The sequence below is a fragment of the Nostoc sp. genome (genome assembly GCF_036917415.1).
Lineage (GTDB): Bacteria > Cyanobacteriota > Cyanobacteriia > Cyanobacteriales > Nostocaceae > Nostoc.
This window is the reverse complement of the sequence record NZ_JBALDJ010000114.1, coordinates 173,015-288,357: the sequence shown is the minus strand read 5'-3', so window position 1 is coordinate 288,357 and position 115,343 is coordinate 173,015. Positions and strand designations below refer to the sequence as shown.

The 115,343-nt window shown below is 41.8% G+C and carries 105 protein-coding genes and 10 pseudogenes (1 of these 115 cut by a window edge); 48 read left to right on the top strand and 67 right to left on the bottom strand.

What is annotated here, in order from left to right; all coding sequences use genetic code 11:
• Positions 1-354, bottom strand: partial view of a class I SAM-dependent methyltransferase gene (locus V7K41_RS26725; protein ID WP_334853079.1) — the 5' portion only. It extends 309 nt beyond the left edge of the window; the window shows 354 of its 663 coding nt (coding positions 1-354); the start codon lies at positions 352-354; the stop codon falls past the left edge of the window.
• A gap of 147 nt (positions 355-501) precedes the next feature.
• Here V7K41_RS26725 and V7K41_RS26720 point away from each other — a divergent pair, with 147 nt between their 5' ends.
• Together V7K41_RS26720 and V7K41_RS26715 are read left to right on the top strand one after the other, a co-directional pair.
• Positions 502-936, top strand: a complete 435-nt coding sequence (locus tag V7K41_RS26720) for a CoA-binding protein (RefSeq protein ID WP_334853077.1) — start codon at positions 502-504, stop codon at positions 934-936.
• Between the two features lie 337 nt (positions 937-1,273).
• Positions 1,274-2,212: a phosphoribulokinase gene (locus tag V7K41_RS26715; RefSeq protein ID WP_334853219.1), complete on the top strand. Its 939-nt coding sequence runs from the start codon at positions 1,274-1,276 to the stop codon at positions 2,210-2,212.
• A gap of 102 nt (positions 2,213-2,314) precedes the next feature.
• On the opposite strand, the gene V7K41_RS26710 is transcribed toward V7K41_RS26715, so the two are convergent.
• Positions 2,315-3,022, bottom strand: coding sequence for a phosphopantetheine-binding protein (locus V7K41_RS26710; protein WP_334853076.1), 708 nt, complete (start codon positions 3,020-3,022; stop codon positions 2,315-2,317).
• A 209-nt stretch (positions 3,023-3,231) separates the two neighbouring features.
• On the opposite strand from V7K41_RS26710, the gene radC reads away from it, so the two are divergent.
• On the top strand, positions 3,232-3,963 hold the full coding sequence (radC, locus tag V7K41_RS26705; protein WP_334853074.1) for a RadC family protein: 732 nt from the start codon (positions 3,232-3,234) through the stop codon (positions 3,961-3,963).
• A 220-nt stretch (positions 3,964-4,183) separates the two neighbouring features.
• On the opposite strand, the gene V7K41_RS26700 is transcribed toward radC, so the two are convergent.
• From V7K41_RS26700 to V7K41_RS26690, 3 genes are all read right to left on the bottom strand, one after another.
• On the bottom strand, positions 4,184-4,975 hold the full coding sequence (locus V7K41_RS26700) for an SDR family NAD(P)-dependent oxidoreductase (protein ID WP_334853073.1): 792 nt from the start codon (positions 4,973-4,975) through the stop codon (positions 4,184-4,186).
• A 247-nt stretch (positions 4,976-5,222) separates the two neighbouring features.
• A complete protein-coding gene (locus V7K41_RS26695) occupies positions 5,223-6,695 on the bottom strand; it encodes a lipase family alpha/beta hydrolase (protein ID WP_334853072.1) in 1,473 nt (490 codons plus the stop codon).
• A gap of 166 nt (positions 6,696-6,861) precedes the next feature.
• A complete protein-coding gene (locus tag V7K41_RS26690) occupies positions 6,862-8,871 on the bottom strand; it encodes a hypothetical protein (RefSeq protein ID WP_334853070.1) in 2,010 nt (669 codons plus the stop codon).
• Positions 8,872-9,539: 668 nt separating this feature from the next.
• On the opposite strand from V7K41_RS26690, the gene V7K41_RS26685 reads away from it, so the two are divergent.
• The 12 genes and pseudogenes from V7K41_RS26685 to crtE all read left to right on the top strand — a co-directional run bounded on the left by V7K41_RS26685 (position 9,540) and on the right by crtE (position 26,037).
• Positions 9,540-10,934, top strand: coding sequence for an NADH:flavin oxidoreductase (locus tag V7K41_RS26685; protein ID WP_334853068.1), 1,395 nt, complete (start codon positions 9,540-9,542; stop codon positions 10,932-10,934).
• 66 nt (positions 10,935-11,000) lie between these two features.
• Positions 11,001-12,467 carry a cytochrome c gene (locus tag V7K41_RS26680; RefSeq protein WP_334853066.1) on the top strand — a complete coding sequence of 489 codons (1,467 nt, stop codon included), beginning with the start codon at positions 11,001-11,003 and terminating at the stop codon, positions 12,465-12,467.
• A gap of 12 nt (positions 12,468-12,479) precedes the next feature.
• The gene (locus tag V7K41_RS26675) at positions 12,480-12,890 is read left to right on the top strand and encodes a hypothetical protein (protein WP_334853064.1); all 411 of its coding nucleotides are present in this window, start codon (positions 12,480-12,482) and stop codon (positions 12,888-12,890) included.
• Between the two features lie 89 nt (positions 12,891-12,979).
• Entirely contained in the window at positions 12,980-14,413 is a 1,434-nt protein-coding gene (locus tag V7K41_RS26670) for a c-type cytochrome (RefSeq protein WP_334853062.1), read from the top strand.
• Positions 14,414-14,505: 92 nt separating this feature from the next.
• Positions 14,506-16,146, top strand: coding sequence for a lipoxygenase family protein (locus V7K41_RS26665; protein WP_334853060.1), 1,641 nt, complete (start codon positions 14,506-14,508; stop codon positions 16,144-16,146).
• Positions 16,147-16,311: 165 nt separating this feature from the next.
• Complete coding sequence (locus V7K41_RS26660; RefSeq protein WP_334853058.1) at positions 16,312-16,620, top strand: putative quinol monooxygenase; 309 nt, start codon at positions 16,312-16,314, stop codon at positions 16,618-16,620.
• A gap of 12 nt (positions 16,621-16,632) precedes the next feature.
• Positions 16,633-17,685, top strand: coding sequence for a saccharopine dehydrogenase family protein (locus tag V7K41_RS26655; RefSeq protein WP_334853056.1), 1,053 nt, complete (start codon positions 16,633-16,635; stop codon positions 17,683-17,685).
• Between the two features lie 576 nt (positions 17,686-18,261).
• Positions 18,262-18,674, top strand: a pseudogene (locus V7K41_RS26650) (transposase); the annotation flags it as partial.
• 862 nt (positions 18,675-19,536) lie between these two features.
• Complete coding sequence (locus V7K41_RS26645) at positions 19,537-21,888, top strand: family 2 encapsulin nanocompartment cargo protein terpene cyclase (RefSeq protein ID WP_334853054.1); 2,352 nt, start codon at positions 19,537-19,539, stop codon at positions 21,886-21,888.
• Positions 21,889-21,956: 68 nt separating this feature from the next.
• Positions 21,957-23,366: a family 2B encapsulin nanocompartment shell protein gene (locus V7K41_RS26640; RefSeq protein ID WP_334853052.1), complete on the top strand. Its 1,410-nt coding sequence runs from the start codon at positions 21,957-21,959 to the stop codon at positions 23,364-23,366.
• Between the two features lie 104 nt (positions 23,367-23,470).
• Entirely contained in the window at positions 23,471-24,880 is a 1,410-nt protein-coding gene (locus tag V7K41_RS26635; RefSeq protein ID WP_334853050.1) for a family 2B encapsulin nanocompartment shell protein, read from the top strand.
• A 227-nt stretch (positions 24,881-25,107) separates the two neighbouring features.
• The gene (crtE, locus tag V7K41_RS26630; RefSeq protein ID WP_334853048.1) at positions 25,108-26,037 is read left to right on the top strand and encodes a geranylgeranyl diphosphate synthase CrtE; all 930 of its coding nucleotides are present in this window, start codon (positions 25,108-25,110) and stop codon (positions 26,035-26,037) included.
• A gap of 595 nt (positions 26,038-26,632) precedes the next feature.
• Here crtE and V7K41_RS26625 read toward each other — a convergent pair.
• The 5 genes and pseudogenes from V7K41_RS26625 to V7K41_RS26605 all read right to left on the bottom strand — a co-directional run bounded on the left by V7K41_RS26625 (position 26,633) and on the right by V7K41_RS26605 (position 30,009).
• The gene (locus tag V7K41_RS26625) at positions 26,633-26,935 is read right to left on the bottom strand and encodes a hypothetical protein (protein WP_104909170.1); all 303 of its coding nucleotides are present in this window, start codon (positions 26,933-26,935) and stop codon (positions 26,633-26,635) included.
• Between the two features lie 610 nt (positions 26,936-27,545).
• On the bottom strand, positions 27,546-28,949 hold the full coding sequence (locus V7K41_RS26620; RefSeq protein ID WP_334853046.1) for a glycoside hydrolase 100 family protein: 1,404 nt from the start codon (positions 28,947-28,949) through the stop codon (positions 27,546-27,548).
• A 62-nt stretch (positions 28,950-29,011) separates the two neighbouring features.
• A pseudogene (locus tag V7K41_RS26615) lies at positions 29,012-29,137 on the bottom strand (SDR family oxidoreductase); the annotation flags it as partial.
• Positions 29,138-29,272: 135 nt separating this feature from the next.
• Positions 29,273-29,791: an SDR family oxidoreductase gene (locus tag V7K41_RS26610; RefSeq protein ID WP_334853044.1), complete on the bottom strand. Its 519-nt coding sequence runs from the start codon at positions 29,789-29,791 to the stop codon at positions 29,273-29,275.
• Positions 29,743-30,009, bottom strand: a complete 267-nt coding sequence (locus tag V7K41_RS26605; RefSeq protein ID WP_334853043.1) for an SDR family NAD(P)-dependent oxidoreductase — start codon at positions 30,007-30,009, stop codon at positions 29,743-29,745. The genes V7K41_RS26610 and V7K41_RS26605 overlap by 49 nt, the downstream gene beginning before the upstream one ends.
• A gap of 272 nt (positions 30,010-30,281) precedes the next feature.
• On the opposite strand from V7K41_RS26605, the gene V7K41_RS26600 reads away from it, so the two are divergent.
• From V7K41_RS26600 to V7K41_RS26585, 4 genes are all read left to right on the top strand, one after another.
• Complete coding sequence (locus V7K41_RS26600) at positions 30,282-30,428, top strand: hypothetical protein (protein ID WP_334853041.1); 147 nt, start codon at positions 30,282-30,284, stop codon at positions 30,426-30,428.
• Between the two features lie 371 nt (positions 30,429-30,799).
• A complete protein-coding gene (locus V7K41_RS26595; protein WP_334853039.1) occupies positions 30,800-31,516 on the top strand; it encodes a pirin family protein in 717 nt (238 codons plus the stop codon).
• A gap of 401 nt (positions 31,517-31,917) precedes the next feature.
• Entirely contained in the window at positions 31,918-32,622 is a 705-nt protein-coding gene (locus V7K41_RS26590) for a mobilization protein (RefSeq protein ID WP_334853037.1), read from the top strand.
• A 272-nt stretch (positions 32,623-32,894) separates the two neighbouring features.
• A complete protein-coding gene (locus V7K41_RS26585; RefSeq protein ID WP_334853036.1) occupies positions 32,895-33,617 on the top strand; it encodes a class I SAM-dependent methyltransferase in 723 nt (240 codons plus the stop codon).
• A gap of 8 nt (positions 33,618-33,625) precedes the next feature.
• On the opposite strand, the gene V7K41_RS26580 is transcribed toward V7K41_RS26585, so the two are convergent.
• The 3 genes from V7K41_RS26580 to V7K41_RS26570 form a co-directional block, all read right to left on the bottom strand.
• Positions 33,626-34,183 carry a YidH family protein gene (locus tag V7K41_RS26580; RefSeq protein ID WP_334853034.1) on the bottom strand — a complete coding sequence of 186 codons (558 nt, stop codon included), beginning with the start codon at positions 34,181-34,183 and terminating at the stop codon, positions 33,626-33,628.
• Between the two features lie 262 nt (positions 34,184-34,445).
• Positions 34,446-35,102 carry a hypothetical protein gene (locus tag V7K41_RS26575; RefSeq protein WP_334853032.1) on the bottom strand — a complete coding sequence of 219 codons (657 nt, stop codon included), beginning with the start codon at positions 35,100-35,102 and terminating at the stop codon, positions 34,446-34,448.
• 86 nt (positions 35,103-35,188) lie between these two features.
• Positions 35,189-35,875, bottom strand: a complete 687-nt coding sequence (locus tag V7K41_RS26570; RefSeq protein WP_334853030.1) for a cadmium resistance transporter — start codon at positions 35,873-35,875, stop codon at positions 35,189-35,191.
• Between the two features lie 289 nt (positions 35,876-36,164).
• Here V7K41_RS26570 and V7K41_RS26565 point away from each other — a divergent pair, with 289 nt between their 5' ends.
• Entirely contained in the window at positions 36,165-37,148 is a 984-nt protein-coding gene (locus V7K41_RS26565; RefSeq protein ID WP_334853029.1) for a LysR substrate-binding domain-containing protein, read from the top strand.
• 118 nt (positions 37,149-37,266) lie between these two features.
• On the opposite strand, the gene V7K41_RS26560 is transcribed toward V7K41_RS26565, so the two are convergent.
• From V7K41_RS26560 to V7K41_RS26545, 4 genes and pseudogenes are all read right to left on the bottom strand, one after another.
• A complete protein-coding gene (locus tag V7K41_RS26560; RefSeq protein ID WP_334853027.1) occupies positions 37,267-37,635 on the bottom strand; it encodes a pentapeptide repeat-containing protein in 369 nt (122 codons plus the stop codon).
• Positions 37,625-37,939 carry a hypothetical protein gene (locus tag V7K41_RS26555; RefSeq protein ID WP_334853025.1) on the bottom strand — a complete coding sequence of 105 codons (315 nt, stop codon included), beginning with the start codon at positions 37,937-37,939 and terminating at the stop codon, positions 37,625-37,627. The genes V7K41_RS26560 and V7K41_RS26555 overlap by 11 nt, the downstream gene beginning before the upstream one ends.
• A 350-nt stretch (positions 37,940-38,289) precedes the next feature.
• The gene (locus V7K41_RS26550) at positions 38,290-38,820 is read right to left on the bottom strand and encodes a hypothetical protein (protein WP_334853023.1); all 531 of its coding nucleotides are present in this window, start codon (positions 38,818-38,820) and stop codon (positions 38,290-38,292) included.
• 121 nt (positions 38,821-38,941) lie between these two features.
• Positions 38,942-39,031: pseudogene (locus tag V7K41_RS26545) on the bottom strand (DNA-binding response regulator); the annotation flags it as partial.
• Between the two features lie 170 nt (positions 39,032-39,201).
• On the opposite strand from V7K41_RS26545, the gene V7K41_RS26540 reads away from it, so the two are divergent.
• The 4 genes from V7K41_RS26540 (at position 39,202) to V7K41_RS26525 (ending at position 44,836) form a co-directional block, all read left to right on the top strand.
• Positions 39,202-39,411: a hypothetical protein gene (locus V7K41_RS26540; protein ID WP_334853022.1), complete on the top strand. Its 210-nt coding sequence runs from the start codon at positions 39,202-39,204 to the stop codon at positions 39,409-39,411.
• 417 nt (positions 39,412-39,828) lie between these two features.
• On the top strand, positions 39,829-40,806 hold the full coding sequence (locus V7K41_RS26535) for an ABC transporter substrate-binding protein (RefSeq protein WP_334853020.1): 978 nt from the start codon (positions 39,829-39,831) through the stop codon (positions 40,804-40,806).
• 9 nt (positions 40,807-40,815) lie between these two features.
• Positions 40,816-43,479 (top strand): hybrid sensor histidine kinase/response regulator, encoded by a 2,664-nt coding sequence (locus V7K41_RS26530; RefSeq protein ID WP_334853018.1) that lies wholly within the window; start codon positions 40,816-40,818, stop codon positions 43,477-43,479.
• A complete protein-coding gene (locus V7K41_RS26525) occupies positions 43,469-44,836 on the top strand; it encodes a diguanylate cyclase domain-containing protein (RefSeq protein ID WP_334853016.1) in 1,368 nt (455 codons plus the stop codon). Before V7K41_RS26530 ends, V7K41_RS26525 begins: the two co-directional genes overlap by 11 nt.
• Before the next feature lie 76 nt (positions 44,837-44,912).
• Here the strand turns inward: V7K41_RS26525 and aat are convergent, their stop codons facing one another.
• Complete coding sequence (gene aat / locus V7K41_RS26520; RefSeq protein WP_334853014.1) at positions 44,913-45,488, bottom strand: leucyl/phenylalanyl-tRNA--protein transferase; 576 nt, start codon at positions 45,486-45,488, stop codon at positions 44,913-44,915.
• Positions 45,489-45,591: 103 nt separating this feature from the next.
• On the opposite strand from aat, the gene V7K41_RS26515 reads away from it, so the two are divergent.
• Positions 45,592-45,921 carry a hypothetical protein gene (locus tag V7K41_RS26515; RefSeq protein WP_012410384.1) on the top strand — a complete coding sequence of 110 codons (330 nt, stop codon included), beginning with the start codon at positions 45,592-45,594 and terminating at the stop codon, positions 45,919-45,921.
• A gap of 70 nt (positions 45,922-45,991) precedes the next feature.
• Here V7K41_RS26515 and rpsN read toward each other — a convergent pair whose 3' ends face one another.
• The 6 genes and pseudogenes from rpsN to V7K41_RS26485 form a co-directional block, all read right to left on the bottom strand.
• Positions 45,992-46,294: a 30S ribosomal protein S14 gene (rpsN, locus tag V7K41_RS26510; protein ID WP_292869287.1), complete on the bottom strand. Its 303-nt coding sequence runs from the start codon at positions 46,292-46,294 to the stop codon at positions 45,992-45,994.
• A 76-nt stretch (positions 46,295-46,370) separates the two neighbouring features.
• A complete protein-coding gene (gene nth, locus V7K41_RS26505) occupies positions 46,371-47,060 on the bottom strand; it encodes an endonuclease III (RefSeq protein ID WP_334853013.1) in 690 nt (229 codons plus the stop codon).
• Positions 47,036-48,136: an RIP metalloprotease RseP gene (gene rseP / locus V7K41_RS26500; RefSeq protein ID WP_334853011.1), complete on the bottom strand. Its 1,101-nt coding sequence runs from the start codon at positions 48,134-48,136 to the stop codon at positions 47,036-47,038. The genes nth and rseP overlap by 25 nt, the downstream gene beginning before the upstream one ends.
• 558 nt (positions 48,137-48,694) lie before the next feature.
• Positions 48,695-49,954 (bottom strand): annotated as a pseudogene (gene serS / locus V7K41_RS26495) (serine--tRNA ligase); the annotation flags it as partial.
• A 192-nt stretch (positions 49,955-50,146) separates the two neighbouring features.
• A complete protein-coding gene (locus V7K41_RS26490) occupies positions 50,147-50,467 on the bottom strand; it encodes a hypothetical protein (protein ID WP_104909189.1) in 321 nt (106 codons plus the stop codon).
• Between the two features lie 338 nt (positions 50,468-50,805).
• Positions 50,806-51,384 (bottom strand): DUF3611 family protein, encoded by a 579-nt coding sequence (locus tag V7K41_RS26485; RefSeq protein ID WP_334853215.1) that lies wholly within the window; start codon positions 51,382-51,384, stop codon positions 50,806-50,808.
• Between the two features lie 629 nt (positions 51,385-52,013).
• Between V7K41_RS26485 and V7K41_RS26480 the strand changes: the two genes are divergently transcribed.
• Together V7K41_RS26480 and V7K41_RS26475 are read left to right on the top strand one after the other, a co-directional pair.
• Positions 52,014-52,361: a PadR family transcriptional regulator gene (locus V7K41_RS26480; RefSeq protein ID WP_334853009.1), complete on the top strand. Its 348-nt coding sequence runs from the start codon at positions 52,014-52,016 to the stop codon at positions 52,359-52,361.
• A gap of 52 nt (positions 52,362-52,413) precedes the next feature.
• On the top strand, positions 52,414-52,944 hold the full coding sequence (locus V7K41_RS26475; protein WP_334853007.1) for a cofactor assembly of complex C subunit B: 531 nt from the start codon (positions 52,414-52,416) through the stop codon (positions 52,942-52,944).
• Between the two features lie 449 nt (positions 52,945-53,393).
• Here V7K41_RS26475 and V7K41_RS26470 read toward each other — a convergent pair whose 3' ends face one another.
• Positions 53,394-53,711: a DUF3155 domain-containing protein gene (locus V7K41_RS26470; protein ID WP_041566316.1), complete on the bottom strand. Its 318-nt coding sequence runs from the start codon at positions 53,709-53,711 to the stop codon at positions 53,394-53,396.
• Positions 53,712-53,997: 286 nt separating this feature from the next.
• Between V7K41_RS26470 and V7K41_RS26465 the strand changes: the two genes are divergently transcribed.
• Entirely contained in the window at positions 53,998-55,353 is a 1,356-nt protein-coding gene (locus tag V7K41_RS26465) for a GAF domain-containing sensor histidine kinase (protein ID WP_334853004.1), read from the top strand.
• Between the two features lie 1,129 nt (positions 55,354-56,482).
• Here the strand turns inward: V7K41_RS26465 and V7K41_RS26460 are convergent.
• The 5 genes and pseudogenes from V7K41_RS26460 to V7K41_RS26445 all read right to left on the bottom strand — a co-directional run bounded on the left by V7K41_RS26460 (position 56,483) and on the right by V7K41_RS26445 (position 63,731).
• Positions 56,483-57,724: an S-layer homology domain-containing protein gene (locus V7K41_RS26460; protein WP_334853002.1), complete on the bottom strand. Its 1,242-nt coding sequence runs from the start codon at positions 57,722-57,724 to the stop codon at positions 56,483-56,485.
• A 414-nt stretch (positions 57,725-58,138) separates the two neighbouring features.
• A pseudogene (locus V7K41_RS26455) lies at positions 58,139-58,768 on the bottom strand (S-layer homology domain-containing protein); the annotation flags it as partial.
• A 330-nt stretch (positions 58,769-59,098) separates the two neighbouring features.
• Positions 59,099-59,623: pseudogene (locus V7K41_RS33020) on the bottom strand (right-handed parallel beta-helix repeat-containing protein); the annotation flags it as partial.
• 791 nt (positions 59,624-60,414) lie between these two features.
• Entirely contained in the window at positions 60,415-61,128 is a 714-nt protein-coding gene (locus V7K41_RS26450; RefSeq protein WP_334853000.1) for a conjugal transfer protein TrbI, read from the bottom strand.
• Between the two features lie 410 nt (positions 61,129-61,538).
• Positions 61,539-63,731: an NACHT domain-containing NTPase gene (locus V7K41_RS26445; RefSeq protein ID WP_334852999.1), complete on the bottom strand. Its 2,193-nt coding sequence runs from the start codon at positions 63,729-63,731 to the stop codon at positions 61,539-61,541.
• 162 nt (positions 63,732-63,893) lie between these two features.
• Here V7K41_RS26445 and V7K41_RS26440 point away from each other — a divergent pair, with 162 nt between their 5' ends.
• Positions 63,894-64,079, top strand: coding sequence for a hypothetical protein (locus V7K41_RS26440; RefSeq protein WP_334852998.1), 186 nt, complete (start codon positions 63,894-63,896; stop codon positions 64,077-64,079).
• 792 nt (positions 64,080-64,871) lie between these two features.
• Positions 64,872-67,898, top strand: a complete 3,027-nt coding sequence (locus tag V7K41_RS26435) for an SMC family ATPase (protein WP_334852996.1) — start codon at positions 64,872-64,874, stop codon at positions 67,896-67,898.
• Here the strand turns inward: V7K41_RS26435 and V7K41_RS26430 are convergent.
• From V7K41_RS26430 to V7K41_RS26385, 10 genes are all read right to left on the bottom strand, one after another.
• Positions 67,895-69,316 (bottom strand): peptidoglycan-binding protein, encoded by a 1,422-nt coding sequence (locus tag V7K41_RS26430; RefSeq protein WP_334852994.1) that lies wholly within the window; start codon positions 69,314-69,316, stop codon positions 67,895-67,897. The two genes, V7K41_RS26435 and V7K41_RS26430, sit on opposite strands and share 4 nt — an antisense overlap.
• A gap of 191 nt (positions 69,317-69,507) precedes the next feature.
• A complete protein-coding gene (locus V7K41_RS26425) occupies positions 69,508-70,014 on the bottom strand; it encodes an SH3 domain-containing protein (protein WP_334853213.1) in 507 nt (168 codons plus the stop codon).
• Between the two features lie 291 nt (positions 70,015-70,305).
• The gene (locus V7K41_RS26420) at positions 70,306-71,817 is read right to left on the bottom strand and encodes an AAA family ATPase (RefSeq protein ID WP_334852993.1); all 1,512 of its coding nucleotides are present in this window, start codon (positions 71,815-71,817) and stop codon (positions 70,306-70,308) included.
• 746 nt (positions 71,818-72,563) lie between these two features.
• Positions 72,564-73,079, bottom strand: a complete 516-nt coding sequence (locus tag V7K41_RS26415; RefSeq protein WP_334852992.1) for a YceD family protein — start codon at positions 73,077-73,079, stop codon at positions 72,564-72,566.
• A 154-nt stretch (positions 73,080-73,233) separates the two neighbouring features.
• On the bottom strand, positions 73,234-73,764 hold the full coding sequence (locus V7K41_RS26410) for a Jag family protein (RefSeq protein ID WP_334852990.1): 531 nt from the start codon (positions 73,762-73,764) through the stop codon (positions 73,234-73,236).
• Positions 73,761-74,912, bottom strand: coding sequence for a membrane protein insertase YidC (gene yidC, locus V7K41_RS26405; RefSeq protein ID WP_334852989.1), 1,152 nt, complete (start codon positions 74,910-74,912; stop codon positions 73,761-73,763). The genes V7K41_RS26410 and yidC overlap by 4 nt, the downstream gene beginning before the upstream one ends.
• Positions 74,913-75,082: 170 nt before the next feature.
• Positions 75,083-75,475: a PH domain-containing protein gene (locus tag V7K41_RS26400; RefSeq protein WP_334852987.1), complete on the bottom strand. Its 393-nt coding sequence runs from the start codon at positions 75,473-75,475 to the stop codon at positions 75,083-75,085.
• On the bottom strand, positions 75,462-75,884 hold the full coding sequence (gene rnpA / locus V7K41_RS26395) for a ribonuclease P protein component (protein WP_334852985.1): 423 nt from the start codon (positions 75,882-75,884) through the stop codon (positions 75,462-75,464). The genes V7K41_RS26400 and rnpA overlap by 14 nt, the downstream gene beginning before the upstream one ends.
• Before the next feature lie 26 nt (positions 75,885-75,910).
• Positions 75,911-76,045 carry a 50S ribosomal protein L34 gene (rpmH, locus tag V7K41_RS26390; protein WP_099102484.1) on the bottom strand — a complete coding sequence of 45 codons (135 nt, stop codon included), beginning with the start codon at positions 76,043-76,045 and terminating at the stop codon, positions 75,911-75,913.
• 112 nt (positions 76,046-76,157) lie between these two features.
• On the bottom strand, positions 76,158-76,670 hold the full coding sequence (locus tag V7K41_RS26385; RefSeq protein WP_334839158.1) for a DUF2808 domain-containing protein: 513 nt from the start codon (positions 76,668-76,670) through the stop codon (positions 76,158-76,160).
• Positions 76,671-77,481: 811 nt separating this feature from the next.
• Here V7K41_RS26385 and V7K41_RS26380 point away from each other — a divergent pair.
• From V7K41_RS26380 to V7K41_RS26355, 7 genes are all read left to right on the top strand, one after another.
• Positions 77,482-78,654, top strand: coding sequence for a Re/Si-specific NAD(P)(+) transhydrogenase subunit alpha (locus tag V7K41_RS26380; protein ID WP_334852984.1), 1,173 nt, complete (start codon positions 77,482-77,484; stop codon positions 78,652-78,654).
• An 80-nt stretch (positions 78,655-78,734) separates the two neighbouring features.
• Positions 78,735-79,028, top strand: coding sequence for an NAD(P) transhydrogenase subunit alpha (locus V7K41_RS26375; RefSeq protein WP_322710495.1), 294 nt, complete (start codon positions 78,735-78,737; stop codon positions 79,026-79,028).
• The gene (locus tag V7K41_RS26370; RefSeq protein ID WP_334852981.1) at positions 79,025-80,431 is read left to right on the top strand and encodes an NAD(P)(+) transhydrogenase (Re/Si-specific) subunit beta; all 1,407 of its coding nucleotides are present in this window, start codon (positions 79,025-79,027) and stop codon (positions 80,429-80,431) included. Before V7K41_RS26375 ends, V7K41_RS26370 begins: the two co-directional genes overlap by 4 nt.
• Before the next feature lie 203 nt (positions 80,432-80,634).
• Positions 80,635-80,811, top strand: coding sequence for a hypothetical protein (locus V7K41_RS26365; protein ID WP_334852979.1), 177 nt, complete (start codon positions 80,635-80,637; stop codon positions 80,809-80,811).
• A 75-nt stretch (positions 80,812-80,886) separates the two neighbouring features.
• Positions 80,887-81,156, top strand: coding sequence for a hypothetical protein (locus V7K41_RS26360; RefSeq protein WP_334852977.1), 270 nt, complete (start codon positions 80,887-80,889; stop codon positions 81,154-81,156).
• Entirely contained in the window at positions 81,146-81,379 is a 234-nt protein-coding gene (locus tag V7K41_RS33015) for a pentapeptide repeat-containing protein (RefSeq protein ID WP_442943290.1), read from the top strand. Before V7K41_RS26360 ends, V7K41_RS33015 begins: the two co-directional genes overlap by 11 nt.
• Positions 81,380-81,385: 6 nt before the next feature.
• On the top strand, positions 81,386-81,655 hold the full coding sequence (locus V7K41_RS26355) for a hypothetical protein (protein WP_334852975.1): 270 nt from the start codon (positions 81,386-81,388) through the stop codon (positions 81,653-81,655).
• Here V7K41_RS26355 and V7K41_RS26350 read toward each other — a convergent pair.
• Together V7K41_RS26350 and V7K41_RS26345 are read right to left on the bottom strand one after the other, a co-directional pair.
• Entirely contained in the window at positions 81,639-81,944 is a 306-nt protein-coding gene (locus V7K41_RS26350) for a type II toxin-antitoxin system PemK/MazF family toxin (protein WP_334852973.1), read from the bottom strand. The two genes, V7K41_RS26355 and V7K41_RS26350, sit on opposite strands and share 17 nt — an antisense overlap.
• Positions 81,904-82,176: a hypothetical protein gene (locus V7K41_RS26345; RefSeq protein ID WP_334852971.1), complete on the bottom strand. Its 273-nt coding sequence runs from the start codon at positions 82,174-82,176 to the stop codon at positions 81,904-81,906. Before V7K41_RS26345 ends, V7K41_RS26350 begins: the two co-directional genes overlap by 41 nt.
• A gap of 201 nt (positions 82,177-82,377) precedes the next feature.
• Here V7K41_RS26345 and V7K41_RS26340 point away from each other — a divergent pair.
• Both V7K41_RS26340 and V7K41_RS26335 read left to right on the top strand, forming a co-directional pair.
• Positions 82,378-82,527: pseudogene (locus tag V7K41_RS26340) on the top strand (type II toxin-antitoxin system HicA family toxin); the annotation flags it as partial.
• Between the two features lie 64 nt (positions 82,528-82,591).
• Entirely contained in the window at positions 82,592-82,810 is a 219-nt protein-coding gene (locus V7K41_RS26335) for a type II toxin-antitoxin system HicB family antitoxin (RefSeq protein WP_334852969.1), read from the top strand.
• 551 nt (positions 82,811-83,361) lie between these two features.
• On the opposite strand, the gene V7K41_RS26330 is transcribed toward V7K41_RS26335, so the two are convergent.
• From V7K41_RS26330 to petN, 4 genes are all read right to left on the bottom strand, one after another.
• Positions 83,362-84,117 (bottom strand): hypothetical protein, encoded by a 756-nt coding sequence (locus V7K41_RS26330; RefSeq protein ID WP_334852967.1) that lies wholly within the window; start codon positions 84,115-84,117, stop codon positions 83,362-83,364.
• 340 nt (positions 84,118-84,457) lie between these two features.
• A complete protein-coding gene (locus V7K41_RS26325; protein WP_334852965.1) occupies positions 84,458-87,598 on the bottom strand; it encodes a GAF domain-containing protein in 3,141 nt (1,046 codons plus the stop codon).
• A gap of 157 nt (positions 87,599-87,755) precedes the next feature.
• Positions 87,756-87,917, bottom strand: a complete 162-nt coding sequence (locus tag V7K41_RS26320) for a hypothetical protein (RefSeq protein WP_094350864.1) — start codon at positions 87,915-87,917, stop codon at positions 87,756-87,758.
• Between the two features lie 7 nt (positions 87,918-87,924).
• The gene (petN, locus tag V7K41_RS26315; protein WP_012408302.1) at positions 87,925-88,014 is read right to left on the bottom strand and encodes a cytochrome b6-f complex subunit PetN; all 90 of its coding nucleotides are present in this window, start codon (positions 88,012-88,014) and stop codon (positions 87,925-87,927) included.
• Between the two features lie 289 nt (positions 88,015-88,303).
• Between petN and V7K41_RS26310 the strand changes: the two genes are divergently transcribed.
• From V7K41_RS26310 to V7K41_RS26295, 4 genes are all read left to right on the top strand, one after another.
• Positions 88,304-88,438 (top strand): hypothetical protein, encoded by a 135-nt coding sequence (locus tag V7K41_RS26310; protein WP_334852964.1) that lies wholly within the window; start codon positions 88,304-88,306, stop codon positions 88,436-88,438.
• 135 nt (positions 88,439-88,573) lie between these two features.
• The gene (locus V7K41_RS26305; RefSeq protein WP_334852963.1) at positions 88,574-90,061 is read left to right on the top strand and encodes a CIA30 family protein; all 1,488 of its coding nucleotides are present in this window, start codon (positions 88,574-88,576) and stop codon (positions 90,059-90,061) included.
• Between the two features lie 79 nt (positions 90,062-90,140).
• Entirely contained in the window at positions 90,141-90,488 is a 348-nt protein-coding gene (locus tag V7K41_RS26300) for a hypothetical protein (RefSeq protein ID WP_334852961.1), read from the top strand.
• A gap of 283 nt (positions 90,489-90,771) precedes the next feature.
• A complete protein-coding gene (locus V7K41_RS26295; protein ID WP_334852959.1) occupies positions 90,772-91,008 on the top strand; it encodes a hypothetical protein in 237 nt (78 codons plus the stop codon).
• A gap of 35 nt (positions 91,009-91,043) precedes the next feature.
• Here the strand turns inward: V7K41_RS26295 and V7K41_RS26290 are convergent, their stop codons facing one another.
• The 5 genes and pseudogenes from V7K41_RS26290 to V7K41_RS26270 form a co-directional block, all read right to left on the bottom strand.
• Entirely contained in the window at positions 91,044-92,558 is a 1,515-nt protein-coding gene (locus V7K41_RS26290; protein WP_334852957.1) for a GH3 family domain-containing protein, read from the bottom strand.
• The gene (locus V7K41_RS26285; RefSeq protein WP_334852954.1) at positions 92,558-93,166 is read right to left on the bottom strand and encodes a DapH/DapD/GlmU-related protein; all 609 of its coding nucleotides are present in this window, start codon (positions 93,164-93,166) and stop codon (positions 92,558-92,560) included. The genes V7K41_RS26290 and V7K41_RS26285 overlap by 1 nt, the downstream gene beginning before the upstream one ends.
• The gene (locus V7K41_RS26280; RefSeq protein WP_334852952.1) at positions 93,166-93,915 is read right to left on the bottom strand and encodes a sterol desaturase family protein; all 750 of its coding nucleotides are present in this window, start codon (positions 93,913-93,915) and stop codon (positions 93,166-93,168) included. The genes V7K41_RS26285 and V7K41_RS26280 overlap by 1 nt, the downstream gene beginning before the upstream one ends.
• A gap of 123 nt (positions 93,916-94,038) precedes the next feature.
• Positions 94,039-94,260: pseudogene (locus V7K41_RS26275) on the bottom strand (IS4-like element ISSysp3 family transposase); the annotation flags it as partial.
• Positions 94,261-94,309: 49 nt separating this feature from the next.
• Positions 94,310-94,999 (bottom strand): glutathione S-transferase family protein, encoded by a 690-nt coding sequence (locus V7K41_RS26270; protein WP_334852951.1) that lies wholly within the window; start codon positions 94,997-94,999, stop codon positions 94,310-94,312.
• A 181-nt stretch (positions 95,000-95,180) separates the two neighbouring features.
• Here V7K41_RS26270 and V7K41_RS26265 point away from each other — a divergent pair, with 181 nt between their 5' ends.
• Entirely contained in the window at positions 95,181-96,614 is a 1,434-nt protein-coding gene (locus tag V7K41_RS26265) for a cobyrinate a,c-diamide synthase (RefSeq protein WP_334852949.1), read from the top strand.
• A 515-nt stretch (positions 96,615-97,129) separates the two neighbouring features.
• On the opposite strand, the gene V7K41_RS26260 is transcribed toward V7K41_RS26265, so the two are convergent.
• From V7K41_RS26260 to V7K41_RS26220, 9 genes and pseudogenes are all read right to left on the bottom strand, one after another.
• Complete coding sequence (locus V7K41_RS26260; protein ID WP_322668115.1) at positions 97,130-97,552, bottom strand: tellurite resistance TerB family protein; 423 nt, start codon at positions 97,550-97,552, stop codon at positions 97,130-97,132.
• A 57-nt stretch (positions 97,553-97,609) separates the two neighbouring features.
• The gene (locus tag V7K41_RS26255; RefSeq protein ID WP_334852945.1) at positions 97,610-99,001 is read right to left on the bottom strand and encodes a 16S rRNA (cytosine(967)-C(5))-methyltransferase; all 1,392 of its coding nucleotides are present in this window, start codon (positions 98,999-99,001) and stop codon (positions 97,610-97,612) included.
• A gap of 91 nt (positions 99,002-99,092) precedes the next feature.
• Positions 99,093-100,544: a glycoside hydrolase 100 family protein gene (locus V7K41_RS26250; protein ID WP_334853211.1), complete on the bottom strand. Its 1,452-nt coding sequence runs from the start codon at positions 100,542-100,544 to the stop codon at positions 99,093-99,095.
• An 838-nt stretch (positions 100,545-101,382) separates the two neighbouring features.
• Positions 101,383-101,783: pseudogene (locus V7K41_RS26245) on the bottom strand (Uma2 family endonuclease); the annotation flags it as partial.
• Between the two features lie 69 nt (positions 101,784-101,852).
• Entirely contained in the window at positions 101,853-102,659 is an 807-nt protein-coding gene (locus tag V7K41_RS26240) for a PspA/IM30 family protein (RefSeq protein WP_334852944.1), read from the bottom strand.
• Between the two features lie 263 nt (positions 102,660-102,922).
• The gene (locus tag V7K41_RS26235; protein WP_334852943.1) at positions 102,923-103,300 is read right to left on the bottom strand and encodes a hypothetical protein; all 378 of its coding nucleotides are present in this window, start codon (positions 103,298-103,300) and stop codon (positions 102,923-102,925) included.
• Positions 103,301-103,825: 525 nt separating this feature from the next.
• Positions 103,826-104,059, bottom strand: coding sequence for a hypothetical protein (locus V7K41_RS26230; RefSeq protein WP_334852941.1), 234 nt, complete (start codon positions 104,057-104,059; stop codon positions 103,826-103,828).
• 122 nt (positions 104,060-104,181) lie between these two features.
• Positions 104,182-104,427: pseudogene (locus tag V7K41_RS26225) on the bottom strand (ParE family toxin-like protein); the annotation flags it as partial.
• Positions 104,428-104,483: 56 nt separating this feature from the next.
• Positions 104,484-104,648, bottom strand: coding sequence for a hypothetical protein (locus tag V7K41_RS26220; protein WP_334852939.1), 165 nt, complete (start codon positions 104,646-104,648; stop codon positions 104,484-104,486).
• 347 nt (positions 104,649-104,995) lie between these two features.
• On the opposite strand from V7K41_RS26220, the gene V7K41_RS26215 reads away from it, so the two are divergent.
• The gene (locus V7K41_RS26215) at positions 104,996-106,681 is read left to right on the top strand and encodes a SulP family inorganic anion transporter (protein WP_334852937.1); all 1,686 of its coding nucleotides are present in this window, start codon (positions 104,996-104,998) and stop codon (positions 106,679-106,681) included.
• Positions 106,682-107,163: 482 nt separating this feature from the next.
• On the opposite strand, the gene V7K41_RS26210 is transcribed toward V7K41_RS26215, so the two are convergent.
• Together V7K41_RS26210 and V7K41_RS26205 are read right to left on the bottom strand one after the other, a co-directional pair.
• Positions 107,164-107,790 (bottom strand): pentapeptide repeat-containing protein, encoded by a 627-nt coding sequence (locus V7K41_RS26210; protein ID WP_334852935.1) that lies wholly within the window; start codon positions 107,788-107,790, stop codon positions 107,164-107,166.
• A gap of 224 nt (positions 107,791-108,014) precedes the next feature.
• Positions 108,015-108,689, bottom strand: a complete 675-nt coding sequence (locus V7K41_RS26205) for a cadmium resistance transporter (protein ID WP_334852934.1) — start codon at positions 108,687-108,689, stop codon at positions 108,015-108,017.
• Positions 108,690-109,290: 601 nt separating this feature from the next.
• Here V7K41_RS26205 and V7K41_RS26200 point away from each other — a divergent pair.
• Positions 109,291-109,731: a Crp/Fnr family transcriptional regulator gene (locus V7K41_RS26200; RefSeq protein WP_069074674.1), complete on the top strand. Its 441-nt coding sequence runs from the start codon at positions 109,291-109,293 to the stop codon at positions 109,729-109,731.
• A gap of 126 nt (positions 109,732-109,857) precedes the next feature.
• On the opposite strand, the gene psb35 is transcribed toward V7K41_RS26200, so the two are convergent.
• From psb35 to V7K41_RS26180, 4 genes are all read right to left on the bottom strand, one after another.
• On the bottom strand, positions 109,858-110,085 hold the full coding sequence (psb35, locus tag V7K41_RS26195) for a photosystem II assembly protein Psb35 (protein WP_334852933.1): 228 nt from the start codon (positions 110,083-110,085) through the stop codon (positions 109,858-109,860).
• Positions 110,086-110,276: 191 nt separating this feature from the next.
• Positions 110,277-111,266 carry a D-alanine--D-alanine ligase family protein gene (locus V7K41_RS26190; RefSeq protein WP_334852932.1) on the bottom strand — a complete coding sequence of 330 codons (990 nt, stop codon included), beginning with the start codon at positions 111,264-111,266 and terminating at the stop codon, positions 110,277-110,279.
• Between the two features lie 90 nt (positions 111,267-111,356).
• Positions 111,357-111,743 carry an SET domain-containing protein gene (locus V7K41_RS26185; RefSeq protein WP_334852930.1) on the bottom strand — a complete coding sequence of 129 codons (387 nt, stop codon included), beginning with the start codon at positions 111,741-111,743 and terminating at the stop codon, positions 111,357-111,359.
• A 112-nt stretch (positions 111,744-111,855) separates the two neighbouring features.
• Positions 111,856-113,010, bottom strand: a complete 1,155-nt coding sequence (locus V7K41_RS26180) for a KamA family radical SAM protein (protein WP_334852929.1) — start codon at positions 113,008-113,010, stop codon at positions 111,856-111,858.
• 450 nt (positions 113,011-113,460) lie between these two features.
• On the opposite strand from V7K41_RS26180, the gene V7K41_RS26175 reads away from it, so the two are divergent.
• Positions 113,461-113,694, top strand: a complete 234-nt coding sequence (locus V7K41_RS26175) for an AbrB/MazE/SpoVT family DNA-binding domain-containing protein (RefSeq protein ID WP_334852926.1) — start codon at positions 113,461-113,463, stop codon at positions 113,692-113,694.
• Positions 113,691-114,050 (top strand): type II toxin-antitoxin system VapC family toxin, encoded by a 360-nt coding sequence (locus V7K41_RS26170; RefSeq protein ID WP_334852925.1) that lies wholly within the window; start codon positions 113,691-113,693, stop codon positions 114,048-114,050. Before V7K41_RS26175 ends, V7K41_RS26170 begins: the two co-directional genes overlap by 4 nt.
• Positions 114,051-114,497: 447 nt before the next feature.
• Here V7K41_RS26170 and V7K41_RS26165 read toward each other — a convergent pair whose 3' ends face one another.
• A complete protein-coding gene (locus tag V7K41_RS26165; RefSeq protein ID WP_334852923.1) occupies positions 114,498-115,286 on the bottom strand; it encodes a Uma2 family endonuclease in 789 nt (262 codons plus the stop codon).
• Positions 115,287-115,343: the final 57 nt, after the last annotated feature.

The following is a 115,343-nucleotide window of genomic DNA, read 5'->3' as shown; positions in this document are numbered from 1 at the left end:
AATATGCAGTTGAATTTTATCCGCCACTCCTGCTTGTTGCCAATACCGTCTAGCGATCGTTGTAAATTCTTCACTAATATCACAGGCTACCACCTTACCGTCCCTCGGTAATGCCAATGCCACCACCAGGGAACTATAACCTGTAAATACCCCAATTTCCAAAGTTTTCTTAGCTCCCAACAATTGCACCAGTAACGCCAAAAATTGCCCTTGTTCGGGAGCAATCTGCATTCTCCCTATCGGATACTGGGCTGTTTCCTGTCTTAGTTGGGTTAAAATTTCCGGTTCTCGAAGAGAGACTGACAGTAAATAGTCGTGGAGGTTTTGTTCGAGTCCTAATGTTTTAGTTGTCATGGGCATTGGGCATGGAGAATAGGGGACGAGTCTTTGATACTCATGAATGAGTCTTTGATACTCGTGAATGATTTTTTAAAAGTCAAAATTATATTTAAATGCAACTCAGTATGATAAACAAAGCGATCGCTCAGGATATTTTAAATCATGCCAAATCTTAAAGAAGATGATAACGTTCTGCGTGAGGTGTTAATCCAAGCCAAAACCATCGCTGTTGTGGGTCACTCTGATAAACGCGAACGCACCAGTTATCAAATCGCCCAATTCTTGCGGCAAAAAGGCTATACAGTCTATGCCGTCAACCCTCTAATTAAAGAAATTGACGGTCAACCCAGTTATGCCGCACTCCAGGAATTACCCAAACTCGTGGATATTGTTAACGTGTTTCGTCGTTCTGAGTACTTGCCAAAAATCTTAGATGAAGCAATTTCCATCACTGCTAAAACTGTATGGACACAACTGGGTATCTGGCATCAACCATCAGCACAAAAAGCTATAGATGCAGGACTCAATATGGTTATGGATGCTTGTATCAAAATTGAATATCTACGGCTGAGAGTAGGTTCAACAAAAAATGTCTAGTTTTTATGTATACAGATAACTCTAACAATCATGTAGATTGTAATTATGATGCAAAAAGCGATGTCTACAATGGGCCTGGTCGGTAGCAAAACATTTTAGATCCCCCTAAATCCCCCTTAAAAAGGGGGACTTTGATTCCGGTTCCCCCCTTTATAAGGGGGGTTAGGGGGGATCAACAAGTGCTTAAAATTGCAGCAAACCACTTTTAAAACATCCTCTATGTGTAGAGATATTGCATACTAAGTGTTTGTTTGAGTTACTTGCTTAAACCCTTCTAAAATAAAAACTATTGTAGGTAATTTTATTACTAAAGTTATTTTTATTGTGGGAGGTTATGATGAGCCGTCCAATAATTCTTGGTATTGTCGGCGACAGCGCGGCTGGTAAAACAACACTAACGCGAGGAATTGCTCAGGTACTCGGCCCAGAAAATGTCACGCTCATTTGTACAGATGATTATCACCGTTACGATCGCCAACAACGTGCAGAAATTGGTATCACTGCCCTTCACCCCGACTGCAATCACTTAGATATTATGCAGCAACATCTGTCGCTGCTACGCACAGGACAACCAATTCTTAAGCCAGTTTACAGCCATAAAACCGGCAAATTCGAGCCACCGCACTATATCAAGCCGAATAAATTCGTGATTATTGAAGGATTACTCGGTTATTCTACCCGTGCTGCTCGTGATTCCTACGACGTGAAAGTTTACCTTGCACCCCCTGAAGAACTACGCACTAAGTGGAAAGTCAAGCGGGATACGCAAAAGCGCGGCTACACTGCTGAACAGGTAATAGCGGAATTAGAAAAGCGCGAACCAGATTCAGCAGAGTTTATCCGTCCGCAGCGGCAATGGTCTGATATAGTTATTAGTTTTTATCCACCCACTGGGGAAGATGATGAAACCAATGGACACCTGAATGTTCGTCTGGTACTTCGCCCGACAATTCCCCATCCAGATTTTACCCAGATTATCAACTCTGGCTATGGTGATTCTGACTCTGCGATCCGCCTGGGGCTAGACAGGGATATGAGTAAACCTGTGGATGTCTTAGAAGTTGATGGTCATGCCACTTTAGAACAGGTAAATAAGCTAGAGCATATTATTTGTTCTGATATGCCCCATTTACGAAATATTTGCGATCGCGAAAGTAATCCAGAATTGGGAAAAATTGCTGGTACAACTGGAGAAGCACTCCAAAGTTATCCTCTAGCTCTGACTCAGTTAATCATTACCTACCACATGCTGAAAGCAACGCAAATTCATCAGTAATTAGGGAAAATTAAAGAGTTAAAAGGGTTTGCGATCGCGTTTAGTGTTGGGCTGTTGAATTATGCGATGCCTACGGCGGTAAACTACGCACTATGCTAACGGCTAATCTTCAGGTAGGATTTGCTTGTGAATGTAGTCCAAGAGTTCTCCAACAGTGCAAGCTACAGGAACTGAATCACCGAAATAATCATTGCTAAATGACGGAGGCCATTTTTTAACTGACCCTAATATGTCCTCAGGTATTTCAATATTAAAATCAAACGCCTCTTCAACTGCCATTGCAAGCTCAAGAGTATCAAGCTCATCTGCCCCTAAATCCTTACAAATGTGACTATTCAAACTTACTTTATCCAACTCAACGCTCAACTGTTCACTGACTATATCTAGAACTTTAACAAAAAGATCGGACATACTCTTGTCTCTACCGGACTCATCAAACTTTTTAGCTAACTCAATCAATCGATTTTGCCTGCGATTCTCTGCCTCTGCCGCTTGTTGAGCTCCTTGTGCCACTCGTCGAGCTTCTTCAACTTTTTGGCACTGTAAGCGCTTGTAGGCTGCTGCCTTCTCAGTCGCTACGTGCATTTTCAAGACTTCGATATGGGAGTTAACAATATCACGCACTAGAGAAAATTCAACCTTGTGTCCGCTCTCGCTATAAATTTTTGTAGCTATCTTCCAAACAGTCTCATCGTGTTTGGACACTAGAGAATCTAAACCCTCTTCTGTAACTGGTACAGTCTGATCTAAATAAGTGTTGATTACTTTTTTCAGGATGTCTAACTCATAAGCTCTATCATCAGCAGTCATTGTAACCTCTCTTACACCTGGCATCGGTTGACCTTTTGCTATCCGTTCGTCAGCCTAACTAGTAATTTTAGAGACATTAGGTTTGAAAAATATACATAAATAGATAAATTTACTAAAATTAAATATTTTCTCAAATAAAGATGATTTTGAGAGCAAACGAGGGATAACTAAGGATAGTTCTATGTGTGGTGCTATTTTCTTAGTTTAATATGACCTATTGCCTCAGAATTGCCGACCTACCTACAAATGAGCGTCCGCGTGAGCGATTAATGACGCATGGTGCAAAAATTTTAGCCACAGCAGAGTTAATCGCAATTCTTCTAGGCACTGGTCAAGGGCCGGGAAAACTATCTGCTGTGGGTTTGGGACAATATATCTTGAGCGAATTAGCCAAACACCAACGCGATCCTTTGGTAGTTCTGCGAGAAGTTAGCCCTGCTGAGTTGATGCAAATTTCTGGTGTTGGCCCGGCGAAGGCGACAAGCATCTTAGCAGCCATCGAATTGGGTAAACGCGCTTTTCAATCTCGTCCCAATGATGGCACATTAATTGATAGCCCACTTGCTGCTGCTGCTACCCTCAGTCAAGATTTGATGTGGCAGACACAAGAACGTTTTGCAGTGGTGCTATTAGATGTCAAGAATCGCTTATTGGGTACACAAGTAATTACCATTGGTACTGCAACCGAAACCCTAGCCTCTCCCCGTGACATTTTTCGAGAAGTTATTCGTCAAGGAGCAACGCGGGTAATAGTTGCCCACAACCATCCTTCTGGGAACCTTGAACCGAGCCAGGAAGATATAGAATTAACGCGTCAGTTATTAGCAGGGGCACAGCTTTTGGCCATTCCAGTACTAGATCATCTGATTTTGGGCAATGGCAATCATCAAAGTTTACGGGAACTGACAACCTTGTGGGATGAGCATCCACAGGGGGATTAGTGAAAAAGCAGGGGAGCAGGGGGGCAGGGAAGCAAGGGGAGAAAAACCACCTATAAAGATTCTTGCTCTCAACCCTAGTGAGAAAAAAAGCACCCTTGCTTTCGCCGATAATTTTACTAGGTTTGTACCTTCTCCCCTGCTCCCTGCTCCCTGCCCCCTGCCCCCAGCTCCCTGCCCCCTGCCCCCTGCCTTATGATAATTATTTACGGCGACCTACTTATTACTTGCTTTCCTGCATATTTCTGACTAGTTTAGTCACTAGCTTTCTAGGAGTAAATCTTACAGATTCAGCAAGGAGCTTATTTTTAATTCCAGGAACAACAACAGTTTTGTTTTCAAATAGACCACGATAGCCGATTTGGGCTACTGTTTCCGCAGTCATAATTTTTTGACCGCTTACCAACTTTGAGTCTTCCATTGCAGCTCTTTGTTGAAAACCAGATTCTGTAGGCCCTGGACAAAGTGCTGTTACAGAAACGCCTGTGCCTTCTAATTCATTAGCGATCGCTTCTGAGAACGATAAAACATAGGCTTTACTAGCGTAGTATACTGCCATCAGTGGCCCTGGTTGAAAAGCAGCAGTGGAGGCCAAGTTTAATATTTTTCCAGACCCCCGCTTAACCATACCTTTAAGAAATAACTTGGTTAAATGTGTCAGACATAAGATATTGACTTGTAGCAATTGCATTTCAGCATTCAGGTCAATTTCATTAAATAATCCGTAGGTAGCAAACCCAGCATTGTTCACCAACACATCAACATTGATCGATGCTTGTTCTAGCTCCCTGAAAATTTCTTCTGGGGCTGATGGGTTAGATAAATCTTTGGAAATAATTTTGACATCAATGCCAAATTTATTTTTAAATTCATCGGCAATTTTATTTAATTTTTCCACACTTCTAGCTACCAATACAAGATTGTAACCATCCTGAGCAAATAATTTCACGAATTCATAACCGATGCCGCCAGATGCACCAGTAATAAGAGCCGTTTGTTTGCGATTACTCTGCATAATTTTCCTCTGTTAACAGCTTGAAATAAATAGATATCTGGTTAAAATAACTATGTGTTAATCCAGAACCTTTATAGAGACGTAGACTGCATCTCTCCATTTTTTTCTCTTATGTCTTTTATGAATCATTAGTTATTAGTCATTATTAACTTAACGCTCTTTAACCTTGATTATTATCTCTCTAAAATAATTAACAAGTGCTAAGTAAACAAAACTAATCACTGACTACACAACAAGAAGCACTTATTTATTGCCATTGGGAAATTTCTAAACGAACTGCCGCATTTGTTCCTAAAACTTTTTGCCCGCGTTCAGGTAAGTAAACATACGCAACATATACACCCGAACTGGATTCTGAAGTCGGATTTAACTTTGTTACTGGCTCTTTTTCATCAGAATTCCAACTGTATTTAGCCTCATAAGTGCTATTTGATTCGGCAATATCAGTAATTAGATAGTCAGACCACACGGGTACTTGGTCGAGATGATGGTCGCGTAACCAATTCGTCTCTTGTTTTGTGAACGAATGCAGTGCTAAACGCAGAGCATATCTACAGGTATTATCGTCATTGGCTGAGTTTCTTGGGATTAAGAAAGCTGTAAATAGAGGAACAGGTTTATCTGTTCGGGTTAACTCTTGTGTAATTGGGCAATAATGAGCGATCGCTTGCTCATATATAGGAATAGGAAGACCACGCAAAGCCACCCTAGTTTCCAGTTGATAAAAATTCTTGTCCAGGTCTTTTAACTCAACATTGCTAAGAGAGAGTTTCACCTGGATATCACCAAACAAAAATCGTTGCAGGTTTTGATAACCTTCTTCGGAGTTCAAGATGCCATAACGCCCACCATGAGAGCGATGAACATAAGCACGATGAGATCCCGTGATATAAGCTTTATCAATCTGAACTAAACCATCACTTTTCACCCCCACAGTCTTGCGTGAGAAACCAAAAGCTTCTTCATAATCATGTGCATTAGTGCCAATCAAAGAAAAAACGCGGTTTGGTGGAAATGCATTCTCTATGTTTTGTAGTTTTTCTAGCTGAAAGTTATCGGGTAATTCATCCTTGGGCTTGATATCAGGTGTTAAATACTGGTACATCCGTTGAGGGCCAAAGTCATCAGAATTATTCAATTGGAACGTGTCTCTAAGGTTTTCGAGCAAGCCATTCCCAACCTCAAAATAAATGCCACCATGAGGTGTAGCGTAGGTAAAGAATTTGTCAATGCTATCAGCAGCTTGATCGCCTTGTTCTGGATAAATTTTTTGAATCAAGCTGCGACAAACAAGACCACCCATCGAATGGGCTACAAGATAAATTTTGTCAGCACCAGTCGTTTCCTTGACATTTTGGATCAAGTCTCTTAAACCCTTAGCTATCTCCTCCATCTCCTGTCGGACTACACTTGAGGAGCCAAAACTAGGTGTAGATATATCATAAAATCGATAGATCCAAATAGTTTTATCAAGTTGATTGGACAATCTTTTAATCTGATTGCTCACATTCTGATTGTCAACAATCGGTTGATAACCATGATCGGTCATTAGCCGCAGCAATGGACTCTCGAAAAAAAACTTCTGAGGATTTTCCTTCTCATCTACTCGAATATGGGTTGAACCACTATTGAATCCATAAAAGGGATCGTCAACTGTTTGCTCAACGTCTTTTTGTGTACCTGCATATCCACGAACAAAGATGATTGGTAAATACTGCATATATATCCTTCCTATTTAATAAATATTTTTTCTCGTTCCCAGGTTAAATCTGGGAATGAGAAAAATATCCAGACAAGTTGTCTTAGTACAACATTTTATTAATTCGTAGCGAATTCCCTGCGCCTCTGGAGCGTTTAAAACACTACGATTGTACACAAAGCTGTACTTAGAACGTTTTCACGAACTCAATTAGCGCTTTCTTATCTTCATCTGGCAGATTTGAGCCAAAATAATGACCCTCATCTTCCACAAAATCAGGAGATTTGTTGGCTCTTAAAAGCACACGTGCCAACTTACCCTTAATTCCACCGCCTGGTTTCAAGTCTTGGAAAAGGCTGCTGAGATTGAGAGATGTTATCGCCTCTCTAATATTGATGCTTGCTAGCAAATTCACAGGCGTACCTTTAGGAACAGGAAGTTTAAATCTCGGATTCGGATCTCCTGGGGGAAGCTCTAATTTGGTATCTCGATCTGTCCTGCTGATAATCCCCTCACGCTTTTCAGGCCACAGCAGCTTTTCCATAGCATCAGTATAGGCTTCTACACGTCCTTTGACTGAAGGATCTTCGTTGTAAAGTCCTAGCGTGTTGTTGTGCAGAAGTGGTGCTGTTGCCCAAATGCTCACTAGCGAAGGTGTACGGTAATATCCCAAACCGCCGTCAGGTATCTTAAATTCGATGGGTTTTTTCTTATCGAAGGGATTGTACAGCGTCAAAGTACCTGGTGAAGGCAGTTCTTTGTAAGTCTTCGATGAGAACTGATCCCAAATATGACCCTTAGCGGCATTTGTTCCTAGCGATCGCGCCGCATTGGTACCAATTAGTGTCACCGGATAACGCTGATCATCAGACAAGAAGTTGTGGTCGAGAAAATTACTACTGAGTACAGACTCTTCGTACCATTTCTGAGCCTGTTCGGAGTCAGCAGCGATCGCAGCAGGTGGCATTTTGCTGGAATGGCAACTAGCACAAGTGCTGGCAAAAACCAGCTTGCCACGTTTGAGAACTTCTTCATCTTTAGTCAAGAACTTTTCACCAGCCGGTGCATCTTTCAGGTGCATCGGCTTAATGGTTTTTAAGAATGCTTCGGCATCAGCCATACGTGTTTCTGTCTGTCTCCAGCCTTCGCACTCCTGACGTGCCTTTTCGATGTCAAAAGGTTTTTGGGGAGTTCTGCCTAATAAAGGCTCATGGAGACTTGTCCAGTAATCGCCGCACATCCCAATGTTGACGTAGACGCGTAATGAGGCAATTGGCACTCCTGTAGAGTCTGCACCATCCTTGAGAATATGATTGACATCCTTGGTTGAACCATCGTTCATCACCTCTGGATATTTGGGGCGATCGCCTAAATTAAAAATGGAATTAATCGCATTCGGATTGTTGATGTGATCGGTCGCAATCCGAGAAGTATCAGAAGTTCCCGGTTTTTGAGAGTCAAGTACTTGCTTAACAAAACTATTTTCCCCGACGCTGGATGCAAATAATTTGTTTTCCTTGATGTACTGATTACCTAATGCTGCTACAAGGTTTTGCCATTTCGGGTGTTCCTTATCTTTGGGTGGATTGAGGGGATCTAATGCTACGTGACAAATAGCACAAGACTGCCCGATTACGTAGGGAGGCTCAATTTGTGAGGTTTTGGCATATTCAACAGGGTTCCATTTTGCCGAGTCGAAGTTGGGGTTTTGGAACTTACGCAACCCAATAACGCCAGTTGAGAGTCGGTCTTTACACTTATCTAGCCACAAACCGTATTCATCTGGCGCTGTTGCTTTTTCACATCCAGGATCGTTAATTGCGCCATAACGTTGCAATCGCTCGTCATGCACACGCGAGTCAATCAGCTTTAGCAGGTCAACACCACCATGCGTTCGCTTCGCTAAATCGCGATAGTACTTGGCGTTACCGCCAGTCCATAAGTACCAAGTACAACGACCCCGCTTTTCGGCATCTGTCAAATTCTCCTTTGTATAATCTGGGAGATAACCGATACCTTCACAGTTATCAGGGTATTCAGATACACCCGTATCCGAATACTCAGTACTTATGGGCGCAGGTGTTTCACTATACTCATCGGCTAGAGCTGTAGGCGTTCCATAAAAGCCGCAGACTATAAACATAGTCACGAATAGGACGAGCAGACAGCCCTTAAAAATTAGACTTGTCTTTTTCATAAAACTCTCTGGTTGTAACACCTAAACCTTTTCCACTGCATCTCACTTTTACAGAGGTACACTAATGCTTCATCACTAATTTCCCATTTTCCAGATTTAGTCTTAGGAGATTTTGATGATTTAGAATGTACCTGACTGAGGTTCGTTATATATGAAGTTACTACACAAATTTGCAAAACGTCATCAATAAACTTTTATACATTTCTAAATCAAAAATTTAAAAAATTGTAAATTTACAATGGTGTTCAATAACCAATTTGCTATGGTTGTATCGATTTCCTACCTACTTGGTTAGGTTTGTAACAAATTGTTAGCAGCTACTTTTAAGGTTGCCTTAACCTTTTAAGAGAAATAAAAGACGGAAATTTTCACTTTTTTTAAGAATTGCTCTGTAAATCCCATTGCTTTACAAACTGCAAAAGTCTTTATATAACTGTAAAAACCAATAAGGATAAATATCCATGCTGAAACTTGGTAGGTAAGTTTAAGTAACAAAAACTTAATACTTAACGCTCCCATCCGAAAATCGCCACTGTAGATTTGTAGACATAAAAAACTGCCCTCCCAGAGACACTAGAAATAATAGTTCTTTGGCGAGACTGTTAGTGCTACGAATAATTTTGACGCCTAATTTTATTGCCGAAATAATATAAAAGACAGAGGAACACATGGAAAACGATATTATCTTTGAACCATTGAGATTCCGTAATCTCACAGTAAAAAATCGGATATTTCGCTCAAGTATTTCTGGAAGATGGGATAACTATGATGGTTCAGGTACTCAAGCCCGAATCAACTGGGAAGAAAAGTTTGCTCGTGGTGGTGTGGGGGCTATTATTACTTCCTTTGTCCCAGTCGCCATCCGGGGACGAATTATGCCCAATTACGCCACAATAGACTGCGATGAGCGCATTCCTTTTTGGCGAAAAGTAGGAGAAAAAGTCCACGAATATGACTGTAAATTGATCTTGCAACTAAGTCATTCTGGGCGACAGCAGGACATTGGTGGTATAGAGAACTCAGGAAAAAAAGCGTTAAGTTCCACCAGCCAAACTGAGCCATTCCACGGCTTTCTGTGTCAAGCGATGACACTAACAGAGATAAAAGAAACAATCCAATACTTTGCCGATGGTGCTAGACGTGCCCGTGAAGCAGGTTTAGATGGAGTGGAATTGCACAGTGCTAATGGATATCTTTTTAACCAATTTCTCAGTTCTGGAATTAACGACCGTCAAGATGAATATGGTGGTTCATTAGAGAATCGAGCACGGTTTTTGCTAGATGTAATTAGAGCAATCCGCAAAGAAGTAGGCAACGACTTTCACCTGCAATTCAAAATTAGTGCCGTTGACTATAACAACGCCGTCACCTTTTGGGAAAAACCAGGTAACACCATAGAAGATTCCATCCAAGTTTGTCAATGGGCAGAAGAAGCTGGGGCTGATGCCGTCCATGTGTCAACTGGTAGCTTATTTCCTCACCCACTCAATCCCATTGGTGATTTTAATTTTGATGTAATTACTAAAACTTATGATGCCATGTTGTCAAGTGGTGTCGAAACCACACGCAACTACATTTTATTTCGCAAAGCATTTTTGCATCCACTGTTCAATTTTTTATGGAATCGTGTGAAAAAGCAATTACCTCCTCAAGCATTTAGTGGTGATGATGTAAAAGACCCTAAAATCAAACAGCTACTAATAGAGAACCAAGGCAGGAACTTACTAGATTCCAGAGAAATTAAAAAGCACGTTAATATTCCCGTATTATGTACAGGTGGTTTACAACAAGCTTCTTATATTCGTCAGGCAATTAACGAACATTATTGCGATGGCGTCACAATGGCTCGTACATTAATTGCTAACAATGATCTAGTTAAATCTTTTAAAGCAGGTAAAGACCTGGCAGATAAACCCTGTACCTATTGCAATAAATGTCTGCTGAATGTAATTGAAAATCCCTTGGGCTGTTACGAACAGGATCGCTTCAATAGTTATGAAGAGATGATGGAAGAAGTAATGTCAGTCTTTCATGAAACTCAGTTTGCAAATTTATCTAGATAAAAAAGCGATGCGGATCACATCGACAATTTCGCTTACAAATAATCTCGACAAAATGGGGAGTGTTTCATGACTGAACAAACAAACCCTACCCTACTTTCAACCTCAATCAAGGGAGTTTTCCAGCGGATTTGGGTTGTGATTGTAGGTATTGTAGCAGTAGCAGTATTTTTCCTTTGGCCTGTTTTGTCTAACTCTCCAGTGGATTATGCTGATATTGAAAACCACTTTAAATATGGTTCAATCGGCAGCGAACCAGTCAATGGTGTCCCTTACTGGATTTGGAAAGTTTTACCAGAATTATTCCCAGATAAATTACCTGGAAAAGGTTATACTTCTCTGGGATTTATCAAAGAACCTGACAAAGATTTACCTATAGGTTTTTCGCAACGGCGAGTCTTTATCGATAGAGTTGGGTTGAATTGTGCTGTATGTCATACAGGAACGCTGCGAAATACCCCTAATAGCGAACATCAAGTCATCACAACAATGCCTGCTAATGTGGTTAATTTGCAGGGATATATCAAATTCTTATCAGCAGTTGGTGTAGATGAGCGCTTTACTGCTAACCGGATGTTGCCAGAAATTGAAAAAATTAGTGGCGGTCTTAATCCCGTTGAAAAATTACTTTATCGCTTCATTGCAATTCCTCAAACTAGAGATGCACTAATTAATCAGGCATCTCGACTTGATTTCGTTGAAAAACAACCAGATTGGGGACCAGGAAGAGTAGATACTTTTAATCCTTATAAAGCAATTCAATTCCATTTCCCAATGGATAAATTGCGTGAGGATGAACTGATTGGTACTTCTGATTTTCCCTCAGTTTGGAATCAAAAACCCCGTGAAGGATTGCAGTTACATTGGGATGGTAATAACACTTCCGTTAATGAACGAAATAAGAGTGCGGCTTTAGGCGCTGGAGTCACGCCCACAACGATTGATTTGCCTCGAATTCAGAGAGTTGCCGATTGGCTTTGGGAACTACCACCACCAAAATATCCCTACGAAGTTAACGAAACTATCGCAGTGAAGGGAGAACAACTTTTTGAAAGTAATTGTGCTAGTTGTCATGCTTTTGGTAGTGCTTATACAGGCAAAGTTGTACCAATTCAAGAAATTGGTACAGACCCCCATCGTCTCGACTCATATACCTACAAAACGATGTCTAATCAAAATACTCTGTATACAGGCTATCCGTGGCGCTTTAAGAATTTCCGCAAAACGAATGGCTATGCAAATATGCCCCTTGATGGTGTTTGGTTACGCGGCCCTTATCTGCACAATGGCTCAGTCCCGACCTTACGAGATTTACTAGAAACACCAGAAAATAGACCCAAAGAATTCTATCGTGGCTACGATGTGATTGACAGAGCAAAAGTTGGTTTTGTATCTGATGTCGGTGTAGAAGACGGTAAACAATACTTTAAGTTCGATACCACAAAACCTGGAAATAGTAACAGTGGTCACTTGTATGGTGTTGAACTTCCCACAGAAGATAAAGATGCACTAGTTGAGTACATGAAAAAGCTTTAAAAGGAGAGAAAAATGAATAATTACGCTAAATGGTTTAGTCGCGTTACTTGGCTTGGCATTATTGTTAATATGCTTTTTGTCATTCCCTCTTGCTTCTTTCCAGAACTAATGCTGACGTTCCTTCAAATGCATATACCAGTGCCAATTATCTGGGTTCGCGCTGCGGGAATGTTGTTGTTTATTATTAGTGCATTTTATGTTCCTGGAGCACTTGATCCGTACCGATATCAAGCAACCGCCTGGATATCAATATTTCCTTCAAGAGCTTTTGGATCGACATTTTTCATTTGTGCAGTGTTTTTCTTTGGGCAAGATAAAGGATTTTTATCCATTGCCTTTGTAGACCTGTTTTTTGGATTAGCGGAAGTAATTCTTCTGACACTAGCAATGCGTAGCAAAATGCGATCGCTGCAATTCCAGTGAAGCAATTCTCCTAATTTTATACCTAGTCTAGTGTGGGTATATTGCCTCCACTACAAACAGATTCTTCTGCAAAGGAGCAAAAGAGTGCCATGACAATACTCAAAAATCAAATAGGTAGGGTAATCACAACCATTGTTTTAATTGCGATCCTTTTAGCTGGTGTAGTTGGATATGTGGGATGGTACAACCTTTTTCGAGAGGTTCCTACATATTATGAATCGCCTGAAGAACACTTTAAATATGGTTCTATTGGCACAGAAGAAGCGCAAGGTGTTCCCTATTGGATTTGGCTGGTACTACCACGAATATTCCCTGATAAATTACCAGGGCCAGGTGGTTATACTTCCTTGGGAATCACATGGGAAGAGGGTAAAGAAATGCCAGTTGGGTTTACGAAAAAAACCATTGGCTTTCCTCGCGTCGGTATAACTTGCGCTGTTTGCCATACTGCCACCTACAGAAAAACAGAGAAAGATAAACCCACAATTGTGGCCGCTGCTCCTGCTAATAAGTTTGATTCACAAGGCTATTTACGATTTTTGAGTGCAACTGCTGGTGATGCCAGATTTACAGCAGATTATATCCTTGATGAAATCAAATATAACTATCAGCTTTCGTGGTTAGAAAATTTACTTTATCGCTATCTGCTAATTCCTCAAACTAAGAAAGCGCTGCTGCAACAAAAAGAAGACTATAGTTGGACAGATTCTCGTCCTAATTGGGGCCCTGGTCGAATTGACCCTTTTAATCCGGTTAAATTCAATACTTTGAAGTTGCCCAAAGATAACACTATCGGTAACTCTGATATGATGCCTCTTTGGAATCAAAAGATGCACAAAGGATTTGCACTCCATTGGGATGGGTTAGAAACTTCACTAACAGAAACTGTTCAAACTGGAGCAATTGGTGATGGTGCTACCAAAAAATCACTTCCTGTAGCCGATTTACAACGGGTAGAAGATTTTATTCAAGAACTACCACCTCCCAAGTATCCATTTGCAGTTGATCGGCAAGTGGCTGCAAAAGGAAGTCAAATTTTTGCTAATACTTGTGCATCTTGTCACGCTTTTGGTGGGGAAAGAACGGGTACTGTTATCCCTGTGGAAGAAGTGGGAACTGACCGCCATCGGTTAGATATGTGGACGCAAGAAGGAGCAGATACTTACAATCATTTTGGTGATGGCTACCCTTGGGACTTTAAAAACTTACGTAAAACCAATGGGTATGTATCTGTTTCCCTAGATGGATTATGGTTAAGAGCGCCATATTTACATAATGGTTCAGTCCCATCTCTACAAAATTTGTTAGAAAAACCAGAGAATCGTCCTCAAGTTTTCTATCGGGGATATGATGTCTACGACCCGAAAAAAGTTGGTTTCATTACTGAGGGAGATGAAGCCAAAGCTATAGGTTTTAAATACGATACGACGGTAACTGCTAATTCAAATCAGGGACATATTTATGGCACTGATTTATCTGATGAGAATAAAAAAGCTTTGATTGAGTATCTGAAAACTCTGTAATTCAAGTGGTTGCTACATCCTGATGTGATTCAGCACCTTTCTGACGTTAATCATTAACTACCAAACGCTCAAAAACCGAATTGGAGATAATCGTGAAACCATACTTACCACAAAAAGATCCTGATGTTGATGTCCGAATCAATTGGCTAGATAAAAATCGAGAAGAGTACAAATTTAATTACAATTATCTAGCTCCTCTACCAGTTATTGATAAAGTTCCTCATAAGGAAATATTCTCGGCGGAATATACTGCTAAACGTTTGGCAAGTATGGCAACTCTTGCACCAAATATGCTAGCTGCTAAAGCCAGAAACTTCTTAGACCCATTAGATGAATTAGAAGAATATGAAGAACTCTTATCACTACTACCAAAACCTGATGTCATAAAAAATTACAAAACAGACTCTTGTTTTGCAGAACAACGACTCTCTGGAGCGAACCCACTAGCTATCCGAAGAATTGATGTATTACCTGATAATTTTGCTGTCACGGATTTCCATTTTCAGAAGGTTGCAGGGACAGAATTTACTTTGGAAAAGGCACTCAAGGAAGGCAAGCTGTATTTCTTAGATTACCCTTTGTTATCTGATATTCAAGGTGGTGTCTACGATAATGTTAAAAAGTACCTTCCCAAGCCACAAGCTCTATTTTATTGGCAAAGTAATGATAGTTCTAATGGTGGTTCTCTAGTGCCTGTTGCCATCCAGATTAATCATGACTCTGGCGCAAAAAGTGTAATTTATACACCCGCTGACCCCCATTTAGATTGGTTTTTGGCAAAAACCTGCGTTCAAATTGCTGATGGCAACCATCAAGAATTGGGTAGTCATTTTGCCTATACCCATGCAGTTATGGCTCCGTTTGCAATTGTAACTGCGCGGCAACTAGCAGAAAATCATCCCATCGCCTTACTCTTAAAACCCCACTTCCGTTTTATGTTATTTGATAACGATTTGGGGCGCACTCAGTTTTTACAGCCGGGAGGCCCGGTTGATGAGTTTATGGCAGGTTCATTGGCGGAGTCTCTTGGGTTTGTGGCGAAGGTTTATGAAGAATGGAGTGTTGAAAAGTTTACTTTCCCTCGGTTAATAAAAAGTCGTCGAACGGATGACCCAGAAATTTTACCGCACTTCCCTTTCCGGGACGATGGCATATTAATCTGGAATGCCGTCGAAAAGTTTGTGTCTGAATATTTACAACTCTATTACAAAACCTCACAGGAGCTAATTAATGACTATGAGTTGCAAAATTGGGCTAGAGAATTAGTGGCCCAAGATGGTGGTAAAGTCAAGGGAATGCCAGACAAAATTGAGACTTTAGAACAACTGATTGAAATCATCAGTGTGGTAGTATTCACTTGCGCTCCTCTACACTCTGCTTTGAATTTTTCTCAGTACGAATATATGGCTTTTGTACCCAATATGCCCTATGCAGCCTACCACCCAATTCCAGAAACTAAGGGTGTGGATTTGGAAACTATCATGAAGATACTTCCTCCCTTTAAACAAGCTGCCGATCAGGTGATGTGGACTGAGATTTTAACATCGTACCACTATGACAAATTGGGTTTTTATGATGAGGAGTTTGCCGATCCATTGGCGCAGGAAATTGTGGTGCAATTCCAACAGAATTTGCATGAAATAGAACGGCAAATAGATATTAGAAATCAAACTCGTCCCATACCTTACAACTACTTTAAGCCTTCGCAAATTATTAACAGCATCAATACTTGAACTGGGGACTGGGAATTCAGATTCCAAGCAAATCTTAAAAAAAATTCTTTTTCAGTACCCAGTCCCGCAGCCTCCAAGATTCCCCAACTTGCTGTGCTGAAATTGAGGAATCCTGAATCCTGGGCGCTGCCCGTTGAACTAATCTCAGAAAAAAGAGGAATAACAATGTCAAATCAGCAAGTAACAGTCACCGCTCGATTAAAAGTAAAGCCGGGTTTGGAGGAGGGATTCAAACAGGAATTTCAATCTGTAATAGCTCTTACACTTGCAGAAGAAGGTTGTATTAATTACGATTTACATCAATCTGTTGAAGAGCCATCTTTGTTTCTGTTGCATGAAAACTGGGTCAGCCAAGAAATTTTGGCTCAACACTTAGAGCAGCCGTATATTAAAGCTTTGAGCGAAAAGTCAGGACAATTTTTAGTTGAACCACCTGAAGTCAGGTTATGGCAGCAGATTGCAAACAACTCCTAGCTGGTGATAATAATGACATCAAGGGTGTTATTGTATGGTGCAACTGGCTATGCTGGAAAACTCATTGCTGAATCTGCTAAAAATAACGGACTGGAATTAATTTTAGCTGGACGCAATCAAAGTTCACTAGCAGCAGTGGCCGATGAATTAAGTTTGGACTTTCGGGTTTTTGGCCTAGACGATCCGCAAGCGATCGCTCGTTCTCTTGAGGATATAATTGCTGTCATCAACTGCTCTGGGCCTTTCTCCAAAACCTCAAAGCCACTTGTCGATGCCTGCCTCCAAACTAAAACTCACTATTTAGACATAGCTGGCGAAGTACCTGAATTTCAGGCGCTACTAGCACGAGATACTGAAGCTAAAAGTGCAGGGATAATGCTTCTCCCTGGTGTGGGATTTGGGGTCGTCCCTACTGATTGTGTAGCTGCTTACCTCAAACAGAAGTTAGCGATTGCAACACGACTTATTTTAATCTATGAAACAGTGGGAGGTGTATCTCAAGGAACTGCAAATACAGTACTGCCAACTTTACATCATATCGGGGTAGTCCGAGAAGCAGGTAAGCTGATCTCATCTCGTCCAGCATCAAAAAGGCGTAAAATTGATTTTGGTTATGGCCCGGTGACAGCAGTAACAAACCCTTGGCGTGCTGATATTATCACTGCGTTCCAAACTACGGGTATCCCCAATATTGAGGTTTATACCGTATTTCCTAATCCTGTGCGCTTCCTGATGGAGTCAAGCCAGTATTTGGGATGGTTATTTAACTCGTCTTTATTCCAAAGTGCTTTAGCAAGTCTAATTAAAACTCTTCCGACTGGGCCAACGGCAGCAGAACGAGCCAAGGGGCAAGTTAGAGTAATTGGTATTGCTGAGGATGAAACTGGTCAACAAGTAAGTGCAAAGCTCTTAGGGCCGGAAGCATACGATTTTACGGCATTAGCGGCTATAGCAGTTATCAAACGGGTAATTAAAGGCGAAGTTAAGGTCGGATTTCAGACTCCTGCATCCGTATATGGGGCAGATTTTGTTCTTGAAATTCCGGGAGTTATCGGTTTCAATTAAGAGGTTGTTTGAAAAGTCGAGAATGTTGTAAAAAAGCTTTCTCAGTATAAGTAAGTTGGTGCAATAAAATCAAACTGTGTAAAGAAAAGTAAATAAGGCTCAAACTCTTTCTCCCCCTGCTCCCTGCTCCCTGCCCCCTGCCTTATCCCAACAATAATTATTTACGCCTACCTACTTAGACTGTGAATAGATAGTAAACAGCACCGAGAGAGTGGTATGAAAGCTTACCGTAGCAACTTAACCCTGGCAGTTAGCAAAGCTCGCCGTAGGCATTGCCGCAGACAGTCAATCGATAAGAACGACTGAAAAAAGGGAGCCAGTGCGTTGGGCGGCTCTGCCGACTTGTTCGCGCAGGCTCTCCCCTTGGGAGAAGCAACTGGCGTGGGATGTGTACGGCTTCGATTCTTGTTCAAGTTGTGCGTAATGTTTGCGTGGGGAGAAGCAACTGGCGTGGGATGTGTACGGCTTCGATGGCGGTAAAAAATAGGACTTACGCACAGGTAACGGAAAACGAACCACAGAGGACGCAGAGGTCACGGAGAAATGAGAGTTTGAGAGGGTTTTTGCGTAAGTCCTAAAAAAGTAAAAGGTAGAAAGCGGCAGACTTGGGTTGATAGTCTGGGATTGTTGTTGAAAGTGGTTGTCAGTGAAGCAAATGGTTCAGAACGAGTACTTGCTGCCTATGCTTTGATGGAACTTTTAGAAGAGCGTCCAGAATTACTAGAAAAAGTCAAAATCATGTGGTTTGATTCTGGTTATGACGGTGATAAATTTGCGCTTTCAGTTTGGTTAATGATCCAAGCTGATGTTGAAGTCATACGGCGTACCGCTCAAGAATTTCAGGTTTTGCCCAAGCGTTGGGTAGTAGAAAGAACATGATTGCTGGTTGAACCAGTACCGTCGTCGAAGTTCGGATTATGAACATCTCCCAGTCCAGGAGTGAAGCTGCCATATATGCCGTTATGACTCGTATTATGCTATTAATCTAGTTTTCTAAAGATTTACTTTATAAATGGTCTCTTAAATACAATATTATTTTACGTAAAAAAGTAGGAAAGGTGGGAAAAGTAGGATATTTTGTAGTTTCTCTTGATTATCCTGTTGATAAGCTGTAAATTGATAGTTAGTAAATAGTCAATGAATATAAAAAAGTTTGCATTAACCTATGCTAATAATAGTATTTTTTGAATCCAGATATGTATACAGTCTTAAGTGTCTACTTAATGATAACTAAATGTTTGAACTCTCATTGCATTTTATTGATAAAGCTGAAATTGTCTTATAAACAACTGTTTATGGCTATTTTTGGAGTAGAGGAAATATAATAATTGGCTGAAGGTGCATGACAAATTTTCTTAGTGGGTTCGAGTTGCTGCGGCACGTGAACCTAGTCCTTCAAAAGCAGTAATTGATAGTTAATCAATATATATTTATTAAGAGTTTTGCATAATAAAAGTTTCACTAACAAGCCACTTAACAAGAGTCAATTGTGAATTTTTTAATTACAAGGAGTAACTTCATTGCATCAAAGATTAACCGCAAATATCAAATTGAAGAATAATTCAGCTATTCAGAATTCAGAAGTCAGAATCAATTAGTAGGGGATAGTCTATGGCAAGCAAGCTACAGACTCACCACTGATTGTTCGCCTTTAACGTTTTCGTTGGCGCAGCCTCTGGTAGAGAAGGGTAGACCACCAAATTTTCAATTTTGTGTGGTATTTCACCATTTATTCATCCGCCACTCGTACAGAATTCATACGCTTATTCTGACGACTGACGCATGTATTCTTTTTTGTCAACACGACTTCAATCAAGACAATAAGCTTAAGATGATAGGTTTAAATAGACAATGAGCAAGCAACCTTTTAAGTTGCCAAGTTTTTATGTGCCTTGGCTGGCACGGCTGAACCCAAACCTGGAAGCGGCACGGGTACATTCTAAAGCCTGGGCTTATGAAATGGGGATTTTGGGTGGGGAAGAGGGATCAGAAGATTATGGGATTTGGGATGAGCGCAAGTTTGATGCCCATGACTATGCACTATTGTGTTCCTATACCCATCCAGATACCGATGAACCTATGCTCAATCTGGTAACTGATTGGTATGTTTGGGTATTTTTCTTTGACGATCACTTCCTTGAGCTTTACAAGCGTAGCCAAGATATGGCTGGGGCTAAGAAGTACCTCAATAGACTACCAGCGTTTATGCCAGTGCAGCCCCAAAAAACGCCGCCAGAACCCACTAATGCTGTAGAAAGGGGTTTAGTAGACCTCTGGAATCGTACCATCCCCAATGCCTCCCAAGACTGGGTAATCCGATTTTCTGAGAGTACCATCAATCTTCTCAAAGAATCTCTCTGGGAACTCGCCAATATCAGCCAGGATCGAGTCGCTAACCCGATTGAGTACATTGAGATGCGCCGTAAGGTGGGGGGAGCGCCCTGGTCAGCTAACCTGGTGGAACACGCGGTTGGGGCAGAAATTCCGGCTGCGATCGCCCCCACTCGACCAATGCGTGTCCTCAAAGACACCTTTTCTGACGGGGTACATCTGCGAAATGACATCTTCTCTTACCAAAGAGAAGTTGAAGAAGAAGGAGAAAATGCTAACTGTATCCTGGTCTTGGAACGATTCCTTGATGTCAGTACCCAAGAGGCGGCCAACCTCACTAACGACTTACTAACGTCTAGAGTGCAACAGTTCGAGAACACCTTTGTTACTGAGCTTCCTTCCTTGTTCGAGGAATATAGTCTCAGTCCCGATGAGCGTTTGAAAGTCGTCCTATATGCCAAAGGACTTCAGGACTGGCAGTCGGGGGGTCATGAGTGGCACATGAGATCGAGCCGCTACATGAACCAGACATCAGACAAATCTTCGACAGCAAACTGGCTTTTAGGTGGCCCTACTGGACTAGGTACATCGGCGGCTCGTTTAGGAGCCTTATACGATAGTTTGGGACTAAAACGGTTCAAAAGCTTCACCCATGTTCCCTATCAGCCTGTAGGGCCAGTAACCTTGCCGCAGTTTTATATGCCTTTCTCCACCAGTTTGAATCACCATCTAGAAGAGGCTCGGCGGCATTCTAAAGAATGGGCGCGTCAAATGGGGATGTTGGACGTACTGCCAGGGATGCCCAGCATTTACATCTGGGATGACCACAAATTTGATGTGGCCGACGTAGCCTTATGTGGTGCTTATATTCATCCCAATGGATCTAGTGCTGAATTGAATATCACAGCCTGTTGGCTGGTTTGGGGAACCTATGCCGATGACTACTTCCCGGCACTGTATGGCTATAGCCGCAACATGGCAGGGGCAAAAGTTTTCAACGCTCGGCTATCAGCCTTTATGCCCCTTGATGGAGATCCCATTCCCGAAGCAACAAACCCAGTTGAACGGGGTTTAGCTGATATTTGGGCGCGGACGGCTGACCCCATGACCGCTAATGCTCGTCGCCAGTTTCGTCAGGCGATCGAGGATATGACGGAAAGTTGGTTATGGGAACTGGCTAACCAGATCCAAAATCGCATTCCAGACCCGATAGATTATGTGGAAATGCGTCGTAAGACCTTTGGCTCCGATCTAACTATGAGCCTGTCTCGACTTTCCCAAGGGGACGAGATCCCACCAGAGGTCTTCGCCACCCGAACCATGCAGGCAATTGATAATTCAGCTGCTGACTTCGCCTGTTTGACGAACGATATTTTCTCTTACCAGAAAGAAATCGAATTTGAGGGCGAGATTAATAACGGTGTGCTGGCGGTTCAGAATTTCCTGAACTGCGATATTCCCCACGCTGTCGCCATTGTTAACGACCTGATGACCTCCCGTGCCCTTCAGTTTCAACATATCGTTGCGACTGAACTCCCTATCTTGTGTGATGATTTTGACCTGGATACCAGTGCCCGTAAGAAACTGTACGGTTACATCAAGAAACTAGAGCAGTGGATGTGTGGGGTACTCAAATGGCATAGGGCGGTAGACCGCTATAAGGAATTTGAATTGCGGAATAACTCGTCAGAAAAGCGATTACTCCAAAGCCCCACAGGGTTAGGCACTGCCGCAACCAAAATTAGACCAAGTGTAGGTCACGAAAAAACTCAAACCAATGTTCAGCCAGTGGTGCAGAACTTACTGAGTGGTTCAACAGGGTTAGGGACTTCGGCTATGCAAATCGGATCGCTGTTAGGAACGAAAGGTTAGCTCAATCTGAGTCCCAATTCTGGTCAATCAAATAACTTGTCAACTAACATTACTGATGGAGATTAATCATGACTAATGCAGCAAACACTCCTATAGAAAATCAAATTGAGCAACTGCCAATGAGTTTGCAGATCGAAGCGGCGCGGAAATTGGCAGGCACCACCAAAACCCAACCCCAGATGCAGGGAATTACCTCACGGTGGCTCTTAAAACTGCTGCCTTGGGTAGAAACCGTGGGGGGTAGCTATCAGGTCAACCGTCGCTTAACCTATACGGTTGGAGATGGACGGATCAGCTTTAGCAATGTAGGGACCCAGGTACAGGTCATCCCTCAAGAACTCACTGAGATACCTTTGTTACGGGGATTTGAAGATGTCGAGGTATTAAACGCCTTAGCTCGTCAATTTGTGCAACGAGAATTTGCAGCCGGAGATGTCATCATACAAGAAGGTCGAGCGGCTGATCAAGTAGTGCTGATTGCCCATGGTAGAGTCAATAAAATTAGTCCAGGCAAGTATGACGAGCCAGTTGTTTTGACTGTATTAGCTGATGGTGACCATTTTGGTGATTACGCTTTAGTGGAATCTCAGGATACTTGGGATGTCACCCTCGTTGCTCTTACCCGTTGCACCATCTTGTTTCTACCTCAAACAGCCTTTCAGAACCTGGTTAACCAGTCTGAGGCTCTGCAAGCGCAAGTGGATCAATTCAGAGTAAAGTTGAGGCAACCCAAAAACCAAGAAGGGGAAGCTGATATCAGAATTTCTGCCGACCACTTCCCAGAGGCAGTATTACCTGGGACGTTTGCAGATTATGAACTGAATCCACGGGAATATGAGTTAAGCGTGGCTCAGACTATTTTGCAAGTTAATACACGGGTTGCTGACCTCTACAACGAACCCATGAACCAGACTGAGGAACAATTACGGCTCACCATCGAAGGCCTACGGGAACGCCAAGAATACGAAATGGTGAACAATCGTGACTTCGGACTGCTACACAATGCTGACCTCAAACAACGCATTTTTACCCGCAGTGGTCCCCCAACTCCCGACGATCTCGATGAATTGATCTCCATTGTTTGGAAAGAACCGAGCTTTTTCCTCGCTCATCCCCGCACCATTGCGGCGTTTGGTCGGCAATGTAACCACCTTGGACTTTATCCCGATCCTATCCCGATGGGTAACAGTGCAATTCCGGCTTGGCGTGGTATTCCCATCTATCCTTGTAATAAGATTCCCGTTACGAAAGAGCGTACTAGCTCCATTATGTTAATGCGCGTGGGAGCAACCAACCAGGGTGTTATTGGTCTGCACAAAACGAATATTCCCGATCAATATCAGCCTAGTTTGTCTGTCCGTTTTATGGGGATTAACGAAAAGGCCGTTATTTCCTACCTGGTTAGTGTTTACTACTCTACAGCCGTTCTCGTTCCTGATGCACTAGGCATCCTTGAAGATATAGAAATTGGTCTCTAAGTAGTCGGACATCCTCTTTAAAGTAGGAACGAACGGTCGTTCGTTCCTACCCTCCAATGCTCTCTGTTAGGAGAGTAAATTTAGTCGCATGAAACGTTAACTTTATGACAAATGTTTCGATTAGACCAGATTTAGACCAAGAAAATGGGCAACCCCAGATCAGCTTAAGCACGAAAGGGGCGCGGAATTTAGCCAAAACCACGAAAACTCCGCCCCAGATGCAGGGCATTACCCCTAGGTGGTTGTTACAGATGTTGCCTTGGGTGCAAATCAGGGGTGGGGCCTATCGGGTTAACCGTCGCTTGACCTATGATGTTGGTAATGGACGAGTCAGCTTTACCAATACAGGGACTCAGGTGCGGGTCATTCCCCAAGCACTTTGTGAACTCCCTTTACTGCGCGGGTTTGAGGATATTGAGGTACTCAACGCCTTGGCAGACCGCTTTGTGCAACAAGAATTTGCCCCTGGTCAGGTAATTGTACAGGAAGGTCAACCAGCCGATCGCGTGTTCTTAATTGCTCGTGGTAAAGTTAATAAGCTGAAGGCAGGCAAATATGAGGCGGAAGCTTTACGGGATATCTTAGCTGACGGCGATTGTTTTGGTGGCGAAGCTATAGTTCTATCTCAGGACACTTGGGAGGTTAGCCTCAGAGCTGTTACGCGCTGCATAGTTTTGTCTTTGCCAGTACAGGCGTTTCGGGAGTTGATGAACCAGTCTGAAGCGTTGCAGACTCAGGTCGATCGCTTTAGAGCTATGTTGAGCAAACCCCAGGATAAGCATAATCAGGCCGAGATCATTATGACTGCTGGTCATAGTCCGGAAACTGAGTTACCCAGGACATTTGTTGATTACGACTTGAGTCCACGGGAGTATGAGTTAAGCGTCGCTCAAACCGTTTTACGGGTGAATACGCGAGTTGCTGACATCTACAACGAACCCATGAACCAGACGGAGCAACAACTACGGCTGACCATCGAAGCGTTGCGGGAACGGCAAGAATACGAAATGCTGAATAATCCTGATTTCGGGTTGTTGCACAATGCCGATCTTAAGCAACGCATCTTTACCCGCACCGGGCCACCGACTCCAGATGATTTTGATGAATTGCTCTCTCGGCGGCGCAAATCCCATTTTTTCCTTGCTCATCCTCGCGCGATCGCTGCTTTTGGGCGGGAGTGTAACCGTCGTGGAATCTATTCCCCAAGCAGGGAGGTCAATGGAAAGATTGTACCTGCATGGCGCAACTATCCGATTTTTCCTTGTAACAAAATTCCAATTACCAAGGAGGGTACTAGCTCTATTTTGGTACTCCGTGTCGGAGAAGAAAACCAAGGGGTGATAGGTCTACACAAAACGGGTATCCCTGATGAATACCAACCCAGCTTGTCCGTCAAATTCATGGGTATCAACGAAAAAGCCGTCATTTCTTATCTTGTCAGCGCCTACTACTGTGCAGCCATTCTCATCCCCGATGCACTTGGCATCCTTGAAGACGTAGAAATCGGGCGCTGAGGGAAGGGTAATACCGTTTCACTTTAAGGTTGATACAAATAGGAGGCAGGGGAGCAGGGGGCTCTTAGCTGGGGGAAAGAGGGTTTTCCTATTTCTGCATAGATTACGGTAATTATAAGTAATCAAACAAACATAATATTAATTCCTAAAGCAGCGTTGTTTAATAGTTCCTGTCAGCCAGATTTTGTCGATTAGGTGTAGTACTGTAATTTTGAAGATAAATATTTATGGTGAATACTCAAATCTTTGAATGGTCATCTTTTAAAGAAACTACTTTTGACCTTAAAGCCTATTTATCAGAACGGCGATCGCAAGTTGAATCAACGCTTGAACAGTCAATTACTATAGCCCATCCAGAAATACTCTACGAATCTATGCGCTATTCCCTGCTGGCTGGAGGAAAGCGCCTACGCCCGATTCTATGTCTTGCCGGTTGTGAACTTGCTGGAGGCACAATCGAGATGGCGATGCCTACTGCTTGTACGCTGGAAATGATTCACACCTTTTCTCTAATCCATGACGACTTACCTGCAATGGATAATGATGACTTTCGACGCGGAAAGTTAACTAACCATAAAATTTATGGCGAAAACATTGCCATTCTAGCTGGTGATGCACTTTTAGCTTACGCCTTTGAGTTTCTTGTGGTTCAAACCAAAAAAGTTGCTGCCCAGCAGTTGTTGCAGGTTGTTGCTAAGTTGGCTCATGCAGTAGCAGCAACAGGTCTAGTTGGCGGTCAAGTTGTTGATTTACAATCTGAGGGATTGCAGAATATTGACATCGAAACTCTCAACTTTATTCATGCCCACAAAACTGGTGCTTTATTGGAAACGTCTGTTTTATCAGGAGCACTATTGGCGGGAGTGGACGATAAAATTCTGCTGCCGCTTTCTCACTATGCTCGTAATATTGGTCTAGCTTTTCAAATTATTGATGATGTGCTTGATATGACTGGTACTCAGGAGGAACTCGGTAAAACTCCGGGCAAAGATCAAAAGGCGCAAAAAGTAACTTATCCCAGTTTGTGGGGTATCGAGGAATCAAAACTCAAAGCCCAAAAATTGGTTGACTCAGCAAAAGCAGAATTAGCTTGCTTCGGTGAAAAGGCGCAACCTCTAATGGCGATCGCAGACTATATCACAGCTAGAACACATTAGTCAGCGCTCACTCTGCCAAGTTTTTTAACTTTCTATGGTTCGTAACTGGCTATTTTTTGGGTAAAAGCATATATATGTTACAGGAGTCTTTGGCACTAAGAAAAGCTGATGATTTTGACTTTTTCCAGTTTAGATTTACTTTATAAATAGGCTCTTAGTACACGTCACCGTAAAAGGGGTTCGGAAATATCGAGGCTTGATGTTGGGTTTCACTTCGTTCTACCCAACCTACGAATAATTAAATTCCATACCCTTTTTGTGGTGGGCTGTACTTAGTGACCTAATTTGGAAGTGAAACCGGGTGGTCGCTTTTCTTTAAGTTGAGATGTAGGAGGTTCTCAACGCGATTTTCTACATTTTGGTAAAAGAAGTCAAATGGCGTAGGCGTAGCCCGTCGTAGACATCGCTACCAGTTTTAAGGCTTGCTTTGCATTGGCTAACAAGGTTTTATAATCTAGCCGATCTCGAGCTTGATTTTTTTTCGGATTGCATTTTTGTCTCTTGATAAACACATTTTCGGCAATTAACTCTCGTCAGTTATATAAGAAAACTGGCGAGAGCTTAGTAAATATTGTCTGTGTTATCTGAGTCTCAGCTATTTCATCAATAATGGTGATTCCGGGCTAGGATTTTCTTGGATGCTACTCACACAAAAACTAATGTGCGAACGAATAGCTCGCTCATAAACTCCAGTTTGCTGAGTGCGTACCCCTATAGCCTGATATATTAAGTTAACTTCTGGAAACTCAGACCAATACATCAAAAAGATGTCTTTAGCTGGAGTAATAATTTCATAATTATTCTCTTGTCTTTTCTTTCTTAGTTTACAATTATTTAGTTGTAATTTTTGTCTGAATAGTTTTTCAAATTCTGGAATTAAATCTGAAGTAGTTTTCATGGTTAATACACGTTAAAACGTGCTAATTATGCAAAGACTATCTGGTGATATTACATATTACTAAGTATGACACTTCAGATACTTCTTACAATATAGTGTATCAGTTATCGGATATTTGAGAAGGTTATTCAGAGGCAGGGTCACTCGTTGGTGTACTCTCTGATGGAGAAGCAGGCTGTGCGATCGCTGGAACCTTTTAATCAGGATTTTTATGGAACAAATATACTATTTCCTAAATTATACTTACCAAAAGTTTGCCCGCTTGTAATGTTATGTCAGTATAGTTAGTACAGCCAAAAGTTTGCCTACCTTTAACCAGTTGCTCAGAACAACTTGTCTGCCTATTGTCTGCTGAATTGAGATGGTAGCTGAATTTACGCGCCCGCTGTACTAGTTAGCAGAAACACCCTGTATAATTACAGCACTAAATTATCTTTGGGGTAAAACCTTGCGAGGTATTCACTACGCAATACTGTTCGGTTAAGGCAAGAGACGCGATGAATCGCCGTCTCTACAATAATCAGTCTTTCGTCTTGACGGAGATTTATCGGGCCTTTAGCGAGCTAGAATTTTCATCAAAAAACCTTAACCGAACCGTATTGATTCACTACTACAGGCTACAGCCTGGGCCTTCAAGACCCTCTGCAAAACTGATTAATTCCAAGTACTCTGGATTTTCCACAAGCTTTTTAGCAGCTAGCAATCCGGCAATGCTCCAAGTTTGATAAATTCGGGCTTCTTTGCCAATTAAACGACCATTGTTGCCATCGTAGTATTCTGGGAATTTATCTCTAAATAAACGCCTTTCGGCAATAGCGATCGCTGCTTGAGCAAGTTCTGTTCGATCGGCTTTCAGTGCCGCAGCGGTAAATAACCACAGTAAAACGGGCCAGTTACCGCCGTTGTGATAAGACCAAGCCCTGTTCTTAGAGTCACATCCTGTAACAATTCTCCACTCTAAACCTTCCAAAGCGGGAAAGCAAATTTTAACAGGCATATAGCCGATTAAGTCTTGCCAACGTTGGGCGAATAAATTCATAATGCTTTGAGATTCTTTAACGCTTGCTAAGGAAGTTAAGATTGCCATCAGATTTCCCAGAGCGAAAAAGCGAAAATCTATCCGCCCTGGCCCAAGATTTCCCGCTAAATATCCTCCAGTTTCGGGCAACCACTCGGTCAACCAATTAGGAATTGATTCTGAGTTGATGTTGAATTTATTAACAATTTCTTTACCAAATTCGTTATCTTTGTAACGATATATTTCCCCCAATCGCTTCAGGTCTAGCCAATAATAGTTGCGGATATGATATTTCAAAGATCCCAATCGCCTATTGACTTTGTTAAGGTAGCTATCGCCATCCCCATCTGCTAAAAGCAATTCACTAGCAGCCCTCAAAGATGCGTAGAATAATACCTGAATTTCTAAAGGATGTTCGTAAACTCCCATGCGACGGTCAATCATAAACGCGCCATCGGGAACTAACATTGTTGGGTACATGGAAAAGCGATGTACCAAGCAAAGATCCAAAATTAGTTTGATTCCGGCTTGAAAATCTGGCTGACGCGCTAGTGACAAATCACCTGTAGCTTTTTCATAGGCCCGTAGCAAGAGAATCCACCACATACAAGAATCAATTGGGGGAACACGAGCGATCGCTTGCTCTCCAAAATCAGCAACCAAAAATTCCTCATTCCCCTTAAAATGTACTTTGAAACTGGCAGGCATTAATCCCGCTCCTGGTTCAAAGCAGTCTATCTGCTTTTCATGACTTTGTAATTTCAGTGTTTCTACTAAGAAGTTACGCACAATCTCTGCTTTGCCGTGCATGAGAAACACCAAGGCAGAAGGGACAAAATCGCGGAGGAAGCACTGGTCATAATTGAGTGCATCTGACTCCGGATCGTGTGCGGCTACAGTACCAATGGGTTTTCCTTGGTAGTAAATTACGGACTCTCCCAATAATTCCCAGGCTTGTGCTTCCATCTGACTGTTCTTATCGATCGCGCTAGTCATGGGCGTTTAATTCCACTAATGGTATGTATCGGCTTAATTGTGGAAAGTACGCCAGCCTAACCTCAAGCTGACCAAGATTCCCAAAAGTCAGCATATAGAGTCAATCCACCATCTACAAATAGCGTTTGTCCGGTGATGTAGGCGGCTTCATCCGAAGCTAAAAAAGCTACTGCGGCTGCCATCTCCTCATATCATGTCCGGTGACTTATCATTAAGCCCGCAGGGGGCAGGGGGCAGGGGGCAGGGGGCAGGGGGCAGGGGGCAGGGGGCAGGGGGAAAGAGGATTTTCCGGTTTCTGCATAGATTACGGGAATTATAACTAATTAACCGGACATGATATCAGAGGAGCCAGCACGTCCCATTGGGATGTGACTTTCTACAATTGCCTTTTTTTCAAGATCGTCTATCCAGGCTTGATTCATTCGCGTAATCGTTACTCCGGGGCCAATGGCATTGACACGAATACCAAGGCTTGCATATTCCAAAGCTAAAGTTTTGGTTAGGTTTTCCATCCCGCCTTTGCTAATGGAATAACTGATATACATCGGTCGCAAAATAATTTCGTGAACGCTGGAAATATTAACGATCGCTCCCGGACAATTAACACACAGGAGGTGTTTAATAGTTTCACGGGCGCAGAGATCAGCACCCCGGAGATTGACTGCAATTACCCGGTCAAAGTCTGCTGTGGTAACTTCGTGGGATGGACTTTCTGTTTGAATGCCAGCATTATTAACTAGAATATCTAAACTGCCAAATTCCTTGACTACGGTGTTGACCATCTCAACAATGTCTAATTCTTGGGAGACATCTCCTGAAGCAGCAGCGACTTCACACCACAATTTTCGATATTTCCGCAGGATTTTTGCAATGCCATCTCTTGGGTGTCTGCCGCGGCTTCAGGGTATGAGCGGTAATTGATGGCGATGTTGCACCCTTCTTGAGCGAGTCTGATAGCGATCGCTTGACCAATACCTGAAGTTGCACCTGTAATTAAAGCATTCTTTCCTTTTAAGCCTATCATATTTCCTCCCAAAGCTGCCCTGATTTGAATTTGCATCAGTCAGACAATTTTGGATTTTAGATTACTCTTTTATACATTTAAGGCTGGTACTGTCAACCCCTATTGGAGGGAATTTAAAAATCCAGAACTTTCGCAGCACTCAGTAAGTTTTGTGTCCACTTACCCTGTTGCAAACCGATGATGTTCAAAGCAGTTAAAAATGCGATCGCTCTAAATTCTCTTCCTAGACAACATCATTCTGCAAATAGGGTAAAAAATCTGAATTGGTAAAACGTCTTCCACTAGTGAGATTTATAGTCATTTAAAGAATGATTGACTCATCAGGGGTAATCGTGCCTTGTTTGATTAAAAAGCTGGTACAGCTATGCGTAATTTTTATACCGCAAAGTTTCATTGATTTAAAATGGATGCTTTATTTACACCCTGCTGTACTACAGACAGCGATCGCTCCATAGTTTCGATTAAGTAGGGATGCACATCTGTGTGTTGTTAATTAATAAATAATACATCGGTTTTTTATCACTAATTCTTTAGTATCTGCTACTGGAAAAAAGTAAAATATCTATTACTTCACCTACTACCAAACCCAATACAGCTAAGACAGTTTTAACCCAAAATGAATCTAATTTATTGCAGCCATAAAAGCGCAAAAACTAACTTAAATTAATGCTAAAAGTGTGAAATTAAGTTTATAGTAACTGATATATAAGCATTATAGGGTAAACCGTACTTTTCATTTTATATGTATATACTTTACTATTTAAATAGTTATAAATTAGGTTTAATCAATCAGAATTCTAAAAACAATTAACAACGAGGTAAATTTATGTCTCAAAATACAATTACCCACTTAATTCACGATCGCAATGCCCGTGGTCACGCAAAAATGGGCTGGCTCGATAGTTATCACACATTTTCCTTCGGTAGTTTTTACGATCCTAACCGGATGGGATTTCGCTCTCTGCGGGTAATTAACGACGATCGCATCGCCCCAGGTGCTGGATTCCCTACCCACAGTCATCGTGACATGGAAATCCTCACTTATGTCTTAGAAGGTGCTGTAGAGCATAAAGACAGCTTGGGTACTGGCTCGGTGATTCGCCCTGGTGATGCCCAGATTATGAGTGCTGGAACTGGAATCAGCCACAGTGAATTTAATCCCTCACCAACAGAACCACTACACCTGCTACAAATCTGGATTCTTCCCAATCGAGAAGGATTAGCACCAAGATATGAACAAAAAGCTTTTCCTCTAGAAGAAAAGCGTGGCAAACTTCGCTTAATTGCTGCTAAAGATGGGCGCGATGGTGCTGTGACAATTTACCAAGATGTTGATTTATACACATCTGTTTTAGAGTCAGGTGATGTTGTTAATTATCAAGTCAAACCGGATCGTTATGCTTGGTTACAAGTAGCGCAAGGCATAGTCAACTTAAATGGTGAAGAACTCAGAGCCGGTGATGGTGTACAAATCAATGGCGAAGAACAGCTAGAAATTAGCACCAACATCGGCGGCGAAATCTTGCTTTTCGATTTAGGCTAATATTGCAGCTAAAAGCGCAGTTAGAAACCGCGTCTAAACAAAACCTGCTTCCGCAGTTTATAACAAGGGGCTTAAGCCCCTTGTTTTGTCTTAGGGACTTCCAAGAAATAAATTATCCAATTTCACGCCCATCAAAACGACTTTCCCTCCCCCTGCCCCCTGCCCCCTGCCCCCTGCCCCCTGCCCCCTGCCCTCAAAGCGATGGGACATTTTTTAAATTGGAAGTCCCTTAGTCCGCGCAGACGGACTTTGCCTGTGTAAAATGAGACTGTTGGAAAACTATATCCAAATCACGGTTATACTTTCTCATAAAACCACCAAAATACTTGGGGGCAATGGCCAAAAAGTTCTTAGTTTGGGAAAGATGTATCAGACTTTAATAATTATTAGAGGTGGCTGTAATGCCGACGATTCATTTTGTGGATGGTGAAAAAGGCGGGGTAGGAAAGTCTCTCTTTGCCAGGACAATGATTCAGTATTGTCTGGATAAGAGAATCCCATTTGTACCAGTAGAGACAGATAGATCAAATCCAGATGTAGCAGGGGTATATAAGGAGATATGTAAATATGCTGTGTTTAGTGAGAATGAACGACAGGCAAATAAGGCAGATAGAATATTTGAGTGGGCGATAGAGAAGCCAGTAATTGTGAATTTAGCAGCACAATCGCATAGAGCAGTACAAGGGTGGATTGACTCTAATCAATTAATTGAATTAGGAAGTTCGCAGGGAGTGATGTTTTGCAAATGGTTTGTATCGACAGGAGGATACGACAGCATCAACCTGTTTACTCAGTCAGTAAATACTTATGGTGAGAAAATTCCTCATATTCTGGTGAGGAATTTAGGGCTGTGTGATGATTGGGAACATCTAGAGTCAGACTCTAACTATCAAAACATAGTAAATAAATATCAGATAAAAGTTATAGATTTTCCGAAATTAGCATACAGAGAAAGAAACATAATTGACCAAAATCGCCTGACTTTTGCAGAGGCTAGAGAGTATAAAGAATTTGGGATAATTGGGAAACAGAGAATAGTGAATTTTCTGAAGCTTGCTTATGGTGCTTTTGAGAAAGTAGGTATCTGGTATGAAAAAGTTGAATAGTAGTCATTAGTCATTGGTCATTGGTCATTGGTCATTGGTCATTGGTCATTAGTACTAGGACTTACGCAAAAACCCTCTCAAACTCTCATTTCTCCGTAAACTCTGCGTCCTCTGTGGTTCGTTTTCCGTTACTTGTGCGTAAGTCCTAGTACCAATGACTTCGGACAAACCTTAGCAGGAGATTGGATGGGGGTGCGATGGTGTACCCGCCTGCCGTAGCGATCGCTTTGCGAATTTGACTACAATCCTTAAAAAGAGTAGCAAAAACTTAAATGTCTAAAAAGCCCGATTCTCAGTTTCAAAATCTCTTTAGTTCACCCAAATCAACCAACTGGGACGAAAGATTAGCCCAAATAGCCTATCGCTTTAACCGAGAATATCAACGCGAAACCTTTGAACTGCCAGCGGAAGTACAGGCGATGCCGATATTCGGCGAGTGGATTGCTGGAAGTTTCTCAGGGAGAATTGCTTCCCCTTTTTGGGAAATTGCTAAACCTCAAAAAAACCAACACTGTATAGATATTGGCTGTGGAATCAGCTTTTTAATCTATCCTTGGCGGGATTGGCAAGCATTTTTTCATGGGCAAGAAATCAGTAATGTGGCACGCGATACCCTGAATTCTCGTGGGCCACAGTTGAATTCTAAGCTGTTCAAAGGGGTTGAGTTGGGAGCAGCCCATCAGTTAAACTATTCATCAGAGCAGTTTGATCTAGCGATCGCCACAGGATTTAGCTGCTATTTTCCCCTCGAATATTGGGATGCTGTACTAGCAGAAGTCAAGCGGGTGTTAAAACCAGGTGGACATTTTGTATTTGACGTTCTCAATCCAGAACAGCCTTTAGCGGAAGATTGGGCAGTTCTGGAAACCTATTTAGGGGCTGAGGTGTTTTTAGAACCTTTGGCTAAGTGGGAAAAAACGATTAAGGCCGCTGGTGCTAAAGTCGTAACCCATAAATCAGGGGAATTATTCGAGTTGTATAAGGTGCGATTTTAAAAATCTTATTACTCAGGGATAACTGGACTCATTGGATCTAAAGAAGTTGTAAAAACAAAATAGATTACCCCAGCGCCGAGAATCATCACGGCGAGACTGAACAGTAACACCCATCGGTCTGTTGGTTCGTAAGTATCTTCTTCAATATCACGACGGACAGCAAAATAGTGTCCTGTTGAGAGCCACACCGTAATTAAACCCACCAGCGAGAAGACTAAACCTAACTTCCAGCCGTTACCAGGACGAGGTATCAAAGGTACTTGGAAGGCACGCAAACGCACGATGACAACACCAAAACCTAAAAGAGCGATCCCTGTCCGCATCCAAGCGAGGTAGGTACGCTCATTTGCCAAGTGATCTCGAATTCTAGACGGATTCAGTCGTCCTGGCTTTTTTTTATCTTTATCTTCTTCTGTGGGTTTCAATTTTAACTGCATCAATAACACCCTTATCCCCAAAGCAGCTTCTGTCAAAAAAATGCGCAGGTAGTAGGAAATCTCTTTCCAGATAACTTGCACCCAGCGCAATAGTTGCGCTACTGAAATATGCTTGTTGTGATTGTACATTTTTCCAAAATTTATTTTAATGCAGATATCGAAATAAAACAAGCCTGACCGAATAATTCGGAACTGATAATTGATGTTATGGAGCAACTATAAGTAATAAGATTCATAAAAAAACAGCCAAGATCAGAGAGATTTTTCACCAGTTTTTGTCCTGTTTTTCTCTGAAATTGGCTGTTTCCCTGTTAAAATTGAGAACAATTTCTAAACAGTTATAAGTCTAAATTCTTACCATACGCCTAGTAACTGTTTAACGTTCAATGATTTAAGACTTCATGGTAGGCGCATTGGGAACCCGTGTATATATTATAGCCTGTGATACATTCGGAATAAACCAGTTAACTTCGTTAGCTTTGACAATTTGAGCATTAGGAATGTTGATTTCAATTGCAGCAGTATCTGGATTAGTTTTAATTGTTAACTTACTGCCATCAGGTATCTTAATAGCCACTGCCTCTGTAAATTCTTGAGCTTGTCCGTCTGCGGTTAAACCTGTAATTGTGGCATCATTTGGCAGATAGAAGCCATCACAATCCCAGTTATTTTTAGTAGACTGACCATCAGCTAGAAAATATAGACCGTTCTCGTACATAGCATCGTCATCCTCTTCCTCATTTGGTCTTTTGCCATATACTGCTATGGTGTTACCTGTTTTGTTTTCGCATTGACCCCAATTGATTCCCGTCTCTAAAGCATATTTTTGGAATGTTAACTCATCGATTTTCTGCTGAATTTTCTCTGGTGTGACACCTTCTACTTCAGTTTGGGCTTCTTTTGCTTGAGTCAGTTTACCAAGCGTTTTCGTGACTTCGATATAATCAGGGTTTTTGCTAAATTTTGGTTTATCAGCAAAAGAAGGTTGAGCAAAGGCGAAATTAGCGACAATCATTAAGACAATTAGCAGAGATTTCCATATTTTCATGTTTTGATTCCTGTTGATAGGTAAGATATTTTGCTGTTGGGAATTCATAATGTACTTCTTTTTAGACAATTAGTTTTTCTTGTTCTTCACTCGACGGTTGAGTATTGAAACCTAACAATTAATGAGAAGATATAACTAGAAATTACAGATAAAAGAGTCCAAGTAACATTTTCTGTGACAATAAACACGCCCAAACCAATCAAGATACAAGGTACAAAAGTCTTGCCATTTTCAGTTAAAAAGTTGGCGATCGCAGGCAAGTAGGTTAATTTACAAGCGGTATAACACCATACACCGACTAGGGTAAAAAATACACTTAGTATTACCAGCAGACTGTCTAATTCTGAGTTGGCAAACAGGGGTACATAGACACTGATATTATCACTACCATTGGCAAAGGCGATCGCAGCGACATTGCAAGTTTGCGGAGAGAGAAAACTGCTAACTATAGAGGGACAAGACGGCTCAGTTTCTTCTTCGGCTTCCTCAGATGAATCCTCTTCGCGTTTTAGTAAACTGCTCATACCAATGATTATTGGCATAAAACCAAGTAGTCTAATCCAGTCTTGCGGTATGATTAATCCACCGAAGAAACCAGGAAGGCTAGCAACGATCAATGCTGCAAAACCGAGATACTGACCAGCAAAGATGTGACGACTGCGAAACGTTGTACTTATTTGTGAAAAAAACAACGTCAGAATCACAATATCATCAATGTTGGTGGCAGTGAATGCGGTAATCCCTGTGGTAATTGCAGTTACTAAATCGTTCATTTGTGGATGTCCTTATGTTCATGCTTGCGAATTAGGCACTTGTACTGAGCGTTGCCTCTCGTAGAGAAGTATTGGGCATGGGGCATTGGGTATTTACAAATGACCAATAACCAATGACAAATGACAAATGACAAATGACAAATGACCAATGACCAATGACAAATGACTAGGTAGAAAGCCTTGATTTATACTTTAGTCAAACTAACCGATAGAATCAAATGCTTTTATTTGTCAAAATGATAAATGAAAGTGATTAAAATTTTGACACTAAGTTTTAGGGATACGATAAATGGCAGGAATGACGCTTGAGCAGCTAAAAATCTTTCTAGCTGTGGCGCAGAACTTACACTTTACTCGCGCAGCAGAGGAGCTTTATATTACACAACCTGCTGTCAGCGCAGCAATCCACAACCTAGAGCAAGAATACGGAGTGAAACTATTCCATCGAATTGGTCGCCATATCGAGATTGCTGAAGCGGGTAAATTACTGCAAGTGGAAGCGCAAAAAATTCTCGATCAAGTTTCCTTGACAGAAAGGGGATTGCGAGAATTGAACAATCTGCAACGGGGTGAATTGAAATTAGGGTCGAGTCTGACAATTGGTAACTACTGGCTACCAAGTAAGATTAGTGAGTTTAAGAGCCAATATCCTGGTATTCAGATTGACTGTACCCTTGCCAATGCAGAAACGATTTGTGTCGGTACAGCAATGGGACAGTTTGATTTAGGTTTGGTAGAAGGAGATGTGAAGCCAGCACTTCAGAATACTCTAGAATACGAAATAGTGGCGAGCGATCGCTTGCAAATTGTCGTCGGTCAAAAACACCCTTGGTTTGAGTGGGGAGAAATAGATTTAAGCCAACTAACTCAAACTCCTTGGGTGATGCGGGTGCGGGAATCTGGTACACAGCAAAGGTTTGAGGAAGCGTTGCAAAATTGGGGGATCAACCTCAGCGAACTGAATGTAATTTTAGTGTTCACCAGTGGTGAGATGGCAAAAGCCGCGATTGAAAATGGTGTAGGTGCAACTGGAATTTCTGAGTTGATGGTAAAAAAAGAAATCCAGTTGGGGACTTTGCGGGCAATTCGAGTTATTGATAATAGAGAAGGTAACGGTGCGATGCCTACGGCGAGCTACGCCTACGCAGAAATAGTTCGACCTTTTTTCAAAATCAAGCATCGTCAGCGTTTTCAAACTGCTCTTTCCAAAGTCTTTGAACAAATGTTGATATCGTCTATGTTGGATGGTTCACATCATTTATCAGTTATTTAAAGGAGACTGGGCATTGGGCATTGGGCATTGAAAAGAGACAGAAGGGAAAAACTTACTACAACTGCTCCCTGCTCCCCCGCTCTTTCATCCCCTCATTTCCCCCAGTCCCCAATCCCCTTCACACCTTTTGCATATTTTGACTGATGGGGTCAAAACCTCTAGAAAACCGCGTACTCTCATCGTAGTAAGCGCCAGTCAGATTCGCTCCATACAACTTGGCATAGTTGAGTTTTGCTCCCCGGAGATTTGCTTCATTCAAATTGGCACCGCTCAAATTAGCTCTGGTCAAATTCGCTTTGGCTAAATTAGTTCTACTCAAATCTGCTCCCCACAGTTTAGCTTTAGCTAAGTTAGCTCCACTCAAGTCAGATCCCCATAAATTAATTCCAGGCAAATCGGCTCCAATCAGCTTGTTTCTACTCAAGTTGACGGCTGGAAAATATCTTTCTCCTGCGGCAAAACGCCTTTTTAATTCTTCAGCATTCATGCGTCACGTTGACCTTCTTTAGCAATACAGAAGTTATTTGTTCCCATTCCTGGCTTAGTTCTCCTGAAAATTCTAGCTGACCACTGCGTTGATACCAGAAATGGGCATTTTTCAAATCGCCTTCTTTACGGTGCAGATAAGCATGAACCCAAGCACTGTCAGCATCACTGGCATTTGCAACTATTTCATGAGCTTTGCTCCAATCACCTTTGTTGTCATACCACATTGCTTGCAGCCCTTTTGGTAGTGTCTGAGGACATGGGGGCTGCTTTTCGATCAATCGCAGGAATTCCTTTGTATTCACGATCGCCACCTAACAAGTATCAAACTTCTATCTCTAAGATACTCCTCAGTTTCAGGAGAAGATGGGATTGGGGACTGGGGAAGATAAGGGAGCAGGGGAGACAAGGGGGACAAAGGGGAATTATTAGACTTCTTGCATGAATCAATGAGCTTTCACCCTAAATCCCTTTCCCAAGCTTGAGAGAGGGACTTAGGGTGAGGACTCCCCTTCTCCCAATTTTGGGAGAAGGGGTTGGGAGATGAGGGCGAATTTTGCATTTGTGCAAGAGGTCTATTGAACAATTCTCTCCCTTATCTCCCCCCTCTTCTTCATCTACCTTGTCTCTTCTCCATGCTCAATGCCCTTCATCTCTACTTAACTGGAATAACTTCAAACTGGAAAGTACCGATCAAACGGTCATCAATATAGACTTCTATTCTATGCTTACCAACTGGATCGCCAGGGGCAATTGTCCAAAAATTCTCAATCACACCTTCTGGAGCCGACTGTGTGCGCCGTGTTACAGATGTCTTGCCGTCTGCTGATATTGAGAAATCTTCGCCATTATCTGTACCCCAAGTTTCTGGAGGTTTTGGTAAATGCAAGACTTCACGCCATTTCACTTCACCTTGGTAGTTTTTGAGTTTAATCCGCCATCCGTAGGTGTTTCCTTCCTGAAGTGGCACTCTTGTTGTCTGGAAAATGGTAACGTTTCCTTTGGAGTCAACTCTCTTCAGACCAAACTCGGTGTTACTGACAGTAATCTGTTTTGCATTCGTTGGCGCTGGAGATGATATGGCATTTTCTACCAAAACAGAAGTAGCGGTGATTGGCTCAGAACTGATGATCCCAGATATTAGCCAAAAAGCAGCTAGCACAGCAGTAGTAGTCCAAATTCTCATTAGTATGGTTTTCCTGTCAGACTTTTGGTACTTATTCAAGTAATCTGCCATGTTTTCCGGGTCAAGGTTAGCGATGGTTAGACAAAGACGAAATTGCTTTGAGAAATTTGGCGGATTTAATCAACCCACTGACTTTGGTCAACATCCAATCTAAAATCAGTAAATCATAGTCTTTGCAAAAGGCAAACCATTGCGCCGTCCTTTCTCCATCTGCGTAGGTGTGGCTCGCCGTAGGCATCGTATTATACTGCATAGCTCTTCACCGTCTTAACTCTACGAGACACTTCACGAACAAGACAGTGTGGCAGGATGGATATAGTATTCTAAATTCTGAATTCTGACTCCTTCTTTATATCTTCCTTTTCTAATCACACTTTGCACATGAGATACCAAGTTGGCGGTAGCCTCTACAGTGACGATCCCACTTATGTTGTGCGTCAAGCAGACGAAAAACTTTATAACAGTTTCAAAGGTAGTGCTTTTTGCTACGTGTTTAACGTTCGGCAAATGGGTAAATCATCTGTACTACAGCGAATAAGTCGTCGTCTCAAGTTAGAAGGCTATAAATGTGTTTACTTAGAGGTTGTTTGAAAAGGGTTGGCTTGAGCCTTAAGTATGACTCAGAGGTACGCTCTCAAATCCCAAAACTCCGATTTCGTAGCAGTTTCTTGGTAGCCAGGGTAGTGAAACACACGCTTGAGGACTTTTCAAACATCCTCTTATATAACAGTGGAAAAGAGCGATCGCTCTCTTTGCAATTACAGCCTTTTTCATTGATTTGAACCATAATTACTTGTTGGGGCGGCTGCAAAACAAACAATACCTATGAATAAATAAAATTCTCAAGCCGCGCTTGCGGTCAGAATTTCTAAATCTGGAAGCAATTCCAACAACCAAAACTCCTTTAATACAATCACCGACGAAATTTACACGGCAATTTAAATTTGAACAATTAGTTTATTTACCTGAATCTTTGATGAGCAATAATTAAAAAATATCAAAAATTTTATGCTTAAACTACTCAGATACATTAGTATTTTCCTCATTACTGCCTGTTTACTACTTGCTTGTAATACTTCAGCACCAACTGAAGTAAAACGCCCTCCCTTGAAAGTTATATTTGCATCTTTTGTTGGAGAGCTTCCAGGCATCATTGCTCAAGAAAAAGGATTCTTCAAAGCCCAAGGGGTAGATGTGGAACTAATTCATAAACAATACGCCCAATTGGAACAAGCAAACTTCAATGCGGGTAAATATGATGGGATTACGTCGTCCTTGGGAAAGTTTATAATCTTGAGTGCCACAAATCCAGATATACAAGGTGCGATCGTTATAGATGAATCAATAGGAGCAGATGTGGTAGTCGCCCAATCAAAAATTAAAACTGTCGCTGATTTGAAAGGGAAAAAGTTGGGTGCAAATCTAGGCAGTTTTAGCGAAGTTTTCGTGACTGAAATGTTGAAAACTGCCAATTTAACCAGTGATGATGTGAACTTGGTTCAATTAGAGGCTTTAGAAATTCCTCAACGCCTGAAAAATAATACGATTCAAGCCGGACACACTTGGCAACCCTATCTCTCTAAAGCGATGAAATTAGGGGGAAATATCCTATTTACTAGCAAACAAACCCCTGGCTTGATTTTAGATTTGATTATCTTTCGCGGTGAGACAATCCGCGATCGCCCCAAAGACATTCGTGCTTTTGTGCGAGGATGGCTGCAAGCTTCGACCTACTGGAAAGCAAATGTTGAGGAAGGAAAAGCTATCATCAGCAAAGCGTTAAAAATTCCTAACAATACTCTCTCTCTAGAGGGAATAAACCTAACTGATTTAGGTGAAAATAAAAAATATTTTCAATCTAGCAACCCTAACTCCATCTACAAAACTGCCAATATATATGCAGACTTTTTTATTCGCTCTGGAAACATTACGCGTATTCCTGAGCTAGAAAGTTTGTTCAATTCTTCCTTCTTGAATCCTCCCTAGTTTGAAGCTATGCAACACTCCTTTTTGGGCGGCATCCGTACAAAGTTGATCGCCTCGTTTCTCGTTGTTGCTTTGATTCCATTGCTGTTATTGGCATTTGTCAACAAACAGACAACAGAAAAAGCACTAACTGACAATGCCCGACAAGCCCTATCTGCGGCGGCTAACGAAACCGCTAACAGAATAGATGCCTTTATTGATGGAAATCTCAATGCCGTGCGCGTAGAGGCGATTTTACCAGGTTTGGCACGCTATCTCAGCTTAAATCCAAAACAGCGAGATGACAGCCCCGAAATGCAATTGGCGACAGAAACATTAATCCGTCTCAGTCGCAAAGATATGCTCAATATTCTCTCTTATGCTTTGCTCGACTTAAACGGTAAAAATGTATTAGATACACGTACACTGAATATTGGCAAAGACGAATCAGTTCAAGATTATTTTCAAAAACCGCTAAAAACTGGTTTCTCTTTTGTTTCTAGCATGAAGCGATCGCCGACAATTCCCGATCTTATTACCCTCTTTTTTAGCAGTCCGGTTCGCAATGCCAAGGGAGATATATTGGGTATATTGCGTGTTTCATATAATGCGACTGTTGTTCAACAGTTAGTAACTCGACAAACTGAACGGGCTGGGGCAAAATCTTTTGCTATTCTTTTAGATGACAAGAATGTTTATCTGGCACATAGTACTGCACCAGAACTGCTTTTTAAATCAATTGTGCCTCTGCCTGACTATATTGTAACTCAACTGCAACAGGAAGGTCGTTTGCCTAATTCTTCTCTCAAAGAATTGGCAACTAATGAGTTAAAACTTAAACAAGCATTGGATAATAAACAGTCGTATTTAATTGCATCTTTGAAAGCAACAGGTAATCAGGTTAATCTAATTGCGATCGCTCGTTTGCAATATAAGCCTTGGTCTGTATTGTTTGCACGTCCCTTTGCTGTTGCTCTAGCACCTGTAGAAAAGCAAATTCGCGACGCAATTTTTCTATTTGCATTTATTGCAGGAGTAGTGACAATTATCGCTTTTGCCATTGGGCAACTGTTAACAAAGCCAATAATTTACCTTACCAATATAGTTTTCCAGTTTACCGCAGGTAACTTAGATATTCGCGCCAAAAATAAATCAAAAGACGAAATAGGTCAACTGGCAAAATCGTTTAATAATATGGCACTTCAGTTACAAACATCTTTTGAAACTTTGGAACAACGGGTACAGGAGAGAACAGCAGAGTTAGCGATTGCTAAAGAAAAAGCCGAAGTAGCAAATCAAGCTAAAAGTTTATTTATTGCTAATATGAGTCATGAATTGCGATCGCCCCTCAATGCTGTTCTAGGTTTTTCTCAATTAATGTTACGTGCTAAAAACTTGCCTGCCGAGCATTATGAAAATGTCGGGATCATTTATCACAGTGGTGATTATTTACTAACGCTCATTAATAATATTCTCGATTTATCAAAAATAGAAGCGGGTAAAACTACTCTTAACCCTAGAGACTTTGACCTGTATCGCTTGCTAGATGACTTAGAAGATATGCTATATTTACAGGCAAGTAATCAAGGCTTAAACTTAATATTTCAACGTAGTGAAAATGTCCCATGTTATATTTGCACAGATGAATTAAAACTCCGACAAGTATTAATTAATTTGATTAGTAATGCCATTAAATTTACTCAAAAAGGAACAATTAGTTTAACAGTAAATAATACTAGTGAAGAAATCACAGATATTTTAACTCTTAATTTTAAAGTCTGTGATACAGGAGTAGGGATTGCAGCCGCAGAATTACCCAAACTATTTAATGCTTTTTCCCAAGCAAAAGCCGGAAAAGAATCACAAGAAGGAACGGGTTTAGGTTTAGCAATTAGTCACAAGTTTATTCAGTTAATGGGAGGAGATATTTCTGTTGAAAGTAAATTAGGAGTAGGGACAACTTTTAAATTTTATATTCAAGCAAAATTAGGTCAAAAAACCAATAGTAATACTTTAGAAGCACATCCAAAAGTATTAGAACTTGCACCAGGACAACCTATTTATAAACTATTAATAGTAGATGATAAATCTATTAATCGTCAATTATTAATTAAACTTTTACAACCGTTAGGGTTTGAGATGAAAGAAGCTAGTAATGGCAAAGAAGCGATCGCTATTTGGAATGAATGGGAACCCCACCTGATTTGGATGGATATGCGAATGCCTGTCATGGACGGTTACGAAGCTACAAAATATATCAAGTTCACTACCAAGGGGAATGCTACAGCTATAATTGCTCTGACAGCAAGTGTTTTAGAAGAAGAAAAAGCGATCGTCCTTTCAGCCGGGTGTGATGACTTTCTTCGCAAACCTTTTGCAGAACATACAATTTTTGACACACTAGCCAAACATCTTGGTGTCAAATATATATATGCTGAAAATAATTATTCAAATTCTGAAGAGACAGAAAAAAAATCGTTAACATCTAACAATCTAATTTGTATGTCTCAAGAATGGATTAATCAATTCTATGAAGCTGCTTTAGAAGCGAATACTAATCGGGTCATAGAATTAATTAGAGATGTTCCCAAAACAGAAACTTTTTTAATTCAATCTTTAACAAAACTTGCTCGTCAATTTGAATTTGAGGAATTGGTTGATTTAGCCGAACCCCTGAGAAGCAATGAATCTTGATTCTGATAAAGAAAATAAAGGTAATATTCTCCTAGTAGACGACAGTCCCAAAAATTTACATTTATTAAGTGATTCTCTGGTCAAACTTGGCTACACTGTTCGCAGCGTTACAAGTGGGCGGATGGCACTAAAAACAGTAAAGGCAAAGCGACCAGATATCATTCTTTTAGATATCAAGATGCCAGAAATGGATGGCTATCAAGTTTGTAGAATTCTGAAAGCGGATGAAGTTCTACGCACCATTCCTGTTATTTTTATTAGTGCTTTAGATGATGTTTTCGATAAAGTGATCGCCTTTGAGTCAGGGGGCATAGACTACATCACCAAACCCTTTCAGATGGAAGAAGTTGTAGCGCGTCTAGAAAATCAGTTAACTATTCAACGTCAGCAACGGCTTCTAGAACAAGAAAATATTAAGCGTAGGGAAACAGAAGAGATACTGTATCAGTCCAGGGCAATGCTAGCCAGCATTTTGAATAGTTCGCTAGATGGTATTGCCGCTATGCAAGCTGTCCGCAACCCTGCAACTGGAGACATTGAGGATTTTCGTTGCTTAGTTATCAATCCTGTTATTGCTAAAGCCTTCGGAAGCAAATGTGAAGAGATGATTGGCAAAGTAGTACTCAAAAAACTTTTAACCTGTCTAGAACCAGAACTCTTCAATCATTTCATTAATCTTGTTGAAACGGGGGAAGCTTTAGAACAGGATTTTTACCATCCATTAAGCAATTCTTGCTGGTATCACTTTGTCGCAGTCAAACTAGATGATGGTTTTGCTATTACCATACGCGACATCACTGGACGAAAACAAATTGAATTGGCTCTCCAAGATGCAAATCAGAAACTAGAACAACTGGCAAATTTAGATAGCTTGACTCAGGTAGCTAACCGTCGTTGCTTTGATGCACGACTGCAAGCAGAATGGAGACGCCTTGCACGAGAACAACAACCCTTGTCACTGATTATGTTTGACGTTGATAAATTCAAACTTTACAACGATTACTATGGTCATCTTGCAGGCGATGATTGTCTAATGAGGATAGCGCAAACAGTGCAACAGACAATTCATCGTCCTGCCGATTTAGTAGCGCGTTATGGTGGAGAAGAATTTTTGGTACTCTTGCCCAATACTGATTTAGCAGGAGCGATTAAAGTAGCGCAAAGTATTCAGCAAGCAATTCATGCTCTGGCTATTCCCCATGTACAGTCTGATGTCAAGAATATCATCACTGTTAGTTTAGGAATTACCTCTCACATACCCATTTGGAACATCAGGCCAGATATACTTATTGCCTCAGCTGATAAAGCACTCTACTGTGCCAAACAAAATGGGCGCGATCGCTATTGTAATGATTAAAATATTTTTTATGGCAATACCTTCATTCTCGGCACTACTACATCAGTAACAATCACATTCAGCTTTTCTGGTAAAATTATACTAAGTTATAAGTACGTTGCAACGCTTCCTGAAATAAAGATTGATATTCTTCATCCCCAACCCGATAAGCGCCAAACCTTTTCAAATGGGGATTCATCATTTGGGCATCAAAAAACACAAATTGCCTCTGACGCAATCTTTCTACCAACTTGACCATCGCCACCTTTGAACCTTCGGGAATGCGGTAAAACATCGACTCGCCAATAAAAGCCCCACCAATTACAATCCCTAAAATTCCCCCAGCGAGTTCGTCACCTTGCCAAGTTTCAAAACTATAAGCATAACCGTTCTGGTAAAGCAGCCAGTAAATCTTTTTTAATTCCGGTGAAATCCAGGTTGTCTCTCTGTCAGCACAGCCAGCCACCACAGCCTGAAAGTCTCGATTAATCGCCACAGTAAACCGCTCTTGATTCAGAACGCGCTGCAAAGACTTAGGGTAGCGAAACCTCTCATCCAAAGGAATCAAAGTCCGATCGCGACTTCCGTACCAACTCAGGCGATCGCGCTCATCAGCCATGAGAAAATAGCCTTGTGCATAGCCCTCAACAATAGCGGCGATATCATATTGCATAAATAAATATAAAAAAACACTCTTAGAAACGCAATTTGATGCTAAAAAATCAACCTCAGCGTTCCTCTGCGTTTCCCTCCGCGTCCCTCTGCGTTTAAAAAAGATGACTCAACCAATTCCACCCATCACCCTACCACCGCCTGAAAATCCACTGCTCGAAGGTGAATGGTTACGAGAACGCTTACAACGGTGGCTAGATACAGAATTTATCCCCGAAGCAGTCAACCAAAACATAGCCCAACGAGCCGCACAGATTTTTGTGCGTCAACGGATGGAAGGAGAAAACGACCTTGGTTCTCTGGTAATTGCCATTGTCACAGAGATGCAGTCCTATGATTTTTCCAATAGCTTCTATGGAGAGTTTGCGATCGCCAACGCCGTCAGCGATCTACTCTTAGAAAGTCTGGGAATTGATAAGTGTTGTGGTCAATAATATTTTGTCATTTGTCAGTTGTCCTTTGTCCTTTGCAAATGACTAATGACTAATGACCAATGACTCTTGACTACCAACTAGCCTTAACAACTCCAGGCAAAAGACCTTCATGCGCCCATTCTCGCAGCACGTTCCGAGACAACCCAAAATCGCGGTAAACACCTCTAGAACGACCAGTCAACCAACAACGGTTGCGGTGGCGGGTGGGCGCACTATTCCGGGGTAGCTGTTGAATCTTCCGGTGGATTTCCAGCTTATCCAAAGGAGATGCTGCACTTCTGAACTCTTCTAAGAGAGCTTCTCGCTTGTCAGCATACTTTTCTATCAACTTGGTGCGCTTTTTCTCGCGCTCAATCAAGCTCTTTTTTGCCATATATTCTCTAACTTCTTTAAAGACACCGTTTTCCATTCTACAGTCTTTCTATCAATTCTGGGGTTACTTATGTCGCTTACCCTACAACCACTGGCTGATTCGCAGCAGGACATAAATCGGCAAGTTCACAAGCAACGCAGACGGGAGAGCGTGCTTTACAAATAGCACGACCGTGATAAATCAGCCGAATTGACCAATTTTCCCAATCAGGCTGAGGCAATAAACCCATTAAATCTTGCTCAATCCGAACGGGGTCTTTTACTTCAGTTAAACCCAAACGTTCGCACAGGCGCTTGACGTGAGTATCTACTGTCACGCCAACATTAATGCCATAAGCATGACCCAAGACTACATTTGCTGTCTTGCGCGCTACACCTGGAAGCTTTAATAATTGCTCCATTTGGTTGGGGACAACAGAGTTAAACTCAGTAACAATCATCCGACAGGCGGCTTGAATGTTCTTGGCTTTATTGCGATAAAACCCTGTTGAACGCACCAAATTTTCTAATTCTACTAAGTCAGCGATCGCTAAACTCTCAGCATCAGGAAACCGAGCAAATAAAGCTGGTGTCACCTTATTTACCCGCTCATCAGTACACTGAGCAGAGAGAATCGTTGCCACCAACAATTGTACGGGCGTTGAGTAGTTCAAAGAGCAGGTAGCATCTGGATAAAGACGCTTCAGCCGAGCTAAAATTTCTATCGCCCGTTGCTTTTTAGATAACGATTTGCGGGTAATGCTCACTGGAACAATTTTTGTACCCATTCCAATTGGCTAGTTAATTGGGTAGTTTCTTTGACGATCAGAAAAATTCCTAAGCCTAAGAGTAACACCAAACCGGTTTGCATTACACCTTCTTGAATCCGGGCGGGTACAGGCTTACCGCGTAAACCTTCAATCAACAGAAAAGCGAGTTGTCCGCCATCCAAAGCCGGTAAAGGCAAAATATTGATAATAGCCAAGTTAATGCTGATAATTGCCGCAAAAGACAACAAGTTTACGGTATTATCCTCAGCTAATTTTGCACCGATTTTGACAATATTAACTGGCCCAGAAACTTGTCCAGCAGTTTGTTGAAAGTTGGTAATTAACTGCCCAAAACCGCTGAGTGTCCCCACAAATAATTGTTGAAACCTGTTAGCAGCAATGCCGAAAATTTCAAAAGGACTATTAGGACGGCGATAAACTGCTGTACCATTGGGGCCAAGTTCAATGCCAATTACACCTTGGCCTTTATCTCCCAGCTTTGGGGTTAATTTTAGAGACTTTGGTTGCTTTTCATGTTTAACTTTTAGTTCGATTTGCTGATTTGGATGAGTTTGAATTTCTTTTGTTAGCAAAGCTGTCGCTTTTTCAGAAGCGGGGAGTTCCTGACCATTAACAGCCAGAATGATGTCTCCTTCCCTAATACCTGCTTGGTAGGAAATAGATTGTTCATCAACCGGCTTGACGATGACACCAGGTTGATAGTTAATCCTCTCTGGAATGCCAACAATACCCAATTGCAGAGCCAGCACCAAGTAGGCAAATATTAAATTGGCGATCACTCCGGCACTGATCACAATCGCCCGGTCTAAAACTGGACGGTTACGCAGCAGATTCGGGTCATTGGGTGGAACATCGCTATCGGGGTCATCATCGGGAAAGCCCACAAAGCCGCCCAAGGGAAAGGCGCGGACAGCATATTCGGTTTGCGAACCTTGGTACTTCAAAAGAACTGGGCCAAAACCCAAAGAAAAACGGTTAACGAGAATGCCTTGAGAACGGGCTGCAACAAAATGTCCCAACTCGTGTACCAAGATCAAAACAGCCAAGACTGCGATCGCTGCTAAAACTGACATAGAGTAAATTAGTGAAGATATTAAGCTATAGTTATCTCCATTCTAATTGGGCATTAGGCATAGGGCATTGGGCATTAGTCATAGTTCGATTTTTCGTATCTGGTTCTAACATCTAAAGCTAGTAGTAGCCTGACGAAGCTAAATTGTTGCAAAAAAAATTGTAGGTTGGGTTGAGGAACGAAACCCAACACTCCGATCAATGTTGGGTTTCGCGCTGCTCAACCCAATCTACATCTAACGCACTATTTTAGCTGTGCCACGCCAGTAGGGTGCGTTAGCGACAGCGTAACGTACCATTTTGTCCACATAGTCCAAATGTAAGTTTTGGTCAGATTGGTTTTTCTGCTAAAACAACAACGATAGTATTACCCACACAACATAAGAGGCGATTGGAAGCCAAAACAGCAAATCAACAATATAACGGTATTGGAATTGTATTGTTGGCTTTGAAACACGTTCTGGTAAAACTGGTTGCAAAACTTGGGGTACAACTGGTGAGTTTTGAACTCTTTGTAAATTTTGCAGCGATGGAAAACCCAACTTTTCTCCCTGCTGAAAATAAGGTTGCAACACTTCTGGTATCTTCACCGTCCCATCAGGTTGTTGATAATTCTCCAAAATTGCTGCCATCGTCCTTCCCACCGCCAAACCCGAACCATTTAGAGTATGTACAAACTGAGTTCCTTTCTTCCCCGCCTCTTTGAAGCGAATATCAGCCCGTCGCGCCTGGAAATCTATAGTATTGGAACAGCTAGAAATTTCGCGGTATTTGCCAGAAGAGGGCAACCAAACCTCTAAATCATAAGTTTTGGTAGAGGCAAATCCCAAATCTCCAGTACTTAAATTTACTACTCGGTAAGGCAACCGCAACGCTTGTAAAATTGCTTCTGCATTCCCCACCAATTTCTCCAGTTCATCAAAAGACGTACTGGGTTCGACAAACTTCACCATTTCCACCTTGTTAAATTGATGCAGGCGGATTAATCCCCGCATATCGCGCCCATAACTACCAGCTTCGCGGCGAAAACAGGGAGTAAAGGCACAGTGGTAGATAGGTAAGTTTTCAGCAGCGAGAATTTCACCCCGATAGAGATTTGTCACTGGAACTTCAGCTGTAGGAATCAGCCACAAGTCATCATCAGCGCATTTAAAGCTTTCTTCGGCAAACTTGGGCAATTGACCGGTCGCCGTCAAAGACTCGGTATTTACTAACAGCGGCGGACTGACTTCCACATACCCAGCTTGAGTATGGAGAGTCAGCATAAATTGAATTAATGCCCTCTCCAATGCCGCACCAGCGCCTATCAATGTCACAAAGCGACTTTGGGCAACTTTTACAGCTCGTTCAACATTGAGAATACCCAGCTTTTCGCCAATTTCCCAGTGAGGGAGAATATGCGAATTTTGGGGAATGTACTCATCACCCCAACGGCGCACTTCTACGTTATCTTCCTCATTCTTTCCAAGGGGTGTAGAGTCGCTTGGCAAGTTCGGAAGTGCCAACACAAGTTGAGCAATTTCAGCTTTGAGGTCTTTTTCTTGGGGTTCCAGTTGACTCAACGTCGCTTTGACAGAGTTACCTTCATCCCGCAAAGCTTGAATTTCTGGGTCTTGAGGATTGATCCCAGATTTAATCTTCTGACCGACAATTTTACCAATTTCGTTGCTACGAGCTTGGAGTTGACTACGTGTTCCCTCAATTTCCCGTTGTTGCCGATCTAACAGTAATATCGGCTCGATGTCGTATTTACCACTACGACTATTCAATCGTTCTTGAACTAATTGGGGATTTTCCCGTATTTGCTTAATATCCAGCACAGATTTTTCTCAGTTTTTAGCCTAAAATCTTCCTGTCAATACAGTTAACACATAAGCATTTAGCATATAGTAATTTTGCTTTGCTGTAACTGCAAAAACAAAGTTTATTAGAAAAATCAGTCCAATCTCTGAGCAAGATTTTACCCTAGCATTACTGCCAGGGCTAAGAAACCATATAATGCATTAAACCAATCATGAATTCGTATTTTGAGTCACTGTCGTTTCAGAAACCTGAGCAAGACTCTGATCGTTACCATTATTGTTATCAACGGCTGCAAACGTCCTTTGAGTGATATTCGGTGGTTCCTTATCGTCTCTAGTTTGTCCAGGTGAAGGTAACCAGTATGCAAGCACACCTGATAAACCACCCCAGTAAAGCGCAATATTCTTGTCGTCCTCTGCTGGCGAGCCAAGCTTGAAAATGCACAGCCCCAATACGATGCTACTAAAGAAAACCTGTACGCCAAATCTCCATACGTCTTGATTAAATTTCTGTGCTGGTTGATTTCTCATGGTGTCAAATTGATTTTTCATGGTGTCAGACTTCTAAAAAAGGTACATATTATCCCTGTGCTAGTTTTGGCATCACCTACTACTACAGCTTGGCAAAATTCCTAATTACGCTCGTACCTTTACAGGTATCTTGTTACGCGCAGCATGCCGCTTTCCTGACTTGCCAACGTAATTTGTAATTCCTATACTGCAAGCGTTCCATTGATTGGAATTACGCAGTGCTGTACTAATAAGATGTTTTTCAAGGATTATGTAGTTGTCTTCACACCCAGTTTTGTCCGTTTCGGAAAAATTCTGATTAACTTCTTTAGACTTTTGAAAACTCAGCACTCATAATATTAGGGTCGGTTAATCCGATTGAGCAACCAAAGTGACGCCACCAGCCCTGCAAAGTGCGCTGAGACAGTGTTGGTGTTTGCCTGTACTACAAGCATATCTAGACCGCTAATAATTCGGGTAGGATCAAAAAATTGGGTAGTTATCGCTTGTGGAGATATGGATCGTGCTACCAGTGTTCCAACGATCGCCTGCGCCCCCAAAAGCGTCACCAGCGTTCCTCCTAAATTCACCCACAGCCCTAAGCGTAATACTTGCACAGTCTCACTTTTCCGAGGGCGGTTGCTGGGATTGGAGGATTCCAATTGCTTGCCAATCCTAGTGTAACGGTAAGCTAAATAAATGCCCCCACCTAAAACAACCAGTCCACAAATTGCTAAAAATACACCAAAACCAGTCCCAGGATTATTAGTAGGACTGCCAGATCTTTGATTAAAGATGGCGAACAGCAACACAATTATGCTAGAAACAACGCCTAGTACTAGCTGAATCCAGAAGCTAATCCAACCTATAAGGCGAAAAGTTTGGGCAATTGCCCTAAGAGTTGAGGAAGATGATGGGGCATCGGGAGTTTGTGACATAGCGATCGCCAATGTGCTGGGTGCTTGATTAAGGGAGGCGAGGACGAGGAGACAAGGGGACACGGGAGAGTTCTTTCCCCTGGTTTTTAGCGCCTTCTTTGATAAATTTACTATCACACTTGCCAAATAAGACAAGAAATTCTGCGATCGAGGAAATCAGAAATGGTTACTGCTTAAGTGTGTATACCGACGTAGAGCTTGATCCCAGATATATCCTTTAGCTTAAGCTTTTAGAATTTGCATTGGGAAAATCACTGTAAAACAAAGTGTTTATTAAGTTTTACAGACAAAATAGCATTTTACCTGTAAAATTTCTTCGATGGCATTTTATTGCTTAAGCAGTTCTAACCAGCTCGGCATCCGTTAACACCAAGATAGTGAGGAAGTCACTATCTGTTCGCTCCTCACCACATCGTATCGAGCTTGAGTAGGGGTACATTATTTTGTGTCCCTAAAACTCGCAAACTCGCCCCACAACTTCACAGACGTGGGTAATTGTTTGATGTTTACGCAATGGATATCTAGTCTAAGTAGCTTTATTATGTATTACTCACGTAGTAGTAGCACTGTATACTGGCTACAAGGATTGTAGACTTTACCTTAAGGCATTTTTTTAGCCATCACTAACCATGAAACTTGAGGATATATATCAATTTTTTGAGAATCCTCCGCCAACTTACCTTTGTCAGGAACTAGCAGTTTGTTACATACTGTCTGTTTTATTACAAGGTGAATCCTACGGAACCGAGTTGATCGAGCAATTAGAAACTGAGTATCCCGTCTATCGGCTTTCAGATACCGTACTTTACAGTGCAATTAAATTTCTGGAAGACCAAAGTGCAATCACTGGATATTGGAAGAAACTCGAAGGACGGGGACGCCCCAGGCGGATGTACCAAGTTTCTCCCGAATGGCAAGTTCAAGCTCAGGATTTAGCTTTTCTTTGGCAAGACTACATCAACGGGAGGAAAAAGTAACGAATAATTGATAATGAATAAGTCTCCTCCAGTCAAACACTAACAATTAGTTATGGATACTGCTATTCTGCCATCTACGTTCCTGCTAACCTTGTTGTTATCGGTTGGGCTGTTTTTCTTTATTCGTGCCTCGACTAAAGACCGTACAGAAATGGCCCAACTAGTATCTGAGCAAGATGAAGCTGTTTTAATGTCTCAATTAAAAGAGTATTTTCGATCGCGGTCTTACCGAGTGGCAGCGGTAGACCGAGAACAAAATCAGGTAACTTTTGAAGGTAATGTTCGCCCCAGCTGGTTCTTAGCTATATTTCTGACTTTACTAGCAGCTACTGGGATTGTTTGTCTATTTCTGGTGGCATCCCTGCTTTTTCCTAGCCTCAGTACCCTTGTTCTGGCGATGGTACTGCTGTCGCCTTTAAGTGGTCTATTTTATTGGAAAAAATCTGGAAGACTTGAGAAGGTGTCGCTCAAAGTAGAAACAACTCAGAGCAAACCAACCTCCTCAAGTAAGATCACTGTAGTCGCCCATCGAGATGAACTCAGTGAGTTGCAGAGGACTCTACAGCTCAAGCCTGGGAAATAATTGTTGATTCTTGCGACCATCTTTTAACTATGATATGCAGACTTCTGACCTAACCTACTCTTTAGGCAATGGAAAGTAGTCAGGAGAAAATCAAGATTGCTGCTTTGCCAGTTTTCCCCACGACCCAAACTCGTAGGGAAAAATTTAAATTCATTAACTTAAATTCATTGACAGAGCTTAACTTAACCATCTACGGCATAAGAGCGCAACTTCACTAGCACTATTTAGACGCGTTTGGTATACCCACTCCCTTCTGCATTATCAAAGTAGTATCAACCCATGCAATCTAGCGTGGTTTGAGACAAGTTCACTTTCCAACTACCTGGACTAGATTTACTGGCAAATCAGCTACAAACTAAAAAAAAATTAAATTTTGCATAAACTTAGCAATTTTGCCAGTTAATAGTAGTCAGGAGCCACATTCAATGCTCAAGATGACCATCGATGGTTCACCGACTAGCTAAAGCAAGAGGTTCTTGACCTGGTGAAGGTTCTAACACCCTCAAACTAGGAAATAAGAAATGGTTTTCCTCTACGTATTGAGCACCAAACAGTCCCTTTTCTGCCCAGAAATAACGATCTGTAGTGTGTTCATTTCGCTTTACAAGTAGCAACGCGGGTGGCAAAATCCCTTCAGCTTGAATGAATCTTCTCGCTGCTGTCACAGGCTTTTCTTCGCCACTTTCGATGCTATATTGAGGCACGTGTTCCAAAATGCGCCGTCCTTCTTGACGACGACGACTCTTCCTTTTGCGTCTCCTTGCCAATCTATTGTCCTCCTCTTTCAAGCTATAGATTGTAGTGATAGCTACAAAATCCGTCGTCATTATATAGGTTCTAGTTCAGAAGATCAATAGTTTTTAACCTTTTAATATAAGAAAGTTAATATCTTTAAAACATAGAGAAAATAAAATTACCTAAGAATATAATCCCCTAGTACAAACCATCTCTAAGAAAATTTTAGTTAAGCTTTATTAAATGAGTGAGGTAAAAATTAAGTATCCTCTCTTACATCATGCCTCAAAATCTATAATCTTGAGCAAGAGCTAAAAAATGTTAATGTCTGCCAGTTCCGATTTTCTTGCTCTGTGTCGAGAGCAAATAGCGCTACTAACCCAAGGGCTAGGAGCAACTTTAAGTATTGTGTACCTAACACAAGAATTGGTAGATACTCCTTCTGGTGATGCCAAACTGATTCCTGTGGTGATTTACCCGGAAACAGCATTATTGCTGCCAGGAGAGGAAACTATTGAAGCAACGGCATACAAGCAACTTCAAATTGGAAATGCGTTTATATTACCCAATCATCAGGGAAGGTTATTGACAGCAGGTTCAGAATCTCCAACTTCGTCACAGGAGTCTGAGATACCAGATGGGTCTCAACCCGATCTCAAAGAGGAATACCTACTTAGTGGCAACCAAATTGTTTTACCTCTGATTTATGAGGGTGTGATGATGGGGTTACTGGTGACAGGTAGGAAAGACCGGGTATGGAATGAACACGAGCAAAGTCAGATTCAACGGATAGCCCAAACATTAGCGATCGCCTGTATTTTAGATCAACGGCGAGCATGGTTTGAGCAACAGTTGCGCGAGCAACAAATTCTCCAAGAAAAACAGCGGGATTTGCTGGATAATCTGTTACATCAGTTTCGTAACCCATTAACGGCGTTGCGGACTTTTGGCAAACTGCTATTGAAGCGACTACGACCAGGAGATGCTAACCGGGATGTGGCAAATAGTATTGTCAGAGAAAGCGATCGCCTTCAAGAATTACTGCAACAATTTGAGCAAGTAATTGACTTGACAGAGGCAGATTTAGCACCACGACATCTGCCGGAAGATGAAGTATTTGTAGAAGCAAGTATCCAAAAAGACGCTAAACCGCCGCTATTATTACCGGGGACGGGAGATAAAGCAGTTGACTGCTCGTTAGCAGATATATTAGAACCATTATTAATATCAGCCAAAGCGATCGCCCAAGAGCGAAAGCTAAAACTAATAACTGAAATTCAAGAGAATTCATCTCTAGTGCGTGCCAACGTCAAAGCATTACGAGAGGTGTTAACTAACATTATTGATAATGCTTTGAAATATACTCCCACTGGCGGCAAAATTTTGATTCAGGCTGGGCAAGAAAAAGCTAATTTTCAGGGAATAGTCATTAGTGATAACGGGCCTGGCATTCCACCCCAGGATTTAGAACATCTTGGAGAACGGCATTATCGGGGTGTACAAGCGCAAACAAAAATCCCCGGCACAGGTTTGGGGTTAGCGATCGCTAAACAATTAATAGAGCAAATGCAGGGCGAAATCGAGGTTTTCAGCCCTGCAATCAACTCTAAGCTAACTTCACCTGATGCGCCGGGAACTACATTTATCATTTGGTTGCCTGAAATTAAAAGTTAGTCTATTCAGAACAGGTTATCCCGTTTTTCTTTAACCTTTAACGCTGGTCAAAATCCTAACCTAAGATTATTATTTTTAACAATCAAATAGCTAAATATTTATTCACATTATAGCTAGCATTTCATCCAAGCGCTTTGTCCTATTACCTGACTGTACTTCTACCAGCGAAGAAGTTAGCCTATCAAACTCTAGAGATACATCTATTTGGCTATTATTTATCAATTTAGACAGTGTTGGTATTTCTTCAAGCAACTTATCACTAGGATATGATCTAAGAAGGACAGTTTCGCTGTCATAGCTATTGAGAAAATCAGTGATATTATACTTGAGTTTCTCAATGTCCTTAAGAAGTAAATTAATTCGCTGCTTATCTCCTTCACGATAATAATAGGAATTCTCACTTTCCTTAATAGTCAGTTTTAGATAGATAGAAGCAACTCTTTCAAGAATTTCTTCAATTTTAGACGTTTTTACATTTTTTGACTGCTTGCTCCCAGAAATGTTATGAAAAAAATTCTTTTTTTGTTCATTATTTTTTTGTTCACTATATGGTTCTCTTATATTTATCTTCTTATTCTTAAGAGAATTATTTATTCTTCTTTCTTTACCAGCTGATTAATTTGAGCGTTTGAGCCAAAGTCAGTAGATCGAAAAGTTTTCCACAAGCCTTATCAGCCCTTCATTTTTCCTTGGGAACACCATCTATTGAAATCAGCTTATCATCAAGCTTTCAACTACTTCTGTTCTGGATGGACGAATAGAGCGATGTCTACGACAAGCCGATGTAGCGTCTACACCTATGGTCGTGATGAAAAGCTCCAATAAAGTCGCCTGAAATCGTTATTATTTCCTCAACTTTCAAAAATTTTCAGTCTACTGAAAGTACCAATCATTGAAATTATTTTTTCTTAATAGAACCTATAAAATTAGTCTTGTCTTACCTCTAAAGCGCTATTATCACTCTCATAAATAAATAAAAAACGGCGTAAAAAACTTGCTTAACTTAAATTTAGTTTAAGCAATTTTATTTATAAAAATTTTGATTTTGATGAAAAAAGTAGCGTAAGTGCTGCATACAATATACAGCATTTACGCTATTCTTACAATTCGGCTTTAGACGTATTAATGACTACTTAAGTGAAACCAATAAGTTTTGATTGATGGTCATTTGTAAATCGGTATCTGGGTCAATGGCGATTAAATCAACACTATTTTTACCGAAGAATAGACCAACCAATGCACCGATACCAGCACCACCCAAGACTTCTTCTGTGGCAATGGCGCGATCGCCTGTGACAGCAGATACCGCAGTTGCTGCACCTGCGCCCAATACAGTATTCTTGATAATTGAACCAACACTAGTACCCTTCTTGACAGTTTCAGTTTTGGTAATCACTTCAGAACTAGCATTAAGCTGATACTCCTGACCACTAGTCAAAACCAGTTTCTGGGCAACGAATTGAGAACCGCCCGTAGCAGGTTTGAGTTGACCAATAACTTGACTACCAGCAGGAATCACAACAGATCCGTCTTGCGTCACCACGTTTTGGGATACTGTCAATGTCAAGGGCGATGTTTCATCCTTTGTAACTAGAATTTTTTCTGCTTTCTCATACTTCACAGGAATAGTAGTCCCTTGGGCAATTGTCACTGATGCAGGCGTTGGGGTGGTAGATCCGACAGCCACAACATAAGGTGAGTTAATTGCTGAGGCTTGATTAGAACTAACCAATGCTTGGTAGATAAAAGCTGCTACCTGGGCGCGAGTGGCGGTTGCAGTTGGATTCAGGAAGTTCACATTCGGATAGTTGACCACAATTTGCTTTTGGGTTGCTGCGGCGATCGGGCTACGGGCATAGCTTGCGATGTTAGAGGCATCGTTGAAGTATTGCAGAGTGCTTTCAGTATTGCCACTGGGACTATATTCCAAACCGTTAGCGAGGGAAACTAAAACCTGTTCGCGGGGAATAGCTTGGTTAGGCTCAAAGCGATTACCGGGATAACCAGATAAGAAACCAATGGTATAAGCTTGCTCAATCGCACTGGATGCCCAATAGTTGCTGGGTACATCAGCAAAACTGATTGGCTGCCGTTGCTGTGCTTTTTGGAAAGCTTTGTTGACCATCGCGGCAAATTGAGCGCGTGTCACCGGTTCTTCTGGGCGGAAGCTACCATCAGGAAATCCGGCAATTACACCTCGCTGTGACAATTGTTGAATAAATTGTGCTGCCCAATAGTTAGATGAAACATCAGAAAAAGTCGTTTGAGCTAAAGATGGTGAAGCTGTAATGAAAGGAGCTACAGTACCGACTGTGACACTCAAAGCCATGAGTGCAGCTGTTCTAGATTGCCAACGATTTAAGTTAAACATTATTTTTTACTCCGGTACAATTATTTTTTTTACTGTTAATTAGTTAGACATTTACTAAAATATAAGGTTCCTAATTTTTTTGCTTTTTGTAAAAACCATTACTTTAGTCATACAGTCATATTTAAAAAATCTCTGCCAAACGAACTAGCTAATAGAAGTAATCTAATCACCCTATTACCTGTTAGCAAATTTTCAAAAATATAGATACTTAGTGAGACGATACAGAAATAGAATAGTTGCTGTTAAATAGAAAATTTTATGGTTAAAAATGAAGGCGATCGCACACTCTATTTAAAGTGGCGATCGCCTATTAAATAACTATCTAAATCAACAGATTCTAATTGTGACTAATATAAGTCTTGAAGTAGTAGATCGGCATCCACTGTATACGGTGATTTAATTGCTGAGTCTTAACACAACATAGGGTGAGTTAATTGCTGAAGCTTGATTAGAACTAACCAATGCTTGGTAGATAAAAGCTGCGACTTGTGCCCGTGTAGCGGTTGCAGTTGGATTGAGTAACTTCACATTCGGATAGTTGACCACAATTTGCTTTTGGGTTGCTGCCGCGATCGGGCTACGAGCATAGCTAGCGATGTTAGAGGCATCGTTGAAGTATTTCAGAGTGCTTTCGGTATTGCCACTGGGACTATATTTCAAACCGTTAGCGAGGGCAACCAAAACCTGCTCGCGGGGAATAGCCTGATTAGGCTCAAAGCGATTTCCAGGATAACCAGATAAGAAACCAATGGTATAAGCTTGCCCAATCGCACTGGATGCCCAATAGTTGCTGGGTACATCAGTAAAATTGATTGCCTGCCGTTGCTGGGCTTTTTGGAAAGCTTTGTCGATCATCGCAGCAAATTGAGCGCGTGTCACAGGTTCTTCAGGGCGGAAGCTACCATCAGGAAATCCGGCAATTACACCTTGCTGAGACAATTGTTGAATAAATTGTGCCGCCCAATAGTTAGATGAAACATCAGAAAAAGCGGTTTGAGTTGAAGATAGCGGGGAGCATCCCACTGTGATCTGTTTGCCTTGCAAAGGATAATTCACTGGATCGCAAACAAAACCTGCCGAATTAGCCTCTATAGAAGTCCGCGTTGGCGGATTTTGTTTCTCTGGCTGTGATTTCCAATCGTCAGATATTTTTTCGAGAGTGGGATGCTTACTTAAAAACTGTGAGTCTGCAACAATATCGTGAGATCCCTTAACACTTATCTTAGAACTATTGAGATAAATATTATAGTCATAAACAACGTTTTGGTTTTTAGTGTTGTTATTAATATTTTTTCCCGGAAAAGCATAGAGAATGTTCCTGAGAATTCTGACATCAGATGATGTATGAGCAAATATTTGCCCACCATTAAGTTCTGGACTCTGATTATTTAAAAAAGCTGTATTATTTACAATATCAACATGGTCGCTAAAAAATGCATGAATCCCCGAACCACCATTATTAAATGCAAGATTGTTTTTAACTAAAGTACGTCCTTTATATACACCCAATTTTGAGTTGTCTTCATTTCTTGTACTATCGATAATAATGCCATTACCGTCTGTAATCTTTCCAACTGCAATCCAAGGGATGTACATGCGATTGTTGTAGGTCTTGTTGTTGGTAACAAACATCTTGTATCCCTGGTTGTTGTCAGAATTCCAATTATTCAACATTGAAATACCACTAGAACCATAAACACCATACCAGGCATTATTAAATACCACATTATTATCTATTGTCACATAGTCCGATTGAATCGCTGAAATACCTGCTCCTCCACAGTCATGCACTTTGTTGTTCAAAATACGGATATGATGAACATGACCATTGGTTCGTCCGTCAACGTTGATACAGTTTCCATTCGTCAGTGGGTTTAGTTTGTTAGTCTTCTCACTCATCGCATAATCAAGGGTTATATTGGCATTGTTTCCCATAACCTCTAGCCCGTTGATCTCGATATATGAAGCTCCATTTGAAATCGCGATCCCATTCCATGTATTGTGCTGAATTTTTGGGAAATGCCCTGGATATGCTTTATACCTAATCCATGCATTTGCAGTTCCAGAACGTTTAATATTTACTACACTCCCAGCTTTGCCTGTATTTGTGTATACTCCGTTCATAATCAATACTGTATCGCCAGGGTTGGTAAGGTCTGCTGCCTTTTGAATTGTCCTAAAAGCTGATGAAGTAGAGAGTCCGCTATTATTGTCGTTTCCACTACCACTAACATAGTATGTTTTCGGTGTTGAATTCTTGCTGATTAGGTTGTCGTGGCTGGATAGACTCATTTCCTTATTTGTGGATATCTGACGGGCGTTTTCAACTAAAGATACTTTTATACTTTCTCCCTGAGCCAAAAAACTTAATACCAAGGGAATTGCAAGATATGTGCTTAAACCGAAACCTTGAATTACCACAAGAAAAGGCTCCTTTATCGCTACTACTTAACAAAAGTATCAGGATATTCCATAATTTTGAATACTCTTTTGGATACAGAATACAATAAAGCCAACTTTTAAATAAGTATTACAATAAATATCGATACAGATTAAGACGATATAGAGGTGGAATAGTTGCTGTTTAAGAGAATTTTTTAGAGTTAAAAATAAAGGCGATCGCACACTCTAGTTAAAATGGCGATCGCATATAAGGGATGATTAAATTCACAACTTGAATGAAGTTAAATCTAGTAGCGGGATTGTGGTACTAAATTCAAGTTAGAATTCAGTGTGAGCCTTAAATCCTGTGCAGGTCTGAGGACAAAGGCATTTCCATCTTTTTTCCGCAACAGGACACTCGCACCCGCACCCGCAGCCGCACCGAGAACAGGTTTTAAATCGTCAATTCTGCGATTACCAGTAATTAGTGAACCTAAAAGACCAGCACCTCCACCAATAGCTGCGTCAGTTAAAACCTGACTGGTGTTGGGCCCCTGTTTGACTCTTTGAGTTGTGGTGTATGTCCGAGAAGTTGCATTAATCGACTGACGTTGACCGTTAGAAAATTCTAATTCTTGAGCTACAAACCGCACGCCTTTTCCTTGGTTATCATCTCTATCTCTTGAATAACCATCTAAGTCAACAGGTTCTAGCCGTCCATTTACTTTAGTACCAGCAGGAATTAAGACATTTCTATTTCTGTCGATAATGTCATTGGCTATTTTCAAAGTTAGAGATTTACTTTCCCCAGGAGCAATAGTAATTGTCTCTTTTTCGTAGGTAACAGGAAAGTTAACTCCAGAAGGAATGGTAACGTTTCCGTATTGACTAGTTCTGTCTTGGTTAATTCTATATTGTGCATTAGCAGGAGCCAAGCTCAATAGGGGGCTAATGACGCTTGTAGTAACTGCTATTGCCATAAGTGCAGCAGTACCAGATTTCCATTGATGTAGGCGAGTCATAAGAGGGTTATCCTTTGTATATGTGATGTATTTAATGACGAGGATTCACTGAGTTTGTTTCTGACTGTTTTTGAAGCTGTCTATGGGCGTATTCCGAAGATAAAAGTACTTATTATGATGGGGAGTTAGTGCGATCGCATAGGCGTAGCTTGTCGTAGACATCGCGCCTCAGAATTTGTATCTTGCTAATATGCGTCACTAAAAGCAGAGGCGAGACAGTTATACGACGTAAATGGGGATCATTTTGTTCCCAAATGCTGCTTTATTACTTATGTCCACATATCTAAGCCATTGAATAGAGGCGAATGGGCTAACTGCGAACTCTTACTTTTATTATAAATTTATTTGCTAGGAATTGGAAAATATTTTCATTTTTTTAACGAATAATTCACTATCTGTTATGTGTATATTTAAGATTGCTGCTGACGCTGTTTAATCTCTGCGATCGGTAATAGCAAGGTATCTTCTATTTGCTGTCGCACTTCACGGCTAACGTAACAATCGCTATTTATACAATCTCCCACTATTTTATTACTATTGTAGTACTGTATCAGCAATTCTTTCTGGTTTTTACTAAACTTCCAATCGTATCCAAAATTACGATATTTAATCATCAATTCTCTTAATTTTTCCTTTCTATTTATACCCTTGTTTTTTGTTATTTCTAAGAGTTCTGGATATACTTTCGAGGAATATCTAAATAAGTTGATATTGTCAAAGAATAAATCTTCGTTCAGGTGTAGTTCCAAAAAAAGATCGCGATCAAGACTGAGAGGGCAGTTAGAGGCAGAATTACGAACATAACTAATAGTATTATCCAAGCTACAGGCTAGGTCAAGACTAATCTCATACATCAGACCAAGACCAAGTTCTAGGTAAAAAGCTCTAACTGCTGTTGGTTTGTAATTAGTATCAACATATAGAGATTTATTCTGTACCCACATTAAAAAATCCTGTAACTTTTCATCAGTAGTTATAAGCGTATCAATTTTCTCTTTCATCAACAGCAATAAACGATCTGCACTTGGTGACATCCCAACCGCCAGCAAAAAGACTTCTCGCCAGCGTTGCTCAGTGATGTGGCTAACAAGATTTTGCAACGTTTCCTCCGATGACTGTCTCACAACCACAAATTCTCTAGCTGTGAAATACTCATGAAATGTGAGATGAGAAAATGAATAAATCCCTTTTGCTCTGGCTACAACTAGCCCATGATGATGCTCAATTGAACGCAAAACTTGCTCACTGTCAAGTTGCAATGCTTCTTCGTCAGTATTAGCACCGGGTAAATTGCGGATGTATTCTGTAATATAGTGTTCTGCTACTTTCTGCTTGAAAAAATAGTCACCGCGCTCAAAGGTGGTGAGAGCCATTTTGCTGAGTAAATCTTCTTTGCGTTGGACTGATAGCTTTTTGTAAATCTGATCGCGTTGAATTCCCCGCTTGGCATCCCATTTTTTCAATAACGCATCCAGTCCTTCTTTATATAACTCAGAACGATTTGCAGGAAAATCTCCTGACTCTTCAAATGCTAAACAAAGCAACGTCAGCAGCAGCGGACTTGCAGCAAGTTGTTTGATTCGGCTATTCTCTTCGAGACGTTTGATAAAAGTCTCTGGTTTTACAGCTTTATCCTTAAACCATTTATTGGTAAAGTTGCAAATTTGGTCATCGTCAAAATCAGCAACTTCCACCTCTGTAAACTTCTCAAAGGTATACTCCTTTGCTGCAATCCGGCAGGTCATGACAAACTGATTTTTTGGGAACCGATCGGAAAACTCACGAATTTCCTTTAAGATACGGTTACTATCCTCTTCTTTAACTTCATCCAACCCATCGAGTAAAACTAATACCTTGCCATTTGTTAGTACATCTTGGATAGAAGAGATAGGATTTATCGCCTCTTCTGTTATGTGTTGCAATAATCCAGGTTTGTTTGTAGCTTCCGCAAAGTTTTTGAGGGTGACAAAAATAGGTACACGTTCAGCCTGAAACTCACCTCCAATACACTGAATCGCTAAATACTTCAGAAACGTCGTTTTACCTGCTCCTGGTTTACCCAAAATCATCAACTTGGAATATTTCTCAACCGCTTCCAGTCCTGGCACTCGTTTTGCAGTAATTCTGTTAAGTCCAAAGAGGTCAAAATCCTGGCTGCTACAGTGTTGTAAGAATTCATCAATTCCTAAGCGTTGCTGTCCAGTGATTTTCTCTAATATATTGACGCTGGTGTAAATGTCATTCAACCCAATGGGTTGAGTCATATCTAGCACCCGCATTGTGCCGCAGCATTCTTGAATGAGGGGTTTTAGCTTTTCACGTACCTCTTGGACGATCGCATCAATATTAATACTGTTATCCTGATTTACCTCTGGTTCACTGGCTGGTTCAGCAACTATTTCTTCCCACTCTAGGTCTAGCCTGTCGCAAATCTGCACAAAGAGATTGCGGTCAACAGGTTTACCTGTAAAGAACTTTCCAATCGGCTGGCGAGTTACTTCTAACTCTTTAGCTAATGCCTTTTGAGTTAAAGAATAACGAATTAAAGCTCTTTTTGCTTTTTGGATACCTTCTGGAGAACAGGAAAGCGATCGCCCGGACATAAGCTAACCACTACACTTTTGCTGATTCTAACTGCCAATTTGGCAATTTATACTCATCGCATACACAAGTCACTCATATCACAAACCTGTATTTAAGCCTAGAACAAACACTTACCTGTCAAAGTATGGATGTAGTGATTCAAACGATTTGGGAGGGAGTCAATGTTATCGAAGAAGTTTCCTTCAAGAGATGAAGTGCTGGCTGTTGTAACGCTGATTATGGTGATTGGTTCTCTCACTCTTGCAGTTATCGATGAAAAGAGTCGCCCTCCATTTCTCGATTTAACAAAATTTGCTGTCGGTACATATATTGGATTGTTGATACCTCGGTCAAGCGATCGCAATTAGCTAATAGACCTCTTGCAAAAGTCCTTAATACGCCTCCCCTTGGTAAGGCTACGGTGTACACACAAGTTACACCCCCTTAATCCCCCCTTGGTAAGATTGAATTGGAGGTGTCGTTGATTGAATTCGGGTGGTTGTTGATTGAATTCGGGTAGTCGTTGATTGAATTCGGGTAGTCGTTGATTGAATTCGGGTAGTCGTTGATTGAATTCGGGTAGTCGTTGATTGAATTCGGGTAGTCGTTGATTGAATTCGGGTGGTTGTTTATTGAATTGGAGGTGTCGTTGATTGAATTTAAGCAGTGGTTAGGGTGGGGTAAAACCCAGATTATTGAGCAACTTCAGACTTGTGTGTACACCGTAGCCTTGGTAAGGGGAGGGGAGCGTTTGCTGTCTTCAAATGCGGGGTGGGGTTCTTTATTTTTGATTTATGCAAGAGGTCTAATGACAAATTCTCTCTTGGCGACTATCACAATCTTAAATAATTCCTAAGAGACAAGATCCCCGACAACTTTTAAGAAGTCAGGGATCTGTAACTTTCAATTCTCACAAATCAAAAAAGAATGTTTTCTTCTCAGACAACAGAAAGAAATAACAAAAGCCTCCTGGAGAGTTTCATTTTTCTCCGAAGACAGTAAAACTTTTTCATGCAATAAGAAAAATTGACTGATAGTATTGTAAATTTTTGTAAAATTGATGTCTTCAAGACTAGAAACCTGATATCTAGATAGCTAAACTAACAAACAGTGCATCTGTACTGTTATTTATTAAAAGTAGATGTGGCGCTATAGCCTGAATGATCCCAGTCCAACTTATCCTCAAAAACTTCCTTAGTTACCGTGATGCAACTTTAGATTTTGGCGGTTTGCATACGGCTTGTATTTGTGGTTCCAATGGTGCGGGTAAATCTTCTCTTTTAGAAGCAATCACTTGGGCAATTTGGGGTGAAAGCCGTGCCACTGCTGAAGATGATGTCATCTATTCTGGCGCGAAAGAAGTTCGGGTTGATTTTACTTTCAAAAGTAACCAGCAAAAATATCGGGTGATTCGTACCCGAATTCGGGGAGGTACTAGTGTCCTCGAATTTCAAATAGAAATACCATCTGGGTTTCGCTCACTCACTTGCAAAGGGGTAAGAGCAACCCAGGATTTGATTTTAGAACACATCAAGCTTGATTATGATACATTTATTAATTCTGCCTACTTACGTCAAGGTCGTGCAGATGAATTCATGCTCAAGCGCCCCACGGAACGCAAAGAAATTTTAGCGGAGTTGTTGAAACTCAATCAGTACGATGACTTGGAAGAACGGGCAAAGGAATCTTCTCGTCAGTTCAAAGCACAGGCAGTAGAGTTAGAGCGTTCTTTGGAGTCGATAAAAATTCAGCTGCAACAACGCGAGATCACCCAAGCCCAAAGAGTGGAGTTAGAAGCCGAACTTAACCAACTGCAACAAGTGCAAGCTTTTGATAATATTAAATTACAAAATTTGCAAGTTATCCAGCACCAGCGCCAAAATTGGGAACAACAACTCAATTTTGTAAAGCAGCAATACCAAAATCTTACCCAAGATTGCGATCGCCTCCAACAAGAACAATCAGCTATTGGCTCTCAGCTAGCAGATTTAGAAAAAATATTACACCAAGAAGCTGAGATTAAAGCTGGATACGCCCAATATCAAAGTCTACAATCTCAAGAAGAAGCCTTTGCTGTCAAATTTGAAGAACATACTCGCGCTGGGCAGAATCGCCAACAAAAGCAACAACAGCTTACCAAACAAATTCACGAAATCGAACGGCAACTGCAACAAGCCCAAGCGCAGTTAGAAGCTTTGCAGCAACAAGAGCGAGATATTCAGCAAACTCTCACTAAGTCGGGTGAAGTAGAAGCTGCTTTGTCACAACTAGCCGCAGCTCGTCACCATGTTGCTCGTTTAGATCAACTGCAAATGCAAGTTACTCCCTTGTTGCAACAACGAGCAACTTTACAAAGCCAACTCGATCGCACTCATGCTGGTTTAGTAGCGCGACTCGAACAACTCCAAAGTACTGAGAACCAATTGCAACGCCAGCACAGTCGCCAACCGCAACTGCAACAAGCGGTGATGGATGTAGCAATCCAGATTGAGGAATTGGAGAAAAAGCGGGTTTATCTGCAACGAGTTCAAGAAAAAGGGCAAGAAAGACGGCATTTTATCGAACGTCTGCAAGCTCATCAACGAGACTATGAAAAACTGCTGGGAGAATTAGAGCAAAAATTGCAAATGCTGCAAAATCCTGAAGCACTTTGTCCATTATGTGAACGTCCTTTAGACGAACATCACTGGAGTCGGGTAGTGGAAAAAACTCAAAGTGAGTTAGAGGATACTCAAGGGCAGTTTTGGGTAGTGCGGGAACAATTGGCTGTGTCTGACAAAGAAATTCAGACACTTAGGCAGGAATATCGCGATATATCCCAACACTTGGCGGGCTATGATGGTTTACGCGAACAGCGGGGACAGTTAGCAGCACAGTTAGAAGCGACAACTGATGTGCAACAACAGTTACAACAAATTGCTGCTGAAAAACAGCATTTAGAGCGATCGCTCCAAGCAGGTGATTACGCTCCCGATAAACAAGCCGAACTCCGGCAGCTAGACCAATATCTGCAACAAGTCAATTATAATGAACAAGACCACGCCCTGGCCCGGAGCGAAATTGAGCGCTGGCGATGGGCAGAAATTAAACAAGGGCAAATTAAAGATGCAACTAAGCGACAAGCGCAACTATTAGCCCGAAAACCAGAACTTCAATCCCAAATTGCCCAATTACAAGCCAAAATCCAGCAGGATCAGATTGATTCTGAATGTGCTAAACAAATCGCAGATATTGAGCGTCACATTACTGAAATTGGCTACAGTTCCGAGCAGCACAACAATCTCCGCATGGCTGTAAAGAAAGCTCAATCTTGGCATTTGCGGTATCAACAACTGCTATCAGCACAGCAGCAGTATCCGCAACTCCAAACGAGATTGCAAGAGTTAGAGGAGTCCAGAAGCGCCAGAGTAACGGAGCGCCAAAAACTCGGCGGCCAAATCGAAAGCATTATTCAGCAACTACAAGCAACAGCTAACCCATCTGCCCAAATTCAAACTTTAGAGCAGCAGTTAGCAATCCGCAGACGGCAACTTGATGAGCAAATTGCCAAGTTAGGGCGTTTAGAACAGCTGGCGCATCAACTAGAAACACTGCAAATTCAGTATGAACAACAGCAGCAGCAATTACAATCTTGCAAACAGGAATATCGTGTTTATCAGGAATTAGCGCAAGCTTTTGGTAAAAATGGTATCCAAGCACTGATGATTGAGAATGTGTTACCACAACTGGAAGCCGAGACAAATCAACTACTTTCGCGGCTGAGTGGCAATCAGTTTCATGTACAATTTATTACTCAAAAAGCTGGACGCAGTGCTAAATCAACCAAGAAAAATGCCAAGCTGATAGACACTCTAGATATTTTAATCGCCGATTCTAGAGGAACACGAGCTTATGAAACTTACTCAGGTGGGGAAGCCTTTAGAATTAACTTTGCCATCCGTTTGGCTTTGGCGAAATTATTAGCGCAACGGGCGGGGGCGGCGTTGCAATTGTTGATTGTGGATGAAGGTTTTGGTACACAGGATGCCGAAGGATGCGATCGCTTGATTGCCGCAATTAATGCGATCTCCTCTGATTTCGCCTGCATCCTCACCGTTACCCACATGCCGCACCTCAAAGAAGCTTTCCAAGCCAGGATTGAAGTCAATAAAACTCAAGAAGGTTCGCAGTTAAGTTTGTCAATTTAATTGTATTTTACCCGTGCATCAAGACCTAATGAGCGGAGTTTTTTTGATAGCCTTTCTGCTTGGGCGCGATCGCTAAATGCTCCAGCATTCACATAATCCCCTAAATTGGATTGCTCCGCGACAGCATTGGGTATATATTGTTGTACTTTAGTCAGAGTATCATTACTGGAAATGGGAATTATCACTCTGTAAGGATTATTAGCAACTAATGTATTGCCATTGGTAACAGGTACTACATAGTCATTGGCAGGAGGTAATGCATAGGGATTAGTGTCAGCTAATACATAATCATTATTTGGAGTAGAATTGCCTCCAGTTGAACCATTCAACCCCAATGCTTCCCAAGTTTGCCAATCTACATTTCCAGTGGAATTAATTCGAGAAGATTGCTGGAATGCAATCACAGATTGTCTGGTGTAATCGTTGAAAAGTCCATCAGGATTAGTATTAGAGTAACCCAACTGCACCAAACGCTCTTGAACTAATCTGACATTTTCTCCGCGATCGCCTACAGTTAGATAACTTCTACCTGGTTGTTGAGTACCACCTATGGAGACTCTACGCACTGAGTCCAAAACTTGGACATTAGGAATGCCATCCACAGGTAGTCCATTATTTCGCTGGAATGCAATTACAGCTTCTCTAGTCTTTGGGCCAACATTCCCAGTGGCATCAGCATTTAAATAACCTAGCTGCCGCAAACGCACTTGGAGTTCTCTAACTTGTTGAGTGGAAAGACTCGATCTTCCTGAAGTCGGAGAGGAACCCATTAGTGCGTTCCAAGTTTGTCGATTCACAATCCCGCTAGCAGTTATGCGATAATTTCGCTGAAATGCAATTACAGCATCTTTAGTAATTCGTCCAAAATTCCCAGTGGGATTAGTATTAAAGTAGCCTAACTGCCGTAAACGCTGTTGCAACCTTGTGACGGCTGCACCAGTTTTGCCTTGAGAAAGAGTAGGATATTGACCAACTGGCGAACGTGATGCGCCACCGATATTTCTATTAGAACTTCTACTTTGACAGGCTCGTTGCAAGGCTCTTTGAGTACTAATACCCACAACTCCATCAGCAGATATTCTATTGGCTTGCTGGAACTTGATCGTAGCATTTTGAGTCAAGCTAGCAAACTTACCTGTCACCGGGCCGTTAAAATAGCCTAGCTTTTTTAAACATCTCTGGGTACTGCTAACTTCAGTCCCATTACTTCCTATTTTCTGAAGTGCTAAAGCTTGTCCAGCAGTACTTAGAAGCCCCGTAATCAGAGCCACAGACAAAAAACGCATTGCAGCACCAGTCGATAACTTTTTCCAATTTAAAAATTTGAAATTAACTACGATAGGAACAACCTTGATGCTTTCGGATGCCTCGTAGACTGAGGCAAGCTTGATTAAATGGTTAGCTACCCCTGTTTTCACTTGCTTTTTTCAAGTTGATGACTAGAAAAAAGTATACCACTTACCTGTGTAATAATTACTTTTCGTATGATTCTTTATAAGTAAGTATCCTGGGGAGCAGGGGAGCAGAGGGACAAGGGGGAATTATTGAACAATCTCCCTTGTCTGTCCCCTCTTCTTCGTCTACCTTGTCTCTTATCCATGCCCCATGCCTATTGTTCATTAACTTTTTCAGTATTACCTGCTTTCACCCAACCTTCTTGTTCGCTACCTTCCAAACGGATCTTTTGCCAAGCTTTATCGTCGCTTTCTGACAAAATAATAATTTTTTGATTAAAACCAACTCCACCAATCTTTTCAGATTCTTGATTTGGTTGCGATCGCAAACTCAAGCCTTCAGCCCAACTAACACGTCCTCGGTAAGCTCCCGCTGGCAATGGTTTTGGTGATGGTGTTGCCTTTGGTGATTCTGTGGGAGTAGAGGTTCTTGGAGATGATTGAGCCTGAGTGCCAGGTGTAAGAGTAGATTTACCTCCTCCAGGCTCAGTTGCCTTTGGAGCTTGGGCTTTCACCGAGGGACTATCGTTGGAAAAAACGGGTTTAGCGGGGGGTATGCCGGTGCGATTCATAAAATAGAGTGCAATTGCAGCACCGCCACCTATTAGTACAGCGATCGCTAAGAAAAACCCCAGTATAAACTTTGTAAAGCCAGACAACATAATTAAAACCTGATTATCAACAGTCAAGAGTGAAGGTGAGCCAGTCATCTGCGTATTTCCCTCCCATTGAGGAGAGTGGTGTTGAACTGGCTCTCACGGATTACAAGTAGAGAAGCAAGTAACCCATCAGTATAAGAATCAATAGTCCATAATAATTCATCATTAACTATTGACTTTTGACTAACTCATTATTGTAGCTATGCTGAATAGACATCTAGTTAAATTAAATATGCGTTATCGAGATCCCTTGTAGAGATATAGCACTGCTACATCTCTACATTTTTTTGGGGTTCACGTAGTGCGCCGGAGGCGTTCGCTCAAAGGACTGTGTTTGGATGCTAAACGCGCTCTCCCAGCAGCAGCCCATTCTTGGAGTTGCTGAATTTGCTCTACGGCAGTTCGTGCTAAGGGTATGATCTGACTAGCTGCTTCTAAAATGTCGTCGGTAGCAAAGTCGCGGTTTTGGCTAAATCCAATATGCATCGCTTCAATTAAAGTTTGCTCAATCTCGGCTCCAGAAAAATCGGGCGTTTCATAAGCTAACCTTTCGATGTCATAACTTTTTAAGTTATGGGGGCGCAGTCGGGATAAATGAACATCATAAATTGCTTTTCTCTCTTCTTGGGTAGGCAAACCCACAAAGAAAATTTCATCAAATCGCCCCTTGCGGAGCATTTCCGGCGGTAAGGCTTGGATATCGTTGGCGGTGGCGACGACAAACACGGGTGAGCTTTTTTCGGCTAGCCAGGTAATAAAAGTACCAAACACACGGCTGGCTGTTCCTGCATCACCTTTGCTACCAAGTCCGGCAAAGGCTTTATCTATTTCATCAATCCACAAAATACAGGGAGCAAGGGCTTCAGCTACTTGGATCATTTGGCGAGTGCGAGATTCTGATTCACCCACCAAACCACCAAATAACCTGCCCACATCCAAACGTAGCAAAGGTAAATGCCAGTGATGAGCGATCGCTTTTGCCGTTAATGATTTACCAGTCCCCTGAATACCCACCAACATTAAACCACGGGGGTGCGGTAATCCGTACTGTCGTGCTCGATCAGTAAACGAACCTCCCCGGCGAATCAGCCAGTCTTTCAAGTTATCCAGTCCGCCAATATCAGAAATTTGCTCAGTGGCGGGGTAGAAGTCCAAGATTTGGGTTTGGCGGATAGTTTGGCGCTTTTCTTCCAAAACCAGATCCACGTCTTCTGGCTGCAATTCTCCGTGAGTAGCGATCGCTTTTGCCAAAACCCGGCGAATCCGTTCCATTGAAAGTCCTTGACAAGAGCGCACCAAATCATCTAAAACTTTTCCAGAAAGGGAGTTACCAGTACTTTGTAGTAAGCGATCTACCTCAGTTTTAATTTCTGGGGCGGCGGGTAAGGGAAACTCGACGACTGTCAACACTTCGGTTAAGTCGTCAGGGATGGCGATACGTGGCGACAGTAGGACAATATTTTTTGGTTGTGACTTGAGGAGTCGGGACAGGTTGCGGAGTTTGCGGGCGATCGCTACATCATCTAAAAAGCGATGATAATCTCGTAAAATCAATACCGCAGGTGCGGAAGCTGGTAATTTTTCGATGAATTCTAAAGCTTGCAACGGGTTACGTCGCCCAAAGCCAACATCATTGGGGTTTCCTTGGTAGCCATCGACAAAATCCCAAGTATACACCGGGCGATTACCCTGGTTGGTGGCTTCTTCTCGGATAGCTGCTTCTACCCGCTCTTCCTCGTATGTGGGAATATAAATCAAGGGGTAGCGGGCGCGTAGCAGCAGTTTAAACTCTTCACGGAAGTTCATATATAGCTGTGGTTATTTGTTCTTCTCTCATTGTTCAGGTTTGTATCACCTCTAACAACTAAAAACGAATAACACTAGGGAATTTTCAGTTAGCCCAAATCTTACTTAGCGCCCTCACCCACTAAAAACTAAAGTTCAGCGACTTCATAGCTCAAATCAAGTTTAGTTTTTTCTCAATAGTCTGGCTTTACATGAGTGAAATTTGGAATTCGCTTTAAAATTTGTTCTGCGGACACATTAAAAGGAAGAGCCTGAGCCTGATCGGGAATGCTCACTCTGGAAATGTGTATTCCCTGTAAACAAAATGGACATTATATTACCATGTAGCCGATCCTTGTTTGCAGATCCCCAACATATTGAAAATCCACTCCTAGCCGATAACAATTTGGACAAGCTAATGCGGAGAAATTGGGCAAAGAATTATTAATATCAGTAACTAAATACATCCATCTCAGAAAAAGACTTTTTCTTTTCTGACTCATACTAGTATCATAAATTAATATAATTAAAACTTATATACTGCGATTTAGTTACTTTTGTACTAGTGGTCTGTCCCATTAGTCTGGCAAGACTAAGATGATGCATTAAAAATTTTGGAAAAATCTCAATTTAAAAACATAATTTAATTTTTCTTTCACACCATTTTAATCTTGCTGCGCCATTAGGGACGTTAGGTACTCTCAAGACATATTTCTTACATAAAATAGTTAATTGCGCCGTAATACAGCAAACGGCGCATGAAATATCTATCCCGGAAGTTGCTTTTTCAGTGCTTCCAGCGAAGCCCAACGGCGATCGCCTGGAGTTTCAGGACTATCAGAACTATCAGCAGTAATTGCAGGAATACCTGGACAATTGCGATCGCATAATTGGCGCTGAGGTATTGCCAAGCACATCTGCTCATATAGCCATTCATTCGGATAAAAATAACCATCGGGCGGTAAACTTTCCAGCAAATCTTCCATAACCACTTCCCTTTCTAAGGGCAAGTCATTTGGCTGATTTGCAGTTTCGTCTAACCAGATGATTTCCTTGGTATCAAGCCCTAAACGACGATTGTATTGCTGCAAGCAACGGTTGCAGGTACAAGTAATAATTGTCTCTGCCTGACCCGACACTTCCAGGTAATTGCCATGATGTTGCACGCGCACATGACCGCGAACTGGTGTTAACGTTTCTAGACCAGGCAGAAATTCTTTAACTTGAACTTCCTCTGTTCGCTCCGATGCTCTAATTAGCTGCGGAATATAAATTGCGTCCATAGGATTTGTGAGACATCCTCACTAAAATTTATCTCGATTATCAGCAATTCTACTGTTACTGAATCTTTATTTTATCCCTTAAGAACAAGAGAAATTTTGAAATTATATATGGTTATGAGTTCTCAATTAACTCCAAACTCATAACTCCTAACTCCTAATTTGTAACTCCTTCCAACGAAGCTGGACAGACAACCAGATGACGATGTGGCTCTTTACCGCGACTGAAGGTTTCTAAATCTCCAAATTCCTTCAAGAAGGTATGAACTTGACGCCGTTCAGCAGAACTAAGAGATTTGATTTCCACTTCTCTACCAGAAAAGCGCACTTCATCGGCTGCTGCTTCTGCTAATGCGCGAATTTCGGCTTCTCTTTTGACCCTGTAGCCATTTAACTCAATGGTGTAAGAGGCTTGTTCTTCCGGGGGTTGGCTGAGGTTTAGAACCGAATTTGCTAGATACTGAATCGCATCTAACACAGAACCATCAGCACCAATTAACACCTGGATTTGTTCTGATGTCAAATTGGTTTGGTCAATAGTCAACCAGTAGTTATCTGGTTCTTCTAGGGAATCGCCATCTTGAGATTGAGCAGTTTCTAAATGACCCTGAATCTCAACAGGTATTCCAGTGAGTTCCAGCAGAGTTTTTAACCACTGCTGACCTCGCTGCATCGGAATGTCGCTCATGATCCCCCTGTCGCCTTTTTCTTAGGACTTTTTGGTTCAAACGGTAATGCTTTTTGTTCTGTGACTGCTGCTTGTTTCTCCTGGGTTTCTACAATTTTTTGCAGTTCCTCCGGTAGAGGTTCGCGGGAGAGAAGATAAGTTTGTGCAGTCTGGAAAATATTACCAATCACCATATACATCAGTACCCCAGCTGGTAGGGGGAAGAACAAGAACATCCCAGAAAAGATGACGGGGGTGATTTTGTTAACTGTATCCTGCTGTGGATTGCCACCGCTGGAATTTTGCCCGGAAAGCATTTGGCTAACATAAAGACTGATTCCAAAGAAGACGATCATGGCGACGATATCCCAATGGATTGTGCCATCTGCATCTTGTGCGCCAACCCTGCCTAAAGCATCAATGAATAAAAAGCCTTTTTCTGCTGCTAGTCCAGGAATTGTTCCTTGAATAGTAACTTCTCCCGGTTGCAAGGCTTCTACATTGCCCTGGGGATCAATTTTTATCCGATCTGCACCTTTGGTGATTTTCCAATCAGGAATCAGCTTATTTTCTGGGTGTTCTGCTAATAGCACCTGAAATGGTTTACCCTCAACAGTCTGATACTGTATCTTGGTTTGTTCTCCCACCGTTAATTTGTTTCCACTGGGAAGAATGGCAGCTACTTTAACGTGTTCCCCATCTGCAACGTAAATATTTTGCGGAGCAGTGGCAAAGGCTTGCGGTTGAATTTGTTCTATTTGTTCTGCGGGAAGAATTTGCAAGTTAACGCTGTAGTTTGCACTTGCAAAAGGCGAACCCCGCAAAGTGGCAAACAGCGCTAACAAAACTGGCATTTGCACTAGTAATGGAAAACAGCCTGCCAAAGGGTTGCCAAATTCTTTTTGGACATTAACCATTTCCTCCTGCTGCTTTTGCGGTTCATCCTTATAGCGCTCTTTGATTTCTGCCATCCGCTTTTGCATCAGAGGTTGTACAATTCGCATTTTCCGCATATTGCGAATTGAGCCAGCACTCAGGGGATAGAGCGCAAAGCGGACTATCAAGGTCAAAGCAACGATCGCTAATCCGTAGCTAGGCACAATACCATAGAAAAAGTCTATGATTGGCAGCATCACGTTGTTCGAGAGAAAGCCGATACCAAAATCCATTATTCTGAATTCAACCTGAGGTACTGTAAACTGAATCTAATTTATCTAAATCATGATTTGTCGGCGACTATCTTTCGCTACGGATAGCCGCACATTATAAATGGGGCATTGGGTATTGGGCATTGGTTATTAATTCTTCTCCCTTGCTCCCCCTGTTCCCCTTACTTCCATCAATTGTTGGCAGTGGCGCTAAATTCGGGATTTTTCGCAGCAATTCTTTCGTTGATGTAGTCATAGACTTCCCGAAACTTGGGAATTGCCCGCAATTCCAGACGACTACCGTTTTTTAGAGTGATCGCCATATCTCCCCAAAAGCCAATGCCACGGGGGACTTTGACGATTTTGACAATTTCTGAGTAAATTACGTCAGTGCGATCGCGCCCCTGCCAACCTCCGGTAACAGTAATTCGGCGATCGGTGATGCGGAAACGCAGCCACAATGCCCTGACAATTGCCCCGACTGCTAATGGTAGCCCGACAATGGTTAGCCCAATCAGCAGGTTGACAATTAAATCCCCAACATGGGGGCCACCTTCATAATAAACATCTTCACGAATTCCCATCGAACACCTCAGCTTGTGCCAACAACTGCTCTAATTCTTGCAGAAATTGTGGGCTTACGCACTTAGATTCTGCTGCTGTAGGTTTGACAATGAATACTAGCCGCCATCCTGGTGATAATTTTGGCAGCAAATTGTATAAAGCAGCAGTAATTTGCCGTTTGATTCGGTTGCGAACCACTGCTCTTTTGCTGACTTTTGTGCTAATCGAAATGCCAATCCGCGTACTGGCAAGATGTGCTGAGTCTGTTGCCTGTGTAGTCTGGGTGGCAGTGTCCAAAGGAGGTTTTGTTGAATATAACGGCTTTAAAGCTCTCAATGTTAAATAAGAGCCATGACGCCGAATTCCTTCTCGGAAAACTGCCTGGAAATCCTTTCGGGATTTTAGCCGATTTGCTTTGGGCAAAGCCACAGATGCTCTTTATCGCTTGATATGCCCTAAACGCTCAGACGGTGACGCCCTTTTTTTCTTCTGGCGCTAATCACGTTTCTGCCGTCTGGTGTCCGCATCCTGGCGCGAAAACCAGAGGTTCTTTTTCTCTTACGGCTAGTGCCGCCCAGTGTTCTTTTCATACTGTTCTCCCCTTAGGTGATTTTTATAAAAACTCACAATCTCTAATTGTATCAATTTTTTAGGGAATTGGGAATTGGGGATTGGTTCTTCTCCTTATCCCTCTCTCCACTCTTAACTGATGCTCAAAATCCATGTCCCCATGTAGCGCAGTAGTGGTACATCCCCAGGGGAGAGCACTTGACAGTTAAAATAGTAAACTCCGCCGAACGATGGGTTTTTCACGTTAGATAACACTACTTCAACTGCACTACCTGCTGGCACTGGCTCTTGAGGATAAATATTAATCAGTTTACCTTCTTTGTCCCACTTCACCTCAGAAAGCGGAACTGCTTTACCTTTGACTCGGACTTCAATTTTTTTCTGGTCAAAAGTTCCTTTGTAATAATCAGGGTAGGTAATGGCAAATTGACCAACTGCCAATTTCATTCTTTTGGCTGGAATCTTTAATATGTATCGATCCCAACCATTAGCTTGTCCACCAAAATCTAACCGGAAGGGTAGCTGATTTTCTTGTTTGACGCCGCTAAAGAGCGTAAATCCAGGTAAGCTTTGCGCCAAAGTTAAGGCTGGTAATCCAGTAACCAAAAAGCTAGTCACGGCTAAAGCAGAAAGTAAACGTCGCATAATTGGGCTTCCTCTACCAAAATATAAATCTGTTATCTAAAATAACTGTGTGTTAGTATTCTTTACTAAACTTTACTACTGGCTTCCTGACAATGGACGTTTAATTTCCAAAAAAAGTGCCATCCTACCTGAAGTTTAGGCAACAGCAAAATTACTTAGTAGCAAAAAGAACGTATATGGACTTACTTCATTACCCTTATGTAGTCCTGATTTGATACTAAGTTGGTCAAAATTGAACTAGATATAAACACAGCTGGGATTGGATTGTGTTGACAAATATGTATAAGTGTATCTAAATTTGAGAATTTTGTTATAAAATTTGATCCATGTCATCAGCGATCGCCAGTTAACTTGGGCTAAATTGATTAAAATAAGTTGAATTGGAATCGAAGTCGTAATTATTAAAATTTGATTGGGAAATTATAAAGCTTTCAAAATTCGGTCAATATTACTCTATAAGAAAGGAATACCAAAATTTCTCAATCCCGAAAACAAGCTAAAGATAAAGATGCAAAATTTGGGAATCAATTTAGGATGTGCAATACGTAACCCTGTTTGCAACTATCTGAAAATATGACATCTGCGAGCGGCAAAGCGGAAAGTCCGATCTGCGGGAACCTCCGCTCAGAACTTTACAAAAAAATGAGGCTTTGTCTGGAGAGCTAAGAGTGGGAGAGGAAAGATTCAAGGTTCAATCTACAAGTAAAATTCATGGCTGATGTTCCAGCCTAAGTACTATGAGCGCGGAACATCCCTCGTCTGGACAATCGCTTACTTAGCAGAGATTAGGTATTTATCTTCAGGAGATTTCATGAGAATAGCAGTTGCTAAAGAAATTGAAGTTTGTGAACGTCGTGTGGCATTAATTCCTGACACCGTTGCCCGATTGGTAAAACAAGGTTTGGAAGTGTGGGTAGAAGCGGGTGCAGGAGAGCGCTCTTTTTTTGGCGATCCTGACTATGAAGCAGCAGGAGCCACAATAATCAGCGATACTGCCAAATTATGGGGTGAAACAGATATTCTGCTGAAAGTCAGTCCACCGCAAGAACGAGAAGATGGACGCTCAGAAATTGATTTGTTAAAGGAAGGGGCTGTATTACTGAGTTTCCTCAATCCTTTGGGAAATCCTGTTGTAGCGCAGCAGCTGGCAAATCGGAAAGTCACAGCTTTGAGTATGGAGATGATCCCCCGTACCACCAGGGCGCAAAGTATGGATGCTTTGTCCTCGCAAGCTTCATTAGCCGGTTACAAAGCAGTATTAATTGCCGCCGCGGCGTTACCGAAATACTTCCCGATGTTAACTACAGCCGCAGGTACGATCGCTCCAGCGAAAGTATTTATTATGGGCGCTGGGGTCGCCGGATTGCAAGCGATCGCCACCGCTAGACGCTTGGGAGCAGTGGTAGAAGCCTTTGATATCCGTCCCGCCGTCAAAGAAGAAGTGCAAAGCTTAGGGGCAAAATTCGTTGAAGTCAAATTAGAGGAAGAAACCGTCGCCGCCGGTGGTTACGCCAAGGAAATTTCCGAGGCTAGCAAACAACGTACCCAAGAAGTTGTCGCCGAACACGTCAAAAATTCTGATGTGGTAATTACCACCGCCCAAGTTCCTGGGAGACAAGCACCACGGCTGGTTACAGAAGAAATGGTGGCACAAATGAAACCCGGTTCAGTGATTGTGGATTTAGCTGCCGATCAGGGTGGTAACTGCGCCTGTACCGAACCCGGCAAAGATATTGTATGGAACGGTGTAACAATTATCGGCCCCATCAATCTCCCATCATCAATGCCAATTCACGCCAGCCAATTGTATGCCAAGAACGTAACATCGTTGATGCAATTGCTAATTAAAGACAAAGCTTTACAGGTAGACTTTAGCGACGACATCGTTGATGCAGCTTGCGTTACCCACGCTGGTGAAATTCGCAATCAACGAGTGCGGGATGCGCTACAAGCTTTGAATACTCAACAACCGGCGGTTAATTAGGGACTGGGGACTGGGGATTAGGGACTAGGGAAGAGTTTTTCCAATGCCCAATGCCCATTTATACAAGGAGTTTTGATTTCATGACAGAGGCATTACTTGCTGCTTTGTTTGTATTTGTTTTGGCATCTTTTATCGGCTTTGAAGTTATCAACAAAATACCACCGACTCTCCACACGCCCCTAATGTCAGGCTCAAACGCGATTTCTGGCATTTCGGTACTTGGGGCAATAGTGGCATCAGGAGCTAGAGACACAAGTGTGTCAGTGATTCTCGGTTTAATTGCTGTAGTACTAGCTACAGTCAACGTTGTAGGTGGCTTTCTAGTCACAGATAGAATGCTGCAAATGTTCAAGAAGAAGGAGATTAAGGCGTGAGCGACTTTTTACCAACTGGCATTCAGCTGACATATTTAGTCGCTGCATCCTTATTCATTTTTGGTTTGAAAAAGCTGGGTTCACCAGCTACAGCGCGAAACGGTAATGTGATTGCATCTGTGGGAATGCTGCTGGCAATTGTAGCGACAATGCTGGATCGGCATGTGTTGAACTACGAGATGATATTGTTGGGCTTGGCGATTGGATCGGGAATTGGTGCGATCGTTGCCTACAAAGTCCAAATGACCGAAATGCCTCAAATGGTGGGTTTACTCAACGGTTTAGGTGGTGCAGCTTCGGCATTAGTAGCTGTTGCCGAATTCTGGCGGTTATTAGATAGTTCTCAGCCGATACCCTTAGATGTGAACATTTCCATGCTGTTGGACGTGTTAATCGGTGGTGTTACCTTCACAGGTAGTTTTCTAGCCTTTGCCAAATTGCAAGGTTTAATCAGTGGTTCCCCGATAACATTTCCTTTTCAGCAACCATTTAACCTTTTACTTCTAGGTGCTTATTTGGTGGGTAGTGCCTATTTAATCATTACACCAGATAGCTTACCCATATTCTTAGGAGTGGTAGCTGTTTCCTTAGTGCTGGGTGTGATGTTCGTCATCCCGATTGGTGGCGGCGATATGCCAGTGGTAATCTCGCTGTTGAACTCGTTGTCAGGTGTGGCGGCGGCGGCTGCTGGATTTGTGGTGATGAACAATATGTTAATCATCGCTGGGGCTTTGGTAGGAGCATCTGGCTTAATCCTCACCGAAATTATGTGTAAGGCAATGAACCGCTCTCTCTTCAGTGTGCTGTTCAGTGCTTTTGGTACAGGATCTACTTCTGGCGGTGGTGCTGCTGGTGGTGGTGCGACAGATCAAACTGTCCGCAGTATCGATCCCGAAGAAGGAGCGATGATGTTGGGTTATGCCCGTTCTGTGGTAATTGTGCCTGGTTATGGTATGGCAGTTGCCCAAGCGCAACATAGCGTCCGGGAATTGTCAGATCAGTTAGAAAAAATGGGCGTTGATGTCAAGTATGCCATTCACCCTGTTGCTGGGAGAATGCCGGGACACATGAATGTGTTGCTAGCAGAGGCAAATGTGGCTTATACCCAGTTGTACGACATGGATGATATTAATCCCCAGTTTGAACAAGCGGATGTGGCTTTGGTAATTGGGGCAAATGATGTAGTAAATCCGGCGGCGCGGAGTGATACAAATAGCCCAATTTATGGTATGCCGATTTTGGAAGTAGATCGGGCGAAGCAGACGATTGTGATTAAGCGCGGGATGAGTACGGGTTTTGCCGGTGTAGATAATGAGTTGTTCTACAAGGATAAAACTACGATGCTTTTTGGTAGCGCGAAGGATATGGTGGCGAAGTTGGTTTCGGAAGTGAAGCAACTTTAACGAACCACAGAGGCGCAGAGAGCGCGGAGGAAGAATTTAGAGAGTTGGCTTGCCTTGGGAGTGTGATACTTCTGAGGCAAGTTTTTTGTTGGGCAATTACCTAACGCCAAGAAGACGGTAAAAACTGGGAGTTTTGCTTGTTAATCTAAGCTTTAAATTGGGCAATTTATAAATATAAACACAATATAGTTAGCGATAAATTTATGAATAGCCCTAACTCAGAACTAACTTTAGAATCTTTGGCATCACGGATTTCACACTTAGAACTGGAACAGGATCTCCGACGAAAAAATATTGCTTGGCTAAAACAGTATTTTGATGAATTTAAACAAGAATTTAATAACAGGCTTGAGTTACAGCAAATTGAAATTCTACAATAAGATATCGCACAATTAAATGTATATTTTGCGGAATTACAACAGCCCCTCAATCATCTGTCTAATATTAGTGAAGATTTGGATAATAGTGACGTATCAATTAACAAAGCGAATTTAGATGATACTGAAGTAGTAAATCAGGTTTTTGAAAGGGTTGAGCAGCAAGAAAGTCAAACAAATTTGGAAAACCCAGTTACTAATCCTGGAAATGTTGATATTGCTGAAAGTGAGCAAGAAAAAGAAATTGATGTAGTTGAGGAAGAGACACAAAATAGCACTGCTTCCAAGGATTTAGAATTTCAGATTGACAGAATAATGTGGTTAGTTAACAGAATACATTTATGGTAATCTATCAGGAGCAAATTTTACTTCTGCAAACCTTAGAGGAGCAAAGCTTGAGAATGCTAATCTTAATGAAACAAACTTCTCTTTAGCAGATTTAAGTGGAGTGAATCTGAAAAATACAAACTTAGAAAAAGCCAACATAAAAGACGCAAATATGAGTGGAGCAGATTTATCCGGTGCAGTTCTAACTGGTGCTATTATGCCAGATGGTACAACTCACGATTAGATTTTGATGCATTTGACCAAAAGAGCGATCGCCTCTTCTATTCTTCCTTGGCGTCTTGGCGGTTCGTTAAAAAAGCGTAGGCGAAGCCAGCCGAAGGCATCGCCTGAAAAATTTCCACTGTGCGATCGCTCTTTTCTTCCTCTGTGTTTTCTGCGCCTCTGTGGTTCGTTAAAAAAAGCGATCGCTAAAGTGTTGGGTGATAAATATTTAAGACAACAGCTAATGCTTGAGAAACAAGTTGAATTTCTGAGTCAGATAGCTAACCTAGTTTTCTAACTAATCTTATTTCTGAAACTGAACGTATTTGAAAAGTATCTACACCAGAAACTTTGGCTAAACTGTTCTCTGTACTTGGTTCCAGCCGCACCATCCAAGGTCTAACAGCATATCTTTCTTTCCAATCTGTAACTGGGACAACAACCTTCAAAGGCAATATACCAATAGCATCATCATTGACTATGATACAAGGACGTTTTTTGCTAATTTCTGTCCCTACTGTTGGATCTAAATTAACTAACCAGACTTCACCTCTGTACATAATTTCCTGAGTTGTGGAAGTCTTCATCTGGATCATCGCAAAAGTCTTCTCCCTCTAACTCTGAGAATATATTTAATTCACTACCAGGTGCATAATCTGCAATAGCTGTGATTGCGGCTAGTGTTAATTGGCATTTTTGCTCATCTTTGGTAAGTGAATGTTTTTCTTGAAGAACCAATTGCAGGGCTGATTCAGCTATCTTTAAGCGATCGCTTATGCTCAGGCTTGGGAGTGCTTGGAGAATTTCTTTAGTTTCCATATTTATTTATTGAGCAACTTATATTACTAATGGTAGTGAAATTATGATGAGCGATCGCCTAATTCCACTTTCACAATAAAAGCGATCGCATAACCTACTTCATTGGGAATGTGTTCGCCCTGAACTCATCTTGGAGTATTGCATTCTCCAATTTGCTGTAAGTGCGATATCTTGGGATTAATTAAGCGTCTAGACCTGACAATGCCAAAGAAAATCAGGGAACTAAAACAAATGTTGCTAAGAGCGAATTTTATAGAAATCCCTGGTAAAGGAAGTCATACAAACTGGATACATCCTTTATATGCAGGAAAACTCACGGTTTCTGGTAAAGACAGTTCAGACGCGAAACGCTAGCAAGAGAAAGACGTTCAACAAGCAATTCAAGAAGTAGAACAACAGCAAGAGAATCAGGAAGATGAGCAAATTTAAATATCAAATGTTAATTCAATGGTCTGATGAAGACAACTGCTTTTTAGTCGGATTTCCCGATTTCTCTGGACAGCCTTTTCGGACACATGGCGATACTTATGAGGAAACTGTTGCAAATGGTGCTGAAGCATTGGAGTCACTGATAATGGCTTATGAAGCCACCGGGGAAGCACTTCCAAAACCGACCGTTTGTAAGGCGGCTTAAATGAGTAGTGCGTTGACAAAGTGACTCGCTTGTTTTGTCTCGTCTAACCTGACTTTATAAGCTAGGCGATCATTTGCTTTTTCTTGAAATGCGTAGGCAAAGCCCGCCGCAGGCATCGCTCTCTTCTTCCTCTGTGTCCTTTGCGCCTCTGTGGTTCGTTAAAAAAAGCGTAGGCGAAGCCCGCCGTTCGCGTAGCGTCTCGTAGAGAAGGCATCGCCAAATCTCGGCAATGCGATCGCCTCTTCTCTCCTTCCTCTGTGCCCTCTGCGCCTCTGTGGTTCGATTAAAAAAAGCGTAGGCGAAGCCCGCCGTTCGCGTAGCGTCTCGTAGAGAAGGCATCGCCTGCAAAATCTCCACTATGCGATCGCCTCTTCTTCTTTATGTCTTAATGTCTTTATGGTTCATTAATAAACAATCTGGTAACTGAGAAAAACCAGTTGTAAGACGCGAAAACGTAGTGATGTGATGATACAAAACACCCCACTCCACATTAGCCTCAGCCAAAGTGAAATGAGGTGCTTTTATTATTGGTAATTAAACAGACTTTAAAATTAATCCAATGACTTGCCAGCTTTACTTAAAAGCTTACCTAATCTTTGAATTGGCCCCTTAAATCCCCTTGGGGCTTCAGTTGCAGCTTGTTGAGTTTGTTCGCCCAGTTTTGTCAGCACCTCGGCAAAGTCAGCACCTTTGGCGGTTTTGCGCTTCAATAGTTGCTTAAGTTCTTTAAGTCCATTAGCAACTTCTTGGAGATTCTCGTTTTCAGACTTATGCAATAAGGTGTACCACGTATCAATTGCACCTTGCGCCGCCTCGGGTTCAATTTTAGTCAAGTCTCCTTCAAGGGTTTCTATTACTGATTCTATGTGTTCAATCTGTTCGCGGTCTTCCGCCTTACCTAGTGAAACACCTATATTACGAAGTTGCTTACCCAACTTCTGTAACGGAGTTTTTAGTTCCTTATCAGTATCAGAAGCAACATTACCTGTTTGCTCACCAATTTCAGTTAGCACTTCACCAATTTCATGACCTGTAGCCTTACCACTTTTCACCAGTTGCTTGAGTTGCTTGAGGTTATCGGCAATTTCTTTGATTTCTGGCTCTTTAGCTTTGTGTAAATAAGTATACCACTCCTCGATTAAGCCAGTAGCAGTTTCGCTATCAAGAGCAGTCAAGTCTCCTTCTAGTGCAGAAAGAAGTGAATCTAAATCCAAGTTATCAGCTTTCTCAGCTTTTTTAGCTGCTGTGCTTTCTTTCTTGGTGGCAGTCTCCCCTTGTTTAGTATTGGATTTTTGTTGAGAACTCATGGTGTAATTTCCGTAACAAAATTAAATAAATGTACAGGTATCACTTTATAAAGACTCTGCAAAATAGCCCTCATTCTTAGGTAAGACTTACGCACTATATAAATCTATAATTATGTATATTAATAGAAATCAAACTTTTCAGACCTTTAGTGAAAGCCCAACAATAAGTAGTATTCACTTTTTCTGTAAGCTTTACTACAGAGTAGCTGTTCTCGAAGCTAGGGGCTGATTGTAGCATAGGTGTAAAAGTGTTAATACATATTTATACTTAGAAACAAAGTATAAAAAGTCTATTGTCGTCTGACGGTGCTGTGTTGGGCAAGGAGTTCTTCTAGCTAACTCACAGTTTGCTCGGAATTTGGATACAGAACTCAGAGCCATTATTAGGTTCAGAAACATACTTGAGTTGACCGCCGTGTTTTTCTACAATAATTTGATAACTAATAGATAGACCTAAACCAGTGCCTTGACCAGGTTGTTTGGTGGTAAAGAAAGGTTCAAAAATGCGCGATCGCACAATCTCTGGAATCCCACAACCATTGTCAGCAATCCAAATCAGAATAGTATTCCCTTCTATGACTTCTGTACGTATCCAAATTTTAGGATTGTCAATTCTTTTTCCACTAGTTACTGAGTTTTCCAGTGCATCGATCGCATTGTTGAGAATATTCATAAACACCTGATTCATCTGGGCTGCATAGCAAACTACTGGGGGCAATTCACCATATTGCTTAACTACCTCAATAGCAAAATAATTAGTTTGTGGTTGCAGTCGATGTTGTAAAATTAGCAAAGTACTATCAATGCCTTCATGAAGGTCAACGGGCTTCATTCCTGCTTCGTCAAGTCGAGAAAAACTTCGTAACGACAAGACTAATTGAGAGATCCGCTCTGCCCCCATCTTCATTGAAGTCAAAATTTTGGGCAAGTCATCATTAATAAAATCTAAATCCACTGCTGCTGCTTGCTTTTGAATTTCCCCTGTTGCTTTAGGATACTGTTTCTGATAAAAGCGCAGTAATTTAAATAAATTTTCGGTATGTTCAGTAACATAAGTGATGTTGCCATAAATGAAACTAATCGGGTTATTAATTTCATGTGCTACACCAGCAACTAACTGCCCTAAGCCTGCCATTTTCTCACTTTGAATTAACTGGCTCTGAGTATGCTGTAATTCTTTAAGAGTCTGGGTCAGCTCTTCTTTTTGACATTGAGTTTGTTCGAGTAATTCCGCTTGCTGAAGTCCTACCCCTAACTGAGTACCGATCTGCATCAGCAAATCTACCTCATCTTCTTGCCAATCGCGGGGTTTAATATTTTGATAAGCTGCTAGTAATCCCCAAAGTTTCTCACCCTGAAAAATCGGTACAATCATATATGCCCTAGCCTCCATTCGTTCAATCAAGGCAACATAAGGAATAGAATCATTTGTGCTGTAAATATCTTTAATGACCAGAGTTTTACTATTAGCAAAGTCTCCTACTTGGTTTTTTTGCAAGTAATCATCTGCGTAAGCGTAGCCCGTCGTAGACATCGCAGGTACAATTTTCTTTACTGGTGTCCAACCTTGGGCTAAAGACTCAGCAACAAATTCGCCACTCCAATCAGCTCGGAATCGATAGATTGTCACTCGGTCAACTTCTAATAACCGTCGGACTTCTTCTGTACTAGTAGCAAAAATGGTGTCAATATCAAGAGAGTGGCGGATTTTCTCTACCGTTGCAGCCAGCGCCTTCTCCCTTTCGGCTGCTTTCCGTTCTCGTTCGGCGGCTTGAGCCAGTTTTTGGGCTTGCACCTGCATCTGTGTCAAGGATTCAGCTTGCTGTAATGCTACCCCCAATTGAACGCCAACTTGTGCTAGCAAGTTGATTTCTTCATCTTGCCAATAACGAGGCTGGGAGTTTTGATAAGCTACTAGCAATCCCCACAGCTTTTCACCCTGAGAAATTGGTACAAAAACTTCATTACGTGCATATTTACCCGCTTGTTTCCCTTGCACAAGTACGCGTTCTGTGACTGGCTGCGGCTTAACCATTGGTGTCCAGCCATCAACGATGGAATCAGCTACAAATTCCCCACTCCAATCAGGATAGAAGCGATAAATTGCGACTCGTTCTACTTCTAATAGCCGACGAACTTCTTGAGTAGTGGTTTTAAATATGGCTTCAATTTCAAGAGACTGACGAATTTTTTCTACGGTGTGCGCCAACGCCCTTTGCCTTTCAGCAGCTTTACTGATGTCTGCTGCTTGGATTTGCATTTGTTGGATAAATTCCGCTTGTTGCAAAGCCACACCTAGTTGAGTGCCAACTTGGGTAAGCAAGTAAACCTCATCTTTTTGCCAATCACGACCTCCAGCATTTTGGTATGCTGCTAGCAAGCCCCAGAGCTTCTGACCGTGGTAAATGGCAACGATCGCATAAGCTCTTGCTTGATATATCTCTAAAATTTTAATGTAGCAGTCACTAAAGCCTGAATTGTAAATGTCATTAGAAAGCCGATACACTTCACACTGAGTGAAGTTACCACCCTCTGTATCTTGTAAGTAGGTATCAGCGACTGGGGGGTTAGCTAAATCTCTAGCGCTACATTCGCTGACGTTCTCTTTCAATTCCGGCCGTTGCGACTGTTGATCTATGAGGGAAACCCAACCCTCTGCCACTGATTCAAACACGAATTCACCACTCCAATCGGGATTGAAGCGATAAATAGCTACGCGATCGGCATTTAGCAGCTGTCTAAGTTCTGCGGTGGTTGTGTGGAAAATACTTTCCAAATCTAGAGACTGACGAATTTTCTCAATGGTGATGGCTACGGTTTTCTGCCATTGGGCTGCTTTTTCTCTGGCTTTTGCTTGTGCTAGTTCTGCTGATTGTAGTTTGACTTGTTCCAGGAAATCTGCTTGCTGCAAAGCAACTCCTAGATGTTCGGCGATTAATTGCACAAACTCAATTTCTGATGCTTCCCATTGTCGAGGACTACCACACTGATGAATACACAACAATCCCCATAAATCTTTACCTTTAATCAAGGGGGCAATTATATTGGCACGTACTTGGAATTTTTCCAGAATCTGGATGTAGCAATCACTGGCATTAACTTGATAAATATCAGCTATTGCTCTAATCCGACCTTGCTGATACAATCCTGCGAACTCCTCACTAAAGCAGTGGTCGCGCAGTTTGGCTGCTAATGCCGAATCCCATTCTGTTGCTACATCTTCATAGATAAATTCCCCTTCCCATGCCAAATCAGGATAAAAACGAAACACGCTAACCCGATCGCTTTTCAGAAGTCGGCGAACTTCAGTGACTGTAATTTTGAAGATAGTTTCTATGTCTAGAGACTCCCGAATACGGGCAATAACTCCAGATAAGGCTTTTTGTTGCTCATTCTGACGCAAGGAGAATGTCACGTCTGAATAAGATTCTTGCTGTTCTGAATTTGGTTGTATGGGTTGAGTAGTAGAGGAGTTTTCCATTCCCAGTGGGACTTGAAATATTGAAAGTCTTCTATTTCATGATTCCCGTTGCGATCGCAAAGGTAACAATTATTTCCTGGGAATGCCAGAAAAACAGTGTAGGGACACGATAATATCGCGTCCCTACCAAAAGATTTTTCAACCACGAGAAAATAAATTATCGCCGCTTGGGAGTGGCGCTGCGGGTGGTGCGTTTCTCTTCATCTCGGCGACGGCGATCGCGCCAATCTGCCAGGGTCAAATAACCAATACCACCAGTAACTACTACGAGTAGCACTACAGCAAATAAAGCCAAAATACTCAAGAATGGACTTTCCACAATGCCTCTACAGTCCGTTACGTCCCCACACTACCATTGCAATTGACCAAGTGAACACAACTAACAACGATACCCAACCTAGTGTCAAAATCTCCATAGTTCCATTTTTCAAATAATTACAAAAGGTTTCTAATATTTATCATACAGGGATTGGGCAGGCTGAAATTTTTTTATCAATGACATTGTAAGTTTTGCGTGCGATGTCTACAACGGGCTACGCCTACGCAAAAAAGACACCAAACAAATTTTCTTGATCCGCTAGTATTTTAAGCAACGAGAAAGACGAATGTAATAAAAGTAGCGATCGCGCTTTGTGACTTGATACTTTGGGAATACTAGGGCTATGCGTATATACTTCCAATCCAGCAACCCTTGCTCAAACCTACATGACCAATGCCTACTACGCCTATAGCCATTGGGGAGCGATCGCCGCTTTTTTCTGCATACTTTTAGTTCGTAGCCGAGCTTGCAACTTATTAATAGTGTCGCTCCCAGAAGCGATTTCTCGCACTGAATTTTGAGTAGTTGCGATCGCTCCCTCGCCATCTCACAACCCCAAATTTAGCATTACCCACAGCGCTTTTCAAGTAATTAAACTACACTACTCGCCACTCCCCTAAAATTGTTAGAGTGAAAAGAGTTATGAGGACGCAAATATGACTGACAAAAATCGTTCTCAATGGGACTTAGGCAGGTTTATCGAAACCCTGACTTACTTTGAGGTGATTCCTTTCCTTAACTGGGTACAGCAGTTAATCCAAGGTCGTCCTAAGGATAATCAATATAGACCCAATGGAGGAAGAAATGTGGGTGTAATATTAGTAGCAGGTGCAACAGGTGGTGTCGGTAAACGAGTCGTGCAGCGATCGCTCCAACAAGGTTATAAAGTCCGCGCCCTAGTTCGAGATATTGACAAAGCGCGGTCAATTCTTGGTAATGATATAGATTTAGTAGTTGCAGATATCACGCAACCAGAAACTTTAACTCCTTTAGTTCTGTCTGATATCCAAGCTGTAATTTGTTGCACAGCAGTACGCGTACAACCAGTTGAGGGAGACACAGCAGATAGAGCCAAATATTATCAAGGTGTTAAATTTTACCAACCAGAAATTGTTGGTGACACTCCTGAAAATGTAGAATATCAAGGAGTCAAAAACTTAGTCCAAGCGGCTGCAAAATATCTACCCCAAGCCAAGGAAAAACTAATATTTGATTTCACCAAGCCATCAGCAGAATTAAAGGATAACTGGGGAGCGTTGGATGATGTCGTTATGGGTGGTGTGAGTGCCAGTAATATCCAATTAGTAGAAAATACAGCTTTATTTGCGGGTAATGTCTCTACTGCTAACTCTGGTGGATTTGCTTCTATCAGAACTAAGAATTTTGATCCACCCTTCAACTTATCTAGTTACGCAGGTGTGAAATTGCGTGTCAAAGGTGACGGTCAGCGTTATAAAATCTTTCTACGGACAGATACAACATGGGATGGTATTGGCTACAGCTATTCTTTCGATACCGTAGCTAATACCTGGATAGATATTCACATTCCCTTTGCAGATTTGATTCCCGTCTTTCGCGCAAAAACTGTCAAAGATGCGCCGCCAGTTGAGCAAAGTAGAATTTGTTCATTCCAACTGATGTTGAGCAAATTTGAACATGATGGCGCTTTAAATCCCAAGTTTTCCCCAGGTAGTTTTACTTTCCAGTTGGAATCAATTAAAGCTTATGGGGGGACAACTTTACCACAATTTATCCTCGTCAGTTCAGCAGGTGTCACTCGTCCCGGTCGCCCTGGCATTAATTTAGATGAAGAACCCCCAGCAGTGAAATTAAATGACCAATTGGGAGGAATTTTAACTTGGAAGTTGAAGGGAGAAGATAGTTTAAGAGAAAGCGGAATTCCTTATACGATTATTAGACCTTGTGCTTTAACTGAAGACGCAGGGGGTAAGGAATTAATATTTGAGCAAGGTGACAATATTAGAGGCAAAATCAGCCGTGAGGATGTGGCAGAACTTTGCGTGCAAGCGCTAAAACTAGGAAAAGCATCTAACGTCACATTTGAGGTTAAACAGGGAGAAAATACTGTCAACTATATCGATTGGCAGAGTTTATTTTCTAACTTACAACCGGATAAGAGATGAAATATCTCCAGATTTTTAGTCTGTAACTATCTCAATCAAGTCTGCTTAGATAGACTGTTCTAACAAGTCAGCCATTGGTATGAAAAAAATCAAGGTGCTAGTAATCGCCGGGATTTTAGTAACAATTATCTGGGGCAGTTTTTTTTCTAAAACTGCCTCATCACAGCAAGTACAATCCCGCATCAACAATCTGGAAGCAGACTTGAATCGTGTTGAGTTGCGATTAAATCAGCTAGAGTCTCAGCTAGGTAAAACTCGCCAGTCTCCATCCTCAAGAACAACACTTACCCCACGACAGTCAACTGGTTCCAGAAGGAACTTATCACAGCAAGATCCGATGTTCGATCGGCTTGCAACTTTGGTGATTGAGTTGAAGCAACAAGTTAATAAATTAGAGGAGCGAGTTGCTAAATTAGAATCACGCTAAATATTTAATTAAATTTCAAAAGGCTAGTACCGCAAGGCGGAATTAAGAATTGAAAATAAACACAGTGTAAGCGTTTGATTTATAGCGGTTCTCGGTTGAGTGAGGTACACCCGTAGGGGCACTGCCGTGCCCCTACGTGTCAACTTAAGCCGAAAACTATATCAGACAGGCGTTTTGTAAATCCCTCACGCCCTCATCCCCTAACCCCTTCTCCCTTGGGAGAAGGGGAATTTAATGTCTAGCTCCCCTCTCTCTTGGGAGAGAGGCTGGGGGTGAGGGCAAAATGTTTTTACCAAGCGAGTTTAGCGTTAAGTTGACACCAATGGGCAGTGCCGTGCCCTTACACTTCGCGATTAATCTTGTACCGCATCTGAATGGGAACCGCTATATTTGGATGGAATGGGTGATTTATTTACGCCGTGTTGTACTAGTTAAGGCAAGAGACGCGATGAATTGCCGTCTCTACAATAATCAGTTTTTCGTCTTGACGGCGATTTATCGCATCTTTAGCGATCTATAATTTTCATCAAAAAACCTTAACCGAACCGTATTGAGCTATTTTTGGGCAATTTTCAACTTCAATTCTTGTAAAAGTTCAGTGCTAATGGGTAATGTTGCCAGAATTGGATGTTTAATACCTCCCCAAATACTTCCAGTGCGCATAGGATAGGAAACTAATATTTCAGGAATTTGACTAGAGATTAAAACTTGTGGTAGTGCAAGTTGACCTAGCGATCGCGCTCTCTTGTAATGATATGATTCTGATAGAGCCAGATCCAGTTGTTGAGCGATAATTTCTGGGGTTTCTTTTGCCGAATCTAATAATAGAATATAGTGTGGAGGATCGGCAATCGGTATCAAGCTTTTAAAATTAGTTTCTTGCAAGTTCAAGAGAGTCAGAGCATTATTGACAAAGGTTTCTTGCAACTTTTCGCCCACCAAATCGCTAATAGCTTGATGTCGTCCAAGAAATTCTAAACAAGGAGTGTGGCGATAGTAATGAGTTACCCGGATGCGATCGCCAATTCGATAACGATACAAACCTCCTTTCTGCGATAAAATTATCGTGTATTCCTTGCCAAGGTTGAGTTCATGTAAATTATGCAGGGAACCAGTCTCATCCTCGAACTCGAAAAACACTTCATCTAGAACTGGCACATATCCTCCAGCGACAATCAACGGAATCGTCATTGGGGCTTCGGTTGCTAGTAGTCCTTTACCTTGAATGAATACACCTGGAAATTGCGATCTTAAGCCCTGAACTCGATCTGCTGCATTGGCGCTATCCCAGCAAGAAATCAGCTTCAAATTTGGCCAGAGTTGCATCCAGAGAATATTACTTTCGCACAGGAGTTGCAGACGATGATGTGAAATCCGGTTGTGTAATTCTGCTCGCAATAAATCCTGATTTTCTTGAATATATTTTAAATGTACTTGCAGAAAACTCGGACTCCAAATAGAAATAATTTCTAGTTTTTCAGCCTCTAATAATGCCAAAGCCAGTTGATGTTTAAACAAGTTTGCGTCATGCAGCCGATTAAGTTTATTTGGCATTACCAACCAAGGACGCAAAAACCAACGCAACCAGCCATCTAAGTAATCTAAATCGTTCTGTAAAGCTTGGCTATCCACTACATTTACTTGCGGCGAGATACAAGCATAAATCTTCCCTGTGGAAAATTTCGGGCCATGTACAATCAAATCATGCGCCCATACACAAAACATTTGATTAAACGATCGCCGCAAAGATTTAGTATAAGGAATCCATTTTACCGCCCCACTACTACCAGAGGTTTTTTCATAGAACAAAATGGGTTCTGGTGTGAGTGGAATTTGCTGATGTTTGTGATTTAACCAGGGTTCGAGTGCATCATAATCTACTATTGGCACACGCTGCCAATCATCTACAGAATGAATCCCTAAAGTTTCACCATACTCACTCTTAATTAGGCGATCGCAAATTTCCTTCTGTACAGATGTCTGCATTAACTCTGGGTTATCCAAAGCTTGATGAAATCGCCTCGCAGTTGGTGCAAGTATTTGCCCAAAAAGCTGAATAATCGGACGCATTATTGCACCTTTTGATTAGGATAAAGGTTGCTGGCTGCTGGTAAATAAGAACCATCGCCAATGACTACACCAGGAGCAAGATTAGATCCTGCTCCGACAAAAACATTGCTGCCAATCTTGACTTTTTTGACATACAACATTAAATTTTGCTTGCGGGGTTTAATGATATGAGAATAGATACCGACACGATGCCCGATAACGACGCGATCGCCAATTTCTAATAAACTGCGATCGGCAATTTCTAAACCTGGTGTCCAGTAAACATCTCGCCCTACTTTAGCACCCCACAATCGCAACCAACAGGAAAATACCCCTGGAATCAGTCTTAGCAGTGCTTCTAACGCTGGAATTGCAATATAAATTACCTGGATTTGATGACTACCCCACCAGGGATTATATTCTTTACCTTGTAGATAGCTAATACCTTCCCGCACAGGATAAACCCATTCATGCAAGCGGTAAACTAACACTGGTAGCCCATAAATAAAAAGGAATACTGCTAGAATGCTGAAGATGTTGGGTAAATAGGCGAGGTAGACTATTGCTGCTCCAGTTAGCAATAATATAAAGGTGGGAAAGAATAAAATAATTTTACTTATAACTGTCATTAAAATGGGAAAAAAAGTTTTTTTAACAAATTTAATGAGCTATGAATTCCGATTATAGATGGCATATTTTTGCTTTCATAATATGTTCCATGTAACTTATCCCAAATTTTCAGATTAGCCCCATAGTTATAATTGTGGATTTCACGGCAATGATGCCAAGCATGATCCTGTGGTAAGATTAACCAAGGAGATAAAAATTGATATAACCAACTATTTTCAGGAATTATCAAGTCGCTATGTCGCCATAAATCCAAGGCAGAAGTTAGACTTACTCCAAGTAAATAACCTGTAGGATCGGCTAACAGATACAAAAATAAACTGTGTATCCATAAATAAATAATTAACAAACTTGTCCAGAGTGTATTCCGGGAAGTTCCTAATACATCCATCTGAGTAACAGTATGATGGACTTGATGAACCTTCCACAGCAATTTAGTATGTAATAAACGATGATTCCAATAATATAAATAATCAACCACAACAAAACTGATAATAAAAGTTGGAATAAATGATACTTTTAAATATCCTTGTTGAGTGGGTAGTAAATATTGATAAAGCCAATAAACTAAACTAGCTTGTAGTAAGGGAATCAAAATTCCTTGAATCGTTAATCCTGTACCATCAAGCAACCAATCTTCACGACTTTTAACTTTAAGTTGAGTTTGTCCAACCTGATTGGTAATAGTCCAAGCAACTAATCCGATAAAAGAACCAAAAATTATTAGTTGTGAAAAATTTTGTATTTCCACTTCTGATTACTCACACTGATATTGAATATTGATTATGAATTACATCATGTCCGCTTGATTACTTATTAAACCCGAAGAACCCCACCCCGCCAAAGCTTCGCTTTGTCTCCCCTCCCTGCAAGCCTACGGTGTACATACAAGTAGTCCGAGAGCGAGTTTCCAGCCAAAAAATGTAGATTCAAACTGATACAGTCCGCGAATCAAAGTAGTAATTCTCGGAGGTTTCACAGACTTATAACCAGACCAACCACCAAGCCCTTGCATAATCCAAGTAGCCCAAGAAAGAGTTTGAGCAAGATAAGGATTTTGTTGCAATTGAGTTTTAGCATCTATTGTTGGTGCGATGTCTACGACGGGCTACGCCTACGGGGTGTTAGGGACTTTTGCAAGAAGTCTATTGAAAGGATACCTCGTATTTACCTCCACGTTCCAGGGCGCGTTTGTAAGCAGGTCTTCCATGAATGCGCTCGACAAATTCTTTGACCTTTGGCCGGTTCTTGACCTCTTCGGGGCGCGTAGCAACTACTTCTAGGGGAAAGCTCATTTGGATATCAGCGGCGGTAAATTCATTGCTCGCAAACCACGTATTTTTACGGAGTTCGCCTTCTATGTAGTCAAAGTGAAGTTTGATTTGGGGCGCGACGAATCCGCTAACCACGCTGCTGTCCCCTGCTCCGAAATTGTTCAATATCAGCTGCATTACCAGCAGTGGCATTGCAGAGCCTTCGGCGTAATGCAGCCAATACTTATAGCGCAGATGCTCTGGCGTACCGGATGCTGGGACTAGCCGACCATTACCGTAGCGATCGACTATGTATTCGATAATTGCACCCGACTCAGCAATCGTCAAATCTGCATCTGTAATTACTGGTGACTTGCCGAGGGGATGGACTTGGCGCAGCGATTCCGGTGCCATCATCGTCTTTGGATCGCGTTCATAGAACTTGATCTCGTATTCTATACCTAATTCTTCAAGCAGCCACAGCACACGCTGCGATCGCGAGTTGTTAAGATGATGCACAACTATCATAAAACGTTCCTCTTCTGGTAGCTTATTGCTATCTGACTCTTGGCTAATTTCCAACTATACTATTAGACTTTTTCAGCCTCACTCCCCTAATTGGCTGGTTTTATTGTTTCTAATTGGTATAAGTTTGAGTTAGTCGGTTGGAGAAACTGGTGCATCTGCTTTTGCAAAAAGTGACGATAGACACACAGCCAAGAATCGAAATAGTTGCTACATAAAAACCTAATTTGTTTCATTTATGGCTTTAGTCATTGCTGGGGAACGTAGTGGGGTGGGTAAGACAACAGTCACGCTCACCCTTTTAGCATCTTTACGCCGTCGCGATCGCCAGGTGCAATCTTTTAAGGTAGGGCCAGACTACATCGATCCGATGTTTCATCAACACGTAACCGGTCGTGCTTGTCGCAATTTAGACCCCGTATTGACTTCTCAAGCCTATGTTCAGCAATGTTTTGCCCGTCATAGTCAACTGAGTGAATATGCCCTAGTAGAAGGAGTAATGGGGTTGTTTGATGGAGTTTCGTCATTGGACATTAGTCATTTGTCATTTGCAAAGGACAAAGGACAAAGGACAAATGACAAAGGACAAATTACTGATTTTGCGAGTACGGCACACATCGCGCGGCTGTTAGATTTGCCTGTGGTGTTGGTGATTGATTGCAGTCGTTTATCTGGTTCTGTAGCTGCGATCGCTCACGGCTATCGATCTTTTGATCCCCGAATTAAAATAGCTGGGGTAGTATTAAATCGTGTCGGCAGCGATCGCCATCTCTCTCTTCTCAAAGATTCGCTAGAACCCTTACAATTACCCATTCTTGGCGTAATGCGCCGTCAAGATAACATCACAATTCCCGATCGCCACTTGGGTTTAGTACCCACAGCCGAACTTCCCGAACTCAACGCTTTAATCGATCGCCTCGCCGATTTAGGAGATACTTGCTTTGACTGGCAACGCTTATTAGCTTTGTTAAAATCAGAACCCCTTTCTTTTTCTACTTCATCCTGCTTATCTCCGTCATTCCCAGTTAGGATTGCAGTAGCCCGCGATCGCGCGTTTAATTTTTATTACCAAGACAATCTCGATTTGCTGCAACAGCTTGGTGCAGAATTGGTTTTCTGGAGTCCCTTAGAAGATGCTGCTATACCACAAGATATCCAGGGATTGTATTTTGGCGGTGGTTTCCCAGAAGTTTTTGCCCAGCAACTCTCAGAAAATACCAGCGTTCGTGATGCAGTAAAAATGGCAATACTCAAAGGAATGCCTACAGTTGCCGAATGCGGAGGATTGATGTATTTGTGTGAGCAAATTATCGATTTTGAAGGTAAATCTTGGCCGATGGCGGGAGTGCTACCAACATCTGCTGTGATGGGTGGACGTTTAACTTTGGGCTATCGTCGTGCAGTCGCTTTGCAAGATAATTTGTTAGTTAAGGCAAATACAACTGTTTACGGACATGAGTTTCATCGTTCCCATTTAACCTTAACTCCCACTCAACCCCTATTTAAAACTTCTCGCTACGATTGTGAAGAAAATATGGGATGCGAAGGATGGGGTTTACCTGCAAATGTTCATGCTTCTTATGTTCATCTGCATTGGGGAGAAAGTAGAGAAATTCCCCAGCAGTTTCTTAAAGAATGTCTAAAAGTAGCATCTTCAGGAACGTGGATTTAAGCCAATACAGTTCAAGATCAGCCCAAAACCCAGATGTAGAGACGCGATTTATCGCGTCTTGAAAGCAATACGGTTGAGTTAAGCATTTTTTCTCTTCTCTCTGTTTCGCGCCGCGCCAGTTGCTTCAAGTCGGGGAACCCGTCCAACGCACTGGCTTCTCTGCGCCTCTGCGGTTCGTTAAAAAAGTTGACTTTGATAAAGAGTTTTAGCCTTAACCCAAGCGTATTGGGATTTAGGCAAGCGCAAAACCCAGTCAAGAAAATTACAGTAATTTCCAGGTAATAAATAGCTATAAAAATTACCCAAAGAAGTGCGGGTGTTTCCCAGGGGATGGGGACAAAGACAATACCGTTCAGTTAAGCTTTTTTTCTCCCCCTGCTTCCCTTGCCTCCCCTGCCCCCTATGCCTGCCTTAACAGATAAATTTCCTTAACCCAAGCGTATTGGGGACAAAGAGACACAAAAAGGCAGTGAGATAATTCACCGCCTCCTCTTGGAGAAACTTATAACTCCATGTTAGTTTTGGACTTCAACCCAACGGCGGTAAAGCTTTTGAATTTGTTTGAGAAGCGCAGTAGGAGCTGGTTGAGTTGACTCATTCGGCTTCGCTATGTCCTGCAATTGCGTCAGGAGTCTGGCTTCTTCGACGGCAACTTCACCATCGCTATAAATTAAGCCACTGATGGCTTCAATCAAATTTTCACAATCTTCAAGACTGGGGCGATCGCCTAAATATTCCCGCACCCAGTCGTAGCATTCTTTTGGCTGTACAGGAACTAATTCGTACAGCCAAGGCTTAATTTCTGGGTCGTTAGCTAAACCTTTTGCTTGAGCTATTTCGCGGAGATATTGCCGTTCTTCTGGCTGGATTCTGCCATCAATCCAGGCTGCTCCAATCAGGATTTTAACTAAGTTTTTCACATTGGAAGGGGAAACCATTGCTGCCTCCTCTGGTAGATTCAGACCTCTACCAAATCGTACAATCCTAAACAGTATTCACTCGGAATTATTGGTTTTTCTTAAGCGCACCATAAAAAAACCATCCATGTCCTGTCGATGGGGCCAAAGTTTAAACCAACCTTGAGGTGTACTATCGGTAGAATCAGGTAACTCAACGCTACTGGGAGACTCAATTTGCCAATCAGGTGACTCAGCTAAAAACGCCGAAATTACTTCTTCATTTTCCACTGGATGCAATGTACAGGTGGCATAAACTAATACACCACCAGGTTTGACAAAAGTTGATGTATGTGTTATCAATTCTCGTTGCAGCACCGAAAGTTCTCGGACAGATGTTGGTGTCTGTCGCCAACGCGCATCAGCATGACGGTGCATAGTTCCCAAACCAGAACATGGAGCATCGAGTAATACACGGTCTGCGGTGTTTTGAAATTGGTTGAGGTGGCGACTGTCACCAGTGTAAATTTGAACAGATTGTAAATTTAGCCGTTGAGAATTTTCTTGGAGTTTGCGAAGACGAGAGGGAGTGCGATCGCAAGCCCAAATTTTCCCTCGATCTGCCATTAACTCAGCGATGTGGGTTGTTTTTCCCCCTGGTGCTGCACAGGCATCAATTACCACCTCACCTGGTTGGGGGTCGAGCAAATGACCTACCAATTGAGCGCTAGCATCTTGTACAGTCCACCAACCTTCTTTAAAACCCGGTAGTTTTTGAATCGATCCAGTATTACCAATAAATCGTAAAGCTTGGGGTAAATGAGGAATGCGTCTTACCAAAACACCAGCAGATTGGAAAGCCGCCTCAACTTCCTCAATGGAAGTGCGAAGTGGGTTGATGCGTAAGTCAATTGTTGGTGATTGGTTCATCCATTCACACAGTTGTTCTGTAGCAATCAAACCCAGTTGTTCTAACCAAACTTGAACAATCCAGTCAGGAAAACTGTGTAAAATGCCCAAGCGTTCCACAGGGTTTTCTGGAAGTTCTAACGGATCAGTATGGAGAGATAAGGGAGTGTTTTCTTCCCCTGCTCCCCCTGCCCCCCCTGCTTTTCTGAGATACTGGCGTAATAGACCATTAACAAAACCTGTGAGTCCAGAAAAACCGTTTTCTTTAGCGAGTTGGACTGTGGTGTTAACAGCAGCTGAGGCGGGAATACGCTCTTGATAACGCAGTTGGTAGAAGCCCAGATGTAAGATGGTGCGGAGGTCTTGTGGTTGTTGATGAGATTTCTTTTTAGCGAGTTGATCGATGAGAGTATCGAGGGTGCGTTGCCTTCTGACGCTCCCATAAACTAATTCTGTCACTAAGCGGCGATCGCAATCAGGCAAACTGACTTTTTGCAACACTCTATCTAGGGCAACATCAGCATAAGCCCCCTTATGCACATCTCGTAGGGTGATAAAAGCTAATTGACGGGGGTTTGTCATGAAAACACGATTCAGGAGTCAAGAGGCTTTTGTATTCTAACTCCCAACTCCTGTACAGACGCGATTAATCGCGTCTCTCCTAACTTCCCTATCAAGACATATACGGGTCTACACTAGCAATTTCAAACTCACACGCTCTAGAAACCTGTTCTGCTGGTAATTTTCCAAAGCTGATTAATGGTAAAGAAGCGGGGTTTGCCATCAGTTCTTTTGCTAATAAAAACCCAGTTATTGTCCAAGTTTGATATTTCCTAGCTTGTTTCCCAATCAGTCGCCCTTTTTTCCCATCGTAATATTCTGGCCATTCATCTGTACTAAGGCGTCCTTGAGCAATTTCAATCGCCTTTTGTGCAAGATTTGTTTTATTAGTTTTTACAGCCGCCGCCGCCAACATCCACATTAAAACTGGCCAACTACCAGCATTATGATACGACCAAGGTATATTTTTGGGGTCACATCCAGTCACAATTCTGTATTCTTCATGTTCCAAAGCTGGGAAACAAATTTTCATTGGCATATCTCCCACCAAATCATCCCATCGTTCCTCAATCAGAGTCATAATCGCTTGTGACTGTTCTTCAGTGGCTAAGTCTGAAATGATTGCCATTAAGTTTCCGAGTGAAAAGAAGCGAGTATCTAGCTGCGACGGGCCAACATTACCTGCTAGATAACCACCTTTTTTTGGTAGCCACTTATCTAATTCATAATAAGGAACAGAATCTACATATATGTTGAACAGATTAACAGCAGCCTTGCCATATTCTTCACTTTTGAAGCGATAAATTGCATTCAGACGATTAATATCTATCCAATAATGCTGGCGAATATGAGCGCATAAAAGAGGCAAACGGTTATCAATGGCTTCAACAATATCGGAATTACCTTGACAAATTAGCAGTTCGCGAGATGCACGCAATGCCGTGTAAAAAAGGACTTGCAATTCTAGAGGATGCCCATAAATGCCCATACGACGGTCAATCATACAAGCGCCATCTGGAACCAACAGCGTTGGATACATATCAAAACGATTTGCCAAACAGATTTCCATGATTAACCTGATACCATTTTGGAATTCAGGTTGATAGGCAAGAGAAAAATCTTCTGTGGCAACTATATAAGCGCGCAATAAAATAATCCACCATAAGCAAGAATCTACAGGTGTAACTCTAGCGATCGCATGTTCGCCAAAGTCTGCTTCTAAATATTCTTGCCCATTGTCTGATACCACTTTAAAGCTAGCTGGTATTAATCCTCGTCCTGGCTTATAGGCATCTAATGCCTTTTCTTTAGGCTGTAACTTTAAGGTTTCTTCTAAGAAATTACGAACAATATCGGTTCTACCTTTGATCAGAAAAATTAGAGCAGAAGAAACAAAATCTCGGACAAAGCACTGATCGTAATTGAGCGCTTCTACAGACGCATCATAAGCGGCTACTGTCCCAACAGGGCGACCTTGATAATAGAGAATTGATTTTTCTAGTGCTAGCCATGCTTCTTCAACTTCTTCTAAATTCTCAGTAGTTTCCAATTCGTTTAGGTGCATTGCCAGAATAACTCCATAAGGATTGTGAATTTGTGGTAGAGGTGTCTTCATTTATTATTTTTGCTATTCTCAGCATAACAAAAACGATTCTTTGAATAGCAAAGATAATTGGGTAAAAAATAATTAATTAACTAACAATAAACTTGCTGACATTTATGCAACTTTATTGTTAGTTAATTGCTTGCCATCTATTACTATTTTGGTGAATTATAGTTGTTGTTCTCCACCGCAAGTAGTAAGATAATTCCTAAAAACAGTCACTTGAAGGAGGCAGGAGGCAGGAGGCAGAAGGAACAATTGGAAGAGGATTCAGACCCCTCCCTTTTTTTGCGCCGTATAAACGGTGAGGTCTTAAACCCCTGCTCCCAAGGCGTCGCGGCAGGAGGTAGAGGGGAGTTTTCCTTCTGCCTCCTGCCCTCTGCCTCCTGCCTTCCTTGATAAGATATATTTTTAGATTATTTCTTGTTCCGTTGTCTGTCCATAATCTTTGCTTTACCAAACAAAAACATATCTTCAGTGCTGTTTAGGAGTTGTGTGAAGTTAAAAATGGTTGCAGTGTATTTACTTGAGCAGGATTAGTTTTTGACACTAATAAGTCAGATTATTCCCCTATTATCTAATAATTTATAACGTTTTTTCAGAATATGCAAGATTAATTTTCAAAATTCTTAATATGTCAATACTCCTCAAGGGTTAATATCTTACCCTGCTGACAGATGAAACAGGGCGTTTATGGGAGTATAGCTAAAAATAATGAAGAGTGCTGGGTCGAAAGACCGCCCACAAGGGACAGGACATGTACCAAGTAGATAAGTACTGAGTATTAGCAAGGTGATGTTTACGACTGTTCTCCCAAAGCAGCCTTAAACACTTGTTCAGCAGTTAGATTTAGTTCTCTTAAAGTTGGCGATTGAATGCGTTGTTTACCGCCGCAGGCATCGCTACCACGAAACTGAGTGACTTGGTACTCGCCTTCCACTAATTTGTAAACTGATATTGTCGGTTGTTTAGGATTGCTGATAAACCGTTTTCTACCAAGAGCAGCATAGTCAACAATCCAATATTCGGAAATTCCAATTTCCTCTCTTCTCCTGTCGGAGACGCTACGCGAACATATTCACCGAACTTGAGAAAATAATCATCTCGCCAATTTGTACTCACAACTTCTACTACCAATGGAATTGATGCGGCTTGAGTAACTGTTGATGATTTTTTCCAAAGTGGTTCATTTTTCCGGTTTTCAAGTTCCACAAATTAACTTGTCTGTCATCACTGCCACTGATTAAGGTATAGCCGTAGTCACACAGGTTAGGACATTTTGAAAGCATGAAAGCTAGGAATAGTAATACTTTTGCCTCCTGCCTCCTGCCTTCTGCCTCCTGCTATAGTACCATCAGGACTGATTGCGATCGCATTAACTGCCGCTAAGTGTCCTTTGAGTGTGCGTACACATTTCCACGTTTCAGCTAGCTGGGTTTTCAGAGATATTTTTTCTACTTCAATATTGGGAGTAGAAGGTTTAGGAGTAACAAATTCTGATTTTTTCTTTAATTCAGTTTTAAGCGCTTGTAACTCATCTTCAATTTCCAAAACAGCAAATTTTTGGTTGAGATCCTCAGCAGATAAAAATGCATCTAATTCCATCATTGCTTCGGAATAGTAGTCCATCTGCAAAACTTTCTCTTCCATCCGCTCAAAAAGCTGTGCTGGAGTTTCGCTAATTCCAGATTCATCTAACAGTTTGGCAATACCATAAGCGGCGAGTCCCACTACTGCACCAATTCCCGCCATCGGTACTGCACCAATCCTAAATGCTAGCCTTACTTTCGGTGCGACTAAACCCATACCACCAACGACGCTATAAATACCAGCACCGCCGACTGCACCAATTCCCATTGTAGCGATCACAACAGCATCTCCCTGTGCTATGGCTTTAAAAGCGCCATAAGCAGCAGCACCAGCCACAGCGCCAGCACCAACTACAGGAGTTGTACCAATACCAACAGCACCAAATCCGCCTGCTAGTCCCATCCCGCCTACAGTTGCGGAAACGCCAGCACCTGCAATGGTTCCGCCTGCAATAAATGCTGTGCCTGTTTTAAAGTTTTGTATCACTGGTTTTATTTATAGGTAGTTTAAGTTCCTTACAGCATAGACTTAGTAAATTTTTCTGAGTTCAGGGAAATTTATGAAATCTTGATAGGATAAGTTTTTAATAAAAATAAACCGCAGAGGTGCAGAGAAAGCAGAGGAAGAGAGATTTGTGAAATAGTGAAAGCCCTCCGGTGAACTTACCGAAGGGCTAAAAATAATATTTGTCCCAGAGTACTGTGCAAAGTTTAGATTTAATCTTGCACAACTCTTGTAATCAACTAAATTTAAGGGTTTGGCTCACTGTGGTTAAGAGCTTCCCATACGCGGTATCCAATATAGCCAGCTGCTGCTGTTGCGGCTACTGGAAGTAATATCGGAGCTGCTACGACTGAACCAACCGCAGCCCCCGCGGCGGCTATAGTTCCACTTGCAGCCGCAGCTGCTGAACCAAGCGCAGCCCCTGCCATTGTTAGAGTTGCCGCGTGTCCCGTAGCAACCAGCGTTACCGCGCTGCCCGAAGCCACTCCTGCAGCAAATGCCGTCATATTTCCACATTCTGACTCACAATTGAAGATTTCTACTTTTACATCTCCTAATGCTTGAGCAGGAGCAGGTGAAATAGTCAGGGCGCTAGTCACTACAAGTAGTGTAACTAGGCACATTGTAATTAGTCTTTTAGCCCTTTGAAATAAACGTTGCATAAGATTTATTGTCTTAATTTAATGTTGATAAATCACAGAAGCGATCTACCTCAGCTTAAGAAACAAAACCTACAACGCCATCAGAAATTTCCGCAAAGCAGAAAAAAGCCAAAATCCTCAAATCTACCAGCTTATTTATGAAGTTTAAACTATTAGTACAAATTTTTAGTTGGTTAAACTCATCACTTAATAGAACTGACATATAGCAGTCCTAATGCTTGAACTCTCGCAACTGCTTCTTCTTATGTCTGCCCGTAAGCCAGTACACCAGGAAAACTAATCACTTCTGCTAAAAGGCGAACTTGAACAAAAAACGCACACGCAATCCAAAAAAGCTTAACAAGCAAGTTATTCCACAAAAATATCGATGCTATTTTGGTGCGATCGCACTCTCTATGACATGATGATTTTGTGCGATTCTGACAAACAGGTTTGTTAACTCATTACCAAATAATCGGAACTAATCCTGATGCGGTTATATATTACCTATAACCAGTCTAAGCTGTCTTCTATATCTCCATAAAATTCAGTAACTTTAAAATCGTTTTCTGTTGATTGTTTATGCCCAAAAAACATACCAAACCGCATTATTTGCTTTTGTATTCGAGATTTTTCTGGTTCTAAAAAAGTTACAATAACACGGCTTTCTGACACATCAGATGGTAATTCTGAAAGTTGTATATTACCGTTCTTGTACACTCCTTCAATCGATTGCAACATTAGTATTTACCAAATTTGTACTCATATAAATTATAAAGTTAATACTAAAAAGATGCCGACTTGCTTAAAAACATCAAATTTTGGGGTTGTACTGGCGCTAGCTGCTGTTGTAAGTACATATCAATCAGCTTGTTGTACTCTGCGTGAGTCCCGATCCAAAACCACAAAATACCATCCTTAACTTCTACACCCAATGCCCTATAGTTTCGCCCTGCGCGGACTGACTAGTATTTACCAACCTTCTTGAAATGCAGTGATGGATGGGAGGGATCAGACTTGAGTAGTTCGTAACACTGATCGGCTATTCGCTGAACCTCTTCAGGCAAAACATTGTAACGTTCCCAAAATCGATGAGTTGTGTAATGCATCAAATTGTTCGATAGTTCCCCGCCTCGAACTCAGCGATGTCTACGACGGGCTACGCCTACGCTTCTTGTGCAAAAGCTTCCAGTTTGCCATCAGCAATATCTTTCTCTAATTGTTCATCCCACCGTTGATAGTCTAAATCAGCAAACCATTGAATGAGCTTTTCATACTCGTTGGGTGGCAGTTGAAGAATCGCGGACTCAATTTGCTCAAGCGTCAGCATAAGGATACATCACCTTTACTCCAAGCAAATTATAGCTTTCTCAACTAACGATCTCGACCGTGGTTGTATGCTTTGCATCCCAATCTTAAATTCGCCTCTGTTTGGATTAAAGCAGAAATTTATCTCTGTAACTGAGACTTGAAGTAGCGATCGCACATCATACGTTACACACTCTATCGATTATGTCAAGCAAGCCTGCTCTTTTATTAATCAGCAATAGGCGAACTTGAACCAAAACCCATACGCAATCGGGAAATTATCAACAACCCTGATGAAATCTACCAAAAAGATGGAATAACATTTGTGTGTGCTTCAACAAATTGTGTATAAGAGTTGAAAATGACGATATGGCAACATCTAATATCCTCAAAGAACCACAGCTTTTGCGTCTAGGTCGCTTGTTTGGTGGACTTCGTGGCGATTTCACAGGAGGACTAACAGCAGCAGTAGTAGCATTGCCTTTAGCTTTAGCCTTTGCAGTAGCCAGTGGTGTGGAACCAAAGGCGGGACTTTACACCGCGATTGTGGCGGGAATTGTCGCAGCAGTTTTTGGTGGTTCATCAGTACAGATTACAGGGCCAACAGGTGCAATGGCTGTAATTTTGGTGGGAATTGTCGCCAAGTACGGCCTTGAGAAAGTTTGGATTGCTGGGGTGATGGCTGGAATTATCCAAATTGCCTTGGGGGTTGCCAAACTTGGACAGTTAGTAAAGTTTATTCCCTATCCGGTGACGGCAGGTTTTACTAATGGTATTGCCGTGATTATTTTTTGTGGTCAGTTAAATAATTTCTTTGGTTTAAAATTACCACGTAGCGAACATTTTTTGCCGGGACTTTGGCAAAGTCTAACTCATGTAGAAGCTCTTAATTGGGCAGCAGTTGCCTTAGCAGTTGTGGTGATTGCAACTAATGTTTTATGGCCCAGAATCAATACGACAATACCAGGTTCTTTAGTGGGGTTGGTGTTTGCAACAGCGATCGCTTCTTCCTTCCATCTAAATGTACCAACAATTGGCACGATTCCCCAATCTTTACCGATGCCTCAAGGTATTCCCCACTGGAATAATTTTGGCTTGATTCGAGAACTAATTAACCCAGCTTTGGCTTTAGCTGCACTGGGAAGTATTGAATCGTTGCTATCGGCGGTTGTGGCTGATGGGATGACAGTCAGCGAGAAACATAATAGCGATCGCGAATTAATTGGTCAAGGTTTGGCTAATATGATTGTCCCATTTTTTGGTGGCATCCCCGCCACAGGTGCGATCGCTCGAACTGCTGTCAATGTCCGTTCTGGCGGCAAAACTCGACTATCTGGGGTAATTCACGGTGTTGCCTTAGCCATCATCGTTTTAACTTTAGCACCCCTAGCAGCACAGATTCCTTTAGCAGCACTTGCTGGCATTCTGATGGTGGTTAGCCTGCGGATGATTGAGTGGGAAGCCATTGGTTTATTGATGCGCGCTACCTACTCCGACTTTGCTGTAATGATTCTCACCTGGCTAGTGACAATCTTGTTTGACTTAGTTCTCGCTGTAGAAGTAGGATTGATTGCAGCCGGAGCCTTGTTCATTAAACGGATGAGCGATTTAAGTTTAGTTAAAATACCTGAAACCGAAGTATTTCCCCCTGGTACTCCTCTGGAATTAGGTAAGGAAATTGCCGTTTATCGGGTAGATGGCCCTGTATTTTTTGGTGCTGCTGAACGATTTGCTACCTTCCTCCGCGATGAACCGGAAGTGAAATATTTAATTCTGCGGTTGCGGTTTGTGCCAAATATGGACACAACTGGGTTAGTAGCCTTAGAGGATATTTATCACGACTTGGAACGGCACAATTGCCGATTAATTCTCACAGGTTTACAACCCGAAGTCCAACAACTACTAGAACGTACAGGATTGTTAAAAACAATTGGGTTATCAAATTGTTTTGAAACAACCACAGAGGCGATTTGCTCTATCTCTCCTCAGATTGCATGTTCTCAACCTGTAGCGGCTAATTTGAAAACAAAAGAATTGATGGAATTAATTGACTGAAAATATTTTGCTAATTCAACCCAAAGAACTAAAGCGCTGCTTTGTTTTTCCTAAAAGCAAGCCTAACATGTATACACAAGTCTTCTAACATTGCTGCATAAGCTTTTGATATCCCCAAGCCCTTTCTCTAGGTGTGCAAGGCGTTGCGTCCCTACGTTCGCAAAGCGTCCCGCAGGGATGTTTTTTTAAGAGTAATACCAATTGGAAAAAAGAATGCAAAAAATAGACCATTTGTAGAGACGCGATGAATCGCGTCTTTACCCAAGGATATGTTGCAATCATTAATTGAATTGGTGTAAGTCCCAAAAAAGATTTCTTAAAAGTCGCAAAGTATGCTAAAAACTAAAGCCTGATTCAGCAATGAATACAGGCTTTTGATGTTTTTTATGAAATTTTTGCACAAATAACTTTAGTTTACAGAAATTTTCAGGTAAATAGACCACGCGGTAGGGGCGCAAGACCTTGTGCCCCTACAAAAGATGTTACTGAATAGCGAATCCTTCTGGTCTGATTGCATCGTCCAAATCAACGCCCATCAGGTTAGCTCCCTGGATGTTTGCATTTGTTAGATTTGTATCTTCCAAATCTGCGTTTTGTAGGTTAGCGGTTTGCAAATTTGCTCCCAAGAGATTGGCTTTCTCTAGGTCTGCATCAAAAAGGTTTGCTCCTACCAGGTTTGCTCCCCAAAGGTTTACCTTGCCTAAATCTGCTCCTTGAAAGTTAGCCCCTTGTAAGTTTGTTTGCTGCAAGTTAGCTCTTTCTAAGTCTGCATTTTGTAAGTTAGCACCCTCCAAGTTTGCTGCTTGCAGGTTTACGTCCTTTAGCATTGCCCCAGCCAGGTTACAGCCTACACATTCATTGGTTTGTAATAAATGTCTAACGTTTTCTGCTACAGACACTATTGGCGATACAACCGGAGATATTACTGGTGGTGTTACAGGCTCCATTGGTAATTCAACTTGAGCTAGTTCAGATTCTGTATGTATGGATGGTATTAGTGTTTGCGCTCTAGCGCTAGGCTGGATAAGCAGAGTAAATCCCGCGACAACTACTAGAAATACTGCTGTTACGAGCCACTGAGTTAATTTTTTAGAGTTTGATTGATTCATTAGTTCCTTCATATTACGGTTCGTAGTGGTGGGCTTGCTTTTATAAGAGCCATCGATAATGTGCTTTATTCTCACTTTAGATCGCTTGATTGATAAGATTAAATATTATTTTGATTTATATTGATAAATTCAAGTGATTAAAAATCTTTTTGGATGGGAAACGATCGCTGATTTTTTTGCTTACATCAGGGACATAGCACCCATCAAGAATTGCGGCCTCATACCTAATTCCCAAGCATTGCCAGACTAGGTAAAAGCCGATATGTTTCACTTTTAATTAAGATTGAGAGTCCCAAGTAAATTAAGACAAAGGGGAAGATTTTTCGACCATAGCGAGTTAAAACGGGAGTCATCAGAGGATTACGAGTCAGGTTGTAAGAGAGTAAGCACCACGCCCCAATACTGAAATAGCAAACACAGACAATTACGCTCAAACTTGGAAGATTGCTACTGGCAAACAAGGGTACATAAATTCCAATGTTGTTTCCTCCATTGGCAATAGTCACTGCGGAAACACGGTAAGTTTGAGGATCGCGGATGGTTGCGAATAGTGATTTCTTCTGGCGTCCAGATTTTACAGGAGAGGGTAAATTAACTGACACAGCTTGCACTGTCTCTCCTTCCTCTTCTCGACTAATGAAATTACTGATACCAATGGCAATGGGAAGCAAACCCAGCAAACCAATCCAGGTGCTGGGAATAATCAGACCACCGAAGAAACCAGGGAGACTAGCACATACTAAGGTAGTAAATCCCAGGAATTCACCGAGAACAATATGCTTAGGACGAAAGCTGCGATTGACTTTTCCGAAGAAAGCTGTCAAATATAAGTTGTCGTCAAAGGTAGTTGCAAAAGCGACAGAGATTCCAATCAATAATGTACTAATTAGCCAAGCCATAATTGTTGCTCACAGTAATTCAATGCTGTTCGTCTTAGTCCTCTCTGCTTCTCAATGTGAGGGCAGGTTAGGAGATTTTGTGACTGTTTTCCTAACGACAACCGATCGATATTCGTTATTAATCAGCCAATTACCCAATTTTTAGAGGCTTCGCCTCCAATCAAATTGGTGATTTTTTTCTCAGCAAGGTACCTTGGGAGCTCATGAAGTCAATATTATGGCTTTCAACCAAATAAGAGCAAATACTCTTGTTTTTTAAAAGGATAAATAAAAGTGATTGACAATTTTACTATATGTTTTGGGCTTTCTACCCATTAACACCGATCAGAAGAAAAGGGAAAAAACTTTTAACCTTTTCCCTAAACTAAATTCTGAGTTCAAAATGCCCAAAGCGAGTAGTATTGAATACTGAGCTATTGTTTGAGAAACTTCTATGCGTAGTTTACCGCCGTAGGCATCGCTCTGATTGAAGAGAACCCTTGTCAGATGGTAAAGCCTGGGATATCCTTGACGGCTAGCATTCAACATCAGTAATATGACTAATCGCCCTCTGACTTCAGTTTTGAGATATTCAGTAATGTTGGATTTCTAACTTGTAATTATGCTAACCAGTGTTGACCGTTTATTATTTGTCCGGCGAGTCCCGATTTTTAAGGAATTGCGGGATGATTTTATTGTGCGGCTCACTTCAGTGATGAACGAATTGTCATTCCCAGCTAATTACACCATCTTTCGACAGGGAGAAGAAGGGCGATCGCTCTATATTGTCGTGTCCGGTCGAGTTAAAGTTCACATTGGGAATAAACAGTTGGCAGAGGTGGAACAGGGAAAATATTTTGGTGAGATGGCAGTATTCGATACTCAACCTCGATCCGCCACTGCAACCACTTTGGAGCCTTGTGAATTTTTAGAACTGACGCAAGAGCAACTATATGATGCGATCGAAGAAACTCCCGAAATTGCGGTAAATATTATTCGTGAGTTATCCCGTCTGATTCGCAGATTGAACGACGATATGAATGTAACCTCTTTGCGGAGTTAATAGACAAATGTAGAGACGCAGCAGTGCTACGTCTCTACAAGGGTTTTAGATAATGTAAAATGTGGTTCAAAATAAATGAAAACTGCTGTAAGTTTGATTATTAAACTCAGCACTCATCACTGCTTATTACTTAGGTTCACCCACACCCGGAGTTTCTTCTTTATCAACTTTAGGCACAAAATCAGGACGTTCTTTGCTTTCCCAACCTGCGGGGCGTTTCGAGTTGTACCAAGCTATTGAGCCAATGCTAACAGCAGCAACAAAACCAACGACATACACCAAGGTAAAAGCAACAGGAAAATGAGGGGCAGCATCTATAGCTGGTGCTGCTGTTTGCATAAATAATAAATTCATGAGTATATTCTCCACAGTTAGCTAACACTATTGAACACGCTATAAGATGAGCGTATCATCTAACATCCCTCTGTAGTTTAGTTTGAGCAACTTCATATTGCATAAAGAAGGACAGAGGTGCAAGGGAAGTAGCTGATATGTGTAGGTTTGTTGCACCTATTTGTACCTGTCAGCGTGCCCTTTGCCTCTTTTCAGCATTTATATCTTTGCGATGCAGACTCGACTATTTCAGAAATGATTTCTGTGTATGTCACACCACCCAAACGTCCGATAATTGGTAAGTCGGAGCGGACATGATGTAATCCTGGCAATGGGTTAACCTCCATAAACTGCAACACACCGTTAGGATCGCAGCGCAGATCCACGCGGGCAGCATCACGGCAACCAAGAGTATGGTAAGCATCCAGCGCCAGCTGTCTTGCCTGTACTGCCAGTGGTTCAGGATCTATAAGTAAACGATAAGATACCCGTTCCAAATACTCATCTTTGTTGAGGGTGGTGTAAGCAAAAGCTTCCACTTGCCCTGTAAAAATTACTTCCATCACACCTACCACCCGTGAGTTGCTACCGTTGCCAATAATGCCTACTGTTACTTCTCTACCAGGAAGAAAAGTTTCCACGAGTATTGGTTGCTGAAAAAGTTCGTGTAACACTTGATAAGCATTTACTAGCTCCTGATGTTCTTTGACAAGAGAACGTCCAGTTACCCCTTTAGAACTGCCCTCCGCCATCGGCTTAAGAAAAAGTGGCATTGGCAACGATACAGCTGCTGCTTCTGCGGTAGTATTCACGACCTCAAAAGGGGCTGTCGGCAAACCGCGATCGCGCACTACTCTCTTAGCCAGAGCTTTGTCTAACGTCAGGGCGCAGGTAAGCGGATCGGAAAAGGTGTAAGGTTGAGCGAATAATTCGCAGATTGCCGGGACTTGAGCTTCACGAGAGCGACCCTTTAAACCCTCAGCAATATTGAAAACCAGATCCCAGCGATCGCCTTTTGCCAAGCGCAGAGCAAGTTCTCTGCCATTACCGACACGTTCAACCTGATGACCTAACTGCAATAGTGCAGTTTCCAGCCCAATGATAGTTTCTTCATCGTCGAACTCCATGACTTCAGAGGCACTGAAACCAGCCTTAAGATAGTCTGCTTTCAGGTCATAACACAGACCAATAAATAACCCCATAGCCCGATAATTCCCAGTGAGAAAACTTTCTCTGTTAGCTTTAACGTACAAATCAGATATCTTAATTAAGGAATTCCGATTACTAAATCATTAATTAAGTGAAAATATCTCATCAACAACATCAAACCATATAGGAGATTTATCATCAGGAGAACCGTTGTAGTTGCCAGTAATTTCTTCTCCTACTTCTATATCTCGATAGGCAATCAGATCCAATTTTCGGTCGGCGAATTTTTTCACATAATAAGTATTGGGATGGTAAGAATGGTTGATCAAGGAAGATAAACCTAAAGCGATCGCCGCAGCTTTATCTTCCCAATCGTAGTAATAGTTGCCCAAAATCGTTTTATCTAGAAATTCAACCTGTTCTGCGGGTATAACAACAACTGACACTCTCTCAATGAGTTGTCCTTTCAAAAAGCGCTTCTGTGCGAAGACACCTCGACCTTTTAGGTTTGTATTACCAACAATCAACATTCCAACTAATCTCCTGCAATTACTTAGTTTTTTGGTTTGCCAAGAACTCAAAAGAACCTATTCCAACTGACCCTTTTTGATGATGGCAAGCAACTTATATATAGGGTTAAACCTACTTTCCTGGATCTACATAGGTGTACATCTTACCTGCCCAATTTCGCACTGTAGCTGTACCATTCTCATAAGCAGCTAGAGTCTCAGCTTGAATTGGGATTTTGCCACCACCACCAGGGGCATCAATTACATAGGTTGGTACAGCGTAGCCAGTAGTATGACCACGCAATTTAGAAATTAAATCAAGCCCAGTTTGCACACTCGTTCGCAGATGTGCAGTACCAACAACTGGATCGCATTGATAAAGATAATAGGGTCGCACACGCAGCTTGAGAAGACCGTGAAACAGATTCTTCAGGGCTTTTTCAGAATCATTCACACCTTTTAACAGCACGGTTTGACTGCCTAGAGGAATGCCGCCATCAGCTAGGCGATCGCAAGCTTGTGCAACTTCTGGAGTAAGTTCCCGCAGATGACAAAAGTGCAAAGATAGCCACACACGATGTTTACGAAGCAAGGCAACCAGTTCCGGTGTAATGCGCTGCGGTAAGAAACTTGGCACGCGAGAACCAATGCGGATAAATTCAATATGCTTGATGGCACGCAGCCGCCTAAGCAAATTGTCTAAAGGTTCATCAGCCATCAATAGAGGATCGCCACCGGAAATTAGCACGTCACGGATCTCAGTGTGTTCCTCCAGGTAAGCAGCGATCGCATCCAACCGCCGCGTTACTGGATACATCTCACCTTGGCTCACCAAACGAGAGCGGGTGCAGTAACGACAATAAGCAGCGCAACTGTCTAGGGCAAGCAGCAACACTCGGTCAGGATAGCGGTGTACGAGTCCTGGCACTGGAGTATCGCCATCTTCACCGCATGGATCTACCATGTCTGCTGGACTAACTATTAGTTCTTCTTGCTGTGGTATCACTTGTAACCGTAGTGGGCAAAGGAAATCTTCTGGATCGAGTAGCGATGCAAAGTATGGGGTTACAGCTACAGCAAACTTTTCTGGTACGATTAAAAGTCCCTGTTCTTCGGTAGCACTAAGCCTTAATAACTTCTGAAAGTGTTCCAGCTTAGTCAACCGATGCCGCATTTGCCAGCGCCAATCGTTCCAGCGTTCTTGGTTGTAAGTCTCTCCCAAAATCTGACAAATTTCTTCACACCGAATATCAGTTACTAGAGGATCTAAAATAGTGTTTTTGATCATGATTAGACCGAAATTAAGCTGAGAATAATAAACAAATCACAGCCTAATAGAGTGCGGCGCAAATCCAGCTACCATCTCAATTAAGCAAGCAGACCAGTAGGGGCAATTCATGAATTGCCTCTACTCAAGTCCCTTGTTAAAGGTAAGCAAATTTCTGTCACAGTGTATTAGTATGTTTACTTAGATTTTTAGGTAAAATAAAAAAATCTATTTCAAGTTCCATGACAAGTATCTTCCTATACAAGATATACTTATGCTGTGAGAATAGCGATCGCTCTTAGAGTGTCTTTGTTACCTTGAGTCGGTCGGTCTTTCCCTGTTGTTGTACCGTATTAATACATATATTTATGTCGTATATTTAACTACAAAAGTGTTTTTTGGGGTGCGATCGCTCAATCTACAACCTCTATTAATATGAGGACATAAGAACACTTGAACAACAAACACACTATGCGGATTACACCTGACGGTCAAATTATCATCCCTCCTGAAATTCGAGAGGTGCTAAACATTTCTCCCGATGTAGAATTAGCGTTTGAAATCGAAGGCGATCGCCTCTACCTCAAGAAAATACAACCTACCGATAAAATCTCAACCTGGATTGACACCATGCGGGGTTGCGCTGCTGGAAACCTCACCACTGACCAAATCATGACCCTCACCCGTAGCGACGACAATCTATGACGGTTTTGGTAGACAGCAACGTTATCCTCGACATTCTTACCAACGATCCCAACTGGTTTGATTGGTCAGCCCTTCAACTGGCAACCTATGCCCGTCAAGACCAACTTGCGATCAATCCCATCATCTACGCTGAGATTGCCATCGGCTTTCTCAGAGAACAGGAACTCATCACTGCATTGCCAGAAGATATATTTCAACGTCTCCCTTTACCTTGGGATGCGGCATTCCTAGCAGGTCAAAGTTTTCTTAACTACCGTCGTCGTGGTGGCGCAAGAACCTCCCCATTGCCTGATTTCTACATTGGTGCCCATGCTAGCACTGCTAATTTGCCTCTCATATCATGTTCGCTTAATTAGTTATAATTCTCGCATCTGTGCAAAAACCAGGAAATCCTCTTTCCCCCTGCTCCCTGCCCCCTGCCCCCTGCGGTCTTAATGAGAAGTCTTTAACCGAACACGATATCATTACCCGCGATGTCAATCGCTATCGCACCTACTTTCCCAACGTTAGGCTCGTTTCACCTGAATAGCCATTAAATTGAACGAGCAAACACATTAGTACAACAAGGCAAAAGTAAAAAGTAAATTCGATAATCAAATACGCTATCACCTACCAGAACATAAGGCGCGATCGCCATTGGGACTTACCTTAAAGCTTTTAACAGATCGCACTCTTGATTCCATCTCCAATCGCATCTAAAATTCACGTTATCTACCAAAACACAAGGCGCGATCGCCCTTAGCATTGTCTCCATAAAGCTAAAAACTGCTTATAACACTCTTGAATCCATCCCCAATCAGATATTAAACTTCGTCAGGATTTATTCCAAGCTGTCTCAAACGTTCTGCTAAACGCTGGGTTTTTTGCTGTTCTTGTTTTAATTGGGATGTTAATAACTGCGATTTTTCTTGTACTTGTTCTAGTTGAGGTGCTAATAACTGCGATTTTTCCTCACCAGTTAGTAATAAATTTCCCTGTGTATCCCACCAACGCAACCAAGGCGCTGTAGTATTTCCATACTGTCCTTGCCAAATACCCAATTCGACACCCATTAAGGAAATCTCATAGTGTCCACGTTCGTTAGCTGTGAGTTGCTGATACCTACCATCAACTAAGTGATAAACTTCAACCGCAGCTTTGCGAAATTCGTAAATGCCGTAAAAAGGTACGCGGATTGCTTGCTCGTATACCCAGAATTTACCAGTAATTGGAGTATTATCTCTTTCTTGGGAACCATCCCCAGAAGCGAATTCCAGTACAATTAAGGGAGCAACATATTCTTGCCACAACACATACGAACGCCGAAACTGACCATTTAACATAGGTGCAACATTCGGGACGTAAAACCAATCGGGTGCTTCGGCACCGCGCTCAGGTGGTTCGGTCAAACGCCAGTAAATGCCACAATCTTGACCAATACAATACTGATTATCTGAATGAATTTGCTGTAATACACCTTGAACAGAGTCAGTTAGAAGTATGCTTTGTGGGTGTTCTTGAAAATTTTTCACAAAGGTTCCATCTGACTCTGGTAACTCAGTATGGTCGGGAAGGTGAGTAATGCCTAGTTCGGATAGTTTGGCAATAGTCATTGAACTTTGGCGCGAGTGAATCGGCTTATTTATCTTAGCATTGCTCCGACCAAAGGT

Excerpts from the sequence above, each read along its gene's own strand:
- V7K41_RS26720 (WP_334853077.1), top strand. The coding sequence starts at position 502 with ATGCCAAATCTTAAAGAAGATGATAACGTTCTGCGTGAGGTGTTAATC.
- V7K41_RS26715 (WP_334853219.1), top strand. The coding sequence starts at position 1,274 with ATGAGCCGTCCAATAATTCTTGGTATTGTCGGCGACAGCGCGGCTGGT.
- V7K41_RS26710 (WP_334853076.1), bottom strand. The coding sequence starts at position 3,022 with ATGACTGCTGATGATAGAGCTTATGAGTTAGACATCCTGAAAAAAGTA.
- radC (WP_334853074.1), top strand. The coding sequence starts at position 3,232 with ATGACCTATTGCCTCAGAATTGCCGACCTACCTACAAATGAGCGTCCG.
- V7K41_RS26700 (WP_334853073.1), bottom strand. The coding sequence starts at position 4,975 with ATGCAGAGTAATCGCAAACAAACGGCTCTTATTACTGGTGCATCTGGC.
- V7K41_RS26695 (WP_334853072.1), bottom strand. The coding sequence starts at position 6,695 with ATGCAGTATTTACCAATCATCTTTGTTCGTGGATATGCAGGTACACAA.
- V7K41_RS26690 (WP_334853070.1), bottom strand. The coding sequence starts at position 8,871 with ATGAAAAAGACAAGTCTAATTTTTAAGGGCTGTCTGCTCGTCCTATTC.
- V7K41_RS26685 (WP_334853068.1), top strand. The coding sequence starts at position 9,540 with ATGGAAAACGATATTATCTTTGAACCATTGAGATTCCGTAATCTCACA.
- V7K41_RS26680 (WP_334853066.1), top strand. The coding sequence starts at position 11,001 with ATGACTGAACAAACAAACCCTACCCTACTTTCAACCTCAATCAAGGGA.
- V7K41_RS26675 (WP_334853064.1), top strand. The coding sequence starts at position 12,480 with ATGAATAATTACGCTAAATGGTTTAGTCGCGTTACTTGGCTTGGCATT.
- V7K41_RS26670 (WP_334853062.1), top strand. The coding sequence starts at position 12,980 with ATGACAATACTCAAAAATCAAATAGGTAGGGTAATCACAACCATTGTT.
- V7K41_RS26660 (WP_334853058.1), top strand. The coding sequence starts at position 16,312 with ATGTCAAATCAGCAAGTAACAGTCACCGCTCGATTAAAAGTAAAGCCG.
- V7K41_RS26655 (WP_334853056.1), top strand. The coding sequence starts at position 16,633 with ATGACATCAAGGGTGTTATTGTATGGTGCAACTGGCTATGCTGGAAAA.
- V7K41_RS26645 (WP_334853054.1), top strand. The coding sequence starts at position 19,537 with ATGAGCAAGCAACCTTTTAAGTTGCCAAGTTTTTATGTGCCTTGGCTG.
- V7K41_RS26640 (WP_334853052.1), top strand. The coding sequence starts at position 21,957 with ATGACTAATGCAGCAAACACTCCTATAGAAAATCAAATTGAGCAACTG.
- V7K41_RS26635 (WP_334853050.1), top strand. The coding sequence starts at position 23,471 with ATGACAAATGTTTCGATTAGACCAGATTTAGACCAAGAAAATGGGCAA.
- crtE (WP_334853048.1), top strand. The coding sequence starts at position 25,108 with ATGGTGAATACTCAAATCTTTGAATGGTCATCTTTTAAAGAAACTACT.
- V7K41_RS26625 (WP_104909170.1), bottom strand. The coding sequence starts at position 26,935 with ATGAAAACTACTTCAGATTTAATTCCAGAATTTGAAAAACTATTCAGA.
- V7K41_RS26620 (WP_334853046.1), bottom strand. The coding sequence starts at position 28,949 with ATGACTAGCGCGATCGATAAGAACAGTCAGATGGAAGCACAAGCCTGG.
- V7K41_RS26605 (WP_334853043.1), bottom strand. The coding sequence starts at position 30,009 with ATGCAAATTCAAATCAGGGCAGCTTTGGGAGGAAATATGATAGGCTTA.
- V7K41_RS26600 (WP_334853041.1), top strand. The coding sequence starts at position 30,282 with ATGATTGACTCATCAGGGGTAATCGTGCCTTGTTTGATTAAAAAGCTG.
- V7K41_RS26595 (WP_334853039.1), top strand. The coding sequence starts at position 30,800 with ATGTCTCAAAATACAATTACCCACTTAATTCACGATCGCAATGCCCGT.
- V7K41_RS26590 (WP_334853037.1), top strand. The coding sequence starts at position 31,918 with ATGCCGACGATTCATTTTGTGGATGGTGAAAAAGGCGGGGTAGGAAAG.
- V7K41_RS26585 (WP_334853036.1), top strand. The coding sequence starts at position 32,895 with ATGTCTAAAAAGCCCGATTCTCAGTTTCAAAATCTCTTTAGTTCACCC.
- V7K41_RS26580 (WP_334853034.1), bottom strand. The coding sequence starts at position 34,183 with ATGTACAATCACAACAAGCATATTTCAGTAGCGCAACTATTGCGCTGG.
- V7K41_RS26575 (WP_334853032.1), bottom strand. The coding sequence starts at position 35,102 with ATGAAAATATGGAAATCTCTGCTAATTGTCTTAATGATTGTCGCTAAT.
- V7K41_RS26570 (WP_334853030.1), bottom strand. The coding sequence starts at position 35,875 with ATGAACGATTTAGTAACTGCAATTACCACAGGGATTACCGCATTCACT.
- V7K41_RS26565 (WP_334853029.1), top strand. The coding sequence starts at position 36,165 with ATGGCAGGAATGACGCTTGAGCAGCTAAAAATCTTTCTAGCTGTGGCG.
- V7K41_RS26560 (WP_334853027.1), bottom strand. The coding sequence starts at position 37,635 with ATGAATGCTGAAGAATTAAAAAGGCGTTTTGCCGCAGGAGAAAGATAT.
- V7K41_RS26550 (WP_334853023.1), bottom strand. The coding sequence starts at position 38,820 with ATGAGAATTTGGACTACTACTGCTGTGCTAGCTGCTTTTTGGCTAATA.
- V7K41_RS26540 (WP_334853022.1), top strand. The coding sequence starts at position 39,202 with ATGAGATACCAAGTTGGCGGTAGCCTCTACAGTGACGATCCCACTTAT.
- V7K41_RS26535 (WP_334853020.1), top strand. The coding sequence starts at position 39,829 with ATGCTTAAACTACTCAGATACATTAGTATTTTCCTCATTACTGCCTGT.
- V7K41_RS26530 (WP_334853018.1), top strand. The coding sequence starts at position 40,816 with ATGCAACACTCCTTTTTGGGCGGCATCCGTACAAAGTTGATCGCCTCG.
- V7K41_RS26525 (WP_334853016.1), top strand. The coding sequence starts at position 43,469 with ATGAATCTTGATTCTGATAAAGAAAATAAAGGTAATATTCTCCTAGTA.
- aat (WP_334853014.1), bottom strand. The coding sequence starts at position 45,488 with ATGCAATATGATATCGCCGCTATTGTTGAGGGCTATGCACAAGGCTAT.
- V7K41_RS26515 (WP_012410384.1), top strand. The coding sequence starts at position 45,592 with ATGACTCAACCAATTCCACCCATCACCCTACCACCGCCTGAAAATCCA.
- rpsN (WP_292869287.1), bottom strand. The coding sequence starts at position 46,294 with ATGGCAAAAAAGAGCTTGATTGAGCGCGAGAAAAAGCGCACCAAGTTG.
- nth (WP_334853013.1), bottom strand. The coding sequence starts at position 47,060 with ATGGGTACAAAAATTGTTCCAGTGAGCATTACCCGCAAATCGTTATCT.
- rseP (WP_334853011.1), bottom strand. The coding sequence starts at position 48,136 with ATGTCAGTTTTAGCAGCGATCGCAGTCTTGGCTGTTTTGATCTTGGTA.
- V7K41_RS26490 (WP_104909189.1), bottom strand. The coding sequence starts at position 50,467 with ATGAGAAATCAACCAGCACAGAAATTTAATCAAGACGTATGGAGATTT.
- V7K41_RS26485 (WP_334853215.1), bottom strand. The coding sequence starts at position 51,384 with ATGTCACAAACTCCCGATGCCCCATCATCTTCCTCAACTCTTAGGGCA.
- V7K41_RS26480 (WP_334853009.1), top strand. The coding sequence starts at position 52,014 with ATGAAACTTGAGGATATATATCAATTTTTTGAGAATCCTCCGCCAACT.
- V7K41_RS26475 (WP_334853007.1), top strand. The coding sequence starts at position 52,414 with ATGGATACTGCTATTCTGCCATCTACGTTCCTGCTAACCTTGTTGTTA.
- V7K41_RS26465 (WP_334853004.1), top strand. The coding sequence starts at position 53,998 with ATGTTAATGTCTGCCAGTTCCGATTTTCTTGCTCTGTGTCGAGAGCAA.
- V7K41_RS26460 (WP_334853002.1), bottom strand. The coding sequence starts at position 57,724 with ATGTTTAACTTAAATCGTTGGCAATCTAGAACAGCTGCACTCATGGCT.
- V7K41_RS26450 (WP_334853000.1), bottom strand. The coding sequence starts at position 61,128 with ATGACTCGCCTACATCAATGGAAATCTGGTACTGCTGCACTTATGGCA.
- V7K41_RS26445 (WP_334852999.1), bottom strand. The coding sequence starts at position 63,731 with ATGTCCGGGCGATCGCTTTCCTGTTCTCCAGAAGGTATCCAAAAAGCA.
- V7K41_RS26440 (WP_334852998.1), top strand. The coding sequence starts at position 63,894 with ATGTTATCGAAGAAGTTTCCTTCAAGAGATGAAGTGCTGGCTGTTGTA.
- V7K41_RS26435 (WP_334852996.1), top strand. The coding sequence starts at position 64,872 with ATGATCCCAGTCCAACTTATCCTCAAAAACTTCCTTAGTTACCGTGAT.
- V7K41_RS26425 (WP_334853213.1), bottom strand. The coding sequence starts at position 70,014 with ATGTTGTCTGGCTTTACAAAGTTTATACTGGGGTTTTTCTTAGCGATC.
- V7K41_RS26420 (WP_334852993.1), bottom strand. The coding sequence starts at position 71,817 with ATGAACTTCCGTGAAGAGTTTAAACTGCTGCTACGCGCCCGCTACCCC.
- V7K41_RS26415 (WP_334852992.1), bottom strand. The coding sequence starts at position 73,079 with ATGGACGCAATTTATATTCCGCAGCTAATTAGAGCATCGGAGCGAACA.
- V7K41_RS26410 (WP_334852990.1), bottom strand. The coding sequence starts at position 73,764 with ATGAGCGACATTCCGATGCAGCGAGGTCAGCAGTGGTTAAAAACTCTG.
- yidC (WP_334852989.1), bottom strand. The coding sequence starts at position 74,912 with ATGGATTTTGGTATCGGCTTTCTCTCGAACAACGTGATGCTGCCAATC.
- V7K41_RS26400 (WP_334852987.1), bottom strand. The coding sequence starts at position 75,475 with ATGGGAATTCGTGAAGATGTTTATTATGAAGGTGGCCCCCATGTTGGG.
- rpmH (WP_099102484.1), bottom strand. The coding sequence starts at position 76,045 with ATGAAAAGAACACTGGGCGGCACTAGCCGTAAGAGAAAAAGAACCTCT.
- V7K41_RS26385 (WP_334839158.1), bottom strand. The coding sequence starts at position 76,670 with ATGCGACGTTTACTTTCTGCTTTAGCCGTGACTAGCTTTTTGGTTACT.
- V7K41_RS26380 (WP_334852984.1), top strand. The coding sequence starts at position 77,482 with ATGAGAATAGCAGTTGCTAAAGAAATTGAAGTTTGTGAACGTCGTGTG.
- V7K41_RS26375 (WP_322710495.1), top strand. The coding sequence starts at position 78,735 with ATGACAGAGGCATTACTTGCTGCTTTGTTTGTATTTGTTTTGGCATCT.
- V7K41_RS26365 (WP_334852979.1), top strand. The coding sequence starts at position 80,635 with ATGAATAGCCCTAACTCAGAACTAACTTTAGAATCTTTGGCATCACGG.
- V7K41_RS26355 (WP_334852975.1), top strand. The coding sequence starts at position 81,386 with ATGCATTTGACCAAAAGAGCGATCGCCTCTTCTATTCTTCCTTGGCGT.
- V7K41_RS26350 (WP_334852973.1), bottom strand. The coding sequence starts at position 81,944 with ATGAAGACTTCCACAACTCAGGAAATTATGTACAGAGGTGAAGTCTGG.
- V7K41_RS26345 (WP_334852971.1), bottom strand. The coding sequence starts at position 82,176 with ATGGAAACTAAAGAAATTCTCCAAGCACTCCCAAGCCTGAGCATAAGC.
- V7K41_RS26335 (WP_334852969.1), top strand. The coding sequence starts at position 82,592 with ATGAGCAAATTTAAATATCAAATGTTAATTCAATGGTCTGATGAAGAC.
- V7K41_RS26330 (WP_334852967.1), bottom strand. The coding sequence starts at position 84,117 with ATGAGTTCTCAACAAAAATCCAATACTAAACAAGGGGAGACTGCCACC.
- V7K41_RS26325 (WP_334852965.1), bottom strand. The coding sequence starts at position 87,598 with ATGGAAAACTCCTCTACTACTCAACCCATACAACCAAATTCAGAACAG.
- petN (WP_012408302.1), bottom strand. The coding sequence starts at position 88,014 with ATGGAGATTTTGACACTAGGTTGGGTATCGTTGTTAGTTGTGTTCACT.
- V7K41_RS26310 (WP_334852964.1), top strand. The coding sequence starts at position 88,304 with ATGACCAATGCCTACTACGCCTATAGCCATTGGGGAGCGATCGCCGCT.
- V7K41_RS26305 (WP_334852963.1), top strand. The coding sequence starts at position 88,574 with ATGACTGACAAAAATCGTTCTCAATGGGACTTAGGCAGGTTTATCGAA.
- V7K41_RS26300 (WP_334852961.1), top strand. The coding sequence starts at position 90,141 with ATGAAAAAAATCAAGGTGCTAGTAATCGCCGGGATTTTAGTAACAATT.
- V7K41_RS26295 (WP_334852959.1), top strand. The coding sequence starts at position 90,772 with ATGTTTTTACCAAGCGAGTTTAGCGTTAAGTTGACACCAATGGGCAGT.
- V7K41_RS26290 (WP_334852957.1), bottom strand. The coding sequence starts at position 92,558 with ATGCGTCCGATTATTCAGCTTTTTGGGCAAATACTTGCACCAACTGCG.
- V7K41_RS26285 (WP_334852954.1), bottom strand. The coding sequence starts at position 93,166 with ATGACAGTTATAAGTAAAATTATTTTATTCTTTCCCACCTTTATATTA.
- V7K41_RS26265 (WP_334852949.1), top strand. The coding sequence starts at position 95,181 with ATGGCTTTAGTCATTGCTGGGGAACGTAGTGGGGTGGGTAAGACAACA.
- V7K41_RS26260 (WP_322668115.1), bottom strand. The coding sequence starts at position 97,552 with ATGGTTTCCCCTTCCAATGTGAAAAACTTAGTTAAAATCCTGATTGGA.
- V7K41_RS26255 (WP_334852945.1), bottom strand. The coding sequence starts at position 99,001 with ATGACAAACCCCCGTCAATTAGCTTTTATCACCCTACGAGATGTGCAT.
- V7K41_RS26250 (WP_334853211.1), bottom strand. The coding sequence starts at position 100,544 with ATGCACCTAAACGAATTGGAAACTACTGAGAATTTAGAAGAAGTTGAA.
- V7K41_RS26235 (WP_334852943.1), bottom strand. The coding sequence starts at position 103,300 with ATGTGCCTAGTTACACTACTTGTAGTGACTAGCGCCCTGACTATTTCA.
- V7K41_RS26230 (WP_334852941.1), bottom strand. The coding sequence starts at position 104,059 with ATGTTGCAATCGATTGAAGGAGTGTACAAGAACGGTAATATACAACTT.
- V7K41_RS26220 (WP_334852939.1), bottom strand. The coding sequence starts at position 104,648 with ATGCTGACGCTTGAGCAAATTGAGTCCGCGATTCTTCAACTGCCACCC.
- V7K41_RS26215 (WP_334852937.1), top strand. The coding sequence starts at position 104,996 with ATGGCAACATCTAATATCCTCAAAGAACCACAGCTTTTGCGTCTAGGT.
- V7K41_RS26210 (WP_334852935.1), bottom strand. The coding sequence starts at position 107,790 with ATGAATCAATCAAACTCTAAAAAATTAACTCAGTGGCTCGTAACAGCA.
- V7K41_RS26205 (WP_334852934.1), bottom strand. The coding sequence starts at position 108,689 with ATGGCTTGGCTAATTAGTACATTATTGATTGGAATCTCTGTCGCTTTT.
- V7K41_RS26200 (WP_069074674.1), top strand. The coding sequence starts at position 109,291 with ATGCTAACCAGTGTTGACCGTTTATTATTTGTCCGGCGAGTCCCGATT.
- psb35 (WP_334852933.1), bottom strand. The coding sequence starts at position 110,085 with ATGAATTTATTATTTATGCAAACAGCAGCACCAGCTATAGATGCTGCC.
- V7K41_RS26190 (WP_334852932.1), bottom strand. The coding sequence starts at position 111,266 with ATGGGGTTATTTATTGGTCTGTGTTATGACCTGAAAGCAGACTATCTT.
- V7K41_RS26185 (WP_334852930.1), bottom strand. The coding sequence starts at position 111,743 with ATGTTGATTGTTGGTAATACAAACCTAAAAGGTCGAGGTGTCTTCGCA.
- V7K41_RS26180 (WP_334852929.1), bottom strand. The coding sequence starts at position 113,010 with ATGATCAAAAACACTATTTTAGATCCTCTAGTAACTGATATTCGGTGT.
- V7K41_RS26175 (WP_334852926.1), top strand. The coding sequence starts at position 113,461 with ATGCGGATTACACCTGACGGTCAAATTATCATCCCTCCTGAAATTCGA.
- V7K41_RS26170 (WP_334852925.1), top strand. The coding sequence starts at position 113,691 with ATGACGGTTTTGGTAGACAGCAACGTTATCCTCGACATTCTTACCAAC.
- V7K41_RS26165 (WP_334852923.1), bottom strand. The coding sequence starts at position 115,286 with ATGACTATTGCCAAACTATCCGAACTAGGCATTACTCACCTTCCCGAC.